The sequence below is a fragment of the Gordonia sp. NPDC058843 genome, from assembly GCF_042743165.1.
Classification (GTDB): domain Bacteria; phylum Actinomycetota; class Actinomycetes; order Mycobacteriales; family Mycobacteriaceae; genus Gordonia.
The window spans coordinates 55,789-168,585 of the sequence record NZ_JBHYNC010000008.1 but is presented as its reverse complement, the minus strand read 5'-3'; the positions used below and the strand labels follow the sequence as shown (position 1 = coordinate 168,585).

Sequence of the window (112,797 nt, the reverse complement as noted above, 5' to 3'; positions counted from 1 at the left end):
GTACGCGACGCTGTTCCCGCAGCGGGTCGACCGCATGGTCCTCGACTCCGGGTTCGATCCGGGTGTGGTGTGGAACAGCCTCCTCTCCGTTCAGACACCGGGTTACAAGGCCAGGGTCCACGCGATGATGGCGTGGATCGCACGCCACGACCGGATCTATCACCTCGGCACAACTCCGCTCGCCGTCTACCTCAAGTGGAGCGACCGGGTCAGTGCCGAGGCCGGTGTGCCGCCGTCGCTGCTGGCGCCGCCCGCGCAGATCGGCGACGTGCCGCCCGGCCTGCGGGCGTTCGCCGAGCAGTACATCGCGGGCACCAACCTGACCGCCGACGCGCGCGCCAGGTTCGAGAACCTGGTGCTCACCCTGCTCAGACCAGGAGCACTGCAGTTGACCTCGCCGCTGCTGGCGCTCACCCGCGCCCTCGCGCCGGATCGGAACTCATGGCCGATGGTGGCGCTGATGACCGCGAGAACCGGTCTCGAGCTGCCCACACCGGCGCCCGCGGCGATCCAAGCCGCTCAGGTCTCGCAGGACATGCAGGCTGCGGTCCTGTGCAACGAGAACCAGGTGCCCGCGCGACCGTCGCTCGGTTTCCAGGCGTTCATCGCGAACTACGTGACCGGGGATCCCTTCGAAGCGCCTGGTCTCGCCTATGAGTCCGGCCTCGCATGCGCCGGGGCCCCGGCCCTCGCCCGTCCGATCGCGATCCGTAACCGTGGGCTGGCGGTGACGCCGTTGCAGATCCAGAGCGTCGGCGACCCGCAGACCCCGTATCGAGGTGCCCTCAAGATGCGGGACGTCATGCGCAGCCACCTCATCACGGTCGGTGGCGGTGACCATGGCCAGCTCGGCCGGGCGAACAAGCCACTCGACGACGCCATCGTCGAGTACCTCCGCACGGGCCGGACCACGGTGCAGCGCGTCACCGAAGCGCCGATCACGGCACCGCTGACGCAGTTGCCGCCGGCGTTCGCGTCCGGCGCCGCGGGCCGGTGACCCAGTCTGACCCGGTGAACCCGCAGACTCGCGCCCGCATCACCGAACTGGCCCACCGGCTCGATGCGGGGATCGTCGCCATCGACGGTCCGTCGGGTGCGGGGAAGTCGACGATCGCCGACCTCCTGGTCGCCGAACTGCGTGCTCGGGGCGTCGGGGTGACACTCGTCCGCACCGACGACTTCGCGACGTGGGACGACCCCGTCGCGTGGTGGCCGGAACTGGAAGCAGATGTGCTCCACCCGTTCGGACGACGACGCGACTACCGGTATCGGCCGCGCCTATGGCAGGACGGCGTCCCGACGCCCGGGCCCCGCGTGTGGATCGAGTGGCAACCCCTGCTGATCATCGAAGGGGTGTCCTCGGCTCGACGCCGGATCGCCGACCGCCTGTCCCATGCGCTGTGGCTCGACGGCGGATCCCCGGCCGAACGGCTCGAGCGGACGGTCACCCGCGATGGGGAGGACGCGCGCGCCCACCTGGAGGCGTGGCAGGACTTCGAGCGCGGCTGGTTCGGCGTGGATCACACGCGGGAGCGGTGCGTCGTCCTCGACTGACGGTCCGTCTCTGCTGACGGACGAGCGACGCCAGACCGGCGGTTACTGTCGAGAGATGGCCACCCGACGACGCTTCCGCGATCTGGCGGAGCTCGACGCGCAGCTGATCGAGTGCCGAGCATGCCCGCGGCTCGTCGAATGGCGGGAACTCGTCGCTCAGGAGAAACGACGTGCGTATGCCGATGAGGAGTACTGGGGTAGGCCCGTCGCCGGTATCGGCCCGGCCGACGCGCGATTGCTGATCGTCGGCCTCGCTCCCGCGGCGCACGGCGGGAACCGCACCGGGCGCATGTTCACCGGTGACCGCAGCGGCGACGTCCTGTTCGCGGCGCTGTATCGCGCCGGTCTTGCGAGCCAACCACATTCGGTCGCGATCGGCGACGGGCTGGAACTCTTCGACACGCGGATCACCGCGCCGGTGCACTGCGCGCCGCCGCAGAACAAGCCGACGGTGGAGGAGCGCGACACGTGCTCGTCCTGGCTGCACGCCGAACTGGAACTGCTCGCGCCGACGGTCCGTTCGGTGGTCACACTCGGTGGCTTCGGTTGGCAGTCAACGCTTCGCACTTTCGCAGAGCTCGGCTGGACGGTCCCGAAGCCGATGCCGAAGTTCGGTCACGGTGTCTCCACGACCCTCGTCCGCGATGACACCGAACTCGAGGTGTTCGGTTGCTACCACGTGAGCCAGCAGAACACCTTCACCGGGCGGCTGACGGTCGAGATGGTCGTGGACGTGCTCACTGCAGCGGCGGCGTCGGCCGGGATCGAAAGCGGCCACCGCCCTGGTCCCTGAGCTGCGAGCGAAGCGAGCCACGTTCTGCTCCCTGAGGTGCGAGCGAAGCGAGCCACGAAGGGCATCGCAACGTGCGTCACCAGGCCCTTCGTGGCTCGTCGCTTTCGCTCCTCGCACCTCAGGGACCAAGGGGCCATGCGGTTCTTTCGGATTAGGGAGCAGAGGGGTCGCTACCGCCGCCGGCCGGCGGCGAGGCGCTCGCGGCGAAGCCGGTCCACCTCGGGGAGGTCCAGCGGCGCAAGGGATTCGACGCCCAGCGCGGTGGCGAGGAGATGGTCGGCGAGTTCGGGGTTGCGAGCGAGCGCAGGCCCGTGCATGTAGGTGCCGATGACGCTGCCCTGGACGACACCCTCGGTGCCGTCGCCGACGCCGTTGCCGACACCGTGGCGCACCCGGCCGAGCGGGGCGGCGCCGGAGCCCAGAGTCGTTCCACCACGGTGGTTCTCGAAACCGGTGAGGGGTTGTGACAATCCCGGAAGGGCAGGGTCGACGAGGAGCTCGCCGATGCTCCGCTCCGCCTGGGGGGCCGTCGTCAGATCGAACAGTGAGATGCCGTCGACGCGTTCGCCCGCCGACGTCTCGTACCAATGGCCGAGCACCTGGATGGCGGCACAGATCGCCAGCACCGGGCGTCCGGCGGCCGCGGCCTGCTGCAGTCCCGGGTAGCGCGTCAGGTGCCGGGTGGCCAGCCGCTGGGCGTAGTCCTCGGCTCCGCCGAGGGTGTACACGTCGAGGGAGTCGGGGACGGGGTCGTCGAGTGTGATGTGAATGACCTCGGCGTCGATGCCGCGCATCAGCGCTCGACGCTTCAGGACGAGTGCGTTGCCGCCGTCGCCGTAGGTGCCCATCACGTCGGGGAGTACCAGGCCGATCCGCAGGGTCGATTCGCTCACTGCTCCGCCTTCCGTGATCGCGCCGCGCGTTCCAGGGCTGTCCCGAGGTCGCGAAATGCCGTGTAGTTCGCCAGGACCTCGACGCGTCCGGGCGGGCACGACGCGATCGCTGCCATCGGGTCCGGAACGGTGGTGTGCTCGGCGCCCGCATAGAGCAGTCGTACGGACAGGTCGGCGGCGCGTTCACCGGCGGCGACGACCCGCATGGTCTCGAAGGCCTCGAATCGCACGTCCCACAACCAGGACAGGTCCTCGCCGTCGGGAACCTGACCGTTGACCGCGATGACCAGTCCGTCGGCGTCCTGGTCGATCATGGACATCGCTTCCTGCCATCCGGCCGGATTCTTCGCGAGAAGCGTTCGGACCGAATGATTTCCGACCTGATGGATCCCGTAGCGGCCGGCGACCTCGCCGACCGTGCCGACGGCCGCCACCGCGTTGCGCGGGTCGGCGCCCATCGCGACGGCGGCTGCCACGGCCTGGGTTGCGTTGCCGCGGTTGGCCTTACCGGGTACCGCGAGTTGCAGAGATGCGCTGAAACCGTCAGGGCCGTAGATGTTCTCGTCGTCGAACCACCAGTCGGGCGTGGGGCGGCGGAAGTTGTCGTCGCCGGTGGACCGCCACCCGGCCTCGGAGCGGACGATGGGCTCGCCGGTCCGGGGGCAGCTGACCGAGTCGCCGACCCAGCTCGCGCCGGCCGCGACCCAGACGACGTCCGGGGCGTCGAACGCCGCGGACGTCACCAGGACGTCGTCGCAATTGGCGATCACGGTGGTCTCGGGATGACGCGCGATGCCCTCGCGGAGCCGGCGTTCGATCATGTTGATCTCGCCGACCCGGTCGAGCTGATCCCGGGAGAGGTTGAGCAGCACGAGGACCTCGGGGTCGACTGCGTCGCTGACATGCGGGACATGCAATTCATCGACTTCGAGCGCGCAGAACGGGGCGGTACGGCTGAGGGTGAGTGTCGCGATGATGCCGGCGTCCATGTTGGCGCCGTCGGCCTGTGTCGCGACCTCGCCGAGCTCGGCCATGGCGGCGGCGGTCATCCGCGTGGTCGTCGATTTGCCGTTGGTCCCGGTGACGATCGCGGTGCGCTTGCCGGCCGCGAGCCGGCCCATGATCTGGGGGTCGATCTTCGCGGCGACCAGCCCGCCGATCATCGACCCCTTGCCTCGTCCCGCGGTTCGCGACGCCCACCGGGCTGCTGCCGCGGCGCCAAGGGCGACGGCGGTGCGCGCGGGAACACGGGTGTTCGTGCGGGTTGCGGAACCGGCGGAAGAGAGTCGGTCGGGCATGCGCACGAGTGTGTCACAGGCCGATCCGGCGGGAGTGGTCGTGCCGTCGGCCGGCGCCGCGTAGGCTCGGCGGCTGTGAGTCGCGACACCCAACTGCGCCTGTCCCTGCCCGCTCGAGTGCAACGCCGAGTGTTGCTCGCCGCCGCACGAATCCCCGCCGGCGCGCTGACCGTTCTGGGGCGTCGGGCACCGGTCAACTCCGACGGCGAGCGGGTCGCCCCCGAGCTCGCGGCGATCGGCTGGGCCAACGACAACGTGCCCGGTCTGAATCCCTTCCAGGGCGAGGTGGCGCAGTCGCGCGCGCAGACCGACGAGAGCGGCGCGTCGATGGCCGAGGTGCTGCCGCCGATGGCGGTGGAAGAGGACCTCGTCATCGACGGGCCCGCCGGGCCGATCCCGGCCACCCGGTACCGCTCCTCGACCGAGTCGGCGGGGCTGCTCGTCTACTACCACGGCGGTGGCTTCGTCACCGGCAGCCGGATCAGCCACGACGCATTCGTCCGTCGCCTCGCGCACGGCACCGGACTCGACGTGCTGTCGGTCGAGTACCGCCTGGCCCCGGAGGCGCCGTTTCCGGCGGCTGTCGAGGATGCGGTGGCGGCCTGGCACTTCGCCGTCGAGGTGGCGCCGCGATGGGGTCTCGATCCCGCACGGATCGTCGTAGGCGGTGACAGCGCCGGCGGCAACCTCGCGACCGTCGTCGCCCGGGAGGTTCGCGACGACTCCGTGACCCCCGTCTTCCAGCTGCTCATCTACCCGGTGACCGATCAGGCCGCCGACACCCCCTCGCGGCGGGAGTTCGCGTCCGGGTACTTCCTCACCGCCGACGGCATCGACTGGTTCACCGACCGCTATCTGCCCGATGCCGCGCAGCGCAGCGATCCGCGCTGCTCGCCGCTGCTCGCAGATGACCTCAGTGGTCTGCCTCCCGCCCACGTCATGGTCGCCGGCTTCGACCCGCTGCGCGATGAGGGCCTCGCGTACGCGCGCAAGCTCGAGGAGGCGGGGGTGCCGGTCACGGTTCGGCGGGAAGGGGCGATGATCCACGGGTTCGTCAACATGACGCTGATCAGTCCCGGTGCCCGCGCCGCGGTCGACCGTCTCTGCGCGGTGGTGCGCGACGCGCTCACCGCGACACCGCCCACCGGGACGACGTCACCCGCCTGAACGCACCGGCGTCCCCGCGCAGGCGAGGGCCGTCGGCTCGTCCAGCCGGGAATCGGCGCCGGACCCGGGTGCCCCGTCGGCGGACGCCGTTCGCCGACGAGACCGCGGCCGGGCCATCACCCCGGCGGCACACCCGGCGACGACGATGACCGCGCCGACGATCTCCCCGACGGTCGGGACCTCGCCGAGGAACACGAAGGCCGCCGAGATGCCGACCACCGGCACGAGCAGGGACATCGGCGACACACGGCTCGCGTCGTTGCGTCCGAGGAGCGTCGTCCAGAGGCCCGCCCCGATCACGGTGCCGAAGATCGCGAGGTAGGCGAGTCCGCCGAGTGCGAGCAGCCCGGTCTCGGTGTTCAGGGTCGTCAGGGACTCGAAACCGGCGGCGGGTCCCTCGATGACGAGGCTGGCCAGGTAAAGCGGGGGAGTGGCGACGACGGCCATCCAGAGTGTCATCCGCAAGGAATCGTCCGGACGTGCCAGACGTCCGCCGATGTTGCCGGCAGCCCAGCTGAGTCCACCGAGCACGGTGAGGCCGATCGGGAGCAGGGCGGCGACGCCGAGGTCGGTGCCGTGCACCCGATCGACTGCGATGAGCACCATTCCCCCGAGGGCGATGACAAGGCCGATCACCTGGCCGGCGGTCATGCGCTCGCGCAGGAACAACACACCGAGCACCACGGTGAACGGCGCGGATGTCTGCAACACGAGAGACGCGAGCCCGGTGGGCATGCCCAGTTCCATCGCGAGGAACAGCATCATGAACTGCACCGTCCCGAAACCGGTGGCGTACAGCAAGAACCACTTCACGCGGACCTTCGGGAACCGCACGAACACCATCACGGGTATCGCCATGACGGCGAATCGCAGGGCGGCGAGGAAGAACGGCGGGAAGTGGTCCAACCCGAGTCGGATCGCGATGAAGTTCAGTCCCCAGAGGAAGACGACGAACAGCGCGAGTAACCGATCACGAGTGGACATGGACCCATCGTCAGCGCCTGCGAAGTGAAGAACAATCGAATTTATACGGAAGGACTATTCAGTTTTACTGAATGTTGCCGGGGTCACTCCTGCGCTGCGGCGACCTTCGCGCGAACGTCCTCCATGTCGAGACCCTCGACCGCGCCGATGAGCTCCTCGAGCTGGGCGGCGGGAAGAGCTCCGGGCTGGTTGAAGACCAGGATGCCGTCGCGGAACGCCATGAGGGTCGGGATGGACCGGATGCCGAGGCTGCCTGCGAGCTGCTGCTCGGCCTCGGTGTCGATCTTGCCGAAGGTGATGTCCGAATGGGCTTCGGAGGCCTTCTCGAAGACCGGCGCGAACTGTCGGCACGGGCCGCACCAGCCCGCCCAGAAGTCGAGTAGGACGATGCCGTCCGACGAGATGGTGTCCTCGAAGGTCTCTATGGTGATGTCTTGTGATGCCATGCCTCCCACAACGGCGCAAGAGGGCCAGGCATTCCGGACTCACCTCGGGGGATGGATCTGTATCCTGCTGTCAGTGCTGTGCGCACAGCCACCCGAGCCGGCGAGGCACCCGCGTTGTCTACGAGGCGCTGACGGGCAAGGTCCCCAGGATCTGCGCGATCTGGCCGGTCACGAATTCAGTGCGGCAATCGACGCGGGCGTCGCACGGAATGGGAACGAGCATGACCAGGCGTTCGGCCGAGAAACGCATTGCGCGTACGTTCGCGCATACCCATGGGATGTCGTACCGCGCCGCCTTGTCGGCCGTCCGGGAGAGAGTCGGCGCGGAGACGTGCTGCCCTATGTCCAGCGGCTCCTGATCGAGGCGGTCGAGGGCTGCGGTGTCCGACACTGGGCGCGGATCGACGAATGGGACGGCGTGGGGTCCGTGGTCATCACCGACATCGGCGGAGAGGTCTACCGGCTGACGGCCGAATCCCTGGCGCCCGTGGTGAGCACCCACATCGACGAAGGCACGATCAGCGAACCCCTCGATGTGGACAGCTATCTCGCCGATGACATCATCCAATCGGCGCTGTTCGGTTGCGTCATCTACCGTCACGAGGTCCGACACCGGCCGGTGATGGTGGCCTGAGGGTCGCGTCACAGGGCCGCGTCACAAAGTCGCTCGAGGGCGTCGTCGCGGAGTCTGCGACACCTCCGTTGGTATCGGGATTCGATGAGTACCGTTGCCGCATGGAGGTTCGTCGCCTGAGGCTGCTGCGTGAGTTCGCCGATCGCGAGTCCATCGGGGCGGTCGCCGACGCGATGCACATGACCCCGTCGGCGGTGTCGCAGCAACTGAAGGTGTTGGCCGACGAGGCGGGTGTCGCACTGTTCGAGCCGGACGGGCGTCGAATCCGGCTGACCGAGGCGGGACGCGCACTCGTGTTGCGGGCCGACGATGTCATCGCAGCGGTGGACCGCGCGCACGAGGAGATGTCGTCGTATCGGTCCGGCAAGGCGCGGGTGCGGCTGGCGATGTTCCCGTCGGGGTCGACGCTGCTGTTGCCGTCGGTCCTGGACATGGCGGCCGAGTCGGGCATCGACGTACACGCGGTGCATCTGGATGTCGGATATCACGACGCCGCACCGGCTCTCGCCGATTTCGACGTCGTCGTCACGCATCGGGACGAGCGCACCCCGGCGGTCAATGTGCCGCGCGTGCGGGTGACCGAGCTGATGCGCGAACCCGTCGACGTCATCGTCGCCGACGACAACGAACTGGCGACCCGCGACGAGGTCGCGGTGACCGAGCTGGCCGAACACGACTGGATCAGTGTCGAGGGCGGATTCCCCGTCGACGATGTGCTGCAGTCGATCTCGGCGGTGACGGGCGTCGCACCCCGGGTCACCCAGCGGATGCTGGACTTCACCACCATCGAAGCGCTCGTGGCCGGCGGTCACGGGATCGCACTGATGCCGAGGTTCGCGGTACGCCACCCCGGGGTGAAACGGTTGGTGATCAAGGGTGTTCGCGCCGCACGCGTCTACGAGGCGCTGTCCCGGCCACGGTCACGCTCGGCGGTGCAGCGGGTCGTCGAGCATCTCCAGACCGCGAGCGACGGCCGGGGTTGACCGCCGGACGCCGACAGCCCGGGGCGAGATGCTGGCCCCGGGCTGTCGTCCGGCTGTCTCAGGCGCTGGTGGTCAGACGCCCAGGCTCTTGCCGACGATGTCCTTCATGATCTCGGTGGTGCCACCGAAGATCGTCTGGATGCGAGCGTCGGTGTACGCGCGGGCGACCCGGTACTCGTTCATGTAGCCGTAGCCGCCGTGCAGCTGCAGACAGCTGTCGATGACTCGCTTGGCGAGTTCGGTACACCACCACTTGTTCTTCGACGCGTCGACGGCGTTCAGCTCGCCGTCGAGGACGCCCTGCAAGCAGCGGTCGATGTAGACCTCGGCGATGTCGAGCTCGGTGGCCATCTCGGCGAGGGTGAAGCGGTTCGCCTGGAAGGTGCCGATGGGACGGCCGAAGGCCTTGCGGTCCTTGGTGTACTGCAGCGTCTCGTCGAAGATCGCACGCGCGCCGGCGATGGCGCCGATGCCGATCGACAGTCGCTCGGACGGCAGATTCTGCATGAGGTGGTAGAAGCCCATGCCCTCTTGTCCGAGCAGGTTCTCGGCCGGCACGCGCACGTTGTTGAAGTGCAACTCGGCGGTGTCCTGCGCCTTGAGGCCCATCTTGTCGAGCTTGCGACCGCGCTCGAAGCCCTCCATGCCGCGCTCGACGACCAGCAGCGAGAACGCCTTGTGGCCCGCTTCGGGATCGGAATTGGTGCGGCACACCACGACGACGAGATCGGAGTTGATGCCCGAGGAGATGAAGGTCTTGCTGCCGTTGAGGACATAGTGATCGCCCTCGAGCTTGGCCGAGGTCTTGATACCCGCGAGGTCGGAGCCAGCGCCCGGCTCGGTCATCGCGACGGCGAGGATCGTCTCACCGGTGGCGATGCCCGGCATCCAGCGCTTCTTCTGCTCGTCGTTGGCGAGATGCACGAAGTACGGTGCCACGACGTCGTTCTGCAAGCTCAGTCCGGGGGCGGCGCCGTCGAACTTGGCGAACTCCTCGACCACGACGGCGTTGAACCGGAAGTCGTCCATGGCGCCGCCGCCGCCGTACTCCTCGGGGATGTTGAACCCGAGAAGTCCTGCGTCACCGGCCTTCTTGAACGCGATGCGATCGACCTGACCGGCTCGCGTCCACTCCTCGGTGTACGGGGCGCATTCGCGCTGCAGGAACTGGCGCGCGGTTTCCCGCAGGGCCTCGTGCTCGTCTTCGAAGATGGTGCGTTTCATGGCTTCTCCCTTTCGTGAGTGAGTATGTACTCGATGTCGGTCGGTGATCAGTCGTCGGTATGTCCCTGCGCGCCGACGACGCGCAGGGAGATCAGGGCGTAGGAGGCCGCCACCTCGGCCGGCGTCCGGGCACCCGAGGGGCGGTACCAGGTGGTGACCGCCTGGCACGCGCCGAAGAGGTAACGCAGTACTTCCTTCGGGTCCTCGTCGAAGGCGAACTCTCCCGATTCGACGCCGCGCGCGATGACATCGGCGAGCAGGTCCTCGGTCTCGGTCCGCATCGCGACGTAGGTCTCGCGTCGTGGGTCCTCGGAATCGAGGTGCCGGAACTCGCTTGCCACGCTGGCGAGTTCGAGGTCACTGGTCATGTGCAGCACGATCGACTCGATGGCGTTGGACAACTGCTCGCTCGGGGTCCGGCCCGACTCGATGGCGGCACCGACCCACGCCAGTACCGAGGTCATCGCCGCCTCGAGCAGTTCGACGAGGATGCCGAGTTTGTTGTCGTGGTGGTAGTACAGCGTGGGTAGCGACACCCCGGCGCGCGACGCGATGTCGCGGATCGAGGTGCCGTGGTAACCCCGTTCGTAGAAGGCATGTTTCGCCGCGACGAGCGTGGCCGGTAGCGGTACCGGCTCGCGTCGTCGCCAGTCCAGACCCTCGGTCTCGATGGTGATCTTCTTGCCGGGGGCGATCTTCGCTGCTTCAGACACGTTCGATGATGGTGGCATTGGCCATGCCCGCGCCCTCGCACATGGTCTGCAGGCCGTAGCGGCCGCCGGTGGCCTCCAAGTGGTTGACCATCGTCGACAGCAAGCGGGTGCCGGACGAGCCGAGTGCGTGCCCGAGCGAGATGGCACCACCGCGCGGATTCAGTTTGGCGGGGTCGGCACCGAACTCGTGCGCCCACGCCAGCGGCACCGGTGCGAAGGCCTCGTTGACCTCGTAGGTGTCGATGTCGTCGATGCTCAACCCGGCCCGCTTGAGGACCTTGTGAGTCGCCGGGATCGGTGCGGTCAGCATGAAGATCGGGTCGTCGCCGGCCACTGAGAACGAGTGGAACCGCGCCCGCGGGGTCAGGCCCAGTTTGGCGGCCATGGTGTCGCTCATGATGAGTGCACCGGATGCGCCATCGGTGAGGGGCGAGGAGTTGCCCGGCGTGATGAGCCAGTTGATGTCGGGAAAGCGTGCGGCGGTCTCTTCGGTGTAGAAGGACGGGCGCAGGCCGGACAGGCCCTCGGCGGTGGTCGACGCGCGGATCGTTTCGTCGATGCGGTGGGTGACGATCTCGCCGTTGGCGTCGGCGACGTCGATCGGCAGCACCTCGCGGTCGAAGAATCCTTCGGCCGCGGCTGCGGCGGCACGCTGATGCGACTGCGCGGCGAAGGCGTCGAGGGTGTCGCGATCGAACTTCCACTTGGCCGAGATCAATTCGGCCGAGATGCCCTGGTTGACCAGTCCATCCGGGTAGCGTGCGGCGATGCTGGGACCGTGGGGACTGCGTCCGGCGGTCGTGAAGCCCATCGGGACCCGGCTCATGGACTCCACGCCGGCGGCGATGACCACGTCGTAGGCGCCGGCGATGATGCCTTGAGCAGCGAAGTGGGCGGCCTGCTGGCTAGATCCGCACTGGCGGTCGACGGTCGTGGCGGGCACGGACTCGGGGAAGCCGGCCGAGAGCAGCGCGGTCCGCGAGATGTTCAGGGCCTGCTCACCGGCCTGGCCGACGCAGCCGCCGATGACGTCGTCGACGATGGCCGGATCGATGTCGTTGCGCTCGACCAGTGAGCGCAGCACATGTGCCAGCAGCTCGACGGGCTTGGTCTCCGACAGCGCTCCGCCGGGCTTGCCCTTTCCGGACGCGAGGCGGACGACGTCGACGATGACGGCTTCGGGCATGGGATTTCCTCTCGGGCGCAGCGGCGCGACGCAGCACACTGCATGGCACGCGTCACTTTATCTAACGATCGTTATACCCGGTGTAGCACGCGACCGGCGGCGGAATCAACATCACGGACCGCAAGAAACGGACGAAGCCCCCACCCGTGGACGGGTGAGGGCGGCAGCCGCGTCGGGTCAGATGGTGCCCTTGTCGTCCTGACCTGCGGGAACTGCGGTGAACGTGCGGACGTCGAGCGGTCCGGCGAGCAGGCCGCCGATCGCCTTGCCGAGTTCGGTGAGGGCGGGTGCAGCGCCGTGGGTAGCCAGGGCCTCCATGGATTCCCAACGTTCGATCATCACCAGGTCGGTCGAGTCGCCGGTGGCTTCGTGCAGCGCGTACTTCCCGCATCCGGGCTCACCGTGCACTTCGGGGATCGCGGTCAGTACGGCCTCCCGAACCGCCTGTTCCTCGCCGGGCTTGGGAGAGATGGTGGCTATGACGATCACTTCCGACATACGGGGTTCTCCGTTCGTGGGGTGGCTCGGTACGGGGGTATGGGTGCCCGGACCGGCCGCCGGACACTCCCGTGACGGTAGGCGAGGACCGTTCCGTTCGGGTGCGTTCGGCCGAGTCCGCCTCGAGCCGCGAGCGATCGGAGGGGTGGCAGGGGTGCACGCGCGAGATTGAGACCGAGAACACAGTGAAGGGGTCAATGTGACTACACATGATGCCTGATTGATGAGACGTCGTCGCGTCGATGTCTCCACGAAACTGCTGACCAGAGCCGAAATCGGGCGAAAACCACTGCGCGGAACCCGGTTCGAGCGCGCGGGCGGTCAGCTCTACTCGGCGGTCAGATCCGGTGACCCAGAGCACCCCACCGGGCGGATTGCGGTTTGCTCGGCCGAATCACGCATACCTATGCTGCGTGCGTTCGGTCACATCTGCCGAACGCAACTGTGGCGGGGGCGGTGTCGAGATGGCGGTGAGCACAGCGAGCGTGGGTCCGCTCCGCTCCGGTCCGGTCATCTATCTGCTCTCGTGCATCCGCACCTTCGGACGGCTGGTCCGCATGACCGCCCGATCGTCGGCGATTGCCGCCGCCGAGGTCGTTGCCGGACGTTTTCCATTGCGCGAGAGCCTGGTTCAGGGGTGGTTCTTCGTATCTGTAGCCCTCTGGCCGGCGATCCTCATCTCCATCCCGATGGGCGTGGTGATCGCGGTGCAGATCGGCAGCGTCACAGCGAACGTCGGCGCGAACTCGATGGCGGGTGCGGTCGGTGGAATGGGAGTGATGCAGCAGATCGCGCCACTGGCGACCGCGCTTCTGGTCGGCGGCGCCGGGGGATCGGCCATCGCGTCGGACCTCGGTTCGCGCACGATCCGCGACGAGATCGACGCGTTGCGCACCATGGGCATCGACCCGCACCAGCGTCTTGTCGCTCCCCGGCTGGTCGCGATGTCGCTGGTGGCGCCGGCACTGGCCGTTCTGGTGATCCTCATGAGCATCCTGTCGAGCTTCGTCGTCGCGGCGGTCGGGCAGGGCGTTGCCCCGGGCTCCTACTGGCTGTCGTTCGGGAGCTTCGCGTCGGTCACCGACCTGCTGATCTGCCTGGGCAAGGCGATGATCTTCGGTTTCGTGGTCGCGGCCATCGCCTGTCACCGGGGGCTGGAGGCGAAGGGCGGGCCCAAAGGAGTTGCCGACGGCGTCAATGCGGCTGTCGTCCTGGGCATTCTGGCGTGCGTCGTCCTCAACCTCGCTCTCACCCAGTTGACGCTGATGTTCGTCCCTGTCCGGTTCCTGTGAGCGGGTCGAGATGACTGCCGACCTCAACGAGCCAGCCGTCCATCGACGTCGACTCCTGGGCTGGACCAGGTCGGTGGACCGGTTATGGGATCCGGTCGACGCACTGGGACGCCAGTTCCACTTCGTGTGGATGGCCCTGCGCGGCACCGGTCATGCGATGCGGAGACACCGTCGCCAGACCACCGAGATCTTCACCGACCTCGCCTGGGGTAACGGTCGGGCGGTGATCGTCGGCGGCGGCGTGGCGCCGGTGCTCGCGCTGATGGGTGTCGTCTCCGGCGCGATGATCGGCATCATCGGCTTCGAGGTGCTCGACATGCTGGGCATCGGTCCACTCGCCGGCGCGATGTCGGCGCTGGCGAACCCGCGCGAGCTCGCCCCGCTGATCGCTGCGGTCGGCTTCGCGGCGCAGGCGGGCTGCCGGATCACCGCCGAGGTCGGTGCCATGCGGATCTCGGAGGAGATCGACGCCCTCGAGGCGCAGGCGATCGATCCGGTTCCCTACGTCGTCTCCACGCGCGTCATCGCGTCGGTGCTGACCGTGATCCCCGCGTATCTCATCGCGCTCGCACTGGGTTTCGCGACCACCCGCCTCACGGTCACCGCCGTCCAAGGCCAGGCGACCGGCGCCTACCAGCACTACTTCGACATGTTCATCGAGCCCGTCGACCTCGTGTACTCGCTGATCAAGGTCGCAGTCTTCGTCGTGGTCGTCACGCTCGTCCACGCTTACCAGGGTTTCTACGCCAGCGGCGGTCCCGAGGGCGTCGGGGTCGCGTCCGGACGGGCGATCCGCGCGAGTCTGGTCGCCATCACCGTGTGCGACATGATCCTGACCTTGCTGATGTGGGGTCTCGAATCGTCGATCGACTTCGCGGGGTGACCACATGAGCAACCATCGTGAACCGAGCCCGTACGGGTACCGCCTGCGCGGTCTGGGTGTCCTCCTTCTCGTTGTCGTGCTGGGGATCTTCCTGTGGCAGCGGGTGACTCCGGAACCGGCGGGCGGCGTGCGGTTCGGTCTCGTGGTCACCGACCTCGGCGACGGGGTCGGCGAGGCGACCCCGGTACGGCTCCACGGGCTCACGGTCGGCGAGGTTGTCGACCATCGTCCACACGGGCCCGGTCACCAGTTGGTGACCCTGTCGGTCGAGGGGGACCGGTTCGGCGAGCTGTCGGATGAACTCGACGTCCGCTTCATCTCCGGCACCGTGTTCGGGTCGACCGCCGTCGAGCTGATCCCGTCCGGCACCGGTGAGTCACTCCGCCCGCAGTCGGTGCTCGATCTCGGGGACCGCGCGTCCGACGACACGATCACGACGATCATGCGCGACTCCGGGAGGCTGTTGATCGATGTGGTCAACCGGGACCTCGCGACCTCACTCGACGCCGGTGCCGAACTGACGGCCGCATCGGCGCCGCTGCTCGCATCAGGGCTCCTCGTACTCCGAACCATGCAGCGGAAGATGAACCTACCCATGGCGCAACTACTCCCGAAGCTGGCGAACGCCACCGAGGGTACGGCGGCGTTCACACCGTCCGCGCTCGGCATCATGCACTCCCTGGCATCGGTGAAGGATCTCGACGACCCCGAGCAGGTCGAACTCGCCAACGGGACCATCGTCGAGGTCTCCAATCTGGTCTTCTCCTTCGCCGGTCGTCTCGTCGGTGCGCTGGCCCCGATGGCCGGCCTGATGGACGCCATGCTCGATCTACTCGTGCCACTCAACCAGGGCCTCGACAGGGTCACACCGCAGAAGGTGTCGACGTTGCTCGACGGCGCGGACGGTGCGCTTCACCGGCGCGACGGTCGCGTGGAGCTCGACACCGAGCTGCTGCTGCAGGGCTTCCCCGCCTTCGACCTGCCACTCGCGGCCATGAGTCCGTCTGCAGCAGAGAGCGATACGCGTTCCGGTGGGCCACGATGAAGACCCCGAGGCAGTCCGCGGTCCGGTTGGCCATCCTCGGCCTGGCCGCCGCGATCATCGTCGCCCTCATGGTGCAGGCCATCCAGCGACCGGTGGCGGGCGAAACCGTCGACTATGAAGCGACGTTCGGCGACGTCTTCGGGCTGACGCAGAACGCCGACGTCCGGATGCGCGGAGTCCAGATCGGCAAGGTGACCGGGATCGAGTTGACCGAGGACGCACGCGCCGAGGTGGCCTTTCATCTCCAGGACGAACACCGACTGCGGTCAGAGGACAAGCTGGCCATCCGCTTCCAGAATCTCGCCGGCCAGCGCTACGTGGAGGTGATCCGCGGCGACGCGTCGGCACCGACTCTCCCGGACGGTGCGACCGTCACCGAGACGGCCGACTCGTTCGACATCACCACCGTCTTCAATGGCCTGCGGCCGTTGCTGAGTGCGGCGGATCCCGCGGTCTACAACCGTCTGGCAACCAACCTCGTCGCGCTCGTCGACGGCGGAAGCGACGACATGGCACCTGTACTCAGGGACATCTCGACACTCACCTCGTACGCGACCGACCGCACCGCGGTCATGGAGACGATCGTAGGCAATCTCGAGCGGGTGTCCGCGCAGATCGGCGGCCGTTCGGCGAATCTGTCGGCGATCCTCAAGGTGTTCCATTCGATCTTCATCCCCATCGCGAGCCGCATGGAGGAGTTCCTCTCGCTGATGGACAGGGGATCGGTCGAACTGTCGGAGATCCTGCGAGTGACCGACGCGCTCAGTCTGATGGGGCTCGGTGCCGAGAACACCAGCGACGATGTGACGCGACGTATCGACGAGGTAATCCCGGACACGGCTGCCGCGGTGCGGTCGTTGTCGATCCTGCCCGGCGTCCTCGGCGGCTTGAATCAGCTGATCCCGCGTGCGAATCCGGCACGCGCATGTAGCAATGGCGAACTCGCGCTACCGATCACCGCCGGCGTGCTCATGGCGGGGCGCGCACTCACCGTGTGCAAGGGGAACCGATGACCGACACCCGAAGCAAAACCCTCATCGGAGCCGAGGATGCGTCGTCCGGGTCGCAGATGTGGTGGGCGACGATCAGTATCGCGGTGGTCGCGCTCGTCGTCGCGACGACCACCTTCCTCTATCTGAAACCACCCGGCGACAACACCTTTCACCTCGCCGTGAGCGAATCCGGCAACCTCCGGGCCGGCGACACGGTGCGAGTCGCGGGCATCCCGGTCGGCAAGGTGCTCGGGCTGACCCTTCGCGATGACCACGTCGATGTCGCCTTCTCGGTCAGCAACGATGTGTTCGTGGGTGATACGACGTCCGTCTCGGTTCGCATGCTGACCCCGGTCGGCGGTCTCTACCTCGCGCTGATGCCCTCGGGTGGTGAGCCGCTGCGCGAGGCGATTCCCCAGAGCCGCGCGCAGCTGCCGTTCCTGGTCAACGATCTCGTGTCCAGCGCGGTCGGCGTCACCGACGACATCGACACCGATGCACTCCGTACGGCCATGTCGGCGACGACCCGGGCGCTCGACGGGTCGCCGGGCGCAGTCCGTGGTTCGGTCACCGACATGCAGAAGGTGCTCGAGCTCTTCGCGGCGCAGAAGAACCAGATCCGGGACCTGCTGTCGCTGTCGAACGAGTATCTGGGTGCAGTGCAGGACAACAAGGCGCTGATCACGGAGGTCATCCGTGCCTACGCGATCCTCGGCCCGCAGACGGTCGCCGCGCAGGAGAAGGTCCGCGTGTTCGCCGACTCGACCGTCATCCTCGTCGGGGTCATCTTCGACTTCCTCGCGGGCCCTTATCAGGACAAGATCGAGCCACTGCTGCCGCCGCTCGTCGAGGCCCGGAATCTGAGCCGCGAGATGGTCGAGTGGACAGACCAGGTGGCCGACCAGCTGCGGTCGACCCTGCTGAGCCTCGGTGAGCTGGCGGGTCCGGAAGGAAAAGCCCTCGTCGATCAAAGCGGTCTGACGGCGCGACTACCCGACGTGTGTCTCCCGGTGCCCGGACGGATGTGCTGATGCCGGGTTCGGAACTGCCGGTCGATACAGGACGGCGCGGCGGACCGAGCGCTCGTCGCCGTCGCGGGCTCGTCGTCTTCACCGTGATGGTCACGGTGGTCGCGCTGTGCAGCGTGGCGTTCGCCACGACCGACAGCCGCGGTCCCCTCGCACTCTGCGCCGCGTTCGAGAATTCCTTCGGCCTGTATCCCGGTGCAGCGGTAACGATCCGGGGGATACCGGTCGGCACGGTCGACCGCCTCGAGCCACACGGACCGGTGGTGCAGGTCGCCATGTCGATCGACGATCGGACGCTGGGCGAGAACGTCGGCGCCGCGATCGTGAACTCCTCGATCCTCACCGACCGCAGAGTCGAACTCGTGAACACCGAGCGCGACCCGGGTACGGGCGAGTTCGACGGGGCCTGCATCCCGGAATCCCGCACGGCCGAGCCGATCAGCGTCCCGGACGCACTGAACTCGTTCTCCCGCTTCTTCTCCCAGATCACCACAGCCGACGAGTCGGGACGCCCGCCGCTGCAGGCCCTGTTGGCCGGCGCCGATCGTGAGCTGTCCGACCTCGGGCCGGTGATCAACGGACAGCTCCGGGATCTCGGACGGTTGATGGAGTCGCCGGACGCGTTCATGAGAGACTTCGGCACGCTCATCGAGAACAGCGCGGAGCTGAGCGAGTTCGTCGCGGCCGACTGGGACAACGTCGCCACCGCCATCAAGACCTTCGGTCCGGGCCTGTCCCTCATCGAGCACCTGCTCGGGCTGGTGAAGACGATCGTCGGCAAGCTGGCGGCGGCGCTCGGTCCGCTCGATCGGCTGTTCAATCAGAACTTTCCGCTGTTCATGGACGTGCTCAACGCATCCGTCCCGATCGTGAGCATGGTGCGCACCCGCGCCGAACAGTCGCCGGAGGTGCTCCAGACCATCCCGGCGGTGCTGAAGATGCTGCACGCGATGATCGAAGGCCCGGGGCGGGGAATCGGCATCGGTTATCGCGCTCCGCGAGTTCAGGTTACGAGTTCCGACGCCGGCCGGATGTGCGCGCTGCTGAAACGCATTCCGGGTAGCCGCTGCGAGGCGTCGTCGACCACGATCGTGACCGTGCCACTTCCGCAACTTCTTCTCACCGACCTGGGAGGGCATCGATGAGGCGCGCCCCCGTCCGTTCGGGGCAGCCGTCGACGCCCCGACTCCCGCGGCGGTTGTTCGAATGGTGCGGGTTGGTGCTCGCGGTTGCGATGCTGTGCGTCGGGTGCTCGTTCAATCCGAGTGATCACGCGATGCCCGGCACCGGTGTCGGTGGCCCCACCTATCGCCTGAACCTCGAGTTCACCTCGTTGCTCAGCCTGCCCGCTGGTGCCGAAGTCCGTGGCAACGGAGCGAAAGTGGGTTCGCTACGGGCGATCACGCTCGACGATGCCAGTGCGATCGCGCACATCGACGTCCGAGTCGACGTCGAACTGCCCAGGGGTACACGTGCCGAGTTACGGCAGACCTCCGTGCTCGGAGACATCTACATCGCGTTGCTCCCGCCGTCGGAGACCGGGAGCGAGACGCTCCGGGATGGCGACACCATCGGCCTGTCGGAGACCGACCCCGGTCCCCAGATCGAAGACGTGCTCGCGCGGATGGCCGATTTCGTGAACGCGGGCAGCGTCACCCGACTCCAGGACGCGATCGTCGAGCTGAACAAGACCCTGCCCACCGACGTGGCCGAACTTCGAGGCCTGTCCGAGTTCGCGTCGGCGACGGTGAACGAGGCCGCCGGCGAGGTCGACGCCCTCGATCGCACGCTGGAGGCGACCGCCCGGCTCACCACACGCCTCGACGCGATGCGTGACCAACTCGGGTTCGTGTTCTCCGACAGGGCACGCGACCGGCTCGAGCGGGTTCCCCAGTTCATGACAGCCGTGCTCAACGTGGTCATCGACGTCAGCACGCTCACGACCGGCCTCGAGTGGCTCATCCCGCGGTTGCCGCACGTGCGCTCGACCCTGGAGACGGTCGCACCGCTGGTTCGTGAACCTTCGGCGAGTCCGCACCAGGTGAAAGGTAATGCTGCGACGGCGGTTTCACTCACCAGAAACAAGTTGATCCCGTTCCTGTTGGGGCCCGACGTGAACATCACCGAGGTGAGCGTCGCCGGCCAGGACGTGAGCGCCAACGCGCTCTTCCTGCTGAAGATGGTCGGAGCGGTCCGATGAGCCGGATACCGAGTTGGGCGTCGATCATGGCGTTGCTCCTGACGACGGTGCTCGGCGTCGGGTACCTGATGGTCGGTGTCCTCGCTGCCGACCCGACGCGGACCTACACGAGCCTCACCGTCGACCTGACGGACTCGGCCGGCCTGCGCGCCGGCTCGGATGTCGTGTACCGCGGGGTGAACATCGGGCAGGTCGACGAGGTGACCGGTCGTCCGGGCGGTGTACGAATCCGCCTGTCCTACTGGGCAGATCAACTGGTCCCGGTCGAGACCGACCTCGAGGTCGAGCAACTCTCGGCGCTCGGCGAGCCCGTGTTCGCGTTCCTGCCGGCGACCGACACCGGACCCTTCATCGCCGACGGTGCCCATCTCACCCAGGTTGTGGACATCCCGACCTCGGTGGCGCAGTTGCTCGGGGATGCGTCGTCGATGCTCGAACAAGTCGAACCCGAGCGGGTCACCCGACTGATCGACACATTCAGTCAGTCCGTGACCGGTGTGCAGTCCGAGGTGACACCCGCGGTCCGACGTGGCGCCGACCTGCTGCTGCTCACGCTCACCTCGCGGCAAGGACATCTCGATGCCCTGACCGACCACATGACCGACATCCTCTCCAAGACCGATGAATTGAAGCAGGCCATGATCTCCGCACCCCCGCAACTCGATGAGTTCGGGGAGTCGCTCGGAGTGTCCTACGAATACCTCTTCCTCGCCTCCCGCGAGCTCCGGGGACGCGAGGTCATGGGTTCGTGGCGCGACGAGCAGCAAGAGTTGGTCGCCGTGCTCGAGAAGCTGTCCCCGGACCTGCGGGCGCTCGGCGGGATTCTGCGCCCGATCACGCAGGCCTCCGGTCCGCTGGTCGGCATGATCGACATCGCCGACCTACTCGACCGTGCCCTCCATTCCCTGCCCGGCGATCGCGTACGCATCGAACTGACCGCCCCGGGCACGTCGCCCCACATACCCAGCACGTCAAGGAGCCCCCGATGAGCGAACACGACAACACCGCCGACGAGGCCTCGTCGGCCGACGACGCCCGAGACAGCACCTCGGACGGCGGTTCCACAGTGGCGGTGAAGGAGTCGTCGCGACCCGACCCGGCAGCGGAACCCGTGGCGGCGTCTCGTCGTCCGTTCATCGCCCTCGGTGCGGTGGCAGTGGTCGCCACAGTGCTCGCCGTCGTCTTCGGAACACTGTGGGCCACCGATGGTTCCGATGACGAACTGACGTCGCTGACCGGCAAGATCGCCGCCGAGGGTGAGGCGGAGCGGGTCGCGGGGGATTACGCACTGAGCGTCTCGAAGGTCGATTACGAAGACATCGACGCCTGGCGTCGCGCACTCGAGACCGGGGTGACGCAACAGCTGAAGGAGAAGATGGGTACCGCGGTGGACGTCGTGGCGCCACTGCTCACGCAGATGCAGTATGTGTCCACGGCCGAGAAGCTCGCGGCGACCGTCGCGCACTCCGACGGGAACGCCTACGTCGTACGGGTTTTCGTGGACATGGACTCCACCAGTCGCCAGACCCCCGACGGCGTCGCCGCAACTGCGAGTTACACCATCACGCTCGACCGCGGAAGTGACTGGACCATCACCGATGTCGGCGGCCTGGGCGCCGGACTCCCGGGTCAGGCCGATCCGGCGCCCTCCGGCGGCAACTGAGCTGCCGGCCTGGGGGGTTCCTGTTCCCCGAGGTGCGAACCTCCTGCTCCCTGATTGAGCACGAATGCCCCCTGTTCCCTGATTGAGCACGAAGGCCCCCCTGTTCCCTGAGGTGCGAGCGCAGCGAGCCTCGAAGGGCCCGTGACGTCATCTCGCCGGCCCCTTCGAGGCTCGTCGCTTTCGCTCCTCGCACCTCAGGGAGCAGGGGTGGTCGTTGCGTGCGCTCCTCGCACCTCAGGGAGCAGGGGTGGTCGTTGCTTGCGCTCCTCGCACCTCAGGGACCAGGGGTTATGCGGTTCTTTCGGATTAGGGAGCGATGGGGGTGGCCCTCCGCAAGCTCCGGACGCGCCTCAGGGAACAGGGGTGGTCGCTTCTTTCGGATCAGGGAACAGAACGGTCAGCGCCAGCCGAGGGCCGGTGCCACGTGCGTGAGGATCGACTCGAGGACGTGGGCGTTGTAGTCCACGCCGAGTTGGTTCGGCACGGTCAGCAACAGCGTGTCGGCCGCCGCGATCGCCTCGTCCTCACGCAACTGCTCGATCAGCTTGTCCGGCTCGTCGGCGTAGCTCCGACCGAAGCGGGCCACGCTGTTGTCGATGACGCCGACCTGATCCGATTCGGCGCCACCGCGTCCGAAGTAGGCGCGGTCGCGGTCGTCGACGATGGCGAAGATGCTGCGGCTCACCGACACTCGCGGCTCGCGCGGATGTCCGGCGTCGGCCCATGCCTTGCGGAACCGCTGGATCTGTTCGGCCTGCAACTGGTGGAAGGGCACGCCGGTGTCCTCGGTCAGCAGCGTCGAGCTCATCAGGTTCATACCCTGCTGTGCGGTCCATTCCGCGGTTGCCCGGCTCCCGGCGCCCCACCAGATGCGGTCACGGAGACCGGGTGACTGCGGCTCGATGGGCAACAGACCCGGAGGGTTGGGGAACATCGGACGGGGATTGGGTGTGGCGAAGCCGCCTCCCTCGATGACGCGCAGGAACACCTCGGTGTGCTGCCGCGCCATCTCGGCGTCCGTCGAGCCTTCGGGTGGGACGTATCCGAAGTACTTGTAGCCGTCGATGACCTGCTCGGGCGATCCTCGGCTGATGCCGAGCTGAAGCCGGCCCTCCGAGATCAGATCGGCGGCGCCGGCATCCTCGGCCATATAGAGCGGGTTCTCGTACCGCATGTCGATGACCCCGGTGCCGATCTCGATGCGGCTGGTCTTGGCGCCGATGGCAGCCAGCAGCGGGAACGGCGAGGCGAGCTGCCGGGCGAAGTGATGCACCCGGTAGTACGCGCCGTCGACGCCGAGTTCCTCGGCGGCCACCGCCAGGTCGATCGACTGGAGCAGTGTGTCGGCGCCGGATCGCACCTGGGACCCGTGGGCGTCCGACCAGTGGCCGAACGACAGGAAACCGATGTTCTTCATGCCCTCTAAATGAAACCCGGGTCCGTTTTGTTCCCGCGATGCCGCTTCCGTCCGGCGACCCACCGGGGATCAGCGGACGGAAGCGGTCTGGCGGAGGCGCGGCGTGAAGGCCGGGCGGTCAGGGGGCCCAGGTGCCGGGAGCAGTCTCGTCCTCGGCAGTCGGTGTCGAGTTCACCCGGTAGGCGCGGTTCACTGCCGACACGACCGCGCGGAGGCTGGCGGTGGTGATCGACGACGCGATGCCGACGCCCCACACGGTTTCGCCGTTGACCTCGGTCTCCACGTACGCCGCGGCGCTGGCGTCGCCGCCCGCGGTCAGTGCGTGCTCGCTGTAGTCGAGAACCCGGACCTCGTAACCGACATTGCCCAGGGCGTCGACGAAGGCTGCCAGCGGGCCGTTGCCCGACCCGGCGATCTCGCGCTCGTTGCCCTCGACCTTCACGACCGCGGTGATGTGGTCATCGCCGCCGTCCACCTCGGCGGCGTCGACCTTCTGGCGAATCCGCTCCAGCGGCCAGACCGGATGAAGGTAGTTCTCCGCGAAGACATCCCACATCTCCTTGGGGTTGACCTCGCCGCCCTCGCCGTCGGTGATCTTCTGGATCTCGCGGCTGAACTCGATCTGCAGACGTCGCGGCAGGTTCATGCCGTGATCGGCCTTCATGATGTACGCGACGCCGCCCTTGCCGGACTGACTGTTCACGCGGATGACCGCTTCGTAGTTGCGGCCGACATCCTTGGGGTCGATCGGCAGATAGGGGACGGCCCAGGTGATGTCGTCGACGTCGGCGTCGGCGTTGTCCGCGTCGACCTTCATCTGGTCGAGGCCCTTGTTGATGGCGTCCTGGTGGCTACCCGAGAAGGCGGTGTAGACCAGGTCGCCACCGTAGGGGTGACGCTCGGGGACGTTGAGCTGATTGCAGTACTCGACCGTCCGGCGGATCTCATCGATGTCGGAGAAACTGATCTGCGGGTCGACGCCCCGGCTGAACATGTTCATGCCGAGGGTCACGAGGCACACGTTGCCGGTGCGCTCGCCGTTGCCGAACAGGCATCCCTCGATCCGGTCGGCGCCGGCCTGGTAGCCGAGTTCGGCTGCGGCGACCGCGGTTCCGCGGTCGTTGTGGGGATGCAGGCTCAGGATGACCGAGTCGCGCCGGGCCAGATTGCGGTGCATCCACTCGATCGAGTCGGCGTAGACGTTGGGGGTGGCCATCTCGACGGTCGCCGGCAGGTTGAGGATCATCGGCCGCTCGGGTGTGGGGGCGATGATCTCGGTGACCGCGTCGCACACCTCCTTGGCGAAGCTCAGCTCGGTACCCGTGTAGGACTCCGGGGAGTATTCGTAGCGCCAGTTGGTGTCGGGATAGTTCTGCTGAACCTCGAGGACCTTGTGCGCGGCGTCGGTGGCGATCTTGGTGATGGCCGCCTTGTCCGCGCGGAACACGACCCGACGCTGCAGGACCGACGTCGAGTTGTAGAAGTGCACGATGACGTTGGATGCACCGCGACAGGCGTCGAAGGTGCGCTCGATCAGCTCGTCGCGGCACTGGGTGAGGACCTGGATCGTCACGTCGTCGGGGATCGCGCCGTCCTCGATGATCTCGCGGACGAAGTCGTAGTCGGTCTGGCTGGCCGAGGGGAAACCGACCTCGATCTCCTTGTAGCCCATCCGCACCAGGAGGTCGAACATGCGTCGCTTGCGCGCCGGGCTCATCGGATCGATCAGGGCCTGATTACCGTCGCGCAGGTCGACGGCGCACCACATCGGTGCGGTGGTGATGACCTTGTCGGGCCACGTGCGGTCGGGAACCGTGACCGTCTCGACCTCGTCGGCGAACTGGCGGTAACGGTGTACCGGCATCGCCGAACTGCGCTGCGGGTTCCATACGGGTTGTCCGGCGGGAATCGGGCCTGCGGGCTCGACGATTCGGCTGGCGCCGGAAGTGAAGGTGTCTGCTGGTGCCATGGTGGTCATTCTCCGTGTGTGGAAGGAAAGTGACCGGCGCGTGATTGGGCCCCGCGACGGAGGGCCGGTCGGTTCAGACCCCGCCGCGGCAACCGAGGAGGAGTGCGCGCTGCATGCGCTTGACTGTACTCCCCGGCGACGAGGCGACCAAAGGTGCAGGTGGGACCGAATTATGGCTGCCCCCTCTTCGGGGGGTGCCGCCTCGTCGAGCTGCGTCCCAGACTATGACATGCCTCTCACCTCGCAGTCGGAGTGAGCCAATTCATCCGGCCGGCGGACAGGGGCACCCGGACCGACGCTGTCCGGATCGCGAGCCGCCACCCCCGACGCGGCCGTGGCGCAGAAAGGGACAAACGCCAGTGACGACCATCCCCGCCGAACCCCCGGTGACCCAACCTCCGGAGGGCAAGCGCACGAGCCTTAGACGAGTGGCCGCCGCGAGTTCCATCGGCACGACCATCGAGTTCTACGACTTCTTCATCTACGGCACGGCCGCGGCCCTGGTGTTCCCGACGGTGTTCTTCCCGTCCGCCGACGAGGTCACCGGAACGATCGCCTCCTTCGCGACCTTTGCCGTGGCCTTCTTCGCGCGGCCGGTCGGCGCAATGTTGTTCGGGCACTTCGGTGACCGGATCGGCCGTAAGCGCACCCTGGTCTGGACCCTGCTCATCATGGGCATCGCCACCGTCGCGATCGGACTGCTCCCCGGCTACGAGACCGGTGTCTTCGGCTTCGCCGAATCCGGCATCGGCATCGCGGCGCCCATCCTCCTCGTGTTCCTGCGGTTCCTGCAGGGCTTCGCCGTCGGCGGGGAATGGGCGGGCGCGACGCTTCTCACCGCCGAGTACGCCCCGCCGGGCAAGCGGGGTCTGTACGCGATGTTCCCGCAGCTCGGGCCGGCCTTCGCGTTCTTCCTGTCGAGCCTCACGTTCCTCATCGCGAGCCTGACGCTCGGCGAGACCAGTTCGGCCTTCCTCGACTACGGCTGGCGGATCCCGTTCATCTTGTCCTTCGCTCTCGTCGCCGTCGGACTGTGGGTTCGGCTCGCCGTCGCAGAGACCCCGGTGTTCCGGGAGGTGCAGCAGCGCAAGGCAACCGATGACGGTCCGGCCGACGGTCCCGCGCTGCCGTTCCTCGACGCCTTCCGTCACCAGTGGCGCGAGATCCTCATCGCCGGTGGCGCGCTGGCCAGTCTCTTCTCGCTCTTCTACATGGGCACAGCGTTCCTCACGAACTACGGCACCAAGTCACTGGATCTGTCCCGGACCTTCGTGCTGAGCGCGGGTATGGGTGCGGCCATCGTGTTCGGTCTGTCGACCGCGGCGTCGGCGGTGTGGTCGGATCGGGTCGGGCGTCGCCGCGTCATCCTCACCTCGTGCGCCATCGCGATCCCGTGGTCGCTGGTGCTGTTCCCGATCCTCGAGATCGGCGGCGGTCTCGCCTTCGTGGTCGGACTCCTCGGGACGCTGCTCATCTTCGGCATCGCCTACGGACCGGCAGGCGCTCTGCTGCCCGAATTGTTCGAGGCGCGCTACCGGTACACCGGAGCGGGGATGGGTTACAACCTCGCCGGCATCCTCGGCGGGGCCATCCCGCCGCTGATCGCCGCCCCGCTGATCGCCGGACCGGGTGCGATCTGGGTGGGTGTCCTGCTCGCCGGCCTGTCTGCCCTCAGCGTGGTGTGCACGATCATGATCGTCGAGACCAAGGACAAGACAATGCGTGCGTCGGTCACCGACGACGACAAGGTGCTGACCACGTAAACGTATGTCCCGCAACCCCACACGCAACTCCGCCCCGCGCCTGTCGGCTCGGGGCGGAGTCGTCTGTGAGACGACGGTCGTCGGACCCTTCGTGACGCGCCCTCCGCAAGCTCCGGGCGCTCCTCGGGGAGCGGAGGGGGACGCGCCCCCCGCAAGCTCCGGGCGCTCCTCAGGGAGCGGAGGGGGACGCGCCCTCCCCCGCAAGCTCCGGGCGCTCCTCAGTATCTGCGGCCTGGCGGCCGTCGTGGACCACGAAAAAACACTCGTCGGTGTCCGAAATCCATGCTCCCTGAGGTGCGAGCGACGCGAGCCACGAAGGGTGTAGCAACGTGTCTCACCGAGCCCTTCGTGGCTCGTCGCTTGCGCTCCTCGCACCTCAGGGACCAGGGGTTATGCGGCTCTTTCGGATTTAGGGACCAGGGGTTATGCGGTTCTTTCGGGTTAGGGAGCGGTGGGTGGGCGGACCCCTCGAATCAGGCGACCTGCCGGCTCACGGGGTGTAGCGCAGCCAGTCGACGGTCATCGTCGACGGACTCGGGGTCGTCGACGACGGGGGCCCGGGCCAGATGCCACCGACGGCGACGTTGAGCAGCGCGTACATGGGCTTGTCGAAGACCCATCGCTCGTCGCCGGTGAGTGAGGACCGGTTGATCGTGTAGACCGAGTTCCCGTCGATGGTGAAACGGATCTGTGACGACGACTTGGTCACGGCGTACACGTGGAAGTCGCCGGGGTCGATGCCGGTGAGGTCGTGGCCCCGTTGCCAGCGACCGGCGAGGGGCCCCGGCAGGGGGAGCCCGGGGAGGAGGTCGGTGAGCGAGATGTCGAGCGACCCGGCTGCGGTTCCCAGGGTCGTCGGGCCGTGCACGCCCACGTGCACCCAGTCGGAGTTGTTGATCGTCTCCGCGATGTCGACCTCACCGGACGCCGGGTACCCGACGGCGTCGATGTCGGTTCCCAGCAGCCAGAACGCCGGGTGCAGCCCGCGGCCCTGCGGTAGCGAGATGCGCGCGGAGATCGTCCCGTAGGTGAACTCGAAGCTGTCCTTCGTGGTGAGCCGTGCCGAGGTCCAACCGCCCGTCGCGGCGCGGCGCGCCTCGATGAGCAGGTTGCCGTTGCCGTCGAGGCGCGAGTTGAGCCTGTCGGCGGTGTAGTTCTGCACCTCGTTGTTGCCCCAACCGCCCGCGCCGGTCTCGTGCTGCAGTGCCGACGGCAACGTGCCTGCCGCACCGTTGAACTCGAGACCGAAAGGTTCGTCGGCATGGGCGGTCGCCGGGACCGAGAGCGCTGCCGCGGCTGTCAGTGCAGTGATGGCGGCGACGGGGGCGAGATGGGATCTCACCCGGCGGAGAAGTCCTCGCGGAGGAGGTGTGACAGTCATGCAGAAGAAGTACCACAAGTCACTTCTGTCTCATATGCCTCGTTCGTCACATCCCCCGGTCAGGAGTCCGTCGGGTCCGTGAAGGCAGGGCGTCCCCAGTTGCCGGCGAAGGCGACCTCGCTGCGGGGAAGTCGTGTCCGGGGCTTCTCGTCGCGCGCCCGGATCTCCTCGGGGAGGGAGCCCGCGTCGGTGGCGAGAGATCCGACGCCGAGCAGCACCAGCGGCCGCTTGTCGGCGGGAATCCCGAAGGCGGCGCGCGCGGCCTCGGCGTCGAAACCGGCCATCGGGTGCGCATTGAAACCGAGGGCCTCGGCCTGCAGGATCATCTGCGCCACGGCGAGGCCGCAGTCGACCGCCCCATAGGTGTGCGCTTTCGCGTCCTCGGGGTCATCGGTGGTGCACACCATGACGAGCGCCGCCGACCGCGGCGCCCAGCCCGAGTTTCCCCGGGTCAGGACGCTGCTGAGAGTGGCGAACGTCGGATCGTCGCGCAGGCCGACGATGAAACGCACCGGCTGTATCCGGCCCCAGGTGGGAGCCCAGCGGCCCGCGTCGACGATGACGGTGAGGTCGTCGACCGAGATGGTTGCGGACGGATCGTAGCCGCGCGCACTCCTTCGGCCCGAGATGAGTTCGTGCATCCGCCCGAGGGTAGTGGCGCGAGGCCGTCAGGACTCGGTTCGGGCGCTGACCGCGCCGACCGGGCCGGCTGAGTCGGGCAGCTGGACCCCGGCCACCTCGGCCTGCGGATCGGTCGGCTCGTCGCGCATCACGACGAGCAGGATGGCGCCCAGGACGAGGAGTGCGAGACCGCTCGCGAGCGATGCGGCATGCATGCCGTCCACGAAGGACTGTTTCGCGGCAGCGGCCAGACCTTCTCCGGCAGGACCCATGTCCGTCGAGCGGTGCAGCGTCTCGCCGAGAGTATCGCCGAACGCCCAACCCCGGTCGCCGTCGCGGAACACAAGAGTGGCCAGCGATCCGAGCAGGGCGAGGCCCATCGCGGTTCCGAGCTCGAAGCTCGTCTCCGAGATGCCGGACGCGGCACCCGACCGTTCCGGTGGCACCGAGCCGACGACGACGACCGACACGAGGCTGAACTGGATGCCATAGCCGACGCCGGCGACCGTCGTGCACAGCACGTACACCCAGACCGGGGACGAGGTGTCCAGCGTCAACATGCCGAGATTGCCCGCGGCGGCCAGGCCGACGGAACCGACGAAGGCCATGCGCGTGCCCAGGAACGACGCGACCTTGGTGGCGCCGATGGAGAACACCGCCACCGCGACGGCCATCGGGAGTCCGGCGATCGCCGCGGCGAGGACGTCATGTCCCATGACCGACTGGAGGTAGACGCCGGTCAGATACGACATGCCGCCGAGCGCCATCATGCCGATGAGGGCAACGGCGACCGCGCCGCTGAACTGCGCGTTGCCGAACAGTTTGAGATCGAGGAGCGGGGCCGTGACGCGTCGCTGGTGGAGCAGGAAGCCGATGAGCAGCGCCGCGCCGACGACTCCGGCGATGATCACCGTGGGCGTGGCACCGTCGCTCGCGACCGTCTTGACGGCGTAGACGAGCGGGAAGATCCCGGCCATCGAGAGCACGACGCCGGTGACGTCGAAGGGGTCGGTCGTCGTGGCGCGGTACTCGGGGATCAGGCGCGGCCCGAAGACGAACAGCAGAACCAGCACCGGGACATTGATGAGGAAGACGACGCCCCACCAGAAGTGATGGAGCAGAACGCCTCCGATGACGGGGCCCACCGCGCTGCCGCCGGCGAACGCCGCGGTCCAGACGCCGATCGCACGACCGCGCTCACGGGCGTTCGGGAACATGTTGGCGATGAGCGAGAGGCTCGACGGCAGCAGGGTTGCGCCGCCGATGCCCATCAGGGCGCGCGCGGCGATCAGGATGCCGGCCGAGGGTGCGAAGGCGGCGATGACCGAGGCGATGCCGAACAGGGCGGCGCCGGCGAGAAGGATACGACGACGGCCGACGCGGTCGCCGACATTGCCCATCGTGATGAGCAGACCGGCGATCAGGAACCCGTAGATGTCGAGAATCCACAGCTGCTCGGCTGCGGACGGTGCGAGCGCATCGGTGATCGACGGGATGGCGAGGTACAGCACGGAGACGTCCATCGAGACCAGGAACACCGGCAGTGTGAGCACGGCCAGTCCCAGCCACGTTCGTCGGTCGGCGGCACCCGGAGTGGTCGGGTGGAGCCGGTTCGACGGGTCGAGCTGGGCGGACATCATTCCTCCTTCGCGGTAGACGACAGCTACCTACGCGTACGGTGTACGCGGGTCAGCGTACGGGGATGAGTACGCTGTACGCAATCGCTTTATTCCCGCTCTGAGCAGGAGGAACCCGAAAGTGACGTCCGACACCTCGAAGCTGTCACCCGAGGCGATCGTGGAAGCGGCGATCACCGTCGCCGATGCCGACGGCATCAGCTCGCTGTCGATGCGACGCGTCGCCGAGAAGCTGGGCGTCGGAGCGATGTCCCTCTACCGGCACGTCGCGGACAAAGACGCCCTGCTGCAGGCGATGTCGACGGAGGTCGGACGCCGGTTCCCGTACCCGGTCGACACCGAGCCCGGCTGGCGTTCCCGGGTCGACGTGGCCGTCGACGTCGACTGGGAGCTCTACACCAGGCATCCGTGGGTCGTCCTGGCCTACTCGTCGCCGCGGCACAGCTACGGCGAGGACTCCCTGGCGTGCCTCGACTGGCTCGCGGCCGGATTCCTCGAACTCGGCGTCGGCATCGAACGCGCCACCGACATGGCGCTGTCGGTGTGGAGCTTCGTCCACGGCGTCGCGCTCGTGGCGGTGAGCGATCAGCTGCTCCACGACGAGTCGCTGCTCCCGTCCGCCGGGTTGGCGGAGGTGATCTCGGGGGAGTCCGAGGTCGAGGTCCCGTCGCATCTCGCTCGCCTCGCCGGACGACGGGATGCCGGTCGGCTCCTCGATCCCCGCGCCCGGCTCGACGCCGGAATCGACTACCTCTGCCTGGGATTCGCGGCCTCGGCGGTGTGACGGGCCTTCTGCTCCCTGAGGAGCGAGCTTGCGAGCGTCTCTCTGCTCCCTGAGGAGCGAGCTTGCGAGCGTCTCTCTGCTCCCTGAGGAGCGAGCTTGCGAGCGTCTCTCTGCTCCCTGAGGAGCGAGCTTGCGAGCGTCACGAAGGGTCTCGCAACCTGTCTCACCAGGCCCTTCGAGGCTCGTCGCTTGCGCTCCTCGCACCTCAGGGGTCAGGGGGTTATGCGGTTCTTTCGGATTAGGGAGCAGCAGGGCTCGTCGCTTGCGCCCCAGGGAGCAGAAGGGCACGTCGCTTGCGCCCCAGGGAGCAGAAGGCTCTCGCTCGCGCTCCTCGCTCTTCAGGGAGCAACAGATATCCGGCTCGTTCGGATGAGGAGTTGTGCGGGACTTCCGGATCAGAGGAGCAGGCCCGGTCACATGGCGTGCGGGAACACGGTGAGCATGTGCGCACCGAACCACGAGCTGCCCACGACGACCGGCACGACGATCAGGCCCGCGACGACCGGCCGCATCCGGGCGAGCGCCATCGCCAGCGGGATCAGCAGAACGAACGCGGGCAGGAGCAGCCGCGGTCGGCTCATCATCAGTCCGCTCGACAGTACGATCTGCGCGACGAGCAGCGAACCGTACAGCAGGACCGGCCACGGCACCCGCGACCAGATCGCGACGCCCAACATCACCAGCGTGCTCAGGACGATCCAGGATGTGGCCACCGGTGCGATCTCGGCCGAATGCACGAGCATCTCGTTGACGAACTCGAAAGCTGCCACTCCCCAGTCGAATTGGGTGTCCCACCCCTCGGTCTGGATCTGGAACCACCCGGTCGGTGACCCGGTGTGCGCCCACACCACGCACAGGTAGGCGAGGTATCCGAGGGGGCTGATGACGATCGCGACGATTGCGCGGACCCGGGCACCCCGCGGGACAGCGGTCCCGCGCGTCTGCCACAGGAATGTGACGGCCGCGAGCATCACGACCCCGATCAGGACTGCCGCCGTCGGTCGGCACAGTCCGCAGATCGCGGCCACCATGCCCGCGAGGAGCCAGCGTTTCTCGAGGACCCCGACCAGCGCCCACACCGCGAGGGCGCAGAACAGCGCCTCGGTGTAGGCCATGTTCAGCACGATCGACATCGGCGTCGCCGCGAAGAGCGCGACCAGGAACAACCCGGCGCCGCGCTCGGGAACCGGGCCGATCGGAGACCGCCGCGCCATGAGTCGCGCACACACCATCCCCAGACGTGCCGCGCCGACCGCGGCCACGCAGCCCAGGACCAGGTTCACCGTGATCGCGGCACCGAACGGGCTCAGCCCGGGCAATTTCGCGATCAGGCCGACGAGATACGGGTAACCGGGGAAGAAGGCGTACGCCGTGTCGACGGTGTGCAGACCTCGCGCATCGGTGAGGGCGTAAGGCACGCCGTCGTAACCGTGGGTCGCGATCGCGATCATCCACTGCCCGTCCCACACCGCCAGGGAGTCGCCCAGCGTCGTGCCACGGAGATCTGCGAACCGGGCCAGGACGAGGATGCCGACGGCCCGGATGACGAGGAAGACGAGCAGTGCGTCGAGCCACCACCGATGCTTGCGGAGGCCGGCCGGCGACGAGCTGAGCGGACCGACGAGAGTGGAGGTCATCGAGGTCAGTCGACGACGCGCCTCGGCAGCGCGGGATCGTTCGCCGTCTGCGCCGCGTCCTGGCCGTGCGACCCCGCTGTCGGTGCGGCGTCCGGTCCGACCGTCGGCACTGCCTCTGGTATCGCCGACGTCGGTAGGGGAGGCCACCCGAGCGATCCTAGGGCGGAACGGATCGTCTCGGGTCCGATGGGTGGGGCGGAGGCCAGGTCAGGGCCGTCGGGCGTGGTCCCGGTAAGGTTGTCCCGGCAAGTTGACGTCTATGGACCGGCCGAGGCGGCCGGCGGGAGGTAACTCGACGTGGCCCTCGTGGTGCAGAAGTACGGCGGATCATCGGTCGCAACGGCCGAACGCATCCGTCGCGTCGCCGAGCGGATCGTCGAGACCAAGAAGCAGGGCAACGACGTCGTCGTGGTCGTGTCGGCGATGGGTGACACCACCGACGAGCTGCTCGACCTCGCTCAGCAGGTCAACCCGGCGCCGCCGGCTCGCGAGATGGACATGCTGCTGACCTCCGGGGAGCGGATCTCGAACTCGCTCGTGGCCATGGCGATCAGCTCGATGGGTGCGCAGGCGCAGTCGTTCACCGGTTCTCAGGCCGGCGTCATCACGACGAGCAGCCACGGCAAGGCCAAGATCATCGACGTCACGCCCGGACGCGTCCGCAGCGCCCTCGACGAAGGCAAGATCGTGCTGGTCGCCGGCTTCCAGGGTGTCTCGCAGGACACCAAGGACGTCACCACCCTCGGCCGTGGAGGTTCGGACACCACTGCTGTCGCCCTGGCGGCAGCCCTCGAGGCCGACGTCTGCGAGATCTACACCGACGTCGACGGCGTCTACTCGGCAGATCCGCGCATCGTGCCCGACGCCCGTCGCCTGGACAAGGTCAGCTTCGAGGAGATGCTCGAGCTGGCAGCGTGCGGCGCCAAGGTGCTGATGCTGCGTTGCGTCGAGTACGCCCGCCGGTACAACGTTCCCGTTCACGTGCGCTCGTCGTACTCGACCAAACCCGGCACCGTGGTGACCGGATCGATGGAGGACATTCCCGTGGAAGAAGCCATTCTCACCGGCGTCGCACATGATCGCAGCGAGGCCAAGATCACCGTCGTCGGACTCGACGACAAGCCCGGTTATGCGGCGCGGGTGTTCCGTGCCGTCGCCGATGCCGAGATCAACATCGACATGGTGCTGCAGAACGTCTCCAAGATCGACACCGGCAAGACCGACATCACCTTCACCCTGCCCCGCGAGCTCGGGCCGCTCGGTGTGGAGAAACTGACCAAGCTGCAGGAGGAGATCGGGTTCACCGATCTGCTCTACGACGATCACATCGGCAAGGTGTCGCTGGTGGGTGCGGGTATGAAGTCGCACCCAGGCGTGACCGCCACGTTCTGTGAGGCCCTCAGCGAGGCCGGCGTCAACATCGAGCTGATCTCCACCTCGGAGATCCGTATCTCGGTGCTGTGCCGCGACACCGAACTCGACGACGCGGTGCGCGCTCTGCATGCCGCGTTCGATCTCGGCGGCGAAGAAGAAGCCGTCGTCTACGCCGGAACGGGGCGATAGCAGTGGGCGTACGTATCGGAGTCGTCGGCGCGACCGGTCAGGTCGGCGCCGTCATGCGAACCCTGTTGGCCGAGCGCAACTTCCCGGCCGACGAGGTGCGGTTCTTCGCGTCGTCGCGTTCGGCGGGCAAGAAGCTGCCGTGGGGCGACGGCGAGATCGTCGTCGAAGACGCCTCGACCGCCGACCCGTCGGGTCTGGACATCGCGCTGTTCTCCGCGGGCGCCACGATGTCGCGCGAGCAGGCACCTCGTTTCGCCGCAGCCGGCGTCACCGTCATCGACAACTCGTCGGCGTGGCGCAAGGATTCCGATGTGCCGCTGGTGGTCTCGGAGGTCAACGGCGAACTGGCGAAGAACCCGCCGAAGGGCATCATCGCCAACCCGAACTGCACGACCATGGCCGCCATGCCGGTGCTGAAGCCGCTGCACGACGAGGCCGGCCTGCAGCGACTGATCATCTCCAGCTACCAGGCGGTGTCGGGCAGCGGACTGGCCGGTGTCGAGGAGCTCGCCGGCCAGGTGCGCGCGGTGGCCGGCGATGCGGAGAAGCTCGTACACGACGGCTCGGCCGTGGACTTCCCCGCGCCGAACAAGTACGTCGCACCGATCGCCTTCAACGTGCTGCCCCTCGCCGGTTCGCTCGTGGACGACGGTTCGGGCGAGACCGACGAGGACCAGAAGCTGCGCAACGAGTCACGCAAGATCCTCGGCCTGCCCGAGCTTCTCGTGAGCGGCACCTGCGTGCGGGTCCCGGTCTTCACCGGTCACTCGCTGTCGATCAACGCCGAGTTCGCGAACCCGCTGTCGGTGGCCCGCGCACAGGAGATCCTCGGCACGGCAGCCGGTGTGGAGCTCGCCGACGTCCCCACGCCGCTCGCAGCAGCCGGCGGGGATGCCTCGCTGGTCGGTCGCATCCGGCAGGACCCGGGAGTTCCCGACGGTCGCGGCCTCGCGCTGTTCGTCTCGGGGGACAACCTCCGGAAGGGTGCGGCCCTCAACACGATTCAGATCGCCGAACTGCTGGTCTAGAACGTCTCAGTGCGCCGGCGGTCCGTTCTCCTGGGAGACGGCTGCCGCCGCCTCGACGATGATCGCGCGCATCGACGCCTCCGCGACCTCCGGGTCGCGGAGGCGTATTGCTCTGGCCACATCATCGTGTAGCGCGATGGCGGCCGGGTTGGGGGTAGCCGGCATCATCCCGTGATGCGTTCGTCCGGCCAGGACCTCGTTCACCACGCCGGTGAGTGACCGGAACATCTCGTTGCCGCTCGCTTCGAGCAGTGTGCGGTGAAAGACCTTGTCGGCCAACAGGTACAACTCGAGGTCACCGTTGCGCCCGTGCACCGACATGTCCGACACCGCGGCCGCCAGGATGCGGCACTGGTGTTCGTCGGCGCGTTCGGCGGCCAGTGCGGCCGCCACCGGCTCGAAGCCGCGCCGCAACTCCGAGAGGGTCGCCAGGAATTCGGCGCGGTCGGCACCGTCGAGACGCCACCGGATCAGTCGGGGGTCGAACACACTCCACCGGGTCCGCGGCAGGATGGTGATCCCGACGCGTCGTCTCGAGGCGACGAGGCCCATCGACTCGAGGACCCGGATCACCTCCCGCGCCACCGTCCGGGAGACCCCGTGGGCCGCGCAGATCGAGTCGAGGGTCAGCACGCTGCCCGCGGGCTGCGCGCCCGAGACGATGCGCCGACCTATGGCGGCGAGGATCTCGTCGTGCCGCTCTCCGATCCCTGGTGTGCCCTGACTCACCGGTTCATCTTCTCATTACCGCCTCGCGAGCACATACATGTGCTGATTCATGCCGAACACTTGCAAAAGTATGACTATTGAGGCAGCCTTCGTGATCAGCAGCACACAGGAGTGAGGAGTGGACATGCGATCACCGATGGTCGTCATGGGGGTCTCGGGTTCCGGGAAATCCACGGTCGGAGCCGCGCTGGCCCAACGGTTACGCGTGCCCTTCGCCGACGCGGACGACTTCCATTCGGCGGCGAACATCGCCAAGATGTCGGCCGGCCAACCGCTCGACGACGACGATCGCCGACCCTGGCTCGAGTCGATCGGCACCTGGCTGGCCGAGCACGACCATGGCGGGGTGATGAGTTGTTCCGCACTCAAGCGCGAGTATCGCGACCGGCTGCGCGACCAGGCTCCCACCGCGGTCTTCGCACACCTGGCCGGCTCGGTCGAAGTGATCGCGCGCAGGCAGGCGTCGAGGCCGGGGCATTTCATGCCGCCGGCTCTCCTGACGTCGCAGTTCGAGACGTTGGAACCACTTGGCGCCGATGAGCGCGGGTTCGCGATCGACGTGGACCAGAGCGTCGACGAGATCGTCGATGCAGCGGTCGACGCGCTCGCCGGGGAGGACATCCGATGATGCCGTCGACCACCTCGATCCTCGCCGCCGGTGCGGATCTGCCCCAACCCGTAGCTCCCGGTTGGCAACTCGTCGTCGCGGCGCTGGCCGGTGTCGCCGTCATCGTCGTCGCCATCACCGTGGCGAAGGTGCATCCGTTTCTCGCGCTGATCGGCGGCGGCGCGACCGTCGGCATCGTCGCGGGTGAGTCGATCCCGACGGTCCTCGAATCCTTCACCGCCGGATTCGGCACCACCGCAGCAGGTGTCGGCATCCTGATCGCGCTCGGCGCGATGTTCGCCAAGCTTCTCGCGGACTCGGGCGGCGCCGACGAGATCGTCGACACGATCGTCGGACACGCGTCGCCGCGGATGCTGCCGTGGGCGATGGCACTCGTCGGCGCCATCATCGGTCTGCCGATGTTCTTCGAGATCGGTCTCGTGCTGTTGATGCCGGTGATCTACCTCGTCGCACGGCGATCCGGCCTCGGTCTGATCCCGATCGGCATACCCGCACTCGCCGGACTGTCGGCGATGCACGGTTTCGTCCCCCCGCACCCGGGCCCGCTCGTGGCAATCGACGCCCTCGGGGCCGACCTCGGCACGACCCTCGGACTCGGTGTGCTGGTGGCTATTCCGACCATCATTGTGTCCGGTCCGCTGTTCGGTGTGCTCGCCGGGAAATGGGTGACGGTCGACGCCCCGACGACCTTCGACGTCGATCCGGCCGACGGCCCGACGACGAAGCGGCCCTCCTTCGCGATCACCATGTTCAGCGTCCTGCTGCCCGTTGTCCTGATGCTGGGCAAGGCAATCGCCGAGATCTTCATCGCCGACGAGGACCAGCCCGTGCGACGGGTTCTCGACATCCTAGGCACCCCGCTGATCGCGCTGCTGATCGCGGTGATCGTCGCGATGTTCACGCTCGGTCGCGGTTCCGGGATGGACCGCGAGACGATCTCGAAATGCACGGGTGCGGCCCTGCCCGCCATCGCGGGAATCCTGCTGATCGTCTCCGCGGGTGGCGGATTCAAAGAGGTTCTCGTCGACACCGGCATCGGTACGTTGCTGGCGGACTGGGCGACCGGCGCGAACGTCTCGGTGCTCCTGCTCGCCTGGACGCTCGCGGCCCTGATCCGTTTGGCCACCGGTTCGGCCACGGTCGCCACGATCACGGCGTCGTCCTTGATCCTCGGCCTGGTCGACGGGATGGGTTCCGGGGAACTCTCCTTGGTCGTCCTGGCGATCGGCGCCGGCTCGGTGTTCCTGTCACACGTCAACGACGCAGGCTTCTGGCTGGTCAAGGAGTACTTCGGCATGACCGTCGGTCAGACCTTCAAGACCTGGTCGATGATGGAGACGGTGCTCTCGGTGACCGGATTGATCGTGGTGCTCGCGCTCGGCCTGGTCATCTGACAGAGCAGTGCGCAGGAACCGACTACTCGGTCGCGATCCTCGCGTCCCTCGGGGACAGCAGTCGCCGGATCGAGCCGCGTTGCCGATCGAGGTCGGCGAGCTGGGCCTCGACCCTCGCGAGTACCTGTGTCATCTCGGCGGCGACACTCGGACACAGCTGGATCTCTGGTGATCTCCCGACCGCGCAGGGGAGGAGTCGCGCAATCACCTCGGTCGAGAAGCCGGCGGCGAGGAGCCCGCGGATCTGGTGTACTCGCAGCTCCGCGTCACCGCTGTATCGGCGGTAACCGTTCGGGTCCCGGTGCGGTATGAGCAGCGCATGCTCCTCGTAGTAGCGCAGCGCTCGTCGCGTCGTCCCGGTTCGCTGTGCCAGCTCGCCGATCAGCACCCTTGACCTCCTGCTTTCGCGGCGGGTTTGACATTCACCCCGGCGTCAACGCCTACGTTTCCGGCATGATTCCGCAGACAGAAGTCGCAGACATCCTCACCGGCGTCGACGTTGTCGAGTCCGGTGATGGCCCGGTGGTCGCGCTCGCCCACGGCGCGGGCGGCGGGGTACGGGAGAACTTCGCCGCGTTGATCGACCGGTCCCCGCGCGAGCACAAGTTCGTCGGACCCTATTACCCGGGTGCAGGCGATACGCCGCCCGTCGCCGGTCCGTTGGACATCGAGGTGCTTGCTGATCAGGTGGTCGCAGCCGGAATCCGTGCGGGTGGGGTGAGGTTTCCGATCGTGGGCCTGTCCCTCGGTGCAGCAGTCGCGGTGACCGCCGCGGCGCGACACCCCGAGAACGTGAGTGCTCTTGTCCTCACCGTGGGACTGGCGCACGCCGACGCCCAGTCCGACGCGTTCACCGCGGTGTGGCGGACACTCGCGGAGCACGAGGAGTGGGATGCCCTCGGCCGGTACCTCATGTCGACCACACTCACACCGGATCTCCTAGGCGAACTGACGCTCGAGGAGTACGAGCGAGCTGTATCGGCCGTCGTCGATGGATATCCGGCAGGCGGGGCAGCGCACGCAGAGCTGGCGGGGCGGACCGACGTGACCGATCTGCTCGACCGGATCGAGGTGCCGTCGCTGGTCGTCGTCTCGGGACAGGATCGCATCATCGCGCCGTCGACGGCCCGCACCTTCGCGCGCATTCGGGGCGCGAAAGTGGTCGAGTATCCCGATACCGGACATATCTTCACTCCCGATGAGGCCGCGGTCTGGGCGGGCGAGGTCGCTCGCTTCCTCCGAGAGTCGTCATCGGTCCGGTGACGCTCCTGCGCTACGGCTCGCTCGGTGCAGCGCTGTTCGTGTATCTGACCGCCGAGCTGTTTCCGATCGGGGCGCAATCCGAGCTCGCCGCCGGTTTGGCCTGTCCACCAGCTCGCATCGGCCTCCTGCTGTCCGTCTACGCGGTGGTGGCAGGTGCTGTGACGTTGCCGTTGCTCGCTGTCACCCGGCGGTACGACCAGCGCACGGTGCTGGTGCTGTGTGTATCTGTGCTTGCGGTGTCGCAGGTGGGTTTCGCGTTCTCGGACGACTTCGCCTCTGCCGCTGCCTGGCGGGCGCCGGCGGCGGCCGTTCACGGGATCGTGTGGTCGCAGGCCACGGTGGTCGCGGCGCGGCTGAGTCCCCCGAACCGCGTCGCTCGCGCGAGCGCCGCGGTGTTCGTCGGATCAACCCTCGCGCTTGTCGCAGGCGCCCCGCTCACCGCGGCACTCGCGCATGTGATGGGTTGGCGGGCAACCTCGATGGTGATCGGAGCGGCAGCGGCAGTGTGTGCGGCTGCGCTGTGTGCGGTCTTGCCGTCGGTTCCGCCGCATCGGGCTTCCCCGGCGGCCACCGGAGGCGCCGGCGATGTCGGGCCGATTGCGCTCGTGGGCTCGATCACGGTGCTGATGGTGACCGGGCATTACGTCAGCTACGCATTCTTCGAACCCCTGGTCCTGCGCGGCGGGTACGGATACGCAGTCGTGTCACCGATGCTGGCGGCGTTCGGAATCGCAGGTCTGCTCGGCGTCTGTCTGGCGGGCCGCTGGCTCGATGCGCATCCAGGCCGGGTCCGGTTCGCGGTGGTCACCGGCCTGGTCTGTGCTCTGTGCGCGGTGGCGATCCCGCCGGTGATCCCGGTGGGGGTGGTTGTCTGGGGATGTGCCGCCGCGGCGATGCCGGTGGTGCTCAACACCGCCGCACTGCGGTCGAGTCAGCACCGCAAGGATGTGGCCTCGGCCGTGTACGTGGTGGCCTACCAGGCGGGAATTGCGGTCGGCTCAGCGACGGGTGCTGCGGTGCTGGAGTTCGTCTCCGTCGCCGCTCTCCCGATTGTCTCGATCATGCTCATCGTCGCTTCTGCGGCACTACCGCTTCGCAACGGCTGAGTGTGTGTCGAGACTCCGGCGCGGCTCAGCCTCCCCATCGAGCGGTCACCTCGTCAGACTGTTCGCTTCGGTTCAGGGAGCAGCGACGTCCGGTAGCTTGACCATCCATGACACGGACGAAGCGGGCCTGGCCGGTGGTGATCTCCGGGGTCCTGGCGATGGCGGTGACCCTGTCGTACCCCGCGGCGGCACAACCGGACTCGACGAGCGCCGGGCTCGGACCGGCCGACACCTCGCTCATGCACGGCGATCTCGCCTCGACGGACTCCACGTCGCATCGCGGTCCCGGCCGCGGTGCTCGGTTGGCGGCCTCCTCGGTCCCGGGCGGCGCCTGCGCGGCAACCTTTGTGGGCCGCGACGGGATGCCGGTCGCACTGTGCACACAGTTCGTCGGATCGTCGCCGCCGGCGTTCGCGGCGCCGACGGTCGTCCTCTTCGATCCCCGGACCGCGCGGCCGCTGGCGTCCACACAACTGACGAAAGGCGGTCTGCTGGGCGGTGTGTACGGCTACCTCGACGATCGCGACCGGGTCGTCGTCGCCGACGGATCGGGGTCGATTCTCCGTGTCGCGCATGCGAAGACGACGCGCGGCTGGCGGGTCTACATCGACGATCGCGTCGACGTGGGGCACGCGATACCGGCTGGTGACGCGATCACCGGCCTGGCGCCCGACTTCGACAATCGTGTGTGGTTCGCGACGACCCGCGGGGTGATCGGCACGGTCGACCGGCAGGACACCGTGCGGGCCACCCGGTTGCCGGCGGGGGAGGAACTGGGCAACGGCTTGTCGATCAGGAAGTCGGGCGCGTCGGTCCTGACCACGCACGCGCTCTACGAGATGCGTGCCGATCCGGGTGCGGCACCACAGATCGTCTGGCGCCGCGCCTATGACCGGGGACCCGGGCGCAAACCGGGGCAACTCACGTGGGGCTCGGGGACGACGCCCACGTACTTCGGCCCGGGCGGCGATGGTTGGGTCGCCATCGTCGACAACGCCGAACCTCCGGTTCTTCGGGTGTTGCGCAGCGACGACGGTTCCGAAGTCTGTCGGCTGGGGGCCTTCTCGACGTCGGGGCCCGGCACCGAGAACTCGCCGATGGCGTGGGGCAACTCGCTGGTCATCCCGAGCACCTACGGCTACCAGTACCCGCCGATGGCGGTGCAGGGTCGCTCCGTCCCGGCCGGCGCCCCCTTCGTCGGCGGTGCGACCCGCATCGACGTCGACGAAAGTGGTTGCCGACGCGTGTGGGAGAACCGCGACCGGATCGCGACGCTACCCAAGCTGTCCCGCGCCGACGGTCTGATCCACGCAATCGGGTACGGTCCCCTCGAGCCGGGTCGTCCGCAACAACTGGGTGAAGTCGATTACCTTGCAACCGATTTCGCGACTGGTCGACGCGTGGCGACCGTGCCGGTGGGGACGGCACCGTTCGACGAACCCCTCGAACTGACCGGAACGATCACGGCGGACGGAACACTGTGGCAAGCAACGCTCGGGCGGATGCTGAGGATCGCGCCGGGTCGCTGATCGGGACATTGCGGTGAACGCACTCCCCGCAGAGTCGGAACCCGTCCACGGTTGCGCGACGGCGGTAGCATCGGTGTCACGCGTGACCGCACCTCCGCCACCGCCGCAACGGAGTGACCGACCATGAAACCAGCCGATGGCTCAGTCGCTCGATGGGCTTCGAGTGGATTGGCTTATCTCACGGGAGACTCTGACGGTCCACCGGATTTCTCTCGCGCCGCTGTTGTCACGCACGCAGACTCGAAGGCAGCCCAGTTCGCACACGACGGGGCGGATCTGCTCGTCGGTCGGGCCGGGTTTCGTGGTCTGCGTCGTCGCGGACAGATCTCGCCCGGAGGGGCATCACGGTTGCTCCAGGCAATGGACGGGTGGGTGGCGCTGACCCTCTCTCGCCAGAGCGATCTCGACTCGGTCAATGCTTTACTGTCCACCGATGATGTGATGGACGATCCCTGGCCGGTGATCGCCGCAGCGGTCCGGCGCCGGGACGCAGCGGAGTTCGTCGAGCGTGCCCAGCTCTTTGAGATTCCGGCGGCCGTACTCGGGTCGATAGAGCCTTCCGTGCCGCGGGTGACCGACATGTGGCCACGGAGTGAGCCGCGGGCGCCGGATTCGGAGCTTCTGGTGGTCGACCTCTCGGCCATGTGGGCCGGACCGCTGTGCGGGATGCTGTTGGCGCACCGCGGAGCGACAGTGATCAAAGTCGAGAGTCCAGACCGGCCCGACGGCGCCCGCGCCGGGGATCCACGGTTCTTTGCCTGGATGAACTCGAGTAAGCACTTCCACCAGGCGGCGTTTCGTGGCGACACAACGAGCTTGCGCCGATTGCTCGACGTCGCCGACGTGGTGATCGAGGCGTCGAGGCCTAGAGCGCTCGAGCAGGCTGGGCTCGACGCGAGATCCAGCTCATCGAGACCGGGTCGAGTGTGGGTGCGCATCACCGGCTATGGACCCGAACACGGCGGGCTCGTCGCGTTCGGCGATGATGCCGCGGTGGCGGGTGGCCTCGTCGGCGCCGGGCGGTACGGGCCGGTCTTCTGTGGGGATGCCATCGCCGACCCGCTGACCGGGCTCGAGGCGGCGAATGCCGTCGTGAAGTCCCTGCGACGAGGGGGAGGCGAAGCCATCGACATCGCTATGGCGGAGGTCGCAGCGACCTATGCGGCGTTGCCCACCGTCACGGTGACGGCCCCCGATTTGATCGAGGTCGCGCGACCGCGGGCTCCCGAGTCGGTGGCTCGTCAGGTGCAGCCGGTGAGGGAGAACTTGCCCGATCTCGCGATTCGCCGTCTGGCCGAGGCGTCGGGGAGCTGACCCCGACGGGTCATTTCGCCGAAGTCGTCACCCTGCCGGCGATCACTGTCGCCGCAACGAGTTCGGCAGTCAGTTCGCCCAGGACCTCGCGGGGACGAGCGCTCAGCAGACAGAGGTCGGCCGCCATTCCGGGCACGACCTGCCGTGGCACCGCCGGCTCGTGGGGGATGCCGAGAAACAGCTCGAGAGCCATACGCGCGGTGATGGACTCATCGGGACCGAGGCGTCGGCCGTCGGAAACGCGGCGATCACGAGCGGCGCGCATCGCGGCCCATGGGTCAGGACTTCCGAAAGGTGCGTCGGTGCTCCCCGCTACGGCGATCCCGGAGTCGATTAGGCTTGCGACCCGCCATAGCGAGGGCAGCTCTGCGGTCGGGATGTCGGACAAATACTCGATTCCGCGTTCGGCGACGAAATTAGGCTGCGTCACGACCGTCAGTCCCAGATCGACCAAGGGCGCAAGGCAGTCGTCCGGCACGACAGCGGCATGTTCGATGCGGTCTCCGGGCAGCACGCCGACCGTCGACAGGGCACTGATCGTCGCGACCAGTTGGACGTCGGTGACGCAGTGGACAGCAACCAAGCGATTTGCCGCGTGTTGAATGCCGATCCATTGCTCCAGTTCGAAGACGTCGAGGGTGGCGTCGTCGAGGATGCGCTTGACCGCGCCGAAAGACATTCGCGGAAAGACGCTCTGGGGCTCGACACCAAGAACATGCAGATGTTGGGCCAACCGGCCGGAGTCGATTTCGGCGGCGAGCATCTCGATGTCGGCGGCGTCGAGGTCGGGTGTCGCCTCGGTGACACCGGTGACACCGTAGGACGTGAGTCGGCGGCTGACGTGAGAGAGGTCGAGGGTGGGCTTACCCGTCAGCCCCGCGAACAACCGGTCCTGTCGAAACACTCGACCGTCAGGGTGATCGGAGATACCGAGTTTCGCGAGACCGGCACTGTTCACGAGCCACATGGCACCGCTGCGGTGCTGAATACGGACAGGACGCGATGGTTCGATCTCGTCGAGGTCACGGCGGTCCACTGGGCCCGCGACACTTTCGTGGTATCCGATCGCGCGGATCCAGCCGTCGGCGTCGGCCTTGGCATCGCGCAGTGCGGACCGGAACCCCTGGGCGTCGGTCACTTCCGGCGGACCGACACGCACCGAACGCTCGGCGGCTGCCATCGCCCATAGGTGCACGTGGTGATCGTGGAGACCGGGCAGGACGGTTCCGCCGGCGAGTTCGAACACGGGCTCTCCCCGGGAGGCGTCGAGACCGGGCTCGACAGCCAGGACATGACCACCGCCGATCCGGATGTCGACCGACTCGCCGGAGAGTAGCGCGGCACCGGTGATCAGCACGAAGCACTCCGGCCGGGCTCGACGACGTCGTCGATCAGCCCCCAGGAGAGTGCGGTCTCGGCGCCGACGCGTAGTCCGGACATCGCGAGATATGAGGTACGCCATCTTCCGATCCGGCGCGGGATGCTGACCGTGCCGCCCGCGCCGGGAATGAGGCCCAGACGCAGCTCGGGCAGCCCGAACACGGCGTCGGAGCGCGCGATGACGGTTCCGCAGTAGGCGGCCATCTCGAGCCCACTGCCGAGTACGGCACCGTGGACGTGTGCTTCGAGTGCTGCGCCCAGCCGTACGCGAACCGCGTCGAGCAGCAGCGCGGGACTGTGGCGCGTACGTGCCAGATGCGCGTCGGCGGGGTCGTTCAGCAAACCGAACTCGACGAGATCGCCACCACTGCAGAATGATCGGCCGTTTCCGGTGAACACGATCGAGGTGATCGACTCGTCGGTGAGGGCGACGTTCAGTCCGTCGATGAGACCCGCGCGCAGCGCGTTGCTGAACGCGTTGTGCCGGTCGGGCCTGTTGAACGTGATCGTCAGGACATTGCCGAGGCGATCGAGGAGCACGGCGTCATCCTGTTCGTGAAATGCGCAGCGGCCCTTACCCGCCAGCCAGCGGGCGAACTCGGGACCCGCCTGCAGCGTCGAATAGGCGAGTGACTCGGTGGTGAGTCCCGGTCGGATTCCGGTACCTGGGAGCGTGGTGCGTAGGACGTCTTCACAAATCTGCGCTGCAACAGGATTGGCGGATACCGTTGCGCGAACTCGGGCGAGGGTGTCGTCGATCGAATCCACCCGGATCAAGCGTCGATCGTCCGTGTCGTGATCGGTGATCGTGAACGAGGCACGCTGCGCCCACCGATCGGCGACCGAACCGTGGTGCATCGAGCCGCTGGTGGTGATGGCGACGATGACGCCGCCGAACGAGTCGTGCTCGTTCGGCGGCGTCACCGGGTCGTCGAGGTCGACGATAGTCAGCGCAGGGGAGGCAGACACAGTCGTCTTCCTGTCGTCGAAATTCTCAGACGGGTCGGTTGGCAGCGTCTTCCCCGGCGAGGAATCCGAACACTACGCCGAGGACAATGGTTCCGCCGGCCCCGCCGTAGAAGCCGAGAGTGGCGGCGCCACCGACGTTTCCAGCAGCATAGAGGCCCTCGATCGGGTCGCCCGCCAGGTCGAGGACGCGTCCCTTCTCATCGGTGCGCGGACCGCCTAGGGTGCCGATCGCGCTCGCTTGCACCTTCACCGCGTAGTAGGGCGGGCGGTCGACGGGCCCCAGGGCGCCCGATGCCGGGTTCTTCAATGCGGGACGCATGATCGTAGCCAGCGGACGCACCAGGAAGCGGCGCATCAGATCGCCCCGGCGCGACTTCGAAAAGTACGCCATCACGAACCCGGCGATCGGTCCGATGACCTTGGCGAGGAGATCACGGCTGCGTCCGGCGAGGCGTGGCGACCACGAGTTCCACGACAACCGCCCGAGGAACGGATTGTGGTCACCGAAGAAGCGTTCGAAGATGGTCGTTCCTCGCCCGAACCACGGGTCGCGCCCCTTGGCGGCTTCGGGGTTGAACTCTCGAACCGTCCGGGCCAGCCCGGCGGGGTCGATACCGCACTTTCGTGCGAGCGCCTCCAGCGTGGGGGCGCTCTCCACGTTGGGCGGGTACTGGCCGCCGGGCTGTGCGCCGAGGAAGGCGTACCGGTCGTGGTAGTACTCGTCAAAGATCATCCAGGCGGTCTCGTTGACCATCTCGCCGGTTTCCGGGTCGGGAGTACGCATCAACGCTCCGAGGTCGTTGTACGAGGCGGCCTCGTTGCCGAATCGTTCGCCAAGCCGATTGACCATGATGGTGTGCGGCAGCGCGCGTTCACCCTGCACGAGACGGCTGATGGGTCTGCCGTCCAGTTCTTCCCCGGGCACCTGGATACCCGGCATCCACCATGCCTGGTCCATACCGACGAGGTCGGCGCCCACGTCGGTGGCCATCTGGACCGCATCCCCGAGGTGTCCCTGCACGCTGACCTGGACACCGAACTCCCCGCCGAGGTACTTCGACGTGAGGTCCGACGAGCCCTCGAAGCCACCCGAAGCGAGGATGACTCCCTGCCTCGCGGAGACCGTCGCATCTCCGCGCGGACCGTCGATCTCGACACCGGTGACCTGGCCGGCGCTGTTGATCAGACGAGTGACACGGGTGTCGGTGCGGACCTCGACACCCAGGTCGAGCGCGCCTTCCAGTAACGCGCCCATGAGGGCATAGCCGCCGAGCCAGACCCGCTGGATACCGTTCATCAGCCACAGCGGCAACGGATTGCGTGCCATACCGGACTTCTTCGGTGGCCGGACCAGAGCGGCGTCCTCACCCAGGCCGTCAGGGGCGAAGGGGGCAGGGAACAGGGCGCGGAAATTAGATGCGCCGCGGATGTCGGATGTGTAATCCGGCCAGGCGACCGGAATCCAGCGCAGGCCGGTCCGCTCTTCGATGAAGTGGGCGACTTGCGGCGCGGTGTCGAGGAATGCGTCGACGATCTTCGGGTCGAGGGTCTCGTCGCGGCCTTCGCCCAGCAAGTAGATCCGACCCTGTTCTCGGGAGTCGGAGGTGCCGAGCGCTTTGTACGAGTAGCCGTGATTCGGGACCCAGATCGCACCACCGGAGATCGCGGATGTGCCCCCGACGAGCCGCTCGGATTCCAGGACCAAGACGTCGGCTCCCTTCGCGGCTGCACTCAACGCAGCGGCCATGCCGGATGCACCGGAACCGACGACGATGACATCGACCTCGGTCGGGACGTCGAGATCAGCGGCTGAGCCGACTGTTCCTCGAGGTGCGGAGGTACGATTGTCCTGCTTCATGAAATCCCTCACTCGCTCTCTCTTCTATGCGCTGACTCACACCATACGCTATTTATCATGATCAAATTTGATCGGGATTGGCCCTGCTCAGCGGGCCAGGAACCCTGCGTCGACCGCCAGCGAATGCCCGGTGACATACGAGGAGCGGTCTGAACACAGCCAGAAACAGGCTTCGGCGATCTCGTCTGGAGTGCCCAGGCGCCCGAACAAGCTGAGTCCGAATTCGTCTGGAGGCGTGTTGCCCGAGGCTGCGCGCGCAGCGCGGATCATCGGCGTGTCGATGCCGCCGGGTAGGACAGCGTTCACGCGGATCTGATCTCGGCCGTGCTCGAGTGCCGCGGTCTTGGTCAAGCCCACGACGCCGTGCTTGGTTGCCACGTAACCGGGATTGTGCACGCGTGCCTTCACCGAACTCACCGAGCCGAGATTGACGATCGACCCCGATTGTTGCAACACCATCTGACGTAGTTGGTATTTGAGGCACAACGCAACTGATCGCAGGTTGACCGCGACGATGCGATCGAACGTCGCGACATCGAGGTCGACGATCGGTGCCGTGTCGGGGGGCAACGCTGCGTTGTTGACGGCGCAATCGAGGCGGCCCCACAGGGAGACCGCCGTCGCGACCATGTTCGCGACGTCGTCTTCGTCCGACACGTCGACGCGCGAGAACGCCGCGGTCCCGCCGGCTTCGTTGATCTCGTCGACTGTCGCGGTCCCGCGCTCGTCGTCCAGGTCGGCGACGAGGACCCGAGCTCCGGAAAGAGCGAGAAGCCGGGCGGTGGCGGCGCCCATGCCCGAACTGCCACCGGTGACGATGGCGACGCGGCCGTGCATCTCGGATCCGTGTCGGGGGTGTGTCATGGCTGCTCCTGTGGGTGGATGGGGGACTCGCGTCGTGGGGTCGTGGGGACGCCGCGAGATGGCTGTGACCTGAGTTGTCTCCCCGTTGATGTGATCGCCATCTCGGTGGCTCCGGACTGTGACGGAAGCTTGACAACCTATTCCTCATGATAAACACTTTGGTGTGACAGTCGCCATAGTGACGCGACGTACAGCCACCTTGGAAGGACGTTCATGAGCTGGAAGAAACTGACGGCGATCGCCGGCACTGCGGCGGTAGCCGTCGGCATCGCAGCATGTGGAAGCGGCGGCAGTTCGGGGGACGCAGGAAGCATGCAGGTGATGATGTTTCCGAGTGTCGCCTACCGCCTCCCGGTGATCGTGGCCCAGGAGAAGGGCTTCTTCACCGACGAGGGCGTGACCATCAACGTGATCGCGCAGCCCAACAACCTGCAGGGCATACAGGCGCTCGAGGCCACCAAGTCCCACGCCGGGCTGATGGGCACGTCGACGTTCGCGCAGGGTATCCAGGCGGGTAGCCAGGTTCAGGCGTTCTGCGGTGGTATCGACGTCACCCAGTCCTCGATCGTCGCGCCGGCCGGCTCGCCGTTGCCATCGGTGTCCGAGGGGGCATCTCCGGACGAAGTCTTCGCCGCGATCAAGGGCCGCAAGGTCGGCGCCCAGACCCCGGTCGGCAGCGGCTTCCAGGTGATGCTCGACGGGGCGCTAGCCGAGGGCGGCGCGACGGACCTGACGTGGGTCAACGTCGGCGGAAGCAACTCGGTCACCCAGGCCTCGCTCCAGAACGGCAGTGTCGATGTGGCGCAGTCGAGTCCGTCGGGGACGCAGCAGCTGGTCGGGACCGGGTCGGCCAAGGAGCTCATCTACCTGCCAGACCACAGCGAGCTCTACGGTCAGATGTACGGCAGTCCGTGGGTCGGTCCGACGGCTTGGCTCCGTGACAACCCCGACACGGCCAAGGGCTTCTGCAATGCCACGGCAACCGCCCTCGAGTACATCAAGGATCCGGCCAACCGCGACGAGGTCCGGCAGATATCGATGAAGGACAGCGGTATCACCGATGAGAAGGTCGCTGACGCAGTTCTGGCAACGTATGAGCGGGGCTACTCGGCGGATCTCGCCGCCGATGTCATCCAGCGGACGTTCGACAAGTATGTCGAACTGGGCATCGTGAAGCCCGAACCCCCGCTCGACGCGTCAGAACTCGTGAACACGGTGGGACGCTGACATGACCACAGTCACGCCGAACACACGAAAGGGCGGCAAGCCCATGAGCGCAAGGGCACACGCCGCTGACCCAGCCGCCGAGCCGAGGGTCAGCTTCACCAACATCCGGCAAGTGTTCGAACTGCCGAGACAATCGAAGAAGGACACCTCCGCCGCGTCGACGGTGGTCGCGCTCGACAACGTGACGCTGGAGATCCCCGACGGTCAGTTCGTGGCGCTCGTGGGTGCCAGCGGCTGCGGTAAGACCACCCTTATGAACATGGTCGCCGGGTTGGTCAAACCCACCGAGGGAGTCGTCAAGGTGAACGGTGAGGCTCCCCGGCTCCCCAACCTGGACATCGGCTACATGTTTGCGCGAGATGCGCTGCTTCCGTGGCGAAGTGCCCGCCGAAGCGTGGAACTTCCGCTCGAGGTCCGCGGGTGGGATCGGCAACGCCGGCGTGAACGCGCCGACGAGATGCTCGATCTCGTCGGACTCCGCGACAAGCACACGCAATACCGGAATCAGCTCTCGCAGGGTATGCGCCAGCGTGTGGCGCTCGCGAGGACGCTGGCCTCCGATCCGTCGATCCTGTTGATGGACGAACCGTTTGCCGCCCTCGACGCACGGACGAAACTCACTCTGGAAGGTGAGTTCCTGCGCATCTGGGAGAACGGTGGGGACTCGCGGAAGACGGTCATCTTCGTTACTCACGACCTCGACGAAGCGGTCCTGCTGGCCGATCGCGTCGTGATCATGTTGCCGCGGCCGGGTCGCATTGCCGAGGACATCATCGTCGATCTGCCGCGCCCTCGCGCAGATCATCTCGGTGAAGTCCGCTACACGAACGAATTTCGCGCGATCACCCAAGGTCTGTTCGACAGTCTCGAGGGTGCGATCGCCGCACCCGCACCGGATGGGGTGACCAAACGATGACCATTTCCGATGAGAGGGTGGCGGTTTCAGCCTCGTCGCCGAGCGCAGAGAACGACGGTCCGGTGAAGGCACCGTCGAAGATGAAGCACCGCTTTGCGGTGACAGCGATCCAGGTGACTGTTGTCGCCACCTTCCTGGCTGTGTGGGAATGGGCGTCGCGGGCCGAGGTGATCGATCCGCTGCTGTTCGGACGACCCAGCCAGGTATGGACCGCGTTCTTCGAGTATGTGCCGTCGCCGGAGGGGTTGGCGTCGCTGAGCGCAACGTTCCAGGCGGTCGCGCTCGCATTCGTGATCGGTTCGATACTCGGCACCGTGTGCGGATTCATCTTGGGACTGAGTACCTGGGCGAACGACATCTTCGGGCCGTTCCTCGTGCCGCTGAACAGTATTCCACGTATAGCGCTGGCGCCGATGTTCATCGCGTGGTTCGGTCTGACGATGAACGCCAAGGTGTTCCTCGCGGTGACGATCGTGTTCTTCATCCTCGCGGAGAACGCGAGGTCGGCGGTCCAGTCGGTCGACACCGATCTCATGACCATGGCGCGAGTGGTCGGCCTCAAGGGTCCCACCCTGGTCTGGAAAGTCGTTCTACCGTCGGCGATCCCGACCATGTTTGCGGGTCTGCGGCTGACTTTCACGTACTCCTTGCTCGGTGTCATCGCCTCGGAGATGATCGCCGCAACCAACGGAATCGGCCAGGACATCGTCCTGTTCTCCTCCGGGTATCAGATCAACACGGTGTTCGCGATCATCATCGAGTTGGTCATCATCGCGGTGTTCGTCAACGCGGTCTTCCAGTACACCGAACGTCGGCTCCTGCGCTGGCAGGACTGAACTCCGCACAGACTCCGGCCCCGGCGACATCGTCGCCGGGGCCGGTTCCACGTTCCGGTCACGTGACCGGGATCAACCCCTCAGGTTCCGAACATCCATCCCGTTCAACGAGTCTCCGGCGATCTCGGCGTTGTGGGCGTGGCCCATGTGATGCAGTCCGAACACCGAGTCGAGTCCGGATCGGAAGCCCTGCAGATCTTCGGCCTGGTTGACCGCCTTCTTCGCAAGGGCCAGACCAAAGGCCGGCATCGCCGCGATCCTCGCTGCGATGGCGTCGACGTGACCGTCGAGTTCACCGCGCGAGACGACCTGGTTGACCAGTCCGGCGTCCAGTGCGCGCCGGGCATCGAATCGGTCGCCGGTGAACAAGAACTCTTTGGCCACTCGTGGGCTCATCACCCACGGGTGGGCGAAGTACTCGACTCCCGGGATGCCCATCTTGACAACCGGATCGGAGAAGAACGCGTCGTCGGAGGCCACGATGAAGTCGCACGCCCAGGCCAACATCAGACCACCGGCGATGCAGGCGCCGTGGACTTTGGCGATCATCGGCTTGGGGATCTCTCGCCACCTGCGGCACATGCCCAGATAGACCTCGGACTCCCGGGCGAAGCGAGAGTCGACGCCCTTGCGGCCGACGTGATCCCAATAGATCATCGCGCGCCGGTCGAAGCTCTCGTCGACGTCGCGGCCCGGGGTGCCGATGTCGTGTCCGGCGCAGAAGTGCTTGCCCGCGCCGGACAAGACGATGACCGCGACGTCGTCGTCGTTCACGGCACGGGTGAGGGCGTCGTCGATGGCGTAGGTCATCGCGGAGTTCTGGGCGTTCGCGTATTTGGGACGGTCGAGGGTCACGTACGCAACGGCGTCACGAACCGCGTAGGCGATTGGGCTGGAGTTCATTTCGGTCATTGCCGAATGCTAGCAAGCCCGTCGTAATTCATACGGATAAATTGGGTAGTGGTGAGGATCGAGCGGTTATATTGGGAGACATGAAGATCGGACCGTTTGCGATCGTTCCCACACGCCGAGGTCAACTGATGAACGTCGCGGACTACCGTGCGGGGGCGCGGCGCCGTCTGCCTCGCCCGGTATGGGCGTATGTCGAGAACGGCGCCGACGACGGTCGAACCACCGAGGCCAATGCCAGGGCATGGCGCGGGTGGGAGATGCGCCAGCGTGTGCTGGCCGGTGTCCGTGGGGTCGACACCGCCACGTCCGTGGCGGGTGACGAGCTGGGACTACCGATCCTGCTCGCGCCGATCGGTTTGGCGGGCGCGGTCCGAGGGGTGGGCGATCTGGGCGCGGCCGAAGCGGCGGCACGTCACTCGACCCGGGCGATCCTGAGCACCGGGTCGACGCACTCGATCGAGGAGGTCGGACGGGCGGCCACACCAGGAGGGTGGTTTCAGCTGTACCCCTGGGGCGACCGGGATCTGACCGGTTCGCTCATCGATCGGGCGCGAGCCGCCGGGTTCGGCACACTCGTAGTCACAGTGGATGTTCCGATAGTCGGCAATCGTCTGGGAGAGCGCCGGTACGGGATGAACTCGGAGCCGTGGCTGTCTCCCGACGTCGCTGTACGGTACGCCTGTCGTACCGGTTGGATGCTCGACGCGGCACGCCACCGGAGGTTCGGTCTGGCGAATCTGTCCGAGCCGGGTCGGCGAGGCGGGATCGCCGAGTCGGTTCGGCGCCACGCGGTCGCGATGCGTCCCGACCTCTCCTGGGACGACCTCGCGTGGATGCGAGATCGCTGGGACGGACCCGTCGTGGTCAAGGGCGTGCTGGACGCCGACGATGCCGTGCGTGCAGTGGACACCGGTGTCGACGGGGTGATCGTCTCCAATCACGGTGGCCGCCAGCTCGCCGGAACGCTGCCCACCGGCCGGGCACTCGTCGACATCGTCGACCGGGTCGGCCGTGACGTTGATGTTCTCGTGGACGGCGGAATCCGTTCGGGCTCAGACATCGTCGCGGCACTGGCGCTGGGAGCCAGGGCTGTCCTGATCGGCCGTCCCTGGTTGTACGGGTTGGCCGTCGGTGGTGCCGAGGGCGTGTCCGGCGTGCTCGACGTGCTGGATGCCGAGATGCGGCGAACTGCCCACCTCATGGGTGTGAGCGCACTCCGCGATTTGACGCGGGATCACCTCGTTCGTGTGGAAAGTGAAGTGGGAGAGCTCGTGTGGTGACCGAGCGTCGAGCTCGTGCTCGGCGCCGCCCGCTGTCGTCCGCGGGCGAGCGCTGAGGAGTTGGCGGGTTCCGAGCGGCGTGGTCGTCAGTCGGTGACATCCGCCGGCAGGGCGACGTCACAGACATCGGTGGTGACAATCTCTTTGGAGACAGGCACATTCCCATGTGCGCCGTAACCCCACGACATCATGACGCACGAATACGCACCGGGTCCGCCGGCCACGAGCACCAGGACCGCTTCCGGTGACTCCAGTGCCCTGCGGTTGCCGTGGGCGTCGACCGGCGCCTCGTCCGCGAGCGGGATGGCGCCGTTGAGCGTGGCCAGCTCGTATGGGTTGGTGGCCCTCTCGTACAGCTCACGCTGGATGTCCCCACGGGTGTACCCCGCCGCATGGAGCGCCTTCGCGTGCTCGAGATTGAGGCACACGACGACAGTGCCGCGCCCCGCCACCGCGTTGTTGTTCCCGGGTGATGTGATCGTCCGAGCCACCAACTCGAGAAGGCGACTGTGTTGATCAGGGTCGTCGTCGTCGAGAACGCATGTGAGAGTGTGCGGTCCGAGGACGTTTACCGCGGTCAGTGCGTTCTGTTCGGCATCGAAGCCGAACGTCTGATGTAGCGGCGGATACGGGCTCTCCTCGTGCTCCGCCAGGCAGTACGACAGCTTGCCCGGGTGGCCGAGCAGCGTCATGTCGGTGAATCCCGGCCAACCTCCACCGAGATTGATGAGACACAGTCGGATCGCCCGCCCGATCGTGAGGTTTGCAGCATGCCCGTAACCCAGTGCGCCGTACGATCCGGAGATCCCCAGCGTGCGGGCGATCGGGCCGCTCACGATGAGCAGCGGGGTCAGCGCATGCGTGGTCGCCTGGACCGCGGACATGTCGAGCCGTTCATCGCACACCGCTTTCACGCCGGCCACGACGACAGGCAGATAGTCCGGAACGCACCCCGCCATGACGGCGTTGATCGCGACCTTCTCGATCGTTGCCTCGCCCATCTGCGGGGCGATCCGTCCCAGGATGAGATCGTGGTCGAGGCCGGCGAGCGACGCGGCGAACATCATCTCCTCGACACGCTCCCGGGAGGGCAGGATGACCGGCAGGCCATCCGTGCGTCGGTTGTCGCGCAACCAATCCTGCAGCTCGTCGTCCGAGCGGCCGTCGATCTGTAGGGAGGCGAGTGTCGTCCGGGTCATCTCAGTTGCCCACTCCCACGTGCAGCGGTTGTCCCGCGAGAGTGCCGATCACCTGTTGGACTGCTCCGGCGGCGATTCGCTCGATGTTCTCCGCGCCGGTCCCCGACACAGGGTGGGGGAGTGCCACTCTGGGGACGTCGGGCATTCTCGCCGCATCGGCGATGAACTGTGCGAGTTCCAGGAACTTGTAGGACACCAGGGCCACGGCGGGCACGCCCGACTTCGCTATCGCGGCGGCGTCACGCACGGTGCTCGAGGTGCAGGAACCGCACTGCCCCAAGGCCGTGACGGCGATATCGCAGTTCTGCACCTCCTCGAGCATCTCCTGCCCGATGGTGACCGTCGGGTCATCTCGTTCGAAGAGGGTGATCACCGCGTGGTCGAGTTCCCTCTCGAGGAGACGCCCGACCGCGGACAGCAGTGTCCCGGCATCGGGAAAGCCGTTCGAGACCAGACCGACCCGCAGACCGGGCCGGGTGACATCGGCCGTCAGCGTGTACTCGACGACGTCGACCGGTTCGGCCGCCGCAGGATCGTAGATGACAGTCATCGATTGAAACCCTTCACTGGTGGACAGGAATCACTCACATGCGCGGGACCCGAAATCCGCGTCGACTTTTTCTGCAGCGCACAGGGATAGCTCGGATCCCCAGATCGCGGACCCACCACGAGGGGTCATCGAGTGGCTAGAGACCAGGCGGATGACCACGGGTGGAGAGGGTGCGTTCACGAGAGCCAAGTATGTGACCGGGGTAACAGCCAGTTCGAATGTAGTCCCTGGTTCAACCGATGGCAATGTTTCATCATGATCAATCGTGGGAGTTCCGTCCCGACGCTGTCTGGGAATCTACGGAGTCAGCACGATCTTGCCGGTGTGACTGCTCGCCTCGAGTCGTTCGTGCGCACGCGCCACGTCCGACAGGGGCATGACGCAATCGATGACGGGTGTGATGGCTCCGGATGCGAAGAGCGGCCACACCTCGTCCACCAACTGCGCACAGATCGCGCCTTTCTCGGCGATCGGGCGGGGGCGGAGTGACGTGGCGATGACACGCGCACGCTTCACCAGGAGCCGGCCGATGTTGAGCTCGCCCCTTGTGCCGCCCTGCATTCCGACGATCGCGAGTCGCCCGCCGGTTGCGAGCGACTTCACGTTGCGGTCCAGGTACGACGCGCCCATGTTGTCGAGGATCACGTCGACACCCCTGCCCTTGGTGGCCTCCTTGACCACGCCGAGGAAGTCCTCGTCGCGGTAGTTGATCCCCACGTCCGCGCCGAGGTTCACGCATTCGGCGACCTTGTCGGGACTGCCCGCCGTCGCCAGTACGCGATGTCCGCGAGCGGCCGCCAGGCTGATCGCGAAGGAGCCGATCCCGCCGGCGCCACCGTGGATGAGAATGGTCTCGCCGGGTTGGAATGCGGCCTCGATGAAAACGTTGGACCATACGGTGGCCGCGGCTTCGGGCAGCGCTGCAGCCGAAATCAGGTCCACGCCTGCGGGTATCGGCATCACCTGACCGGCGGGTACGACTGCGCGGTCGGCGTACCCGCCGCCGGCGACGAGAGCGCACACTTCGTCGCCGACCCGCCATCGGGTCACATCGGCGCCGAGCGCGATCACCGTGCCGCTGCACTCGAGCCCCATGACGTCGGTGATCCCTGGTGGGGGTGGATAGTTCCCGGCTCGCTGGTGTGTGTCGCCCTTGTTGACCGCAGTTGCTGCCACCTGCAGTAGGACTTCGCCGGGTGCGGGAGTCGGGTCGGGCAACTCGGATATCTGAAGAACTTCGGGCCCCCCGAATTCTCGTACGGTCACGGCTCGCATCGTCGACTCCTCGCGCCAGGTTCTGTCGGTGCGTACTGCACCGCTGTAAACATCATGATAAATAGGCTAGTGTGTTCTACGTCGCAAAGCCAAGGCCGACGTGAGATCGCCGGCTCCGAGGAGGTTCGCCTGACATGACCGAGAACGGACACACCCGAGGCGTCGTCGACGGCACCGACGTGGACGCCCGGGCGGCGGCCTTCCTTGCCGAGGGCACGATTCCGCACGTGATCGATGGGGAAGGTCGCCGATCGCTGGCCGGCGCCGAGCGTCAGATCATGAATCCGTCCACCGGGGAGCAGATCGGCGTGGTCGCCTCGGGTGACGCCGATGACCTCGACCACGCCGTACGGAGCGCCAGGACGTCGTTCGAGGACGGACGCTGGCGCCTACTGGCGCCTCGAGAGAAGGAGTCGCGCCTTCATCGGCTCGCCGACCTGCTCGAAGAGCACCGTGACGTCACGGGCGACCTCGACGCCCTCGATGCCGGAATCCTGCGCAAATACGCCTCATTCGTCACGCAGGCCTCGATCAACGCCCTGCGGTATTACGCCGGCTGGCCCACCAAGATAGCCGGTCAGCTTCCTCCGGTCGGGCCGGAATACCTGGTCCAAGAGAGGGTCGAGCCCATCGGGGTGATGGGCGTGATCAAGCCTTGGAACGGCCCGGCTGCCTTTTTCAACCAGGTCGCGCCGGCGCTCGCGGCAGGCAACTCGGTCGTACTCAAGCCCGCCGAGCACACCCCGCTCACCGCGACCTACATGGCCCTCCTCGCGCTCGAAGCCGGGATTCCACCGGGAGTGCTGAACGTGGTTCACGGAGACGGGGTGGTCGGCAGTGCGTTGGTCGCTCATCCCGGGGTGAACCGGCTCTCCTTCACCGGTTCGGTGGGCACCGGCCGTGCTCTCGCCGCCGCTGCGGCGCAGACCTTCAAGAAGGCGAACATCGAGCTCGGCGGCAAGTCGCCGGTCATCGTGTTCGACGACGCCGACCTCGATTTGGCGGCGCCGGCCGCCACCAGGTCGGTGTGGAACAACTCGGGCCAGGTCTGCACCGCCGGATCCCGCACCCTGGTGCACCGTGACATCTACGACGACTTCCTCGAGCGAGCCGTGGCGGCGTCGACGGATCTGACGGTCGGTCACGCCTTCGACGACGGGGTCGACCTCGGCCCGCTGATCTCGCCGCAACAGCGTGACCGTGTACGTGACTATGTCGACGTCGGTCGCGCGGAGGGTGCCACGGTCAAACTCGTCGGCGACGTGCCTGATTCTGCGGGCAACTTCCAGGCCCCGGTGATCTTCGCCGATGTCGACATGTCGATGCGTGTGGCGCGTGAGGAGATCTTCGGTCCGGTGATGTCGGTGATCCCGTTCGACACGGAAGAGGAGGCGTACCGAATCGCCAACGACACCGAGTTCGGCCTCGCTGCCGGGGTTTTCACTCGCGACATCGCCCGAGCCGATCGGGCGAGCGATGTGCTGGATGTCGGCACGGTGTGGATCAACTGCTACCAGGTGGTCGATGCTGCGGTGTCCTTTGGTGGCTCCAAGTACTCGGGTTACGGGCGCAGTCTGGGCTCCCCGGCGCTGGAGGAGTACACGCGGCGCAAGTCGGTGTGGTCCCGGCGCTATTGATTGTAGAAACCGGCTAGCCGGGTCTTGCACAAATCATCATGAGAAATTAATGTGGTCCATGGCACATCGAGGAGGTGGGATGACTACGACACCGGAGGTGATGGCACGCCTTGCACGGGTCGTCGACGACCTGGAGATCCGGCGGACGATTACCGACTACGCGACGCTCGTCGACGCGCGGGACTGGGAGCGGTTGGCAGCGATCTTCGACGACGCAGTCGTGGTCGAATACCACAACGGACGCACCACAGTCGTCGGTGCTACTGCTGTCGCTGAGTACGTCAAGGCGAACACGTCGCACGTCGCCTGGCAGCACCACATGGTGTCGCCATACGGCATCGATGTCAATGGGGACACCGCGACGGCTCTGGCCTACCTGGTATCGCACCAGCAGGTCCGTGGCGACGACACCGAGTTCTTGACGATGGCAGCGGATTACACCCTCGAGCTCGCACGCGCCGAGGGTGGGTGGGTGATCACCCGCATGCGCCACTCGATCAAGCTGGCCAGCTTCCTCCCGATTTCGACCACACCGCTTGCCGGCGCCGACGTCCCGGCCGCGGTCAAGCACTGACACAACCCTCTGCTCGAGGGCATCCGACGACGCCGGAACCCGACACAGTCCGCACCACAGCTCAGATTCGAGGAATCAACTCATGGCAGCTCATTCGACGCCGGAACTGACCGAAGCCGACCTGGCCGAGGCCGCGGAGCGACTCGAACGCGCCAAGGCGGCCGGTTGCCCGGTCGTCAACTTCGACTACACGACACCGCAGCCGGCCTTGAGCTACTTCTCGAAGTTCGACGAGCTACGAAACCAGGGGCCGACCGCGTATTCCTCGTACGGGCCCGGCTTCTGGATGCTTCTGACCTCCGATCTGGTCCGCGAGGCCTACCAGACTCCGGAGGTGTTCAGCAGTCACGCGACCATCCCGTCGATCCCCAACCCGGACTGGCATTGGATCCCGACGATGGTCGATCCCCCGCAGCACAGCGAATACCGCCGCATGCTCAACATCGCGTTCTCACCACGATTCGTGAAGCAGAACGAGGACCAGATCCGGCAGGACTGTATCGAGACCATCGAGAAGTTCGCCGCCGACGGCAGATGCGATTTCATCGAGCAGTTTGCAAAAGTGTTTCCGACGCAAGTGTTCCTGCGCATCGTCGGTCTGCCCATGGAGCACACCGAGATGTTCATGGCGTGGGTCGAGGCGACGTTCGACGGGTTGGGTCATTTCGGCGACAAGGCGGTCTCTCAGCACGAGGCGCAGGTGGCGATCCGCGGTTACTTCTCCGAGGTCCTGACCGACCGGCGTGAGAACCCGCCGGCGAGTCCCGAGGACGACTTCTTCGCGATCCTGGCGAACACCGTGATCGGCGGCGAGCCCATCACCGACGAGGCGTTCTCGAACATGGCCGAGGTCATCCTCCTCGCCGGTCTGGACACAGTGAAGAGTCAGCTCAGCTACATGTTCTACTGGCTCGCCAACAACCCGAGTGATCGAGAGTGGATCATCCGCGAGCCGGAGATCATCCCGAACGCCGTGGAGGAGTTTCTGCGCGCCCACAATATCGTCATGACGGCTCGAAAGGTCACCGAGGACACCGATTTTCACGGTTGCCCGATGAAAAAGGGTGACATGGTGATGGTCGCGAATCCGTCCGCGTCGCGCGACGAGGCCGAGTTCGACAATCCCACGGAGATCCAACTCGACCGCCAGATCACCACCCACTACTCCTTCGCGGGTGGGCCGCACCGCTGCGTCGGCGCGCACCTCGCCCGTAAGGAACTGGCGATCGCACTCGAGGAGTGGCACAAGCGCATTCCCGAGTACACCGTCACCAACACCGAGGGCCTCGTCGAGGCGGGCCCGCAGGTCGGACTCGAACGTCTGGAGCTGGGGTGGACGGTATGACCATGCACGACACCGCAATCCGTCGGATCACCATCGACACCGGCCGGTGCAGCGGTCACGGACGCTGCTACACGCTCGCCCCCGACGTGTTCGATCCCGACGACGAGGGCTTTCCGGTCCTGCTCGCCGAGACCGTCACCGACGATTCACCGCACCTGCGTGATGCACAGGCAGCGGTGGACGGCTGTCCCGAGCGGGCCATCTCGATGGAGGTCGAGGCATGACGGCAACCGCCACCCGTGTTCCCGACCTCGACGATCACGCCGCGTCGGTTCGCGCATGGCTGATCCAGAACGCCCCCGAGGGCTCTGTGGCCGCCGGCGACGAGTACGACGTATCGGTGTTCCACAACCTGTCCCACGACGTGGAACAAGGTCTGATCAACGAGCTGCGAGCGTGGCAACGCGCCAAGTTCGACGGCGGGTACGCCGCGATCTCGTGGCCCGCCGACATGTACGGTGCCGGTCTGCCGGCCGAGTACGAGGACGCGTTCAAACAGGCCGAGGCTGAGCTCGTTCCGCTGCCTCGGCACGAACTGCTCTCGGTGACGGTCAATCTGATCGCGCCGACCATCCGCATCTTCGCATCCGAGTCGGTCCGGTCCATGTTGCTACCAGGACTGTTGGACGGGTCGCTGCTGGCGTGCCAGCTGTTCTCCGAACCCGCCGCGGGCTCCGACCTGGCGAACGTCTCCACCCGAGCGGTCCGGGAGGGCGACGACTGGGTCATCAACGGACAGAAGGTGTGGACCTCCGGAGCTCAGTTTGCCGACTGGGGGCAGGCCATCGTGCGTACCGAGGCAGGATCCTCGGGGAGCCGCGGACTGACCACCTTTGTCATCCCGATGGATGCGGAGGGAGTCGAGATCCGGCCGATCCGGCAGATGTCGGGCGGCACCAGCTTCAACGAGGTGTTCCTCAACGACGTCCGGGTCCCGGACAGCCATCGGCTGGGTGACGTCGGTGACGGGTGGGCCGTCACCCGCGCCACGCTCGGCTTCGAACGTGCGAATGCGTCGAACAAGAAGGGTGTGGGCGGCTCATTCGACCAGCTGCTCGACCTCGCTCGGCGCACGGATTCGCTGGGGCACCGCGACATTCGTACGCACCTGGCCGATGTCCGCCTGCGCGAGGTCGGTGCCGAGGTCGCGCTACGCCGGGACAAGCGGGCTCGCGATGCCGGTGAGGCTCCTGGAGCCGCCGGTTCCATGCGCAAGTTGCAGTGGGTCACCCGTCTGAACCTCGTGTCCGAGCTCGCCCGGACGATGCTCGGAGACAGGCTGATCGCCGACGACGGCGAACCCGGCACCTTCTCCTGGAACGCACACCTGCTGGGCGCGCCCGGTTATCGGATCGCGGGCGGCACCGATCAGGTCCAGCGGTCGATCATCGCCGAACGTCATCTCGGCCTACCCCCGGAACCCCGCGCGCCCAAGCCCTCCCGAACGGAAGCCACGACATGAGTGTTTCCATAGACCTGTCCGGTCGTGTCGTCCTGGTGACCGGTGGCAGCCGCGGCCTCGGGCTGGAGATGGCCCACGCATACGCCGCAGCCGGCGCCAACGTGATCATCGCGAGCCGCAAGCAGGCCGGCGTCGACGAGGCGGCCGCGGCCGTGACCGAGGCGAGCGGTGTCCGGGCAGTCGGGATCGCCGGCCACGTGGGCGACTGGGATGGATGCGTTGCGCTCGTCGACTCCGCGGCTGCGGAATTCGGCCGACTCGATGTTCTCGTCAACAACGCGGGAATCGCACCGACCTATGACTCGCTCGAGTCGGCGTCGGAGCGGCTTTTCGACAAGACTGTCGAGGTGAACCTGAAGGGGCCGTTCCGGATGGCCACTCTGGCGGCTCCGCGGATGACCGACGGCGGTTCGATCATCAACATCAGTTCGATCGCCTCGGTCCGCCCCAAGACCACCGACCTGATCTACGCGGCGGCGAAGGCCGGTCTCAACACGCTGACCAAGGGGTTGGCGCAGCAGTACGGTCCCCGCCTGCGCTGTAACACGATCATGGCCGGCCCGTTCCTCACCGAGCTCGCCGACGCCTGGTACACCGACGAGTGGCGGGCACGTGCGAAGGGCTTCCCGATGGGGAGGGCCGGCGAGCCGAGCGAGATAGTCGGCGCTGCGCTGTATTTCGCGTCCGATCTGTCCAGCTTCACGACCGGTACGGTCCTGCCCGTCGACGGCGGCCGGACGGCGACCTCCTGAACCCGGAAAGTGAGCACAACCATGAGCACCAGCTCTGATGCCATGTCGGCAGACCGACGTCCGGTCCCCAGGACCGGTCCGCTGGCGGGTGTCCGCGTCGCCGACTTCTGTTGGATGGGTGTCGGCTCGGTGGCCACCCGGATGCTGGCGGACTTCGGTGCCGAGGTCATCAAGATCGAGAACCGCCGACGCATAGACCGACCACGCCTCCTGCCGATCTACAAGGGTGAGGTCCGCAATTACGGGGAGGAGAGGTCCGACGCAGACCCCGATCGTGGTGGACTGCACAACAACTACAGCCGCAACAAGCTAGGCATCACCGTCGACATGAAGACCGTCCGGGGCCGTGAACTCGTCGATCAACTCATCTCGCAGAGTATGGTCGTCACCGAGAACTTCGCGCCGGGTGTGATGGAACGGTGGGGTCTCACCTACGATCGGCTACGCGAGCTGTCGCCCGAGGTCGTCTACGGTCGCATGAGCGGCTTCGGGCATTCGGGACCGCACGCCCACTACAAGTCGTACGGACCGATCGTGCAGGCGGTCAGCGGACTGTCGTTCATCAGCGGACTCCCCGGCGTCGAGCCGTCCGGATGGGGTCTGTCCTACATGGACAACCAAGCGGCTTACTACAATTCGGCCGCACTGATGATGGCGATCCTGCGCCGCCGGGCGACCGGTTCGGGCGCCGAGGTCGATGTGTCCGCGGTCGAGGTGGGTATCTCCATGATCGGCGCGGACATGCTCGACGTGACGGCGAACGGGGCGGTCACCCGCCGCCCGACCTTCCCACGCGGAAATCGCCTCGATGATCCGGCCGCCGCCCCCCATGGCGTGTATCCGAGCGTCGATGAGGACCGGTGGGTTGCCATCGCCGTGTTCGACGACGCCGACTGGAAACGTTTCGTGGCTGCCATCGGGCGACCGGCATGGACAGACGACCAGCGCTTCGCGTCGCAACGTGACCGGCACGCCAACCAAGATGACCTCGACGCCCACGTGGCCACCTGGACCTCGCAGCGCACCGACCGGGAGGCGATGGAATTGCTGCAATCCGCAGGCATCGCGGCCGGAGCCGCGCAGAATGCCGAGGATGTCAGCGAATGGGACCCGCAGATCGCCTCTCGCGGAACGTTCTTCGAACTGAACCATCCGGTGATCGGGGAGGCTCGATTCGAGGGGACACCGGTCTCCTTCTCGCGCACCGAGGGGCACACCTGGCGATCTGCGCCGTTACTCGGTGAGGACAACCACTACGTGTTCGGCGAGATCTTGGGCCTGCCCGGCGACGAGATCAACGAACTAGAGAACGACGGAGTGATCTGACATGTGGCAAGGACCGGTGGACACGCTCACCTACAGCGGACTCCGCGCGGTGGAGCTGGCGGAGGACCCGCGAGGGGAGATCGTGGGTAAGCTCCTCGCCGACCAGGGTGCCGACGTGATCAAGGTCGAACCCGTCGGCGGCTCGAAGGGCAGGCACGTCGGCCCGTGGGTCCGCGGACATGAGGGTGATCCCGACTTCAGCCTCAACTTCTGGACGTACAACACGAGCAAGCGCAGTGTCGTCGTCAACACGACCACCGCCGAGGGGCGGGCCGAGCGGGACGACCTCATCGCCAGCGCCGACGTGCTCATCACCTCGGACACCCCCGACGACCTCGCCGCGTCGGACATCGATCTGCAGGAGCTCATCGATCGTCATCGGCATCTGATCGCGGTCTCCGTCTCGCCGTACGGCCTCACCGGGCCGTGGGCCAACCGGCGGTCCAGCGATCTCGTCGCGCTCGCGACCGGTGGCATCCTGATGAGCTGCGGGTACGACGACCACTCCATTCCGCCGATCCGCCCGGGCGGCAACCAGGCCATGCAGATCGCGGCGAGTTTCGGCCACACCGGTCTCCTCCTGGCCCTGTTGGAACGGCAGACAACCGGTCTCGGCCAGATCGTCGACGTGTCGATGCACGAGGCGATCGCCGTGAGTGGCGAGCTCGCGAACCCGTACTGGTTCTATCCGCGGGTGCTGCTGCAGCGCCAGACCTGTCGGCATGCGCAGCCGACTCCGACATCGCCGGCGCTGTTCGAGTGCGCCGACGGTGTCCAGGTGTACTTCGCGTTGATCCTCAGCGACATCAAGACGTGGGGCATCCTGGTGGACTGGCTCGACACGCTGGGAATGGCCCTCGACCTCGCCGACGACGACTATCTCGAGTTGTCCCATCGGCAGGAGAACTTCCCGTACATCCAGACCTTGCTCGAGTCCTTCTTCCTCATGCAGGATTCCGGGGACGTCTACACCGAGGCGCAGCGTCGAGGTCTGCCGCTCGGCCCGATCTCGGCGCCCGAAGACCTGGTCGGGGATCCACACCTGGAGGCTCGCGGGTACTTCGTCGATGTCCCCATCGACGGAGAGACGGTCAAGTTCCCCGGCTCGCCCTTCACCTTCTCGTACGGGACCGGCGGGCCCGGGGCTCCGCCGAAACTGGGTTCCGACACGGAAGAAGTGCTCGCACAGACGGATTCGTCGGCGACCGCGACGGTCGCAGGCGCCGGGATCGGGGTGATGTCGTGAGCACCTGGAAACCCAACACGTGCGCGGTCGTCGGGATCGGCACCACCGGGTACTCGAAGAAGTCGGGGGTCAGCGTGACCTCACTGGCAGCAGAGGCAGCTCTCACCGCGATCACCGACGCAGGTCTGAAGCCCGGCGACATCGACGGTCTGATCCGCAGTGACTACGACGAGGCGTCCCAGGTGGCGCTCGCCGACGCCATCGGTGCCGACGACGTCGCCTACTGGGGACAGAACGGGCCCGGCGGTTCCGGCCCGTGCGCGATGGTCGGGCAGGCTGTTGCCGCGATCATGTCCGGCCAGGCCACCACTGTGCTGGTCTATCGCGCACTCAACGGGCGGTCCGGTCGTCGGCTCGGCAAAGGCGTCAGCGTCGACGGTGGTGTGGGCGGCGCATCGAGCTACCTGGAACTGTTCGCTCCCTACGGCATGACCTCGCCCGGTCAGTTCTTCGGGATGCTCGCCCGCCGGCACATGTCCGAGCACGGACTCACCCACGAGGCGCTAGCCGAGATCGCGATGGTGTGCCGTCGCCGCGCCAACGCCAACCCGGCCGCCCAGATGTACGACCGGAAGCTCTCGCCGGCGGACTACTACGACTCGCGGATGATCTCCGACCCGCTGCGGCTGTTCGACTTCTGTCTCGAATCCGACGGTGGCGCAGCAATCGTCGTGACGACAGCCGAGCGTGCCAAGGATCTGCGGCAACCGCCGGCGCTCATCAACTCCGTCGCCCAGGGGACCGGTCTGCGTGTCGGTCCCGGCCAGATGTATCCGGTCCTCCTGGGCGAGAGCCTGGAGAACCTGACGTCCACGCGTGTCGCCGAACGACTCTACGAGAGATCGGGCCTCGCTCCGTCGGACGTCGATGTCGCGCAGCTGTATGACTGTTTCACCGTGACGGTCTACCTACAGCTCGCGGATTTCGGGTTCTGCAGCCGAGACGACGTGTCTGGATTCATTGAGAGCGGTGCGCTCGATCTCGACGGCGCCATTCCGATCAACACCGCAGGAGGGCAGTTGTCCGAGTCGTACATCCACGGGATGAACCACATCGTGGAGGGGGTCCGGCAGATCCGGGGCACCTCCACCTCGCAGGTTCCCGGCGCCCAGGTCTCCCTGGTCACCTCTGCGCCGCCGCCCGGAGGGAGCGCATTGCTCTTGGTGGCCGCATGAGCGCCCCGGGCAGTGACTCGAGCACCGGTCTCGGCGGCGATGTCGGACTCCGGCCGGTGACCGACGACCCGGAGACTGGCGGACTCTTCGCCGCGGCCGCGGATCGCCGCCTCGTGGTTCAGACATGCCGTCACTGCGAGCACCAGCAGCATCCCCCGCGACCGCGATGCCGCGCTTGCCACGGAGACGATCTCGGATGGACCGATGTGCCGCAGGACGGCACCGTGCACACCTGGACCGTCGTCGAGCACCAGATCAACCCTCGCTACCCGGTGCCCTATACATCGATCCTCGTCGACGTCGAACCCCGCCCGGGTGAGCCGGTGATCCGCTTCCTCGGACACATCGCGGGCCGCCCGGACATGCAGGTCGGTACGCCTGTTCGCACCGTCTTCGTCGATCTCGACGACTCGACGACCATCCCGAACTGGGAACTCATCCCGGAGTCGGAAACCACCCGCTGAACCTCCCCACCGAAGGAGCCCCCCATGGCATGGGACTTCGAGACCGACCCCGACTACCAGGCGCAGCTGGATTGGGTCGAGCGATTCGTACGCGAGGAGGTCGAACCTGCCGATCGCATGTACGACCATCCGCTCGACATGACCGACCCGGTACGCAACGCGATCATCAGACCCCTGCAAGCGCAGGTCCGCGAAAAGGGCCTGTGGGCTTGCCATCTCGGGCCCGAACTGGGGGGTCAGGGCTACGGGCAGCTCAAACTGGCGTTGCTCAACGAGTTGATCGGCACGACGCTCAGCGGCCCGGTGGTCTTCGGTACACAGGCGCCCGACTCCGGGAACGCAGAGGTGCTCGCACACTACGGTTCCGCCGAACTGAAGAAGACCTACCTGGAACCCTTGCTCGACGGGCAGATCGCGTCCTGCTTCTCGATGACCGAGCCGACCGGTGGTTCCGATCCGACGTCCTTCCGGTGCCGCGCGATACGGGACGGGGACGACTACGTCATCACCGGTGAGAAGTGGTTCTCGTCGAACGCGCGGTTCGCGTCGTTCCTGATCGTCATGGCGGTCACCGACCCCGATGCCGATCGGCACCGGCGTGCGTCGATGTTCGTCGTCCCCGCGGACACGCCGGGGATCGAGATCATCCGCAACGTGGGGGTGACGGGGCACGCGGGCCACGAGGGCACCCACGCATACGTGCGCTACAACGATGTCCGGGTGCCCGCTGCGAACCTTCTCGGTGAGGAGGGCGATGGATTTAAGGTGGCGCAGGTCCGCCTCGGCGGGGGACGTATTCATCACGCGATGCGGACCGTGGCCCTGGTACGGCGCTCGCTGGATGCGATGCTTGAGCGCGCGGTGTCGCGGGAGACCCGGGGACGCTCGCTCGGCGAACTGCAACTGGTCCAGGAGATGATCGCCGACTCCTGGATTCAACTCGAACAGTTCCGTCTGCTGGTGCTGCGCACCGCGTGGAAGATCGACCAGGTCAACGACTACAAGCAGGTCATCAAGGACATCGCGGGCGTGAAGGTCGCGATGCCGAAGGTGCTGCAGGACGTCGCGGGTCGCGCTGTCCAGTTGCACGGTTCGCTCGGTATCTCCACCGAGCTGCCGTTCGGCAAATACGTCCTCGAGGGTTTCCACATGGCCATCGCCGACGGCGCGACCGAGATCCACAAGCAGTCGGTCGCCAAGCAACTCCTGCGCGGCGTGGAGCCCGCACCGGACCTGTTCCCGTCGATTCACGTCCCCCGGCTCCAAGAGGCGGCCGACGCGAAGTTCACCGACGTCCTGGCCGCCGTCTCGGCGGACTCGGCGGAGGCGAACTGACATGATCCTCGACGATGTGGAGGCCGTCGCCGATCGCACCGACTTCGCCGAAGTGCTTGCCGGAGTGACCCACCGGGCGACGCCGCGCAACGAGGTGGTCGCCCGCGCCGACGCAGCCGCCGCCGGCCGGCTCGACAGCGCACTGTGGGAGCGACTGGTCGGCGAGGTAGGTGTCCTCGGCCTGGCCGTCCCGGAGGAACTCGACGGCGCAGGCGCCACCTGGGCCGAGATCGCTGTCCTCATGGAACAAATCGGTCGCAGCACCGCCGCGGTCCCTGCGCTCGGAGCGATCCTCGCAGTGGAGGCCGTGACCGCATCGGGCGACGTCGCCGCCCGGGCCGAGCTCCTCCCATCCCTCCTCGCCGGCACCGTGATTGGCACCGTGTGGACCGGTACGGGACTGACCGCGGATGCCGAGGGGAGAGTGTCGGGCGAGGCACGGCTCGTCGTCGAAGGCGGTCATGCCGACGTCGTCATCGCGCAAGCAGAGACGGATGCAGGTTCGGCCTGGTTCGCGATCGAGACCGCCGGTGCCTCGGTCCGTCGCCACGAAGCCCTCGACCTGGTGCGCGATCTCGCGACCATCACATTCACCGATGCCCCGGCGCGGGTGATCACCGTCGATGTACCCGACTCGCTGTCGAATCGCCTGCGCGATCTGGCGCTGGTGGCGGTGGCCGCCGAACAGCTCGGTGTCGCCGAACAAGCCCTCGCCGATTCCGTCGAGTACGCGAGCGTGCGGGAGCAGTTCCGGCGGGTCATCGGATCGTTTCAGGCCCTCAAACACCTCATCGCCGATGTCGCCACCGAGACGGATCTGGCTCGGTCCCTGGTCGAGCACGCGGTGTGGGCCGCCGTCGCCAGTCCCGAGGATCTTCCGGAGGCGGCCGCCATGGCCATGCTCGCGGCATCTCGCGCCGCCATCGTTGCCAGCGGTGAGAACGTACAGGTCCACGGTGGTATCGGCTTCAGCTGGGAACATCATGCTCACCTGTTGTTCCGAAAGGCGCGGAGCAACGACTTCCTCCTCGGACCGCCCGACCGCTTGGCAGACCGGATCCTGTCGACTCATGGTGTCCACCGATGACTCCGGGAGACGACCATCACGTGCTGGTGGTCGGCGGCGGAATCGGGGGTGGACGCACCTGCGCCGCACTTCGATCGGAGGGATTCACCGGGCGCGTCACCCTTGTCGGCGGGGAGGATCACGACCCCTACGACCGCCCGCCGCTGAGCAAGTCATGTCTCACCGAGTCCGCCGACCCCGGCCTCGGACTCGACTTCGACGACCTCGAGGTCACGGTCCGGCGCGGTGTGTGGGCGACCGGACTCGATCGCGACGCGAAGACCGTCGCGACCACTGCCGGCGACATCGGCTACGACACAGTGGTTCTCGCCACGGGGTCGACACCGGTCCGCCTCCCCGGACCGGGTGGACAATTGACTTTGCGCACAAGAGAGGACGCCGAGAAGCTCGCGGCGGTGTTGCGGCCCGGGGCGCGGCTGGTCATCGTGGGCGCCGGCTGGATCGGCGCCGAGGTCGCGACTGCTGCAGTAGGTATGGGTTGCTCGGTGATCTGCGTCGAGGCGGGCGACGGCCCACACGTGGGCCCGTTCGGCGCGGACGTGTCTCTACGCCTGGCCGCGCTGTGGGAAGGTGTCGACCTCCGGTTGCGCACCGGCGTGGCAGAGGTCGAGGTCGCCGGCGTCCGGCTCACCGATGGCACCCTGCTCGCCGCTGACGCAGTCGTGGTGGGTATAGGTTCGCGCGCAGACGTCGGTTGGCTCACGGAAGCCGGTCTCGACGTCGACCGGTTCGGGGTCTGCGTCGACTCCCGACGCCGGACGAACGATCCTGCCGTGTACGCGATCGGGGACGTCGCCAGCCGTTGGAGCAACCGCTTGTCTCAGCGTGTCCATACCGGTCACTGGGATGAGGCGGCTGTCGGCGGCGCGGTGGTTGCACGGTCCATCATGCACTGCCACAAGGGGACCGACGACATCCCCTACTTCTGGTCGGATCAGTTTGGGCGCAAGATCCAGTATGTCGGGCAGCATCGCCGAGACGATCGGCTGATAGTTCGGGAGCATCCGACGACGGACCGCTGGGGTGCGGTCTGGCTCGACTCCGAGGGGCGCATCACGGCGCATCTGTCGGTGGGGTTCCCCCGAGCGATGATCCAGGCGCGCGCTGCCATCGCGAACGGACACAGGGTGGACGGGGGGAATCTGACGGACCTGACCACGCCACCCTGACGAGCACGCGAAGCCGCGGTCGCGCAATCCATGCGGCGACATCTACCGATGTGATAGATCATCGGTATGAATAGCTGAACTGCGGACACGCTGCAGATCAGCGGAGTACGAGATGGGACAACACATGACCGAAGCGAACGCTACATCGGGGGAAGCTGCCGCGGGTCAGTCTGCGATCGCCATTGCGGGCGGCGGCTCGGTCCTTCGTCCGTTGAAGGCTGCGGAGGTGGTCGCGCGGGCCGTCGTGCGGACCATCCGCTCCGAGGGCCTTCAGACCGGAGACAGTCTGCCGTCCGAGGCCGAGATGCTCCCGCAGTACGGGGTCAGCCGCGAGTCTCTTCGGGAAGGACTCCGTCTGCTGGAGGTCCAGGGGATGATCTCCATCCGGCGCGGACCCGGAGGGGGGCCGATCGTCGGCACGGTCGATTCGGCCAATCTCGGCCGCATGGAGGCGCTGTACCTTCATCTCGCCGGCGCGACCTACGACGAACTGTTCGACACATGGGTTTTCGCCGAAACGACCCTGGCCGGGATGGCGGCTGCGAATCCCGATGGCGAGGCGCGCCGAGCCGCCATGGCGCCGTACATCGACGGACTGGTCGATGAGGTCGTGCACGGCGACCTCGACGTGTACATGTCGGGGCACGAGGGCTTTCACGGGTCCGTGGCGGCACTGGCGGGTAATCGCGTCTTCCAGGTCACCTTCCGTGCCTACGGACAGATCGTGGCCCACCATCTGGCGATGGTCGGTGACGTCAAGCTGATCCATCAGGAGCTCGTCGACGACCATCTCGAACTCGCCCAGGTGATCTCCGAAGGGGACTCCGAGCGAGCAGCCGCTTTGATGAACCAACACCTCACCCGTGTTCTCGCGCTGAACCGAGCGCAGCTGGGCACTCTCCTCGACGGCGACGTGGAGTGGATCTGAATCCCTCCCGCGCCACCGACTCACAAGAAGGAAACCCACGATGTTCTTCCACGAGACCATCGCCAGATCATTGCGCGCCGAGGGCGTCACCACGATCTTCGGCGTGATGGGCGACGCGAATCTGTACATGATGGACAGTTTCGCGGATCTCGATGACACCCAATTCATCTCGACGTCCAACGAGGCGGGGGCGATCACCGCGGCAAACGGGTACGCACGCGTCACCGGCGGCCTCGGTGTGGCGTGCGTGACGCACGGTCCTGCGCTCACCAACACCCTGACCGGTCTCGTGGAGAGCGTCAAGGACCGAACCCCGGTTCTGCTCGTGGCCGGCGATACCGCGGTCGTCGACCGGGACAACTTCCAGAACATCGCGCAGCGGGAGGTCGTGGTGCCGACCGGGGCCGGTTTCGAGCAGGTGCGGGCTGCCGACACCGTGGCCGAAGATGTCGCGGTGGCCGTGCGTCGCGCACTTTCCGAACGTCGTCCGATCGTGCTGAACGTGCCGATCGAATTCCAGTGGGAGACAGTCGAGCACGCGGCCTCGTCGCCGAGATGGGCTCCCATCCAGGCAGTGCGTCCGGCGGAGCAGGCGCTGGAGGATGCGGTGGCTGTCATCGCCACCGCCCGTCGCCCGTTGGTGCTGGCCGGTCAGGGAGTGGATTCCCCTGAGGCGAGGACTGCCGTGGCGCGGCTCGCCCATCGCATCGGGGCGCCTCTCGGCACCACACTGCGTGGTCGTGATTCCTTCCGCGACGACCCGCACAACATCGGCATCGTCGGCACGATCTCGCATGAGGTGGCCCTTGATGTCATCGGCGATGCGGACACCGTGATCGCGTTCGGTGCCGGGTTGAACAAGTGGACGACGATGGAAGGCAGCGTCCTTGCCGGGCGTCGCGTGGTCCAGGTCGATGTCGATCGAGACGCGTTGCATCGCAACGGTTCCGTCGACGCCGTCGTTCTCGGCGATGCCGGGGTGACGGCAGGCGAGCTGGTCGAGATGCTCGATGCCATCGAGGTTCCGTCAACCGGGTTCGCCTCGCCGGAACTCGCGGCGCGACTGACGGAGCGTCGTGACGACGGCTTCGTCGACCGAGGCGGCGACGGGACGGTTGATCTGCGCTCGGCGATGATCGCCATCGAGAACGCGTTCCCGCGCGATCGCGCCCTGGTCTATGACGGTGGCCGGTTCATCTTCAACGCGTTCGCACTGTTCCACGTCGAGAAACCCCGGGACTACGTGCACACCGTGAACTTCGGCTCCATCGGTCTCGGGATGGGCAATGCGATCGGAGCGGCGGTGGGTACCCAGCGCCCGACCCTGCTTGTCACCGGGGACGGTGGATTCATGCTCGGCGGGCTCGCCGAATTCAACACCGCGGTGCGTCATGGCCTCGACCTCGTGGTCGCGGTCTTCAACGACGGGGCCTACGGAGCCGAACACATTCAGTTCCGCCGAAAGGACCTCGATCCGACGCGATCGACGTTCGACTGGCCGGACTTCGCCCCGGTGGCCGAATCGCTGGGTGCGCGAGGCTACACGGTCCGGTCATCCGACGACCTTCATCGCGCGCTCGCCGAACTGCCGAATCGTGACCGACCCGTGCTGCTCGACATCAAGCTCGACCCGGATTCGGTGGATTCGGCCGGACACTGACGGAACGACCGGTCCCTCATCGAATACCAAGTCGCAGTGCATGTTCGGCAAGTATTTCACCGCGCCGGGGGTGGTCTGCAGGCCAGGCCGTATTTGCCCAGATCACGATGTCGCCGAAACCGGCGTCGCGCCATCGGTGGAGCTCCTCGGCGTCGGCGCCGGGCATACGAAACCACGTCCGGAACGGCGCGGACCGTTCGTGTTCGGCGATTGCCGCATCGAGGCGGGTGCGAAGCAGGACCGCTTCCTCGAGGGTCGGCGTACCGCTGCTCAACCATCCGTCGCCGAGGGCGACCGAGCGCCGGAGAGCTCTGTCGGTGTTGCCGCCGAGTACCAGCGGTACCGGCGTGGTGGAGGCGGTGATCTGGACGGGGTCGAACACATACTCACCGGTCCGACGTGAGATCCAGCCGCCGCGAAGGGCTTCGCGAATGATCCCGGCGCTGTCCCGTAGACGACGGAACCTGGCGGCGAATGGCTCGTTCAGGGCGTCGAACTCCTCCGCGAGCCACCCGGCGCCCAGTCCCAGGACCAACCGGTTCCCGCTGATCTCCGCCACGGTGCACGCCGAACGTGCAACCTGCAACGGGTGCCTGAGCGGCGCCACATAGACCCCGGTGGCCAGCGTGATCCGGTGGGTCATCGCCCCGGCGGCTGCCAGTGTCGACAGTGGATCGACCAAGCGCACATCGGCGTGCGCATGCGGAGTGCTGTGATGCCGGACGGCTGCCGCGGCCTGCGGATGTGACGACTGATACGCACGCGGGGCGAGGATGTGCTCGCCTATCCAGAGGGAGTCGAAACCGGCGGCTTCGGCATCGCGGGCGAGAGCGATGATGTCGGTGGCCGCGAGACCGTAAGCCGATAGTCCGATACGCACGTTCGTCCTTTCATGGAGTCGGAGGACCGTGCCGGCTCGTGAAGTGGAACCGGTCTCGCCGCACTCCTTGTCAATAACATCATGAGGAATTAGGGTCGGATGTGCCACTCCCGGTGAGCCGTCACGTCCATCGCTCGCGCGACAGTCCTGTTTGGTACGAGGGCCGTCGACGTGGGAGTCCGGCGACACGGCGAACCATGCCGTTCTCGAAGCGCCTCTGGGCTCGCGGGACGTCCGCACACATCGAAGGAATCGGAAACAATGGAACTCAAGGGCATCTCGGTCGCGATCACCGGTGGCGCGTCCGGTCTTGGCCTGGCGACGGCCCAACGCGTCGTCGACGCAGGCGGTCTGGTCACCCTGATCGACCTACCGACCTCCGACGGTCAGGCGGTCGCCGACGGACTCGGCACCGCAGCTGCTTTCGCCGCCGCCGACATCACCGATCGTGAACAGTTCGCCGCCGCACTCGATGTCGCCGACGACCGCGGGGGCCTGCGCGGACTCGTGCACTGCGCCGGAGCGGGCCGTCGTATGCGCATCCTCGACAAGGAGGGCAAGGCGGGTTCGGTCGAGGACTTCGAGTTCGTCATCAAGCTCAACCTCGTGGGGTCGTTCCATGCGCTCTCGCTCGGCGCGGAACGCATGGCGCGACTCGAACCGGTGGACGGTGAACGCGGTGCGATCATCATGACCGCGTCGGTCGCGGCGTTCGAGGGGCAGATCGGTCAGATCAACTACGCGGCGTCGAAGGCGGGCATCGTCGGCATGACCCTCGTCGCCGCGCGTGACCTGGCCAGCAAGCTGATCCGCGTGAACACCATCGCACCCGGCATCATGGACACCCCGCTGCTGGCGCGTCTTCGCGATGATGTGCGGGCCTCGCTGGCGGCGAGCATCCCGAACCCGGCACGGCTGGGCAAGCCGGACGAGTTCGGTCGGCTCGCCGCGTCGATCCTGGCGAACTCGTATCTGAACGGGGAGACCATCCGCCTCGACGGAGCGATCCGGATGGCGCCACGGTAGCCGTGTCGGGAGCCGACCTCGTGAAATTGCGCAGTGCCCCCGGCGAATTCGCCCCCCCGAACCGGGGCGAGGGGTCAGTCGTGCACGGGATGATTGCGCCGGTTGCCGACCACGACGCGCGAGTCGCGGTGTCCGTGGTCGATCGCAACGCCGAGACTGTGATACAGACGTCGTGAGGCGCCGTCGAAGGGTCCCTGCCGTCGACGACGTGATGCAGTTGCATGAGGTGGACGTGGGGCGGATCCCGTCCGACCACATCGACGGGAACGGGCACCTCAGTGTGCGGTTCATCGTGGAGATCGCAGCCCACGGTGCGCACGAGGTGCTGGTGGCCTGTGGTCTGACGGACGAACGCCGCACACGTACACATCAGGGTGTGTTCACTGTCGAGCATCACCTCGCGTACCTCGGTGAGATGGGGACCGATTCCGATCTCGCCGTGTATGTCCGAGTGCTGGACCGGTCCAGTCGCGCGGTGGTCTTGTTGGCGTTCATCGTGGATCGGACACAGCGACGGGTGACCACGGTTCTCCGGACGGTTGTCGTGAGCGTCGATCTGGACACGCGGGGGTCGATACCGTTCGCGCCCGAGATCGCGCATGAGATCGACATTGTCGTACGCCGGCACGAATCACTGGCCTGGTCGCCGCCGTTCCCGCGATGGGGCACGTTGTCCGGTTCTCGTCGACGCAGGTGGCGACGCCGAATTCTCGGTGAGTGATCAGTCCGGTTGCGCCGGCGACGAGTTCGATCGAGGCAAGGTCGGCCGCCCACGCCGGGCAGCGTGTGTCCTGCGGCCCGGCGTGGGTGCTCGTGCCGGACCGGTCAGCGACCCACGGTGTTGACGAGTTCGCCGGCGTCGAGTTCCGGTTCGGGCTTGGTGATACCCAACTCGGTGTATCGGTCGAAGGTACGCTGAATCGCGTCCGGTGAGATGTCGGACGAGTACTCGCCATAGGTCTCCAGGACTGCATCGGCGATGGCAGGATCGCTGATCCCGCTGTCGCGGATGAGGATCTGACGTGCCTCGTCGCGATTCGCGGGATCGAGGATGAACTCGAGCGCGGTTGCAGTGGCGTCGCAGAAGGACCGAGCGGTCTCGCCGTTGTTCCGTAACCACTCCGTCGGTGCGATCCAAGGGCTTCCGTACAGCTCACCGTACAGCTCGCTGTGGTCCGGGAGGTAAATCAGCTCCTTGGCGGCACCACTCTCGACCAGCGCCTGCGTGCCCGATGGATTCGACTGTGCCACCTCGATACTGCCGTTCTGCAGCGACGCCTGGGTGACGGAGTTGCTGCCGCCGATGTTGACCCAGGTCAAGTCCGACGCACCACCCTCGGTGAGGGCAGCGTCGAGCATGATCTGAAATCCGCTGCCCACTGGGGTCTGTGCGCCGATCTTGCGGCCGGACAGCGCGTCGAACACCGCTTCCGGCGTCGCACCGTCGGCGACCGCGGGCAGATCGGTGTCGGCAGCGGCGACGATCGATGATTGCGTAACCGTGATCCCGCCACAGAACGCCTGGACATCGCTACCTCCCTGAACGCCTTGTGCGAACGTCGCGGTGCCCACCTGACCAGCCTGCGACTTGGTGGCCGTGAGCGCTTGTGCGCCTTGCAGATTGTTCGGCTGGGCGACCACGTTCACCGACAGGCCGGCTTCCTCGAAGAACCCCCTCTCCTGCGCGATGAGCACGGGAAGTCGATAAGCGAGAGCCGGGTACAGCATGACCTGCATCTCGCTGGCGGTGCTACCGGATGAGGTCGGACTGCCTCCGCATGCGGCGACAGAGCACGCCATCGTGAGTGTGGCGGCCAGTGCCGCCGCCTTCTTCAACTTCATCAATTCCTCCGTGATCTACCGGGCTGACGACGAGAGTGATGTACGACACAGCGAAGTGTTCATCATGATATTTGAAGTGTCAAGCGTCACAGTCGGACTCGAGCTCTGTCCGAGACGCGAACAACGGGGCCTCGACATGGACGCGTGGGAGCGGCCGACCGAGGCGGGGGTTGCCACAACCATCATGAGGAATTAGTGTGGCATGAGACACACCAACTGCGCCGGTGTGCATACATCACACGACAGATCGACCGCACGGGGCCGGGGATCGCCTGATCTCTCGCCGCGACGCTCGGCATGCGTGGTCCCCGCGCACCCCTCGGTGACGAGGTGCGTTCATCTCACAGCCCCTCGGGCAGTGTGCGATTGACCAGTGGAGGTTACGTCTCATGAGTGCTGATACGACGACCCAGCTCACCGACGCGGAGCTGGCGGACGCCGCCGAGAGGCTCGAACGTGCGAAGTCTGCCGGCTGCCCGGTCGTCAACTTCGACTACACGACACCCCGGCCCGCGATGACCTACTTCGAGGAGTTCGACAGACTGCGGAATCAGACGCCGACGGCGTATTCGTCCTATGGTCCCGGTTTCTGGATGCTGCTGACATCCGACTTGGTCCGAGAGGCCTATCAGACGCCGGAGATCTTCAGCAGCAGCGCGACCATCCCGTCGGTTCCGAATCCGGATTGGCATTGGATACCGACGATGGTCGACCCGCCATTGCACGGTGAGTACCGCCGCATGCTCAACATCGCGTTCTCGCCTCGCTTTGTGAAGCAGAACGAGGACCGCATACGGCAGGACTGCGTCGAGACGATCGAGAAGTTCGCCGGCGCCGGGCAGTGTGACTTCTTGGAGCAGTTCGCGAAAGTGTTCCCGACACAGGTCTTCTTGCGCATCGTCGGATTGCCGATGGAGCACACCGAGGTGTTCATGGCATGGGTTGAGGCGACGTTCGACGGATTGGGCCACTTGGGGGAAGACGCGCTGAATCAGCGAGAGGCTCAGATCGCGATCAAGAAGTACTTCGCCCAAGTCTTCAAGGACCGGCGCGAGAACCCGCCGGCCAACGCCGACGACGACTTCTTCTCCATACTGGCCGCCACCGTGATCCGCGGTGAACTGATCACCGACGAGGCGTTCACCAACATGGCCGAGGTGATCTTGCTGGCCGGGCTGGATACCGTGAAGAGTCAGCTCAGTTACATGTTCTACCACCTGGCCAACAACCCGAGCGATCGCGAATGGATCGTCCGCGAGCCGGAGATCATCCCGAACGCCGTCGAGGAGTTCCTGCGGGCCCACAACATCGTCATGACTGCGCGCCAGGTCGCCGAAGACACCGATTTCCATGGTTGTCCGATGAAGAAGGGGGACATGGTGATGGTCGCGAATCCGTCGGCGTCGCGCGACGAGGCGGAGTTCGACAATCCGACCGAAATTCAATTCGACCGCCAGATCACCGCCCACTACTCCTTCGCGGGTGGACCGCACCGCTGTGTCGGGGCGCATCTCGTCCGCACGGAGTTGGCGATCGCGCTGGAGGAGTGGCACAAGCGCATCCCGAACTACTCGGTCACCAATACGGAGGGTCTCGTCGAAGCCGGGCCGACCGTTGGACTCGAGCGACTGGAATTGGGTTGGTCGGTGTGAGCGAGTTGGTCGCCGCGGACGCGAAGCTGTCTTCTTGAGAACAGAATCAAACGCTAGGGAAGGGTATTTCATGCCGTTGGAGAACGATGTCCAATTGGTGTCCGTCGACGATCATTTGATCGAGCGGCCCAACGTGTGGCGTGACAGGTTGCCGCAGAAGTACCGTGATCGCGGTCCGCGGATCGTCGAGGCCACCGGTGAGGAAACCGATCAGTACGGATTCGGGCAGCAGGTGAGCAAGGGCAACCAGGTGTGGATGCTCGAGGACAAGGTGTACGCACAGCTCGGCCTGAACGCGGTCGCCGGCAAGCCGCGCGAGCAGATCGGTACCGACCCGGTGCGTTTCGAAGAAATGATCCCGGGGTGTTACGACCCGGCGGCACGCGTCAAGGACATGGACCTCGACGGTGTGCAGGCGGCGGCGTTGTTCCCGTCGTTCCCACGCTTCGCCGGAACGCTGTTCGGAACACTGGAGGATCGTGAGCTCGCATTGCTGTGCGTGCAGGCGTGGAATGACTACGTTCTGGACGAATGGTGCGCCCCGTACCCGGACCGCTTCATTCCGATGATCATCCTCCCGCACTGGGATATTCGGCAGTCCATCGACGAACTGAAGCGTGTCGAGGATCGGGACATCCGGGCGATCTCGTTCCCGGAGAACCCGGCCAAGCTCGGCCATCCCTCGTTCCACTCCGATCACTGGGATCCGTTGTTCACGGAGTTGACCGACCGAGACATCGTGGCCTGTCTACACTTCGGCACGTCGGGCCAGGTGACGCTGACGGCCGACGACGCGCCGATGGCGGTGATGACCACACTGATGGGGACCAACTCGATGGCCTCTGTGGCGGATCTGCTGTTCTCTCCGGTCTTCCACAAGCATCCGGACCTGAAGGTATCGGTCTCCGAAGGTGGAATCGGATGGATTCCCTGGCTCCTGGAACGTGCTGATCAGACCTGGGAGCGCCATCGCTTCTATCAGAACGTGAACCAGCAGGTCCGGCCGTCGGAGCTCTTCCGCCGAAACGTCTGGGGTTGCTTCATCGTCGACGAGTACGGCGTGCAGAACCGTCATGAGATCGGGGTGGACCGCCTGACCTGGGAATGCGACTACCCGCATTCGGACTCCTATTGGCCCAACAGTCGCAAGGTGGTCGAGGAGATGTTCCACAACGTCCCCTCCGACGAGGTGACGAAGATCGTCGAGACGAATGCGCGGGAACTCTTCAGGTTCCCCCGGAAGGTGTGACACCCATGACTGTCGATACGGAATCGATTCTCGGGGAGTCAGATTGGGAGGAGCAAGATCTCCTCACCATCGACGAGGCCGGCGGCAGGCTCGAGGCGGAGATCGCCACGCTCGACGAGCAGATCGCCGCATCTGCGGATGAGGGTGCGGCCGAGGCGCTTGTCGCTCGTCGCAACGCGATAGAGGCGGTGCGGGTGAGTATCGCTGCCGGGCCGACGGACCTGGCTCGGGCCGACTGAAGTCCGCACCCGCGCTCCACCACCAGCCGGCGACCAGTGCTCGGCGACCTGTGGCTACCTGATCACGGGTCTCCAGGCGCAAGTCGTCGGCTGTCTTGTGCCACGAGTCGACGCGGCCAGAATGCACTTGACTAAATCATCATGAGGAATTATTCTGTGATCGTGTTCACTCAGCGCATCGGTAATCCTCCTGCCACACACGGCCGCCTCTCGGGCACCCGCGGGTGTGTCGCATGACGCCGAACGCCCCAGGAGGGTTCACCTCCGACGTCGCTCCGGTCCGCGAGGGGGAGGACCTCGACTGGGCTGCGCTGGAGACTTACCTCCGTGCACAGATGCCCGACATCGATGGCCCGTTCTCGGTGCTTCAGTTCCCGCGCGGGTCGGCGAACCTCACCTACCGGGTGACATTCGGTGACCGACATCTCGTGGTGCGACGCCCGCCGCTCGGTCAGGTTGCGGCGGCCGCGCACGACATGACGCGCGAGCATCGAGTGCTGTCCCGCCTGTATGCCGTCTACCCCCGGGCGCCCCGCGCGTACCTGCACTGCGCGGACACCGGTGTCATCGGCGCCGAGTTCTTCGTCTCGGAGTATCGACGCGGACATGTGGTCTGGGACCATGTCCCGGCGGCGGTCTCGACCGATGCCGACGCGTCCGTCCGGGTGGGTCTGGCAGTCATCGACGCGCTGGCCGACCTGCACGACGTCGATCCCGCAGCGTGTGATCTGCAGGATCTTGGTCGGCCCGATGGATTTCTCCGACGGCAGGTCGACGGATGGGCCCGCCGCTGGGCCGCGGTCGCGGACCAGTCGTTGCTCGACGATGCGGCCGAGACGCGGGCGATGGTCGACGAGGTCGCCGAGCGCCTCGCGCGCGACCTGCCGCGGACCCAACGTGCGGGCATGGTCCACAACGATTTCAAAATCGACAACTGTCAGTTCGTCGCCGGGGAACCGGATCGGGTCGCAGCTGTCTTCGACTGGGACATGGCAACTCTCGGCGACTCCCTGGCCGATTTCGGCACCCTGCTGAACTATTGGCCCGATCACACCCTGGCCGACGACGATCCCGGGGCGTTCGTCGCCGCCTCGGCCACTCGTGAGCTCGACCTCCCTGATCGTCGTGCGGTCGTCGAGCGGTACGCGTCGACGAGTTCACTCGACCTCGCCGAGATCGACTGGTACGAGGCCTTCGGGTGCTGGCGAACCGTCGTGATCTTGCAGCAGCTGTACGCGCGAGCGGTCCGCGGTGAGAGCGCCGACCCGCGCATGCTGCAGCGGGGCGAGATGGTCGCGCCGCTGGCCCGTCGAGCGCTCGCGCTGCTCGGTGGCCTCGTCTGACCCACTGCACTTCTCATCGCCGATTAGAAACGAGTAACTCATGAAGACCGGAAGCAGACTTCTCAGTTCGGTGTGTGACACCGAGGTCATGGTGGTCAAGGGCGCCGACATCGAACTCGCCTGTGGCGGTGCACCGATGGTGGATGCGCGGGCCAATGAAATTGGCTCCGTGGCAACAGGTTTCGACGGTGGTACCGCGCTAGGGAAGCGGTACGTGCACGAGGCGTCGGGCCTGCAGGTGCTGTGTGTGAAACCCGGCGGCGGAAGCCTGTCCGTCGACGGCGAGATCCTCCCGGAACTCGCCGCCAAGAAGCTCCCGTCGTCGGACTGAGGTCGCCGGATGAATGTGACGATGCTCCTGCAGATGGTCGCCCAGGCCGCAGGCGAACGAACCGCGGTCATCGGCGGCGACGTCCGATGGACGTATGACGATCTGGTTCACCGGGCCACGGCCTGGGCCGCGGCCATCGAGGACAGAGACGTGAAGGCCGTCGCCTACGTCGGTGAGAACTCGGCCGAGGCCGTGGCCCTCTTCTTCGGCACCGCAGTGGCGGGGGTGTCTTATGTCCCGGTGAACTACCGGTGGACCGATCAGCAGCTGCACGAGGCGCTGACCCGCATCGCGCCGGTAGCGGTGGTCACCGACGAACGGTCGGCGCCCCGTGTCCGGGGCTTGGAGGGGGTCCACCCGATCGAGTCCCCGGATCCAGAACGTGTGGCCGAGTTCTCCGACACCGACGGCGAGTTCCCGGCCGTGCTGCTGTTCACCAGTGGCACCAGCGGCACACCGAAAGCCGCGATCCTTCGAAACCGGCACCTGGTGCCCTACGTCCTGTCGACGGTCGACTTCCTGAACGCCGACCCGAGCGAGGCGATCCTCGTGTCGGTACCGCCGTATCACATCGCAGCCGTCAGCTCGATGATCACGTCACTCTATGCCGGCCGAAAGATCGTCCTACTCACCGCTTTCGACGCTCAGCAGTGGGTCGATCTGGCCCGGCGAGAGGAAGTCACGCAGGCGATGGTGGTGCCGACCATGCTCGACCGCATCCTCGACGTCGTCGAGAGCGACGGTCGGTCGTTGCCGTCGCTCCGGCACCTGTCCTACGGCGGCGGGCGGATGCCGGTCGACGTCATCGAGCGGACCCTGCGACTGCTTCCCGACGTCGACCTGGTCAACGCCTACGGACTCACCGAGACGAGTTCCACCATCAGCCTGCTCGGTCCGGAAGATCACAGAACAGCGGCCGGCAGTGATGATCCTGCGGTGCGCGCCCGACTCGGTTCGGTCGGCCGAGCGTTGCCCTCGGTGGAGATCGAGATCCGCGACGACGACGGCACTGTGCTCGCCGCCGGCGAGGCCGGTGAGATCTGGGTACGCGGCGAACAGGTCTCAGGCGAGTATCTGAGTCATTCGGCGATCGGTGCCGACGGCTGGTACCCGACCCGCGATCACGGGCACCTCGACGCGGACGGATTCCTCTACCTGCATGGTCGAGCAGACGACGTCATCGTTCGGGGCGGGGAGAACATCTCTCCGAACGAGATCGAGGACCGCCTGCGTGCGCACCCGAGTGTCGACGACGTCGCCGTCGTCGGGATCCCCGACGCGCAGTGGGGGGAGCGGATAGAGGCGTTCGTAGTGGGTTCTGGCGTCGTCGATGTCGATGTGTTGAAAGAGTGGGTCCGAGAGGGCCTTCGGTCCACTCGCGTCCCGCAGTACATCCACCAGCAAGCCGAGTTGCCGTACAACGAGACCGGCAAACTCTTGCGGCGGGTGCTGAAGAACGAGAGGGTCGCCGCGCAGTAGCGGACCCGCGACCGAGTTGTCGGTCAGTGAAGGAATCAGGTGACCTCATGACGTTCGTGATCACGCAGAATTGCTGCAACGACGCGTCTTGCGTGCCGGTGTGCCCGGTGAACTGTATCCATCCGACCCCGGACGATCCGGAGTACGCGACCACGGAGATGCTGTACATCGATCCGGACGCGTGCATCGAATGCGGTGCGTGTCTGGACGCATGCCCGGTGGGCGCGATCGAGCCCGACTATGACCTGCCTGAGTCGTCGCTGCCGTTCATCGAGCTCAATTCGGTGTATTACCGCGATCCCGCCCACCTGGACTACGAGCAGGTGCCGTACGCGGCTCAACCGGCGCGTTCGTGGAAAGGCTCGGCCCCGCTGCGTGTTGCGATCGTCGGTGCCGGACCGGCGAGCAGCTACGCGGTGGAACACCTACTCGCGCAGCGCGGACTCGACGTGCAGATCGACGTCTTCGAGAAGCTCATGACCCCGTGGGGTTTGCTGAGACACGGTGTGGCACCGGACCATCAGTCCACCAAGAAGGCCGCCGACGCGTTCACCCGGTCGATGCGGCACCGCGCGGTTCGTGTGTTCTTCGACGTCGATGTCGGTGTTGACATCAGCTTCGCCGAGCTCGCCGAGCGATACCATGCGGTGCTGTACGGCGTCGGTGCGGCCTCGGACCGGCGAGTGCTGATCCCGGGGGAGGACCTGCCCGGGAGCATGGCCGCCACCCAACTGGTCGCCTGGTACAACGGACACCCCGACGGACTCGCACATCAGCCGGACCTGTCGGCGGATCGTGCGATCGTCGTCGGCAACGGCAATGTGGCTCTCGACGTCGCACGTATCCTCGCCTCCGACGTCGATGCCCTGCGGAAGACCGACATCGCCGAGCACTCGCTTGATGTGCTGTCCGAGTCGCGAATCCGTGAGGTGCGGGTGCTGGGTCGTCGTGGCGCCGATGTCGCCGCGTTCACCACACCTGAACTGATCGGTCTCCGAGAAGCGTTGGGGCCCAGGCTTATCCGTAGCGAAGAGATCGGTGAGCCGTCTCCGGAGTCCTCGGTGATGGCTCTGTACAAACGTGAACTCATCGAGAAGTTGCCTACGCAGGCCCCGCTCTCCGATGAACCGATTGTGGTGCTGGACTTCTGCCGTACTCCGGTTTCGGTGGTGGGCGACTCGGCGGTGCGGGGGTTGCGCTATGTCCCCACGGGCGGCGGTGACGCCGACGACCTCGAATGTGGTCTGCTCGTCCGGGCTGTCGGCTATCGGTCTGAGCCCATCGCGGGCCTGCCGTTCGACGCCGAGCGGGCGGTCGTGCCCAACGACGAAGGACGCGTGACACGCATTGACGGAGAGGTCGTCGCGGGCGCATACGTCACCGGTTGGATCAAGCGCGGCCCGTCGGGTGCTCTCGGGACGAATCGACGGTGTGCGAAGGCGACGGTCTCGTCGCTGCTCGATGACTTCGGCGCCGCGCGACTCGCTGAACCGGCGGTCGCCGATGACATTGCCGAGAGGTTCACCAAAGCGGTGAGTTTCGATGACTGGCGGCACCTGGATTCGCACGAGAGAGCGTCCGGCCATGCAGCGGGACGTTTGCGACTGAAAACGGTGAACCGTGACGAGCAGCGCTCGATCGTCGCGTCGCGCGAATCGTGAGGGACAGCCTTCCTCGATGAGGAGTTCCACGTGACCATCGAACCCGACAGCCCGCGCGTCTTTCGATCCGTTGACGCCTTCGCTGACTCGGTCGGGGAAGAACTCGGTACGAGCCGATGGCTGACGATCGACCAGAAGATGGTCGACGACTTCGCGGACGCCACTCGCGACCATCAGTGGATCCATGTCGATCCGGTCCGCGCGGCGGCGGGACGCTATGGCGCCACCATCGCTCATGGCTATCTGACCCTGTCTCTGCTGCCGTCCTTCGGTTGGCAGATCTACTCGGTCGAGGGCGTCGACATGGGTGTGAACTACGGTCTCGACTCCGTACGCTTCCCCAGCCCCGTTGTCGTCGGCTCCCGTATACGCGCCACCGCCACACTCACCGATGTGCAGGACACACGTGCCGGCAAGCGCTTCGTGGTCCGGTTCGTCGTGCACGTAGAGGGCTCCAACAAGCCCGCGTGCGTAGCGGATACGATTCGCATCCTGGTCGGGTAACTGCCGGGTCAGTTGGCCGTCAGTCGAAAACCTTGCCCGGGTTGAGGATTCCATGTGGATCGAAGGCGGCCTTCACGTTCCGGTGCAGATCGAGCATCGGCGCAGACAGCTCACGACGGAGAAAGGATTTCTTGAGTAGCCCCACTCCGTGCTCGCCGGTGATCGTCCCGCCGAGGGACAGCCCGAGGTCCATGACCTCCTCGAAGGCCGAGAATGCACGGTCGGTGTTGTCGGCATCGTAGAAGATCGCCGGATGCAGGTTGCCGTCTCCGGCGTGTCCGGGGCATATGGCTCGCACTCCGTGGCGTCGTCCGATCTCGGCGACACCGTCGACCAGGGTCGCGAGAGCGCCGACCGGAACACACACGTCGTCGGACAAGGGGGAGCCCTGTGCCGCGATCGCGGGTCCCAGGAGGCGCCGTGTTTCTAGGAGCATCTCTGCCTCCTGGGGATCTGATGCGGCGTAAACCTCCTCAGCGCCGGCGGACCGAAATGCCGCCTCGAACACGGCCATGTCATCGGCTGCGTGGACGCCACGGTCGGACCGGACCAGAAGGACAGAGCCTGAGTTCGGGAGACCGACGTCACGGAATGAACTGATGATCTCGATGCTGGGAGCGTCGAGCAATTCGAGCATTGATGGTCGTCGCCCCGTCGCCTTGATCGCGGCCACCGCCTCGGCGGCCGCGCGAGTGCTCTCGAACATCCCGACCGCGGCGAGCGCGACGTCGCGCTCGGCTAGCAGGGACACGGTGATCTCGGTGATAGCGGCAAGAGTCCCCTCCGATCCCGTCAGCAGATGTGTGAGGTCGTAGCCGGCCACCCCTTTGATGGTCCGCCGGCCGGTGCGCAGGATCTGCCCGCCGGGCACGACGAACTCGAGTGCGCGGACGTAATCCGAGGTGACTCCGTACTTGACGCAACACATGCCCCCGGCGTTGGTCGCGACGTTTCCGCCGATGGTCGACGTTTCCCACGAGCCCGGGTCCGGCGGGTAGAACAGGCCGTACTCGGCTACTGCCGCTGAAAGGGTCGCGTTGACGGTTCCAGGCTGCACGACCGCGATCTGCTCCAGTGGATCGATCTCGAGAATGCGATTCATCTTCTCGAAGGAGAGCAAAATGCACCCGTCGATGGCGTTTGCCGCTCCGGCGGCGCCGGTCAGGGCGCCCTGGCACACCACGGGTATGCGCTCGGCGTCGGCAACGGCGAGCACGAGCGCGACCTCGTCGGTCGTGTGCGGCGTGACGAGCGCAAGCGGCTCGCCCGCAGCACAGAACGGCGCGATGTCACGGAGCCGACCGGCCCAAGAAGCCGGTGTTGTCCGAAGTGCCGGCGCAGGTAGTCCGCCGGCCAGTCGATCGAGGACCCGGGCCGTCGTCGCTGCCATCGATTCCGCCATGCTATTCCTGTCCTGTCAATCGTGAATCGGGGTTGAAACGGCACGTCCCGCCGCCGGCGCTCTGTGTCATCGGGTAGTTCGCGTCGGCACCCGCGTCACCACGTCACACGAACGTCGGTACGCGGGCTGCGGCTCCCGGGTGGAGCTGGGACAGCGGTGCGCGGATTCCGGCGGCCACGTGCAGGCCGTCGAACCGACCGAAGCGTTCGGCGTGGAGTTGCAGCCTGTCGACTCGCACCCGCCATTCGAAGCTGCTGAAGCGATCGCGTAGCCAGAGGATGTTGATGTTGGCGAGTGTGTGGTCGAGATGGCCGATCGCGTGCCGACGCAGTTCTCGTTGCAGCTGTGCATGATCGAGTCCAGTGACCACCCAGAGCTCGGTGGTCGTTGACCGATCGCGCAGGAGGGCGCCAGAGTTCGCAATTGTGAGAAGCACGGGCTATCGCTTCACCGCGTCGGGACGGCATCGCTCCGGACCCTGGGGAGCGCGACGACAGAGGAGGCACGGATCCCTGGTTGGTGAGTGGGTCCGAGGTCTCGATTCCGGGTCGCCGGAGCGATTCTCGTATCTGTCATCTATTCCGCCCGTGATCTGTGATTGCGAGAGTGAGCACAGGTCAACGCGTGGCGCGGCCATGACGAGGCCGCGGTCCCGGACGCGAAGTCGACGCGGGGGGCGTCGCGAGTGTGCTCCACGCCACCCTATCATTCATCCTGATGAATTTACACGCACCCAGATCACGCTGCTGCGTAAGTCTGATCCGGTCTCATCGATACCCGTCGGCCTCCGTCGACGAGGATGAACTCGCAGCGTCCGGAACAGCCTGTCCGACTTCGGATTCGCGGGCCGTCGGGGCAGTCGTCGGAGCGGGAAGGCCGTCAACCGGCGGTACCGGATCGCCGGACGGCTCGGTCGACGACGATCCCGGAGTCTGCGATCCCGAGGTCTGCGAAGACGGACTCGACGACCCGGAATCGGTCGTTGTCTCACTCGACCCCGATGGGGCGGAGCGGGCCTGACGCCCCGCCACTGCGCCGGGACTCGTCACCGTTCCCGGTGTCGCGCACGAGGAGCTCAACAGAGCTTTGGTGATGCGGTGGGTGAGCGTGGGACTCGGGGAGATCCAGAAGGTGCCCACCCGTGAAATGAGGTGCACGGTCGACGAGTTGGGCAGCAGGTCGAGGAGACCTGTGGTGACCGCGAAGCTCACGGTCCCCGACGCCTGGGCCGGGATGTCGCGTGTGTCCAGCAGGAGACCGGTCGCCGTGGCCCGGAACTCGAGTCGGTAGCCGAACGCGGGAGCGACCACCGGCCAGCTCAGGACCGCGTTCGTCAGCAACGTGCCCTGGGTCGTACAGGTGAAGCTTGCCGGGCGGGGCGCGCTACCCAGTGTCATCGTGACCTGGCCGACCGTCCGGTCCGTCACCGCTGCCCGTGCGGGGGCGGAAGGCGACACGACGATCAATGCCGACGAGAGCGCGCCGACGAGGACGATCGACATCCCGGAGTGCACCGCGCGTCCGGGGACGCCGGGTGGCGTGGCGGACGCACGATGCCGGCCGCTGCTGCGTCCGCGTCGGCGTGGTCCGAACACGGCGACGAGCAGCCAGACCGCGAGGATGGTCCCTGCTGCCCGAGCCGCGGGGGTCGACGACCAGGCAACGGCGTAGCCGAGGTAGGGAACATCAAAGACCACCCGTGTGACGTCGGTGACGACGTACGGCGTTGCGTCGGGTTCGGCGTTCGCGTCGCCTTTCAGGACGAGCGAGACCGAGTTGCCGGCGGATTCCTCGACGCTCGCGACCCGGTGGGTGATCCGGTTGCCGTTGTCGGCGATCACGCTCACGACGGCGCCCGGTGCGATGTCGTCGGCGGGGACGTCGCGTGCGAGGGCGAGGGAACCGCTGGGGATGGCCGGCGCCATCGAACCGGAACGGAACACGAGTGGTGTGATGCCGAAGAACACGGCGCCGAGCGCCATGCACATGCAGACGACACCCGCGACGGCCCCGAGGCTGAGTGCGGCGTCGACCACGCGCCCGGGTCGACGCGGCGCCGTGATGTGTTCAGACACTTGCCACCCCGGTGCCCTCGAAGGTGAGGACCACGCTGCCGGTGGCCGTCTGGGTGATGTTCGATGCCCCGACGGGCAGCCCGATCTGAAGGCAGAGGACCTCGGTGCCGGTCCCGGCCGCGAGTGGACCCCGGGTCCCGAGGATCGAGGCGTCGCTGCCGGTCAGCGTCATGCTGGTGACCGCAGGGGTACCGGTGCACGTCGATCCCGAGATCGTCCCGCCGACAACGACGGTGAGCTGAACCGCGGTGCCGGCAGCGCCCGATCCGCGGACCCTGGTCGTGTAGTTCGCGGCGACATTGCCCCGACTCTGGACGGCGATTCGCACGGCGGCGGATTGTCCCGGCAGCAACGCCGAACCGAGCGGCACCGAGAGCGGAGTGACCTCCGTGGCGTTCACGTCGTTCAGCCAGAGATCGACGGTGCCGGTGGTGAAGGTTCCCGAGGTGGTCGTGGTGGTGGCCGACCAGGCGGCGAGTGTGCCGACCGTTCCGAGTCCGAGGACGATCCCGACCGACAGCACGGCACGAAGCTGCACTGATCTTGCCTGCCCGCTCCGGTCCCGGCGCCGGGCCGAACGCAGAACCCGCCCCACCCGGTCCACAGCCGTACGCCCGGCGCTCACGTCGACGTGGATCCGGTAGACGCGCGCCGCTTGTCGACGACCGCGCCGACGAGCTGAAAAACGGCATAGAGACCGAGGGCGCCGGCCATCACGGCCACCACCAGCACGCGCGTGTCACCGGTGAGCCAGTTGTTGACGTGTCCGAGATAGGGAACGGAGTACCACACGGTTCCGCGGATCTGTGCGGGTTCCACGGGCTCGGCGTCGGGTTGCGGATTGTTGTCCCCCTGCGTGATGTAGGTGCGGCCGCCCTCGCTGTCCGTGCCGGTGGCGATGATGCGGTGTGTGACGACGGCCGGGTCGCCGGACCTGATCTGATAGGTGACCGCCTCGCCGATCGGGAGACGATTCATGTCGCCGTCACGAACCACGACCAGGGTGCCCGGCGGGTACGTGGGTCGCATCGACTCCGTCAGCACCGTGTACGGCTGGGCGTTGCCGAGCAGTGGTATCACGACGAGCGCGAGGACCAGGGCGGACACGGCGAACACGAGCAACCAGGTGAGGATCGTGCTGAACCACCACCACGGTCCGGTGCGCGTCTGATCGGGTGCCGCGGTGGTGTCGATGCTGTTGTGCCGGTGCGTCATATCTGCTCCGCGCGGAAGCCGAAGACATGCGTGTACGTGGCCGGTTGCGTTCCGGTGACCGAGATCAGCGTGCTGCGTATGCACCAGATGTCCTGCGCGCCGACGGCCAGGGTGCGAAACGCCGACCCGACGGTCGCGACGGTGCTGACGGCGGACAGCGTCGGGAAAGCGCTCGTCGGCCCGAGAGCCGAGGTCGCCGTGCAGGTACCGCCGACGGCGCCGGCAACCGTGACCGCGATCGTCGACGTCGTGGACGCCTGCGGTCCGGCGGAGGCCAACCGGTACCGCAGGGGCGTGGTCCCGGTGTTCACGATCGCCAGCGGTGCCTGCCGGAACTGGTTAGGCACGAGGGCCGTCCCGGTGAGTTCGGGAAACGTGTAGACATTGTCGGCCCCCGAACCGGTCGAGAGGGACAGTCGACCGGCGGTCACCTGGCCGGGATCAGACGACACCGTCTGGGTCCAGTACGCCCCGGTCGAGCGCACCGACGCCGCGATCAGGATCAGCACCACCACGAGCGCGACCGAACCCGCGATGGGTCCGAACACCTGGCGCGACATACGTATCCGCCGCTCGATCGTCGAGATCGTCTCAGGCGCGTTCCTGCTGCAGGGTCACCTGCAGTTGGGAGAGGTTGATCGTCGAGTTGATCCCGACCTGATTCGGGGTGTCGCGGTCGAAGTCGACCCTGACGGTGACATCCACCGTCTTCCCGTTGTCGGCGGTCGTGATGACGCTGCTGGGAATCGCCGCGCCGCCGAAGGTCGCGGTGTTGGTGACGGTCACCCAATCCGCCAGCGCCGCGGGGATGACGTTGGTCCCCTGCTCGGTGGTGGTGATGCGGGCCGTCAGGTTGTCACCGACCGCTTCGACCCGATAGCTGGCGGTGTACTGCAGGACGTCTCCGGGCACCATCCGGAAGGTGGTGGGATCGATGTCGACCGGCGTCGCAGGGTTCGAGACGTCTTGCCACTGACCGGCGTTCACCGCTGCGAGATCGAGTGTGCCGGTCTGGACATCGCCGGAATCGGTGGACTCGCTGTCGCTCCAGAGCGCATAGGTGCCCAGACCGCCGAGTAGCAACAGGACGGCCGCCACCGCCGCGAACAGACCCTTGGTGACCTTCTTGTTCACGTGATCGCCTCTCGTCGTGGTGTGCCGATTCCTCCCGAGAATTCGAATTGAATGGGATCGAAATCGACGCCAAATGTCGCCATACGAAATCCGATGCTATTCGGCGAAATGGTTCAGAGGAAAGTGGCGGTCATTCTTTTTGGGGACCTCGTGCAATATTGCGCATTCTCCGATAACGGAGATGTAACAAATTCCTCCGCTGTGCTGAAAAGGTGCCGGCAATTCGGAAAGGTATTTCGACCACTCGAGCGATCGGCGGGATCTCGACGGTCGAGACGGTCCGCCTCGTGGTGCCCACCGAGCCATGCGCTTGCCGAAGCGACACCAGTCACCCGACTCAAGTTACTGTGGGGTAGGTTACACAGCCATGGACGTGAGGTCGGGGAGAAGCATGACTCATCGCAGTACATCGAGACGGATCGTCGGCATCGCCGGCGCGCTGGTGGCCGCCTGCGCGGCGTCGCTGGCCCCGGCCGCGGTCGGCACCGCGGCAGCATCGGACTTCTACACGCCGCCGACCCGGTTCGCGTCCGAGCCCGGTTCGGTGATCCGCAGCCAGGCGAGTCCGTTGCTCCTCCAGATACCCGGGATGACCGGGCAGTGGCCGGGCACGGCCCGAAAGGTGATGTACACCTCGCGCCAACAAGACGGCACGCCCGCGGCGGTGACGGGTACGGTCGTCGAGCCCACGGCGCCGTGGCGTGGGAAGGGTCCGCGCCCGACTCTCGTCGTCGGGTCCGGGACCATCGGTCAGGGTGACCAGTGTGCGCCGTCGAAGCTGATGGGCCTGCCCCTGGCCGTGGATGTCACGAAGCCGAGTATCTCGGTCAACTACACCGCGCCCGAGATGTACTACATGCTCGTCCACGGAGTGCGCGTGTTCGTCACCGACTACATCGGGATGGGTACGCCCGGCGTCCACACGTACGTCAATCGCGCGGAGAGCGGGCAGGCGATGCTCGACGGTGCGCGAGCCGCTCTCGCCATCTCAGGAGCGCCGGCCGACGCGCCGGTGGGCTTCGCCGGATACTCGCAGGGTGGAGGAGCCGCGGCGTCAGCAGCCGAACTCGCCGAGACCTACGCGCCGGATCTGAACGTGCGCGCCACCTACGCGGGCGCGCCCCCGGCGGATCTCGAGAAGGTCATCCCGGCCATCGACGGAAGCACCATCGCCGGCGCGATCGGCTTCGCGGTCAACGGGCTCACCGAGCGGTACGCGAATGTCGCCGACGTGGTGCGGAGGGAGACCAATCCGGCCGGCAAGGCCGCGCTGAAACAGATCTCCACGAGCTGCATCGGCGACATCATCCCGGCCTTCGGCTTCCGACGCGTCGAGACCTGGACCCGTACCGGGGAGACGCTCTCCGCCCTGATCGCGCGCTCTCCGGGATTGCAGGAGGTGGTCCGGGACCAGCGCATCGGCCGGCTCAAGCCGAATGCGCCCGTCTTCGTCGAGGGCGGACTGCACGACGACGTGATCCCGTACGGGCAGGTCGCACAACTCGTCGGCGATTGGCGGGCCCAGGGTGCCGACGTCACGTTTGTCACCGACCCGACACCACCCATCCTGACGAAGTCCATCGTCAACCACGTCGTGCCCATGCTCGGTACCTTCGTGCCCGGGATGGAGTTCGTGCTGACCGAATTCCGGAAGTGACCGTGGTGGTGCCGCGCCGGGGGGACGGCCTGATGCCGGTCGGCCCTGTCGGCCCGGCGACGCCGGGTGGCACGATCGAGACATGACGGATTCGAAGGGCCCGGCCGGGGGTGCATCCGGCGACTCCGCCGGTCGTGACCCCGAACGCATCCCGACCCAGGCCGAGTTGGACGCCGAGGACCTGGCCGCCCTCGAACGCTCCTCGCGCGACCGGGACCAGTCCGCGCTGTATCCGCCGCGCCCGGGCGATCCGGGGCCGCCTCCCGAGGCGCTCGCGGTGCATGCTCGGATCGTGTGGTGGGGGGCGGCCGTCATCGGGCTCGTCCTGACGATCTACGGCTTCTTCAATCTGGGGACCATCACCGACGATCTGCGCGGCCGGCTTCTCGAAGGAGTGGTCGCGGACCCGGCCAACTCGGCTCCCGAGAGCGAGGTCGACACGCTCGCCGGGTTCTTCCCGCCCTTCATGCTGGTGATGATCGTGGTCGTGCTCGCCATCGAGTACGCATGTCTCGTGGCGGCCGCGACGCAGCACAGCCGCCACCTGCGCAACTTCTTCCTGGCCGCTGTCGTCGTGCATCTGCTGTGCATACCCGTCGGCGTCGACCTCCTGTTCCGGTACCCCGACGTGTCGTCGAGCATGGTCGTGCTCAGCTACGTCCAATTCGGTCTTTTGGTCGTCGCCGCCCTGTGTACGCTCCGGCGACCGGTCAACGAATGGCTTCCGGAAACGACCCGGATGAAGCCCACGCGGATGATGCGCGGTCGCTGAGCCGGGTTCGCACGCCGGTGTCGTGACCATCACCTGCCCGGCGACCCCGGCGCCGGAATGTTCCGCGGAGGGGGTGGGTTGAAACGACCGTTGGCCAAGCCGTCACGAGCATCCAGGAGGATTTCGAATGGCAATCGAACCGGTGTACACCATCTCGTCGAAGGCGTCCGGCGGTGGACGCGACGGTGAGGTCGTCTCGGCGAGCGGCCAGATCGACCTGGATCTGCGACCGCCGAGGGAACTCGGTGGCAGCGGCGAGGGGACCAATCCGGAAGAGCTGTTCTCTGCAGGCTATGCGGCCTGCTTCCTCAGCGCACTCCGCGCCACGGCCAAGCAGACCGGCACTCCGGTCCCCGACGGGGCGACCGTGGACGTGACCGTCGGACTCGGAAAGGACCCCGCGGACAACGGATTCGGACTCACCGTTGCCATCGATGTGTCGCTGCCCGGTCTCGACGAGGACAAGGCGAAGGAGCTCGCCGACCTCGCGCACACATTCTGTCCCTACTCGAAGGCGACCAAGGGCAACATCGATTCCGCGGTCACCGTCCGCGTCTGACATCGCCGCGGCCGTACCGCACAACGGCAGTCGGAAACACGGCTGCCTCCAGCTATGACAAGAAGGGAGTTCTTGATCATGACCACCACCACCCCGATCACCAGCACACTCACCGACGAGCAGCAGTCCGTCGCCGGAAAGGCGTTGCAGGACACTCTCGTCGACCTGATCGACTTGTCGCTGATCGCGAAGCAGGCGCACTGGAACGTGGTCGGCAAGCAGTTCCGGTCGGTTCATCTCGATCTCGACGAACTGGTCACGGTGTCCCGTGAGTTCACCGACGCGGCCGCCGAACGGGCCACCGCGATCGGCGTGAGCCCCGACGGCCGTGCCGAGACCGTCGCGAAGACGGCCCACACCAAGGGTTTCGGCGAGGGATGGACAAAGGACAGCGACGTCGTCGAGGCCATCGTCGAGAACCTGAAGGCCGTGGTCTCGGGTCTCCGCGAGCGGATCACGGTCACCGAACAGGCCGATCCGGTCACCCAGGATCTGCTCATCTCGTTCGCCTCGAAACTCGAACAGCTGCACTGGATGTGGCAGGCGCAGGTCGCCTGAGCGACCGCGTCTGACCCTCTCACAGCAACGAACCCCCGCCGAGCATCTCGAGCTCGGACGGGGGTTCGTTGTGTGTCAGTGGCGTCCTGGTCAGTCGGTGGACCGCGCGGGCACTCCGGTGTCGGTGTCGGCGTCGGTGTCCGGGGTGCCGGAATCCGGATCGGCTTCCTCGGTGGCGTAGGAGTCGCTGAAGGAGACCCGCGGGGTGGTTGCCGAGTGGTACAGCGCAATCCCCGCGTACACCAGGGCGGCCACGGCGAAGACAGCGGAGGCGACGATGGTCGCGATGTGGACGACGGTCGCGAAGAGTCCGTCGATCGATCCCACCGCCAGCGCACCCGCCCCGGCGAGGACCGCGCCCAGGAGCGCCCACGCGGCACTGCGAATCCACGGGGCGACCACCGAGGCGTAGAAGAGACGCTGATAAATGGTCATCGAGAACTCGTCGACCGCGGCCAACCGGACCTCGTCGTCGCCCGCGAGGTCGCGCAGTTCGCGGGCCAGCTGGGTCTGGCGTTGCAGGGTCGTCGATTCGCGTTCCCGATATCGCACGAACCCGACGACGCCGAACGCCGTAGCCAACAGTCCGAACCCGACCATCACACCCCAGTAGTCCACGGCATTCACGCTACAACTAGAACCTGTTGCAGTCGTGAAGCGGGTCACAGGGTCCTCTCGTCCTGGCCGGTCACGACCTCGCCCCGCGGTGACGGTCGAGCCCGGGGACCAGGCGCTGCTACGTTGGGCGACCGTCTGTGCCGAAACGGATCGACCGGGGCGAGTCCGGCGGCCGGCGCGGCGAAGTTCGGTGAAGAACGGGAGGGATGCGCGGGTGACCGCTCGGTTGATCTGGACGTCGATCGTGTGTGTCGTCGTCGGTCTCGTCGTGAGTGCGTCGGCCATCGGCGATGGTGCGCACGGGGCCGGGGCATCCGGAGTGGGCGCGTACACGAGTCCGCCGCCGGGGGTCGACGTGCTCTCGGGCCACGCCCCGGACTCGGTGCTGCTGAGCCGCGAGTTGTACGCCCGGTCCGACGAGGCGATCCTCGTGGGACGCGATGCCCTCGACGATGTCGCCGTCCGGGCCGCGGTGGAGCGCGTCGCGCACGACAAGCACGTGCCGGTGCTTGCCGTGACCCCGCGGACGGCGCCGAGCGTCAGCGACGAGCTTCGACGACTCGGGGTCACCACCGCGGTCCGGCTCGGACAGGTCGACGGTGTGGCGGACTCTCGAGTCCGTGCGGATCTCGACGATCTGCGCGGCAACGCCCCGAGGGCCGGAACCGCCCCGCTGGTGATGCTGACCCGGGATGCACCGGTCGACGCGATCATGACGGCCCGGTCGGCGGCCCGCGTCGTCGAGGTGCCCGTGCCGGACCCGCGTGCGACGGCCGAGTCGGTGGCCACGATGGCGGCGGTGGCGTCGGAACCGACGGCCGTTCGCGCGGTCGGATCCGCGTTCGGCACCACCGACGAGTTCGCCCGGCGCGTGGAACAGGCTCGGGACACCCCGCAACTGCCCGGCGGCGGGCAGATCATCTTCCCGGGCAGGCGGATGGTCGCACTGTACGGATCGCCGGATGCGCCGGCGCTCGGTCCGCTCGGGAGACAGGGCATCGCGGCGTCGATCGACCGGGTGCGCAGACTCGCCGCCGACTACCAGCGGGTGAGCGCCGAACCGGTGGTCCCGGCGTTCGAGATCATCGCCTCGGTCGCGTCGGCCGAGCCGGGCCAGGGGGCGACCTACACGAACATGATCGATCCGGAGATCCTCCGGCCGTGGGTCGAGGAAGCCGGTCGTGCCGGCGTCTACGTGACGCTCGACCTGCAGCCCGGTCGCATGGACTTCCTGACGCAGGCCCGACGCTACGCGGACCTGCTGGCGCAACCCCATGTCGGACTGGCGCTCGACCCCGAGTGGCGACTCGAACCCGACCAGGTCCATCTCACCCAGATCGGCTCGGTCGGCGCCGAGGAGGTCAACCGGACCTCGGACTGGCTCGCCGGACTCGTACGAAGTCACCAGCTGCCGCAGAAACTTCTCGTTCTCCACCAGTTCGACACCGGGATGCTCGAGGACCGGCGCACGATCGTGACCGATCGCGAGGAGTTGCAGGTGATACTGCACGCCGACGGTCACGGCACCCCGGACGTGAAGATGGAAACGTGGCGCAGATTGGTCACCGATCTCCCGGCGGGGATATGGATGGGCTGGAAGAATTTCTACACGGAGGACAAGCCGACGTTCTCGCCCGCGACGACGCTGGCGGTACGCCCGTCGCCGTGGTTCGTGTCGTATCAGTGAATTCCGACGTCGCCGGGTGTCCGGGCCCGGACGGGATGTCGAGCGCGGCGGCCGGTCACCCCGTGGGCCCCGATCGGCGCCCGGACAATTGCAACTCCGCCGGTGGCGGGGCCGCACCGACGTGAAGGAGCACCCCGTGGCCACACCCCCGTCCACTCTGCCCACCGCTGTCGAACTCGCCGCATGCCCCACGCCCACCGAGCGGGCGGACCCGCTGACGATCCTGGAGGCGCAGGCGCAGACCCGTGTCGCCGATCTGATCCCGGTGCGCCACGCCCGGATGTCGGCGACCCCGTTCACCTTCTACCGCGGTGCGGCCGCGGTGATGTCCGACGACTTGTCGAGAACCCCGGACACCGGCATCATCACGCAGTTGTGTGGCGACGCGCACCTGAGCAATCTCGGTCTCTTCTTCAGCCCCGAACGTCGGATGGTGTTCGATCTCAACGACTTCGACGAGACCCACGTCGGGCCGTTCGAGTGGGACGTCAAACGCCTCGCGGCGAGCTTCACGATCGCCGGACGGAACAACGGATTCGACGACGCCACCAACCGCAAGGTCGCCAAGACCGTCGCCAAGGCGTATCGGCGGGCCATCACACGCAGCGCCACGCAGACGACGCTCGAGAACTGGTACGCCGGAATCGATGCCGACGACTTCCTGACCGACTTCGGCCCGAAGCTGGACACGTCGATGAGCGAGCGTACGCAGAAGGCACTCAAAAAGGCGCGGCATCGCGACAGCGCCCAGGCCCTCGCGAAACTCTGCGTGGTCGACGCCGACGGATCGGCGCACATCCGCAGCGACCCCCCGCTGCTGGTTCCGCTGCATGAGCGGTTCCCGGCAGAGACCGCCGACATCGTCGCCGAACGGGTGCGGGAGCGGATCAGCGCGTACCGCGACACCGTGCCGCTGCACGTGCGGGCACTCCTCGACCAGTTCGAGATCGTCGACATCGCGTTCAAGGTCGTGGGCGTCGGCAGCGTCGGCACGCGGGCGTGGATCATCCTGCTCACCGGCAAGGAGATGAGCGACCCGCTGTTCCTCCAGGTCAAGGAGGCGCAACGGTCGGTGCTGGCCGACCACGTGCCCGCGTCCGGGTTCGACAATCAGGGGCAGCGGGTGGTCGAGGGGCAGCGCCTGCTGCAGGCGGCCAGTGATCTGTTCCTCGGCTGGTCGACGGGAACCGACGAGAACGGAGATCGACGCGACTTCTACGTGCGCCAGCTTCGTGACGGCAAGGGTTCGGTCGTCGTCGAGGCGCTGACTCCCGACGGGATGAAGTTGTACGCGCAGTTGTGCGGACTGGTTCTCGGTCAAGCGCATGCGCGTACCGCGAGCCGGTTCCAGATCGCCGAGTACCTGGACAACACGAAGGGATTCGGTGACGCCATCGCCGAGTTCTCCCTCGGTTACGCCGATCTCAACGACTCCGACCACACCCGGATGATGGAGGCCATCGGTCGCGGTGAGCTCGAGGTGTACGACCTGGCGGCCGAGGGAAAGAGCTGAGTCTCGGGCGTGCCGACGAGGGCCGGCACGAGCCAGTGCTACGACGAAGGGGAGTTTCGCCGGTGGAATCGACTGCGCGAGAAGATGAAGCGACGCTGCGGAAGCAGGTCGCCGCGCTGATGCCGAGGGCGAGATCGGATCTCGCGGAGATGGTCGGCTTCCGATCGGTGCACGACCCGCAGCAGTTCCCGCCCGACGAATGCGACGGGATGGTCGACTGGTTGTTGCGTGCCTTCGCCGACCTCGGCGTCGAGGACGTCGCGGCCCACGTGACCAGTGACGGGAGCAAGGCGGTCACCGGTCACATCCCGGGTCCCGAGGGTGCGCCGACCGTCCTGCTCTATTTCCATCACGACGTGCAACCACCACTCGGGGACGACGAATGGGATTCTCCCGTCTGGGAACTGACCGAGCGGAACGGTCGGTGGTACGGGCGGGGAGCGGCCGACTGCAAAGGCAACATCGCCGTCCACCTCACCGCGCTGCGAGCTCTCGCCGGGGAGGCCGGCGTGACCATCAAGATCATCGGTGAGGGTTCCGAGGAGCAAGGGACCGGTGGGCTCGAGGATTTCGCCGTCCGCAACCCGGAACTGTTGCGCGCGGACGCGATCCTGATCGCGGACTCCGGCAATTTCGCCGTCGGCGAGCCGAGTCTGACGACCACGTTGCGCGGCATCGCGAACATCGTCGTGTCCGTGGACACACTGGATTCGGCCATGCACTCCGGGATGTTCGGCGGGGCCGCCCCGGACGCCCTGGCGGCACTCATCTCGATGCTCGCGACCCTGCGCGACGAACACGGCAACACCACCGTCACCGGACTCGACGCCGAAGCCCGATGGTCGGGTGTGTCCTATCCGCCCGACCGGTTCCGCAGAGATGCAACGGTTCTCGACGGGGTCGAGCTGGTCGGCTCGGGATCGGTGTCGGACATGGTGTGGGCACGACCGGCTGTCACAGTGCTCGGCATCGACTGTCCGCCGGTGGTGGGGTCATCGGCGGCGGTTCAGCCGCGGGCCCGGGCGAGGATCAACCTTCGCGTGCCGCCGGGAATGGACTCCACGCACGCGCAGGACGCGCTCATCGAGCACCTCCGTGGCGTCACGCCCTGGAATGCACGGGTGTCCTTCGAACGCGAAGCGGTGGGTGCCCCGTTCGTCGGGTCCACCAGCGGTCCCGCGTACGACACCCTCACCAGCGCACTGTCGACCGCCTACGACAGCGAGGTGCTCATCCAGGGGCAGGGTGGGTCGATCCCGCTGTGCAATGTCCTCCAGTCGCTCTTCCCCGAAGCCGAGATCATGCTGTTCGGCGTCGAGGAACCCCAGTGCCTGATCCACGCGCCCAACGAGAGCGTCGACCCGTCGGAGATCGAACGGATCGCGCTGGCCGAGGCCATCTTCCTGCGCGACTTCAGGTACCGCTGAAGCTCTGCAACAGAGCGGTTTTCAACTCCGGTCGGCTGGCGGCGACCAGAACGAACGCGGCTTCGCGGAACAATCGTTCGGAATCGCTTCCGCGGACGAGTGCGCGGCCTCCGTCAGCGGCCACCAGCGCGGCCGCGGCGTCCAGTGCCAGGCGCGCGGCATCGGCTCGGCCCGCCAGCAGCTCGGTGGCATCCGCCATTCCGGCGTCGAGTGCAGATCGGACAGTGTCGGCCCGCTCCCGCAGTGCTCGCGCCTCGCGGCTGTGACCGGTGACATCGAGCAATGCGGTGCAGCGCCGCACGAGTCCGAACGGGAGGGTGCCGTTGAGCCGGATGCCGACGTTCTGGGTCGCGAAGAACTCCGCCAGGCTCACCCGGGTGACGACCCGGGCGGAGGGGATCGTCAGGCCGTCGACGCGCAGCGACACCGTCTTCGTGGCGTCGGCCGCGGACAGGTCGACGGGCGTGACCCGGACCGCGCCGGTCGACGCGCCCGCGCGCCGCTCGGATTCGTCGAGCAGGTCGGCCACCGGCACGATCGTGGAGACGACGTCATCGGTGGCGACATCGCGGGCCGAGATCTGCAGGAGGTCGACCACGCCCCAGCCGCTGACGAACGGAGCGTCACCCGTGAGGCGCCATCCGGCGTCGGTGCTCGTCGCGGTCATCCGTGGTGGCGTGGGGACGACTCCGGCGTAGGCGACCCCCGCGCGGAGGTGTCCGGTCACGGCCGCGTCGAGATACTCCGCCCGGAGGTCGGCGTTCGCGGTCCGGGACAGGGACAAGACGACGCCGTGATGCTGGATCCAGGTGAACGCCGTGGCGAGACACCCGCTGGTGAGCACCTCCAGGATCTCGGTGACCTCGGTGAACTCGAGTCCCGGCCCGCCGGCCTCGACCGGCGCCGCGATGCCGTACAGGCCGGCGTCGGCGAGGGCCCGCCAGTGGGACCCGGGCACCGTGCCGCTGCGGTCGACCTCGCCGGCCGCCGGGAACAAGACCTCGTCGGAGACCCTGATCGCGGCCGCCCGTAGCTCGGCCCGTCGTGCTGCGGCGTCGTCGGTGGTCACGACTCACACCCTACGACGGGGCGGCCGACCGACTCCGGAGTTGGACGTCTGACCGACTTCCGTGCGCCGGCATCCCACGGAAGTCGTCGTCGCGCAGCACAATCCCGGGACCGAAATCCTTGAAAGTGGGACTAAAGGCCCAAGACCCGGGCTGCGCGCGTCGATAGACTCCTGTACCGGGTGGGAGCAGTCTCGCGTGGAAGGAACCCAGGTGACCGCAATCCTCAATGGTCGTGACGTGCAGTCGATACGCGTTGTGCCGGAATCGAATTCGGGAGCTCTGCGATCGGACATGCGCACGAGTGAGCGGTACTTGCGTGCCGCGGTCACCGACCTCATCGAGCGCAATTTCCGTGACCCCGACTTCAGTGTCGAGATGGTCGCCCGGCACCTGCACGTGAGTCGCCGGCATCTCTACCGGGTGCTCGCCGGCGGCACCACGTCGCTCGCCGAGATGATCGCCGACCGGCGCCTGGAATGGGCGCAGGGGCTGCTCATGGGCCCGGGCAACCTGAAACTCGAGGCCATCGCACACGCGTCGGGGTTCGCCTCGACGGCGACGATGCGTAACCGGTTCCGGTCGAAGTTCGGTTGCACACCCGACGAGTTCCGCCGGACCGCACCGATGTCGTCTCCGGACGCCGAGGCGAGCTGACGCCACTCCGGCACAAGCATGTCCATGCCTGCGCCGGAGTCCTGGTCATCGTCGGCCGGTGACCGTCACACCGTGCACAGGGGCGAGTAGTCGCTGCGCCCGCCGGTGGTCGGGGAGACGAGGAAGGTGCACGGGTTGTATCCGACCTTCTCGATCTTCCGCGTCAGGCGACGCAACTCCGAGTTGGGCACGACCTTGTCGCGCGAGAGCAGGAATCCCGATCCGCGGGTGGGGTCACCGACGATCGCGTACTGGTAGGGCCCGTCGGGGTTCGCGCCGTCTTCGAGGTAGGCGACGATGTAGTTGGGCGCGCCGCCGGGGTTGATGCTCCCCGGGGTCTGCGGGAACCGAACGCTCAGTTGGGCATTCGTCTGCGGATCAACGACGGTCGCCCGGCCGACGACGCCACCGCGCATGCCGGTCGGTCCGGTGCACTGGTTGTCGACGCCGATGGTTTTTGGGTCGATGTAGGTATAGGTCGCGCTGGTGTCCCGGGCGCAGGTGACCCCGAAGAAGGACGGCACGGTTGCGAGTTGCCACCACTTGCCGAGGTAGCGGTCCACCTCGACCTTCGCCACCGGGGCCAGCGGCGCGGCCTGCGCCGCCCCCGTACCGGCTGCGAAGCCGACACTGAGGAGTACGCCGGCGGCAAGGGCTGCAAGGGACCGGGTGATGCGCATGGTGTTCCTTCCGGGCGATTCGTCGTCGCGCCGCTCCGAGGTGGAGCGGCGTCATCAGACGATTCGGACCGGATGCGCGTCGTGGATTGGTCGTCGTGCAGCCCTTGTCCCAGCGAGTCCGTTTCGCCTGTCAGAGCCGCTGGCTCACAGGTTGTATTCGTTGTTGGGGTTCCAGGTGGAGACGGCCCAGATGACGATGAGGTCCAGGACGATGATCAGGATGGCCCAGGCCGGGTAGTAGGGCAGCCACAGGAACTGCGCGATGATCGACAGCGAGGCGATGATGATCGCCGAGATGCGTGCCCAGTCGGCGCCCACGGCGAGACCGCCGGCGACGAGGACCCCGATGATGCCGAGGACCAGGTGGATCCAGCCCCAGGTGGTGAGGTCGAACCGGAAGATGTAATCGGGGCCGGCGACGAACAGGTCGTCGTTCGCGATCGCCGAGATGCCCTGGAAGATCGAGACCAGTCCGGCTACGAAGAGCAGCGCGGCGGCCACGATCGCGATGCCGAATGCGAAACCCTGCTTCGCAGACGAGTTCGCCTGCTGATCCGGGGAAGCGCTCATGGTTGGCGTGTCCTTTCAGTGGTTGTACGCCGACTCCTGGTCCCGACCGACGGCGCGGCGGCACTGGTACGGATGGACCACAACAAGGATGGGGTGCGCGAAGCGCTTCCGCACAGCGTTTGAGCCAGTCCGGGCGCATCTTTGACCAGGCGAATCGTCCGCCACTGGCGCGTGTGGCAGCACTCAGCGGGTCCGCTCGCGCCACGAGGTCAGTTTGTCGGGGTTGACCATGAGCCAGACGTCGACGACGCGCTCCGCCTCGACGCGCAGGCTCACCACTCCGTACAGGGCGTCTCCCATCAGCATCTGATAGCCGAGTCCGTCAGCTGTCCGGGTTTCGGCGAAGCGAAGCTCTGGTTGTTTGGCGAGGACGCCCAGCAGGAACCGGGCGACGTGTTCCGCCCCGATCACCGGTCGACGGGCAGCGCTCACGAGCCCGCCGCCGTCGGAGCGTAGCTCGACGCCCGGAGCGAGCACTCGCATCAGCTCGTCTAGGTCGCCGCCTCTGGTGGCGGCGAGGAACTTCTCGACTGTTGCGTCGTGGTCGGCGTCGGTCACGGCCACGGTCCGTTGCTCGCGGACGTGTCGCCGAGCCGCCGAGGCGAGTTGCCGCGTCGCGGCGGGTGAACGTCCCACGATCTGTGCGATCTCATCGAACGGCACCGCGAAGACGTCGTGCAGGACGAACGCCACTCGCTCGGCAGGCGTCATCGCCTCCAGTACGACAAGCAGCGCGGTGCTGACGGCATCATCGAGGGTGACGCGATCGGCGGGGTCGGTGACCGGAGCCGTCCCCGAGAAGAGGTCTGCCGGAACCGGTTCGGGTAGCCACTCGCCGACGTACTGTTCACGCCGGGCACGGGCGGAACCCAGCAGGTCCAGCGCAACGCGGCTCCCCACCCGGGTGAGCCAGGCCGCCGGGTTGGAGATCGCAGCCCGCTCGGCGTCGGTGAGCCGATACCAGCGCAGGTAGGTCTCCTGGACGACGTCCTCGGCGTCGGAGAGCGTGCCGGTCATGCGGTAGGCCATCGACTGCAGACGTCTCCGCTCGTCGTGAACGTCTCCCAGATGAGCTGGGAGCGGCTCGGATTGGTCGCTCATGGTCGGATCATGCCACCTTCGTGTCGACGTGGACGTCCAGAGGTGTCGTCCCGGCGGGCGCATCGAACGGCGTGACGGTCGTGGCCGGCGAGACGATGTCGCGTCGGCCCACGAAGGCGCCGAACCACCCGAGGAGTACCCGCACCTTCCGTTCCCAGGTCGGCACGGCGAGGACGTGGTACCCGCGGTGCATCGCCCATGCCGGCCACCCCCTGATCACCAGGCGCTTGTACTGGAACAGTCCGTCGCCACGCCCGAGGGTGGCCACGACTCCGAGGCCGGCGTGCGTGTAGTTCCTCGGCTCGTCGCCGTCGAGGACGGCCGCGATGTTGGCAGCCAGGAGCCGGGCCTGGCGAACGGCGTGCTGCGCGTTGGGAACGGTCAGGGTGTCGTTGCCGACGGCGAGGTCGGGGATGGCTGCGTTGTCGCCGGCGGCCCACGCGTCGGCGACGATGGCGTCGTCCGTTCCGATCCGGAGGTCGGGGCGGGTGACGAGATAGCCGCGGTCATCGACCGGCAGGTCGGTGTGGTTGGCGACGACGCCGTTCGCGGCATTGCCCGCGGTCCACACGATCAGGTCCGAGTCGAACGCCTCTCCCGTCGACAGGACGACGTGCCCGCCCACCGCCGAGACCAGCTGGGTGTTCAGGTGCACGTGCGCACCGCGTGTGCGAAGACGTTCGACGACCCATCGTCCCGGCTTGTCGGTGACCTCGGGCAGGATGCGGTCCCTGGCCTCGATCAGGTGGAACTCCAGTTCTTCCTGGCGGATCTCCGGGTAGTACCGCAGCTGTTCGGTTGCGAGAGAGAGGGCTTCGCCGAACCCCTCGACGCCCGAGAAGCCGCCACCGACGAAGGTGACGGTCAGCAGCCGTGCGCGCTCGGGTCCGTCCGGAAGGACGGCCGCTCGCTCGAACGCTGTCAGGAGCCGGTCGCGGATCGCGACGGCTTCCTCGACGTTCTTCAGGCCGATGGCGTGCTCGGCGAGGCCCGGGATGGCGAACGTGCGGGTGACCGCCCCTGCGGTGACGACGATGATGTCGTAATCGAACCGGAGCGCTCGGCCGTCCAGCGCCCGCGCCCGCACTGTCCGATGTGCGTGATCGATGTCGGTGACGGTCGCCGGCACCAGCGTGGTCGTCCGTAGGTGACGCCGCAGCGACACGAGCGTGTGCCGCGGCTCGACCGCACCCGAGACCACTTCGGGAAGGAATGGTTGATAGGTCATGTACGGACGCGGATCGACCAGCGTCACGTGTACGTGCCGGCGGCGTGTGCTCTTCTCGAGGTGCAACGCGGTGTAGAGCCCCGCGTACCCGCCACCGACGATGAGGATCTCTGTCATCTCGTGCCTCTCCTTCGATGTGTTCACTCCTACGACGACGCAGGGGGCACATGTGTGAGGTCGTCGAGGCGCGGCCACCGGGACCTCACATGTGCGGCCGCTGCGTCGTCGTCTCTGTGACAACACATCACCAGGAGGTCCCCATGAGTACCGAGGAACCCCAGCTGTCCACGTCCGTGATCGTCATCGGCACAGGCGGATCGGGTTTGCGCGCGGCGATCGAGCTCGCCGAGGCCGGCGTCGACGTGCTGGCGGTCGGAAAGCGACCGAAGATGGATGCGCACACCTCGCTCGCCGCGGGTGGTATCAACGCGGCGCTCGGGACCATGGACGTTTCGGATTCGTGGCAGCAGCACGCCGCGGACACGATCAAGGAGAGCTACCTCCTCGCCGACCCGCACACCGTCGATGTCGTAACCCGCGGTGCCGCGCAGGGTATCGAGGACCTCGAGCGATACGGGATGAACTTCGCCCGGGAGTCCGACGGACGGATCTCGCAGCGGTTCTTCGGGGCCCACATGTATCGGCGCACGGCCTTCGCCGGCGACTACACCGGGCTCGAGATCCAGCGCGCCCTGATCCGACGGGCGGACGAGCTCGGTGTCGAGATCATCGACAGTGTCTACATCACCCGAATCCTGGTGCGCGACAACGCGGTGTTCGGCGCGTATGGGTTCGACCTGACAGACGGAACGCGGTACCTCATCAGGGCGGACGCGGTCATCCTCGCCGCAGGTGGGCACACTCGGATCTGGCGTCGCACGTCTTCCCGCCGTGACGAGAACACGGGTGACTCCTTTCGACTCGCGGTGGAAGCCGGTGGGCGAATTCGGGATCCCGAGTTGGTCCAATTCCACCCATCAGGGATCATCGAGCCCGAAAGCGCCGCCGGCACTCTGGTTTCCGAGGCCGCACGAGGTGAGGGCGGCATCCTGACGAATGCACTCGGTGAACGGTTCATGGCGCGCTACGACCCCCAGCGGATGGAACTGTCGACGCGGGACCGGGTTGCCCTGGCGGCGTACACCGAGATAAAAGAAGGACGCGGTACCGCCAACGGCGGAGTCTGGCTCGACGTCTCGCACCTCCCGCGGGAGACGATCATGACCCGACTGCCCAGGGTCTATCAGGCAATGCTCGAACTGCAGATGCTCGACATCACTCGCGCACCCATCGAGATCGCGCCCACCGCGCACTATTCGATGGGCGGGGTGTGGGTTCGCGCCGACGATCACACCACCGGGGTCGACGGGTTGTACGCAGTGGGTGAGGCTGCCAGCGGACTACACGGAGCCAACCGACTCGGCGGCAATTCACTGATCGAACTGCTGGTGTACGGGCGGATCGTAGGACGCGCCGCGGCCGCGTACTCGGCAGGCCTCGACGTGCAGAAGCGGTCACCGGAGGCGGTCGCCGAAGCGCGTGGGGAGATCGACACCCTGCTCGGCGCCGATGGCCCCGAGAACGTCCGGGCCCTGCAGCGGGGCATACGCGACATCATGACCGAATACGCCGGAGTGGTGCGCGACGAAACCGGCCTCCGGCGTGGTCTGGCCGAACTCGATGCCATCGAGGAGCGTATGCGGGACATCGGGATTCATCCCGACATCGCCGGGTACCAGGATCTCGCGCACGCATTCGATCTCAAGTCCGCGGCTCTTGCCGCCCGCGCCACGATGGAAGCCGCGCTGGAGCGGCGCGAGACGCGTGGCTGCCACAACCGCAGTGATCACCCGGATCTCGATCCCGCTTTCCAGGTGAATCTCGTGTGGTCGCCGTCCGGGATCGTGCGGGAACCGATTGCTCCCATCGCACCTGAGGTCGCGGAGCTGATGCAGGAGGTCTCGACCGAGGGAAAGCTGGTCGAGTAGTCAACGTCCGGAGTCGTGCACCGCGGCCGCGGCAAGGTCCCAGAGCCGTTGCGCGGCCACGGAATCGACGGCGTGCGGCGCGACGCCTGTCGGTCCGGCCGTTGTCACGGGTGCGGGTTGATTGTCCTCGAAGTACCGGCCCGTGACTTCGGCGATCGCCGGGGACGCGGCCAGCAGGACACTCGGAGCCGCTCCTTCGGAGAGCGTCTTCGAGTAGGGCTGGGTGATGACGTTGCCGTCGTCATCGATCGCGCCCATCGCCCGCATGGTCGCGTCGTCGACGTGTCGTTGCAGGCCGGTCATCACCCAGCCGGGGTTCAGCGCATTGGCGGTGATCCCGTCCTCAGCCCACCGCTGCGCCGCGGCCACTGCCCAGAGGACGCCGGCTGTCTTGGACTGTCCGTAGGCCGACCATCGGTCGTAGGTGCGCCGTCGGAAGTGGGGGTCATCGAAGTCGAACGGCGTGTCCCGGTGTGCCCCCGACGACACCACGACCAGGCGGCCGGTTGCCGCGGCCAGGGAAGCGTGGAGTTCCCCGGCCAGCGCGAAATGCCCGAGGAAGTTCACGGCGAGATGGTGTTCCCACCCAGAGGCGTCGAGCTGATGATCCGGGTAGGCCATGATCCCGGCGTTGGCGATCAGGGCGTCGAGCGGACCGTCCCATCGTCGACCGAATGCCCGTACCGAGTCGAGGTCGGCGAGATCGAGCTGTTCGGCACGAACCCGCGGCGAGAGGCGACCCACCCGGCTCGGGTCCCGGACCGCCACGACGACCTCGGCGCCTGCTCCGGACAGTGCCCGGCTGATCTCGGCTCCGATGCCGGAGCCGCCGCCGGTGACGATGAAGCGAGTGCCGGCGAGGTCGATGCCGTTCAGGACGTCAGATGTCGTCGAATGTGCGGTGAAAGTGGTCATGTGGATGAGGTTATGCCGACCTGGCTGGACGGGGAATGGCTATTCGGCGCGATTTCATGTGCGAGAGTCCAGAATGGTCGTATGGATCCCCTTTCCGACGTACTCCGGGTTGCCGAGGTGACCGCGCACCTGTCCGCCGGGATGTCGGGTCGTGGGCGCTGGTCCGTAGCTTTCGACGCGCCTCCCGGCATCAAGTTCAACGCTGTGCGACGGGGGAGATGCGTCCTGCGGGTCGGCGACGAGGTGATCCAGCTCGCCGAGGGCGACTGTTTTCTCCTGGCGGCTCGCCTGCCGTTCGTTCTCGCAACCGATCCGTCGATGAGGTCCGAGCCCGCGCACCTCGTCTTCGCCGGGGTCGATCTCGCACGCGTCGGTGAGGCCACTGGTGATCGGGTGGAGCTGATCGGTGGCCGATTCGATTTCGGCGCCCGGGCGCACGAGCTGCTCATCGACCGCCTCCCGGCGGTGGTCCACGTCGCCTCCGACCATCCCGACGCCGCGTCGATCAGGGACGACATCGCTGTCATCGACGCGGAGTTGCGGTCGTCGCAGCCCGGGGCCGAGGTCGTCGCCGAAAGTGTGGCGACGGCGATGCTGGTTCGAATCCTGCGTCTCGAGCCGACGGGCGCCACCGGAATACTGACGGGCCTGCGCGACCCGGTGGTGGCCGCGGCGGTGAGCGCCATCCACCGGGATCCGGCATATCGGTGGACGGTGGCCGAACTGGCGTCCGTCGCGTCGGTCTCACGTTCCACGCTCGCGATCCGGTTCGAGCGGTCGGTGGGCATGGGGCCGCTCGCCTACGCCACGGCGTGGCGGATGGAACTCGCGGCGCAGCGACTGCGCGCGGGCGACGAGACGCTGGCCACGATCGCCCGCGAGGTCGGGTACGGGTCGGCCAGCGCACTGACAGTGGCGTTCACACGCGTCATCGGCACATCGCCCGACGCGTACCGGCGCGTCCGTGCAGTTGACCAGGCGATTTAGTACTCGGCCGAGGCGGGGTATAAGCTATCGCAGGCTACACACGGGGTGTGGCGCAGCTTGGTAGCGCGCTTCGTTCGGGACGAAGAGGTCGTGGGTTCGAATCCCGCCACCCCGACGCAAGGTTGAGATTGCAGAAGAGACCCTGACCTGGAGAAATCCGGTCGGGGTCTCCTCGTATCCGAAGGTCTGCGTCACTCGAGGTCGTCGGCCGACGAGAGCCGACCGCCGATGTGCGCCAGGATGATCGGGTCGTCGGTGAGAACCCGATCGACCTCCTCGCCGCCGTCGCATCTCAGCAGACCCAGGGTGACGCCGTCCGGTCCATGGTGGACCACCCGCCACGACGCCCCGGAGTCCTCCCAGCGCAACAGGTCGTCGAGGGTCATCGGGGAGTCGCCCCCTCGGGCGGGCTCAGTTGCCGCGCGAGATCGAGCAGATCCGTCGCGTGGAAGTCGTTGTCCGGTGAGCCGGAATCGTCCTTCTCGTCCCCGCCCCACTCGTCCGGCCGCTCGACGAACGCCGTTCGCAGCCCGAAGGACCGCGCTGCGTCGAGATCGCTCTGGTGGGTCGCGACCATCATCACCTCGGCGGGTTCGACCTCGAGGAGATCGGCCAGCCCGCAGTAGGTCTCGCGTGCCGGCTTGTAGTGCCGCCAGATGTCGGAACCGCCGATCACGTCCCACGGGAAGTCGTTGTGCCGGGCCATGTCCGTGAGCAGGGCGACGGTGCCGTTGCTGAGTGCGCAGATGATGAAGTCCCGCTTGAGTTGTCGGAGTCCCTCCGACGCATCCGGCCAACCGGGGATCGTCCGCCACGCGCGGACGAGAGAGCCGGCCTGCTCGTCGTCGAGTGCGACTCCGAACAGAGCGGCGACGTCGTGCAGCGTCTCGGTCTGCAGATCATCGAGGCGACGCCACGGCAATTCGCCGGATTCGACGCGGGCCAGGATCGGTGAGTACCGGCGTCGCCACTCTTTGGCGAACGCTGCGGCGTCGACTCCCGGGACGACAGCACGGACGGCACCGGAGATGCCGGTGAACCAGTCGGTGACCGTCCCGAAGGTGTCGAACGCGAGGACCTTCACTCGGGGGTGAAGGTCAGTGCTCACATGGTCTCCCGGGCCAGCTGCGGCAGCGACTGGTCGGCGTCGTAGTCGGCGTCGCCGTGCGACACCGGTGTGAGGGTGACCAGGCTGGCCTCGGGGCGGCAGCAGAAGCGTGCCGGGGCGTACGGGGACGTGCCCAGACCCGCACTCACGTGCAGCTTCATCGACGACCCCCAGCTCGACGGACCCTTCACCCGGGACCGGTCGAGCTGGCAGTTCGTCACCAGTGCACCGACGAACGGCAGGCAGAGCTGCCCGCCGTGCGTGTGGCCTGCCATGACCAGGTCGTAACCGTCGGCCGCGAAGCGGTCGAGAACCCGCGGCTCCGGCGAATGGGTGAGGCCCAGACGCAGATGTGCCAGCGGATTCGGGCGGCCGGCGATCGTCTCGTACCGGTCCCGCTCGATGTGGGGATCGTCGACCCCGGCCGCGACGACACGAACGCCACTGACCTCCAGCTCGCGGACCGTGTGTGTCGCGTCGAGCCAGCCGCGCTCGGTGAACGCCGCCCGCAGGTCCTGCCACGGCAGCGGCTCGCCCTGCGTGCGCTGATGGTCCTTCTTGAAGTACTTGAGCGGATTCTTGGGCTTGGGACCGAAGTAGTCGTTGGACCCGAAGACGAACAGTCCGGGCCGCGACAGCAGACCACCGAGCGCCTGGACCACCGACGGCACGGCCTGCGGGTGCGCGAGGTTGTCGCCGGTGTTGACCACGAGGTCCGGTTCGAGCGCCTCGAGCTCGGCGATCCACGCCTGCTTGAGACGCTGGTTGGGCATCATGTGCAGGTCGCTGATGTGAAGGACCCGCAGCGGCGAGGCGCCGGGTTCGAGGACCGACAGCGTCGTGTGGCGCAGCGCGAAGGCGTTGCGCTCGATCACCGTCGAGTAGAACAACCCGGCCGCGGCGAGTCCCGCCACACCGGCCAACGCGCGGACGGGTACCCCGGAACCGGACGGACCGAGGCGGGGGATGCCGAGGCGTGCGATGTCGAGTTCGGAGTGCTGCATCACCCCAGAATACGCATCCTGCTCGACGATCCCGTCCCGGTTTCGGGAGCGGCTTGTCGCGGACGGGCCGCGGGTCAGCCGGGTAGCTGGATCACCACCGGTCCGACGCCGGGCACCACGACCGTGGTCTCGGTGGGACCGCCCTCGTCACCGCCGGCGCGGCGCCCGTTGCTGACGTAGATGGTCACCGTGCTGCCGGGCATGGCCGAGTCGGACGGTGCGGTGAAGACCACGGTGCCCTGCGGACGCCCGCTGTCGACGTCGAGTTCGCTGACCTTGAATCCGGCGCCCTGCAGGCGTGATGTGGCCTCGCTGGCGGGGAGACCGCTGACCTGCGGGATGCGGCCCCGGTCGCTGCCGTTCCAGTACGCGCGGTCGATCGGGGGCAGCCGAACCGGTCCGAACTTGGTCGCGACCGGTCGAACCGCCTGGAACCAGGTCCGGGCGGGCTCCATGCCGCCGAACACGTTGCCGTCGTAGCAGGAACGGAGCGGGCTGGTGCACACGCCCTGCGGGTTCGGGCCGTCGCTGTAGACGTAGGCGGCGCCCGCGATCTGGTTGGTGAAGCCGAGGAAGGCCGAGGACCGGTACGCCTCGGTGGTGCCGGTCTTACCCGACATCGGCAGCGTCCATCCCGCGGAGCCCGCGGCGGCGGCCGCGGTTCCGGCGCCCACGTCGTCCTTGCTCATGGTGTTGGCGAGAGTGTGTGCGAGCCCTTCGTCGACGACCTGCTCGCACGGAGGTGTCGTGAACGGCACCGAGACCAGGGCGCGTCGGCCTTCGGCATCCATGACGGGGTTGCCGTACTGATCGCGCTTGATGCGGCTGATCGACTTGATCGGATTCGGCGGGCACCAGGTGCCGCCGGAGGCGATCGTCGCGGCCACGTTCGCCAGTTCGAGGCCGTTGATGGGGAGCGGCCCCAGGGTGAACGACCCGAAGTTCCCGTCCTTGACGTACTGGGCCATGCTCTTCTCGCCGTTCCCGGATGACCCGGGAATCGTGTACGAGCGCAGGCCGAGTCGGACCGCCATGTCGACGGCCGGCTTCACGCCCACCTGCTGCAGCAGTTTCACGAACGCCGTGTTGGGGGACTGGGCGAGAGCGTCGGTCACCGACATCGAGGCCGGGTACCGGCCGCTGTTGCGGACGCAGTAGGCGTTGGGCGGGCAGCCGTTGACCCCGCCGCTGTTGCCCATGCCCTCGACCGCGACCGACCCGGGCACCGGAATGCTCGAACCGGCGGCGAGTCCCTTCTCCATCGCAGCCGCGACGGTGAAGATCTTGAACACCGAACCGGCGCCGTCGCCGACCATGGAGAACGGCTGCGGCTGCATCGTCTCGCCTCGGCCGAGATCGAGGCCGTAGTCGCGGCTCGACGCCATCGACAGCACGTCGTGCGATCGGGTGCCCGGACGGACCGTGCTCATCACGTCGGCGACACCGTCGGCGGTCGGGCTGGCCTGACTCTTCACCGCGCGGACCGTGGAGCGCTGGACCTCGGGGTCGAGCGTGGTCTGGATGATGTAGCCGCCGCGCAGGACCGAGTTGCGGGACATGCCGTTCTCGGCGAGGAACTGCAGGGCGTAGTCGCAGAAGAAGCCGTTGTTGTCCGCCGCGATGCACCCCTGCGTCGGGGTCTGCGGACGCGGGAGCACGCCGAGAGGCGTCTCCTTGGCCGCGACCAGCTCGTCGCGTCGTTCCGGGAAGTTCTCGATCATCGTGTCCAGCACGAGGTTCCGCCGAGCGAGAGAGGCCTCGGGGTTCGAATAGGGGTTCAGGGCCGAGCTGGACTGCACCATGCCGGCGAGCAGTGCGGCCTGCTCGACGCGCAGATCCTTGGCGGGGATGCCGAAGTAGGTCTGCGCGGCGGCCTCGATGCCGTAGGCGTTGTTGCCGAACGGCACGACGTTCAGGTAGCGGGTGACGATCTGCTTCTTCGCCTCCTGCTTTGCGGCGGCGTCGTCGAGTCCCTTGTCGCGTTTGGCCTGATCGATGAGGGTC

At 66.9% G+C, this 112,797-nt stretch carries 109 protein-coding genes and 1 tRNA gene (2 of these 110 cut by a window edge); 65 read left to right on the top strand and 45 right to left on the bottom strand.

Going from position 1 to position 112,797, the window contains the following annotated elements; all coding sequences use genetic code 11:
• The 3 genes in view from ACFW3F_RS08750 to ACFW3F_RS08740 are tightly spaced (at most 55 nt apart) and all read left to right on the top strand, a layout consistent with a single transcriptional unit that may run on beyond the window.
• Positions 1-997, top strand: partial view of an alpha/beta fold hydrolase gene (locus tag ACFW3F_RS08750; RefSeq protein WP_388056299.1) — the 3' portion only. 683 nt of this gene lie to the left of the window's left edge; 997 of the gene's 1,680 nt are visible here — the last part of the coding sequence; the start codon falls outside the window, past its left edge; the stop codon is at positions 995-997.
• Positions 994-1,554 (top strand): uridine kinase, encoded by a 561-nt coding sequence (locus ACFW3F_RS08745; RefSeq protein WP_388056297.1) that lies wholly within the window; start codon positions 994-996, stop codon positions 1,552-1,554. Before ACFW3F_RS08750 ends, ACFW3F_RS08745 begins: the two co-directional genes overlap by 4 nt.
• A 55-nt stretch (positions 1,555-1,609) precedes the next feature.
• Positions 1,610-2,347, top strand: coding sequence for a uracil-DNA glycosylase (locus tag ACFW3F_RS08740; protein ID WP_388056295.1), 738 nt, complete (start codon positions 1,610-1,612; stop codon positions 2,345-2,347).
• Between the two features lie 170 nt (positions 2,348-2,517).
• Here ACFW3F_RS08740 and ACFW3F_RS08735 read toward each other — a convergent pair whose 3' ends face one another.
• Together ACFW3F_RS08735 and ACFW3F_RS08730 are read right to left on the bottom strand one after the other, a co-directional pair.
• Positions 2,518-3,240: a type 1 glutamine amidotransferase gene (locus tag ACFW3F_RS08735; protein WP_388056293.1), complete on the bottom strand. Its 723-nt coding sequence runs from the start codon at positions 3,238-3,240 to the stop codon at positions 2,518-2,520.
• Positions 3,237-4,538 (bottom strand): MurT ligase domain-containing protein, encoded by a 1,302-nt coding sequence (locus ACFW3F_RS08730; protein WP_388056291.1) that lies wholly within the window; start codon positions 4,536-4,538, stop codon positions 3,237-3,239. Before ACFW3F_RS08730 ends, ACFW3F_RS08735 begins: the two co-directional genes overlap by 4 nt.
• 75 nt (positions 4,539-4,613) lie before the next feature.
• Here ACFW3F_RS08730 and ACFW3F_RS08725 point away from each other — a divergent pair, with 75 nt between their 5' ends.
• The gene (locus ACFW3F_RS08725) at positions 4,614-5,705 is read left to right on the top strand and encodes an alpha/beta hydrolase (protein ID WP_388056289.1); all 1,092 of its coding nucleotides are present in this window, start codon (positions 4,614-4,616) and stop codon (positions 5,703-5,705) included.
• Here the strand turns inward: ACFW3F_RS08725 and ACFW3F_RS08720 are convergent.
• The 3 genes from ACFW3F_RS08720 to ACFW3F_RS08710 form a co-directional block, all read right to left on the bottom strand.
• Positions 5,694-6,689, bottom strand: coding sequence for an EamA family transporter (locus tag ACFW3F_RS08720; protein ID WP_388056287.1), 996 nt, complete (start codon positions 6,687-6,689; stop codon positions 5,694-5,696). The genes ACFW3F_RS08725 and ACFW3F_RS08720 overlap by 12 nt on opposite strands.
• Positions 6,690-6,772: 83 nt before the next feature.
• Positions 6,773-7,135 carry a thioredoxin gene (gene trxA / locus ACFW3F_RS08715; protein WP_388056285.1) on the bottom strand — a complete coding sequence of 121 codons (363 nt, stop codon included), beginning with the start codon at positions 7,133-7,135 and terminating at the stop codon, positions 6,773-6,775.
• Positions 7,136-7,253: 118 nt separating this feature from the next.
• On the bottom strand, positions 7,254-7,385 hold the full coding sequence (locus ACFW3F_RS08710; protein WP_388056283.1) for a hypothetical protein: 132 nt from the start codon (positions 7,383-7,385) through the stop codon (positions 7,254-7,256).
• An 81-nt stretch (positions 7,386-7,466) separates the two neighbouring features.
• On the opposite strand from ACFW3F_RS08710, the gene ACFW3F_RS08705 reads away from it, so the two are divergent.
• Together ACFW3F_RS08705 and ACFW3F_RS08700 are read left to right on the top strand one after the other, a co-directional pair.
• Positions 7,467-7,769 (top strand): hypothetical protein, encoded by a 303-nt coding sequence (locus ACFW3F_RS08705; RefSeq protein WP_388056281.1) that lies wholly within the window; start codon positions 7,467-7,469, stop codon positions 7,767-7,769.
• 101 nt (positions 7,770-7,870) lie between these two features.
• Positions 7,871-8,752: a LysR family transcriptional regulator gene (locus tag ACFW3F_RS08700; RefSeq protein WP_388056279.1), complete on the top strand. Its 882-nt coding sequence runs from the start codon at positions 7,871-7,873 to the stop codon at positions 8,750-8,752.
• A 72-nt stretch (positions 8,753-8,824) separates the two neighbouring features.
• Here the strand turns inward: ACFW3F_RS08700 and ACFW3F_RS08695 are convergent, their stop codons facing one another.
• The 4 genes from ACFW3F_RS08695 to ACFW3F_RS08680 form a co-directional block, all read right to left on the bottom strand.
• A complete protein-coding gene (locus tag ACFW3F_RS08695; protein ID WP_388056277.1) occupies positions 8,825-9,976 on the bottom strand; it encodes an acyl-CoA dehydrogenase family protein in 1,152 nt (383 codons plus the stop codon).
• A 47-nt stretch (positions 9,977-10,023) separates the two neighbouring features.
• On the bottom strand, positions 10,024-10,689 hold the full coding sequence (locus ACFW3F_RS08690; protein WP_388056275.1) for a TetR/AcrR family transcriptional regulator: 666 nt from the start codon (positions 10,687-10,689) through the stop codon (positions 10,024-10,026).
• Entirely contained in the window at positions 10,682-11,875 is a 1,194-nt protein-coding gene (locus ACFW3F_RS08685) for a thiolase family protein (protein ID WP_388056273.1), read from the bottom strand. Before ACFW3F_RS08685 ends, ACFW3F_RS08690 begins: the two co-directional genes overlap by 8 nt.
• Before the next feature lie 177 nt (positions 11,876-12,052).
• Positions 12,053-12,373, bottom strand: coding sequence for a putative quinol monooxygenase (locus tag ACFW3F_RS08680; RefSeq protein WP_388056271.1), 321 nt, complete (start codon positions 12,371-12,373; stop codon positions 12,053-12,055).
• A gap of 464 nt (positions 12,374-12,837) precedes the next feature.
• On the opposite strand from ACFW3F_RS08680, the gene ACFW3F_RS08675 reads away from it, so the two are divergent.
• Genes ACFW3F_RS08675 through ACFW3F_RS08635 form a run of 9 tightly spaced genes read left to right on the top strand, consistent with a single transcriptional unit; the run spans position 12,838 to position 21,476 of the window.
• On the top strand, positions 12,838-13,665 hold the full coding sequence (locus ACFW3F_RS08675) for an MlaE family ABC transporter permease (RefSeq protein WP_388056269.1): 828 nt from the start codon (positions 12,838-12,840) through the stop codon (positions 13,663-13,665).
• A 10-nt stretch (positions 13,666-13,675) separates the two neighbouring features.
• A complete protein-coding gene (locus ACFW3F_RS08670; RefSeq protein WP_388056267.1) occupies positions 13,676-14,548 on the top strand; it encodes an ABC transporter permease in 873 nt (290 codons plus the stop codon).
• A gap of 4 nt (positions 14,549-14,552) precedes the next feature.
• The gene (locus tag ACFW3F_RS08665; RefSeq protein ID WP_388056265.1) at positions 14,553-15,593 is read left to right on the top strand and encodes an Mce family protein; all 1,041 of its coding nucleotides are present in this window, start codon (positions 14,553-14,555) and stop codon (positions 15,591-15,593) included.
• Positions 15,590-16,606, top strand: a complete 1,017-nt coding sequence (locus ACFW3F_RS08660) for an MlaD family protein (protein ID WP_388056263.1) — start codon at positions 15,590-15,592, stop codon at positions 16,604-16,606. The genes ACFW3F_RS08665 and ACFW3F_RS08660 overlap by 4 nt, the downstream gene beginning before the upstream one ends.
• Complete coding sequence (locus ACFW3F_RS08655; RefSeq protein WP_388056261.1) at positions 16,603-17,616, top strand: MlaD family protein; 1,014 nt, start codon at positions 16,603-16,605, stop codon at positions 17,614-17,616. The genes ACFW3F_RS08660 and ACFW3F_RS08655 overlap by 4 nt, the downstream gene beginning before the upstream one ends.
• Complete coding sequence (locus ACFW3F_RS08650; RefSeq protein ID WP_388056259.1) at positions 17,616-18,758, top strand: MlaD family protein; 1,143 nt, start codon at positions 17,616-17,618, stop codon at positions 18,756-18,758. The genes ACFW3F_RS08655 and ACFW3F_RS08650 overlap by 1 nt, the downstream gene beginning before the upstream one ends.
• Positions 18,755-19,813: an MlaD family protein gene (locus ACFW3F_RS08645; RefSeq protein ID WP_388056257.1), complete on the top strand. Its 1,059-nt coding sequence runs from the start codon at positions 18,755-18,757 to the stop codon at positions 19,811-19,813. Before ACFW3F_RS08650 ends, ACFW3F_RS08645 begins: the two co-directional genes overlap by 4 nt.
• Entirely contained in the window at positions 19,810-20,802 is a 993-nt protein-coding gene (locus ACFW3F_RS08640) for an MlaD family protein (RefSeq protein ID WP_388056255.1), read from the top strand. The genes ACFW3F_RS08645 and ACFW3F_RS08640 overlap by 4 nt, the downstream gene beginning before the upstream one ends.
• Positions 20,799-21,476: a hypothetical protein gene (locus ACFW3F_RS08635; RefSeq protein ID WP_388056253.1), complete on the top strand. Its 678-nt coding sequence runs from the start codon at positions 20,799-20,801 to the stop codon at positions 21,474-21,476. Before ACFW3F_RS08640 ends, ACFW3F_RS08635 begins: the two co-directional genes overlap by 4 nt.
• Before the next feature lie 397 nt (positions 21,477-21,873).
• On the opposite strand, the gene ACFW3F_RS08630 is transcribed toward ACFW3F_RS08635, so the two are convergent.
• Both ACFW3F_RS08630 and leuA read right to left on the bottom strand, forming a co-directional pair.
• On the bottom strand, positions 21,874-22,893 hold the full coding sequence (locus tag ACFW3F_RS08630) for an LLM class flavin-dependent oxidoreductase (RefSeq protein ID WP_388056251.1): 1,020 nt from the start codon (positions 22,891-22,893) through the stop codon (positions 21,874-21,876).
• A gap of 118 nt (positions 22,894-23,011) precedes the next feature.
• The gene (gene leuA / locus ACFW3F_RS08625) at positions 23,012-24,862 is read right to left on the bottom strand and encodes a 2-isopropylmalate synthase (protein WP_388056249.1); all 1,851 of its coding nucleotides are present in this window, start codon (positions 24,860-24,862) and stop codon (positions 23,012-23,014) included.
• Between the two features lie 359 nt (positions 24,863-25,221).
• Between leuA and ACFW3F_RS08620 the strand changes: the two genes are divergently transcribed.
• Positions 25,222-26,625 carry an MFS transporter gene (locus tag ACFW3F_RS08620; RefSeq protein ID WP_388056247.1) on the top strand — a complete coding sequence of 468 codons (1,404 nt, stop codon included), beginning with the start codon at positions 25,222-25,224 and terminating at the stop codon, positions 26,623-26,625.
• Between the two features lie 490 nt (positions 26,626-27,115).
• Here ACFW3F_RS08620 and ACFW3F_RS08615 read toward each other — a convergent pair whose 3' ends face one another.
• From ACFW3F_RS08615 to ACFW3F_RS08605, 3 genes are read right to left on the bottom strand one after another with little or no spacing between them, the layout of a single operon-like run.
• Complete coding sequence (locus ACFW3F_RS08615; RefSeq protein ID WP_388056245.1) at positions 27,116-28,006, bottom strand: glycoside hydrolase family 16 protein; 891 nt, start codon at positions 28,004-28,006, stop codon at positions 27,116-27,118.
• 59 nt (positions 28,007-28,065) lie between these two features.
• A complete protein-coding gene (locus ACFW3F_RS08610; protein ID WP_388056243.1) occupies positions 28,066-28,647 on the bottom strand; it encodes a nitroreductase family protein in 582 nt (193 codons plus the stop codon).
• Positions 28,648-28,674: 27 nt separating this feature from the next.
• Positions 28,675-30,264 (bottom strand): MFS transporter, encoded by a 1,590-nt coding sequence (locus tag ACFW3F_RS08605; protein WP_388056241.1) that lies wholly within the window; start codon positions 30,262-30,264, stop codon positions 28,675-28,677.
• Positions 30,265-30,385: 121 nt separating this feature from the next.
• Between ACFW3F_RS08605 and ACFW3F_RS08600 the strand changes: the two genes are divergently transcribed.
• The gene (locus tag ACFW3F_RS08600) at positions 30,386-31,048 is read left to right on the top strand and encodes a TetR/AcrR family transcriptional regulator (protein WP_388056239.1); all 663 of its coding nucleotides are present in this window, start codon (positions 30,386-30,388) and stop codon (positions 31,046-31,048) included.
• Positions 31,049-31,461: 413 nt separating this feature from the next.
• Here ACFW3F_RS08600 and ACFW3F_RS08595 read toward each other — a convergent pair whose 3' ends face one another.
• Positions 31,462-32,832, bottom strand: a complete 1,371-nt coding sequence (locus tag ACFW3F_RS08595; RefSeq protein WP_388056237.1) for a mannosyltransferase family protein — start codon at positions 32,830-32,832, stop codon at positions 31,462-31,464.
• 150 nt (positions 32,833-32,982) lie between these two features.
• Between ACFW3F_RS08595 and ACFW3F_RS08590 the strand changes: the two genes are divergently transcribed.
• On the top strand, positions 32,983-34,248 hold the full coding sequence (locus tag ACFW3F_RS08590) for an aspartate kinase (RefSeq protein WP_388056235.1): 1,266 nt from the start codon (positions 32,983-32,985) through the stop codon (positions 34,246-34,248).
• Positions 34,249-34,250: 2 nt separating this feature from the next.
• Positions 34,251-35,276 (top strand): aspartate-semialdehyde dehydrogenase, encoded by a 1,026-nt coding sequence (locus ACFW3F_RS08585; protein WP_388056234.1) that lies wholly within the window; start codon positions 34,251-34,253, stop codon positions 35,274-35,276.
• A gap of 6 nt (positions 35,277-35,282) precedes the next feature.
• Here ACFW3F_RS08585 and ACFW3F_RS08580 read toward each other — a convergent pair whose 3' ends face one another.
• Entirely contained in the window at positions 35,283-36,005 is a 723-nt protein-coding gene (locus ACFW3F_RS08580) for a FadR/GntR family transcriptional regulator (protein WP_388056232.1), read from the bottom strand.
• A 124-nt stretch (positions 36,006-36,129) separates the two neighbouring features.
• Between ACFW3F_RS08580 and ACFW3F_RS08575 the strand changes: the two genes are divergently transcribed.
• Positions 36,130-36,633 carry a gluconokinase gene (locus tag ACFW3F_RS08575; protein ID WP_388056230.1) on the top strand — a complete coding sequence of 168 codons (504 nt, stop codon included), beginning with the start codon at positions 36,130-36,132 and terminating at the stop codon, positions 36,631-36,633.
• Positions 36,633-38,027, top strand: a complete 1,395-nt coding sequence (locus ACFW3F_RS08570; RefSeq protein WP_388056336.1) for a GntP family permease — start codon at positions 36,633-36,635, stop codon at positions 38,025-38,027. The genes ACFW3F_RS08575 and ACFW3F_RS08570 overlap by 1 nt, the downstream gene beginning before the upstream one ends.
• A 22-nt stretch (positions 38,028-38,049) precedes the next feature.
• On the opposite strand, the gene ACFW3F_RS08565 is transcribed toward ACFW3F_RS08570, so the two are convergent.
• Positions 38,050-38,415, bottom strand: coding sequence for a MerR family transcriptional regulator (locus ACFW3F_RS08565; protein ID WP_388056228.1), 366 nt, complete (start codon positions 38,413-38,415; stop codon positions 38,050-38,052).
• A gap of 65 nt (positions 38,416-38,480) precedes the next feature.
• Between ACFW3F_RS08565 and ACFW3F_RS08560 the strand changes: the two genes are divergently transcribed.
• From ACFW3F_RS08560 to ACFW3F_RS08545, 4 genes are all read left to right on the top strand, one after another.
• Entirely contained in the window at positions 38,481-39,290 is an 810-nt protein-coding gene (locus ACFW3F_RS08560; RefSeq protein WP_388056226.1) for an alpha/beta fold hydrolase, read from the top strand.
• On the top strand, positions 39,287-40,396 hold the full coding sequence (locus tag ACFW3F_RS08555; protein ID WP_388056224.1) for an MFS transporter: 1,110 nt from the start codon (positions 39,287-39,289) through the stop codon (positions 40,394-40,396). Before ACFW3F_RS08560 ends, ACFW3F_RS08555 begins: the two co-directional genes overlap by 4 nt.
• 158 nt (positions 40,397-40,554) lie before the next feature.
• On the top strand, positions 40,555-41,925 hold the full coding sequence (locus tag ACFW3F_RS08550; protein WP_388056334.1) for a hypothetical protein: 1,371 nt from the start codon (positions 40,555-40,557) through the stop codon (positions 41,923-41,925).
• A 360-nt stretch (positions 41,926-42,285) separates the two neighbouring features.
• Positions 42,286-43,239, top strand: a complete 954-nt coding sequence (locus ACFW3F_RS08545) for a CoA transferase (RefSeq protein WP_388056222.1) — start codon at positions 42,286-42,288, stop codon at positions 43,237-43,239.
• Between the two features lie 10 nt (positions 43,240-43,249).
• Here ACFW3F_RS08545 and ACFW3F_RS08540 read toward each other — a convergent pair whose 3' ends face one another.
• The 4 genes from ACFW3F_RS08540 to ACFW3F_RS08525 form a co-directional block, all read right to left on the bottom strand.
• Positions 43,250-44,596 (bottom strand): amidohydrolase family protein, encoded by a 1,347-nt coding sequence (locus ACFW3F_RS08540; protein WP_388056220.1) that lies wholly within the window; start codon positions 44,594-44,596, stop codon positions 43,250-43,252.
• The gene (locus ACFW3F_RS08535) at positions 44,590-45,588 is read right to left on the bottom strand and encodes an enoyl-CoA hydratase/isomerase family protein (protein WP_388056218.1); all 999 of its coding nucleotides are present in this window, start codon (positions 45,586-45,588) and stop codon (positions 44,590-44,592) included. The genes ACFW3F_RS08540 and ACFW3F_RS08535 overlap by 7 nt, the downstream gene beginning before the upstream one ends.
• A 25-nt stretch (positions 45,589-45,613) precedes the next feature.
• Complete coding sequence (locus ACFW3F_RS08530; protein WP_388056216.1) at positions 45,614-47,446, bottom strand: FAD-dependent oxidoreductase; 1,833 nt, start codon at positions 47,444-47,446, stop codon at positions 45,614-45,616.
• Between the two features lie 87 nt (positions 47,447-47,533).
• Complete coding sequence (locus ACFW3F_RS08525; RefSeq protein WP_388056214.1) at positions 47,534-48,310, bottom strand: SDR family NAD(P)-dependent oxidoreductase; 777 nt, start codon at positions 48,308-48,310, stop codon at positions 47,534-47,536.
• A 213-nt stretch (positions 48,311-48,523) separates the two neighbouring features.
• Between ACFW3F_RS08525 and ACFW3F_RS08520 the strand changes: the two genes are divergently transcribed.
• The 3 genes from ACFW3F_RS08520 to ACFW3F_RS08510 are packed head-to-tail and all read left to right on the top strand — an operon-like array spanning position 48,524 to position 51,289.
• Positions 48,524-49,537, top strand: a complete 1,014-nt coding sequence (locus tag ACFW3F_RS08520; RefSeq protein WP_388056212.1) for an ABC transporter substrate-binding protein — start codon at positions 48,524-48,526, stop codon at positions 49,535-49,537.
• 1 nt (position 49,538) lies between these two features.
• Entirely contained in the window at positions 49,539-50,453 is a 915-nt protein-coding gene (locus ACFW3F_RS08515; RefSeq protein ID WP_388056210.1) for an ABC transporter ATP-binding protein, read from the top strand.
• Complete coding sequence (locus tag ACFW3F_RS08510) at positions 50,450-51,289, top strand: ABC transporter permease (RefSeq protein ID WP_388056208.1); 840 nt, start codon at positions 50,450-50,452, stop codon at positions 51,287-51,289. The genes ACFW3F_RS08515 and ACFW3F_RS08510 overlap by 4 nt, the downstream gene beginning before the upstream one ends.
• 72 nt (positions 51,290-51,361) lie before the next feature.
• Here the strand turns inward: ACFW3F_RS08510 and ACFW3F_RS08505 are convergent, their stop codons facing one another.
• Positions 51,362-52,201, bottom strand: coding sequence for an enoyl-CoA hydratase (locus tag ACFW3F_RS08505; RefSeq protein ID WP_388056206.1), 840 nt, complete (start codon positions 52,199-52,201; stop codon positions 51,362-51,364).
• 80 nt (positions 52,202-52,281) lie between these two features.
• On the opposite strand from ACFW3F_RS08505, the gene ACFW3F_RS08500 reads away from it, so the two are divergent.
• Positions 52,282-53,481 (top strand): alpha-hydroxy acid oxidase, encoded by a 1,200-nt coding sequence (locus tag ACFW3F_RS08500; RefSeq protein ID WP_388056204.1) that lies wholly within the window; start codon positions 52,282-52,284, stop codon positions 53,479-53,481.
• An 86-nt stretch (positions 53,482-53,567) separates the two neighbouring features.
• Here the strand turns inward: ACFW3F_RS08500 and ACFW3F_RS08495 are convergent, their stop codons facing one another.
• From ACFW3F_RS08495 to ACFW3F_RS08485, 3 genes are all read right to left on the bottom strand, one after another.
• On the bottom strand, positions 53,568-54,680 hold the full coding sequence (locus ACFW3F_RS08495) for a hypothetical protein (protein WP_388056202.1): 1,113 nt from the start codon (positions 54,678-54,680) through the stop codon (positions 53,568-53,570).
• 1 nt (position 54,681) lies between these two features.
• Positions 54,682-55,230: a hypothetical protein gene (locus ACFW3F_RS08490; protein WP_388056200.1), complete on the bottom strand. Its 549-nt coding sequence runs from the start codon at positions 55,228-55,230 to the stop codon at positions 54,682-54,684.
• A gap of 297 nt (positions 55,231-55,527) precedes the next feature.
• On the bottom strand, positions 55,528-56,505 hold the full coding sequence (locus ACFW3F_RS08485; RefSeq protein WP_388056198.1) for an NAD(P)H-quinone oxidoreductase: 978 nt from the start codon (positions 56,503-56,505) through the stop codon (positions 55,528-55,530).
• Positions 56,506-56,639: 134 nt separating this feature from the next.
• On the opposite strand from ACFW3F_RS08485, the gene ACFW3F_RS08480 reads away from it, so the two are divergent.
• The 15 genes from ACFW3F_RS08480 to ACFW3F_RS08410 all read left to right on the top strand — a co-directional run bounded on the left by ACFW3F_RS08480 (position 56,640) and on the right by ACFW3F_RS08410 (position 72,665).
• Entirely contained in the window at positions 56,640-58,142 is a 1,503-nt protein-coding gene (locus ACFW3F_RS08480) for an aldehyde dehydrogenase family protein (RefSeq protein WP_388056196.1), read from the top strand.
• 79 nt (positions 58,143-58,221) lie between these two features.
• Complete coding sequence (locus tag ACFW3F_RS08475) at positions 58,222-58,716, top strand: nuclear transport factor 2 family protein (RefSeq protein ID WP_388056194.1); 495 nt, start codon at positions 58,222-58,224, stop codon at positions 58,714-58,716.
• Between the two features lie 82 nt (positions 58,717-58,798).
• On the top strand, positions 58,799-60,061 hold the full coding sequence (locus ACFW3F_RS08470) for a cytochrome P450 (protein ID WP_388056192.1): 1,263 nt from the start codon (positions 58,799-58,801) through the stop codon (positions 60,059-60,061).
• A 2-nt stretch (positions 60,062-60,063) separates the two neighbouring features.
• Positions 60,064-60,285, top strand: a complete 222-nt coding sequence (locus tag ACFW3F_RS08465) for a ferredoxin (protein WP_388056190.1) — start codon at positions 60,064-60,066, stop codon at positions 60,283-60,285.
• Positions 60,282-61,523, top strand: a complete 1,242-nt coding sequence (locus tag ACFW3F_RS08460) for an acyl-CoA dehydrogenase family protein (RefSeq protein WP_388056188.1) — start codon at positions 60,282-60,284, stop codon at positions 61,521-61,523. Before ACFW3F_RS08465 ends, ACFW3F_RS08460 begins: the two co-directional genes overlap by 4 nt.
• Positions 61,520-62,275, top strand: coding sequence for an SDR family NAD(P)-dependent oxidoreductase (locus ACFW3F_RS08455; RefSeq protein WP_388056186.1), 756 nt, complete (start codon positions 61,520-61,522; stop codon positions 62,273-62,275). Before ACFW3F_RS08460 ends, ACFW3F_RS08455 begins: the two co-directional genes overlap by 4 nt.
• Before the next feature lie 21 nt (positions 62,276-62,296).
• Positions 62,297-63,601: a CaiB/BaiF CoA transferase family protein gene (locus ACFW3F_RS08450; protein WP_388056184.1), complete on the top strand. Its 1,305-nt coding sequence runs from the start codon at positions 62,297-62,299 to the stop codon at positions 63,599-63,601.
• A 1-nt stretch (position 63,602) separates the two neighbouring features.
• On the top strand, positions 63,603-64,847 hold the full coding sequence (locus tag ACFW3F_RS08445; RefSeq protein WP_388056182.1) for a CaiB/BaiF CoA transferase family protein: 1,245 nt from the start codon (positions 63,603-63,605) through the stop codon (positions 64,845-64,847).
• Positions 64,844-66,022: a lipid-transfer protein gene (locus ACFW3F_RS08440; RefSeq protein WP_388056180.1), complete on the top strand. Its 1,179-nt coding sequence runs from the start codon at positions 64,844-64,846 to the stop codon at positions 66,020-66,022. Before ACFW3F_RS08445 ends, ACFW3F_RS08440 begins: the two co-directional genes overlap by 4 nt.
• The gene (locus tag ACFW3F_RS08435) at positions 66,019-66,486 is read left to right on the top strand and encodes a Zn-ribbon domain-containing OB-fold protein (RefSeq protein WP_388056178.1); all 468 of its coding nucleotides are present in this window, start codon (positions 66,019-66,021) and stop codon (positions 66,484-66,486) included. Before ACFW3F_RS08440 ends, ACFW3F_RS08435 begins: the two co-directional genes overlap by 4 nt.
• Before the next feature lie 24 nt (positions 66,487-66,510).
• Positions 66,511-67,821, top strand: coding sequence for an acyl-CoA dehydrogenase family protein (locus ACFW3F_RS08430; protein ID WP_388056176.1), 1,311 nt, complete (start codon positions 66,511-66,513; stop codon positions 67,819-67,821).
• 1 nt (position 67,822) lies between these two features.
• The gene (locus tag ACFW3F_RS08425; protein WP_388056174.1) at positions 67,823-68,908 is read left to right on the top strand and encodes an acyl-CoA dehydrogenase family protein; all 1,086 of its coding nucleotides are present in this window, start codon (positions 67,823-67,825) and stop codon (positions 68,906-68,908) included.
• Positions 68,905-70,077, top strand: a complete 1,173-nt coding sequence (locus ACFW3F_RS08420) for an NAD(P)/FAD-dependent oxidoreductase (RefSeq protein ID WP_388056172.1) — start codon at positions 68,905-68,907, stop codon at positions 70,075-70,077. The genes ACFW3F_RS08425 and ACFW3F_RS08420 overlap by 4 nt, the downstream gene beginning before the upstream one ends.
• Before the next feature lie 124 nt (positions 70,078-70,201).
• Positions 70,202-71,005 carry a FadR/GntR family transcriptional regulator gene (locus ACFW3F_RS08415; RefSeq protein ID WP_388056170.1) on the top strand — a complete coding sequence of 268 codons (804 nt, stop codon included), beginning with the start codon at positions 70,202-70,204 and terminating at the stop codon, positions 71,003-71,005.
• A 40-nt stretch (positions 71,006-71,045) separates the two neighbouring features.
• Positions 71,046-72,665 carry a thiamine pyrophosphate-binding protein gene (locus tag ACFW3F_RS08410; RefSeq protein ID WP_388056168.1) on the top strand — a complete coding sequence of 540 codons (1,620 nt, stop codon included), beginning with the start codon at positions 71,046-71,048 and terminating at the stop codon, positions 72,663-72,665.
• Positions 72,666-72,681: 16 nt separating this feature from the next.
• Here the strand turns inward: ACFW3F_RS08410 and ACFW3F_RS08405 are convergent, their stop codons facing one another.
• Complete coding sequence (locus tag ACFW3F_RS08405; protein ID WP_388056166.1) at positions 72,682-73,545, bottom strand: TIGR03619 family F420-dependent LLM class oxidoreductase; 864 nt, start codon at positions 73,543-73,545, stop codon at positions 72,682-72,684.
• A 261-nt stretch (positions 73,546-73,806) separates the two neighbouring features.
• Here ACFW3F_RS08405 and ACFW3F_RS08400 point away from each other — a divergent pair, with 261 nt between their 5' ends.
• Both ACFW3F_RS08400 and ACFW3F_RS08395 read left to right on the top strand, forming a co-directional pair.
• Positions 73,807-74,571, top strand: a complete 765-nt coding sequence (locus ACFW3F_RS08400; protein ID WP_388056164.1) for an SDR family NAD(P)-dependent oxidoreductase — start codon at positions 73,807-73,809, stop codon at positions 74,569-74,571.
• 211 nt (positions 74,572-74,782) lie between these two features.
• Positions 74,783-75,292 carry a thioesterase family protein gene (locus tag ACFW3F_RS08395; RefSeq protein ID WP_388056332.1) on the top strand — a complete coding sequence of 170 codons (510 nt, stop codon included), beginning with the start codon at positions 74,783-74,785 and terminating at the stop codon, positions 75,290-75,292.
• A 104-nt stretch (positions 75,293-75,396) separates the two neighbouring features.
• Here the strand turns inward: ACFW3F_RS08395 and ACFW3F_RS08390 are convergent, their stop codons facing one another.
• A complete protein-coding gene (locus ACFW3F_RS08390) occupies positions 75,397-76,413 on the bottom strand; it encodes an ABC transporter substrate-binding protein (protein WP_388056162.1) in 1,017 nt (338 codons plus the stop codon).
• 389 nt (positions 76,414-76,802) lie between these two features.
• Between ACFW3F_RS08390 and ACFW3F_RS08385 the strand changes: the two genes are divergently transcribed.
• From ACFW3F_RS08385 to ACFW3F_RS08350, 8 genes are all read left to right on the top strand, one after another.
• A complete protein-coding gene (locus ACFW3F_RS08385) occupies positions 76,803-78,065 on the top strand; it encodes a cytochrome P450 (protein ID WP_388056160.1) in 1,263 nt (420 codons plus the stop codon).
• A gap of 70 nt (positions 78,066-78,135) precedes the next feature.
• Positions 78,136-79,314, top strand: a complete 1,179-nt coding sequence (locus ACFW3F_RS08380; RefSeq protein WP_388056158.1) for an amidohydrolase family protein — start codon at positions 78,136-78,138, stop codon at positions 79,312-79,314.
• A 5-nt stretch (positions 79,315-79,319) separates the two neighbouring features.
• The gene (locus tag ACFW3F_RS08375) at positions 79,320-79,553 is read left to right on the top strand and encodes a hypothetical protein (protein WP_388056156.1); all 234 of its coding nucleotides are present in this window, start codon (positions 79,320-79,322) and stop codon (positions 79,551-79,553) included.
• Between the two features lie 233 nt (positions 79,554-79,786).
• Positions 79,787-80,896, top strand: a complete 1,110-nt coding sequence (locus ACFW3F_RS08370; RefSeq protein ID WP_388056154.1) for a phosphotransferase family protein — start codon at positions 79,787-79,789, stop codon at positions 80,894-80,896.
• A gap of 40 nt (positions 80,897-80,936) precedes the next feature.
• The gene (locus tag ACFW3F_RS08365) at positions 80,937-81,227 is read left to right on the top strand and encodes a hypothetical protein (protein WP_388056152.1); all 291 of its coding nucleotides are present in this window, start codon (positions 80,937-80,939) and stop codon (positions 81,225-81,227) included.
• Positions 81,228-81,236: 9 nt separating this feature from the next.
• On the top strand, positions 81,237-82,706 hold the full coding sequence (locus tag ACFW3F_RS08360; RefSeq protein ID WP_388056150.1) for a class I adenylate-forming enzyme family protein: 1,470 nt from the start codon (positions 81,237-81,239) through the stop codon (positions 82,704-82,706).
• A 47-nt stretch (positions 82,707-82,753) separates the two neighbouring features.
• Positions 82,754-84,367: a 4Fe-4S binding protein gene (locus ACFW3F_RS08355; RefSeq protein WP_388056148.1), complete on the top strand. Its 1,614-nt coding sequence runs from the start codon at positions 82,754-82,756 to the stop codon at positions 84,365-84,367.
• 30 nt (positions 84,368-84,397) lie between these two features.
• On the top strand, positions 84,398-84,871 hold the full coding sequence (locus tag ACFW3F_RS08350) for a MaoC family dehydratase (RefSeq protein ID WP_388056146.1): 474 nt from the start codon (positions 84,398-84,400) through the stop codon (positions 84,869-84,871).
• Positions 84,872-84,890: 19 nt separating this feature from the next.
• Here ACFW3F_RS08350 and ACFW3F_RS08345 read toward each other — a convergent pair whose 3' ends face one another.
• The 7 genes from ACFW3F_RS08345 to ACFW3F_RS08315 all read right to left on the bottom strand — a co-directional run bounded on the left by ACFW3F_RS08345 (position 84,891) and on the right by ACFW3F_RS08315 (position 90,697).
• The gene (locus ACFW3F_RS08345) at positions 84,891-86,261 is read right to left on the bottom strand and encodes an FAD-binding oxidoreductase (RefSeq protein ID WP_388056144.1); all 1,371 of its coding nucleotides are present in this window, start codon (positions 86,259-86,261) and stop codon (positions 84,891-84,893) included.
• A 115-nt stretch (positions 86,262-86,376) separates the two neighbouring features.
• Positions 86,377-86,643, bottom strand: a complete 267-nt coding sequence (locus tag ACFW3F_RS08340) for a hypothetical protein (RefSeq protein WP_388056142.1) — start codon at positions 86,641-86,643, stop codon at positions 86,377-86,379.
• A 397-nt stretch (positions 86,644-87,040) separates the two neighbouring features.
• The gene (locus ACFW3F_RS08335; protein WP_388056140.1) at positions 87,041-88,348 is read right to left on the bottom strand and encodes a signal peptidase I; all 1,308 of its coding nucleotides are present in this window, start codon (positions 88,346-88,348) and stop codon (positions 87,041-87,043) included.
• Positions 88,341-88,886 carry a SipW-dependent-type signal peptide-containing protein gene (locus ACFW3F_RS08330; RefSeq protein WP_388056138.1) on the bottom strand — a complete coding sequence of 182 codons (546 nt, stop codon included), beginning with the start codon at positions 88,884-88,886 and terminating at the stop codon, positions 88,341-88,343. Before ACFW3F_RS08330 ends, ACFW3F_RS08335 begins: the two co-directional genes overlap by 8 nt.
• Before the next feature lie 83 nt (positions 88,887-88,969).
• A complete protein-coding gene (locus tag ACFW3F_RS08325) occupies positions 88,970-89,563 on the bottom strand; it encodes a signal peptidase I (RefSeq protein ID WP_388056136.1) in 594 nt (197 codons plus the stop codon).
• Complete coding sequence (locus ACFW3F_RS08320) at positions 89,560-90,123, bottom strand: hypothetical protein (RefSeq protein ID WP_388056134.1); 564 nt, start codon at positions 90,121-90,123, stop codon at positions 89,560-89,562. The genes ACFW3F_RS08325 and ACFW3F_RS08320 overlap by 4 nt, the downstream gene beginning before the upstream one ends.
• Positions 90,124-90,154: 31 nt before the next feature.
• Positions 90,155-90,697 carry an alternate-type signal peptide domain-containing protein gene (locus tag ACFW3F_RS08315; RefSeq protein WP_388056132.1) on the bottom strand — a complete coding sequence of 181 codons (543 nt, stop codon included), beginning with the start codon at positions 90,695-90,697 and terminating at the stop codon, positions 90,155-90,157.
• A 391-nt stretch (positions 90,698-91,088) separates the two neighbouring features.
• Here ACFW3F_RS08315 and ACFW3F_RS08310 point away from each other — a divergent pair, with 391 nt between their 5' ends.
• The 4 genes from ACFW3F_RS08310 (at position 91,089) to ACFW3F_RS08295 (ending at position 94,243) form a co-directional block, all read left to right on the top strand.
• Entirely contained in the window at positions 91,089-92,354 is a 1,266-nt protein-coding gene (locus ACFW3F_RS08310; protein WP_388056130.1) for a lipase family protein, read from the top strand.
• Positions 92,355-92,436: 82 nt separating this feature from the next.
• On the top strand, positions 92,437-93,126 hold the full coding sequence (locus tag ACFW3F_RS08305; protein ID WP_388056128.1) for a hypothetical protein: 690 nt from the start codon (positions 92,437-92,439) through the stop codon (positions 93,124-93,126).
• 127 nt (positions 93,127-93,253) lie between these two features.
• Positions 93,254-93,685 carry an organic hydroperoxide resistance protein gene (locus ACFW3F_RS08300; RefSeq protein ID WP_388056126.1) on the top strand — a complete coding sequence of 144 codons (432 nt, stop codon included), beginning with the start codon at positions 93,254-93,256 and terminating at the stop codon, positions 93,683-93,685.
• Positions 93,686-93,763: 78 nt separating this feature from the next.
• The gene (locus tag ACFW3F_RS08295; RefSeq protein ID WP_388056124.1) at positions 93,764-94,243 is read left to right on the top strand and encodes a Dps family protein; all 480 of its coding nucleotides are present in this window, start codon (positions 93,764-93,766) and stop codon (positions 94,241-94,243) included.
• Between the two features lie 90 nt (positions 94,244-94,333).
• On the opposite strand, the gene ACFW3F_RS08290 is transcribed toward ACFW3F_RS08295, so the two are convergent.
• Complete coding sequence (locus ACFW3F_RS08290; protein ID WP_388056330.1) at positions 94,334-94,861, bottom strand: hypothetical protein; 528 nt, start codon at positions 94,859-94,861, stop codon at positions 94,334-94,336.
• Between the two features lie 214 nt (positions 94,862-95,075).
• Here ACFW3F_RS08290 and ACFW3F_RS08285 point away from each other — a divergent pair, with 214 nt between their 5' ends.
• The 3 genes from ACFW3F_RS08285 (at position 95,076) to ACFW3F_RS08275 (ending at position 99,488) form a co-directional block, all read left to right on the top strand.
• Positions 95,076-96,548 (top strand): hypothetical protein, encoded by a 1,473-nt coding sequence (locus tag ACFW3F_RS08285; RefSeq protein ID WP_388056122.1) that lies wholly within the window; start codon positions 95,076-95,078, stop codon positions 96,546-96,548.
• Between the two features lie 136 nt (positions 96,549-96,684).
• The gene (locus tag ACFW3F_RS08280; RefSeq protein WP_388056120.1) at positions 96,685-98,061 is read left to right on the top strand and encodes a DUF2252 domain-containing protein; all 1,377 of its coding nucleotides are present in this window, start codon (positions 96,685-96,687) and stop codon (positions 98,059-98,061) included.
• A gap of 62 nt (positions 98,062-98,123) precedes the next feature.
• Positions 98,124-99,488 (top strand): dipeptidase, encoded by a 1,365-nt coding sequence (locus ACFW3F_RS08275; protein WP_388056118.1) that lies wholly within the window; start codon positions 98,124-98,126, stop codon positions 99,486-99,488.
• On the opposite strand, the gene ACFW3F_RS08270 is transcribed toward ACFW3F_RS08275, so the two are convergent.
• A complete protein-coding gene (locus ACFW3F_RS08270; protein WP_388056116.1) occupies positions 99,475-100,557 on the bottom strand; it encodes an acyl-CoA dehydrogenase family protein in 1,083 nt (360 codons plus the stop codon). The genes ACFW3F_RS08275 and ACFW3F_RS08270 overlap by 14 nt on opposite strands.
• Positions 100,558-100,768: 211 nt before the next feature.
• Here ACFW3F_RS08270 and ACFW3F_RS08265 point away from each other — a divergent pair, with 211 nt between their 5' ends.
• Positions 100,769-101,212 (top strand): helix-turn-helix transcriptional regulator, encoded by a 444-nt coding sequence (locus ACFW3F_RS08265; protein WP_388056114.1) that lies wholly within the window; start codon positions 100,769-100,771, stop codon positions 101,210-101,212.
• Between the two features lie 65 nt (positions 101,213-101,277).
• Here the strand turns inward: ACFW3F_RS08265 and ACFW3F_RS08260 are convergent, their stop codons facing one another.
• From ACFW3F_RS08260 to ACFW3F_RS08245, 4 genes are all read right to left on the bottom strand, one after another.
• The gene (locus tag ACFW3F_RS08260; protein ID WP_388056112.1) at positions 101,278-101,892 is read right to left on the bottom strand and encodes a lipocalin family protein; all 615 of its coding nucleotides are present in this window, start codon (positions 101,890-101,892) and stop codon (positions 101,278-101,280) included.
• A 144-nt stretch (positions 101,893-102,036) separates the two neighbouring features.
• Positions 102,037-102,462 carry a hypothetical protein gene (locus tag ACFW3F_RS08255; RefSeq protein WP_388056110.1) on the bottom strand — a complete coding sequence of 142 codons (426 nt, stop codon included), beginning with the start codon at positions 102,460-102,462 and terminating at the stop codon, positions 102,037-102,039.
• Between the two features lie 183 nt (positions 102,463-102,645).
• Complete coding sequence (gene sigJ / locus ACFW3F_RS08250; RefSeq protein WP_388056108.1) at positions 102,646-103,563, bottom strand: RNA polymerase sigma factor SigJ; 918 nt, start codon at positions 103,561-103,563, stop codon at positions 102,646-102,648.
• 7 nt (positions 103,564-103,570) lie between these two features.
• Entirely contained in the window at positions 103,571-104,908 is a 1,338-nt protein-coding gene (locus ACFW3F_RS08245; RefSeq protein WP_388056106.1) for an NAD(P)/FAD-dependent oxidoreductase, read from the bottom strand.
• 143 nt (positions 104,909-105,051) lie between these two features.
• Between ACFW3F_RS08245 and ACFW3F_RS08240 the strand changes: the two genes are divergently transcribed.
• The gene (locus ACFW3F_RS08240) at positions 105,052-106,779 is read left to right on the top strand and encodes an L-aspartate oxidase (RefSeq protein ID WP_388056104.1); all 1,728 of its coding nucleotides are present in this window, start codon (positions 105,052-105,054) and stop codon (positions 106,777-106,779) included.
• Here ACFW3F_RS08240 and ACFW3F_RS08235 read toward each other — a convergent pair whose 3' ends face one another.
• The gene (locus ACFW3F_RS08235; RefSeq protein WP_388056102.1) at positions 106,780-107,694 is read right to left on the bottom strand and encodes an SDR family NAD(P)-dependent oxidoreductase; all 915 of its coding nucleotides are present in this window, start codon (positions 107,692-107,694) and stop codon (positions 106,780-106,782) included. It abuts the gene before it with no gap.
• A gap of 81 nt (positions 107,695-107,775) precedes the next feature.
• Between ACFW3F_RS08235 and ACFW3F_RS08230 the strand changes: the two genes are divergently transcribed.
• Together ACFW3F_RS08230 and ACFW3F_RS08225 are read left to right on the top strand one after the other, a co-directional pair.
• On the top strand, positions 107,776-108,681 hold the full coding sequence (locus tag ACFW3F_RS08230) for an AraC family transcriptional regulator (protein WP_388056100.1): 906 nt from the start codon (positions 107,776-107,778) through the stop codon (positions 108,679-108,681).
• Between the two features lie 41 nt (positions 108,682-108,722).
• A tRNA-Pro gene (locus ACFW3F_RS08225) sits at positions 108,723-108,796 on the top strand.
• 76 nt (positions 108,797-108,872) lie between these two features.
• On the opposite strand, the gene ACFW3F_RS08220 is transcribed toward ACFW3F_RS08225, so the two are convergent.
• From ACFW3F_RS08220 to ACFW3F_RS08205, 4 genes are all read right to left on the bottom strand, one after another.
• Positions 108,873-109,067 (bottom strand): hypothetical protein, encoded by a 195-nt coding sequence (locus ACFW3F_RS08220; RefSeq protein WP_388056098.1) that lies wholly within the window; start codon positions 109,065-109,067, stop codon positions 108,873-108,875.
• Positions 109,064-109,789: a haloacid dehalogenase type II gene (locus ACFW3F_RS08215; RefSeq protein ID WP_388056096.1), complete on the bottom strand. Its 726-nt coding sequence runs from the start codon at positions 109,787-109,789 to the stop codon at positions 109,064-109,066. The genes ACFW3F_RS08220 and ACFW3F_RS08215 overlap by 4 nt, the downstream gene beginning before the upstream one ends.
• Complete coding sequence (locus ACFW3F_RS08210) at positions 109,786-110,793, bottom strand: metallophosphoesterase (protein ID WP_388056094.1); 1,008 nt, start codon at positions 110,791-110,793, stop codon at positions 109,786-109,788. The genes ACFW3F_RS08215 and ACFW3F_RS08210 overlap by 4 nt, the downstream gene beginning before the upstream one ends.
• A 74-nt stretch (positions 110,794-110,867) precedes the next feature.
• Positions 110,868-112,797, bottom strand: the 3' portion of a protein-coding gene (locus tag ACFW3F_RS08205) for a penicillin-binding protein (RefSeq protein WP_388056092.1). Its footprint extends 518 nt past the window's final position; only the last 1,930 of its 2,448 coding nucleotides appear in the window; its start codon lies beyond the right edge, outside the window; it ends in the stop codon at positions 110,868-110,870.

What these genes read in the sequence shown, in the direction of transcription:
- ACFW3F_RS08655 (WP_388056261.1), top strand. Translation starts at nt 16,603, where the DNA reads ATGACCGACACCCGAAGCAAAACCCTCATCGGAGCCGAGGATGCGTCG.
- ACFW3F_RS08395 (WP_388056332.1), top strand. Translation starts at nt 74,783, where the DNA reads ATGCAGTTGCATGAGGTGGACGTGGGGCGGATCCCGTCCGACCACATC.
- ACFW3F_RS08465 (WP_388056190.1), top strand. Translation starts at nt 60,064, where the DNA reads ATGCACGACACCGCAATCCGTCGGATCACCATCGACACCGGCCGGTGC.
- ACFW3F_RS08490 (WP_388056200.1), bottom strand. Translation starts at nt 55,230, where the DNA reads ATGACTGTCATCTACGATCCTGCGGCGGCCGAACCGGTCGACGTCGTC.
- ACFW3F_RS08295 (WP_388056124.1), top strand. Translation starts at nt 93,764, where the DNA reads ATGACCACCACCACCCCGATCACCAGCACACTCACCGACGAGCAGCAG.
- ACFW3F_RS08650 (WP_388056259.1), top strand. Translation starts at nt 17,616, where the DNA reads ATGCCGGGTTCGGAACTGCCGGTCGATACAGGACGGCGCGGCGGACCG.
- ACFW3F_RS08310 (WP_388056130.1), top strand. Translation starts at nt 91,089, where the DNA reads ATGACTCATCGCAGTACATCGAGACGGATCGTCGGCATCGCCGGCGCG.
- ACFW3F_RS08610 (WP_388056243.1), bottom strand. Translation starts at nt 28,647, where the DNA reads ATGCACGAACTCATCTCGGGCCGAAGGAGTGCGCGCGGCTACGATCCG.
- ACFW3F_RS08665 (WP_388056265.1), top strand. Translation starts at nt 14,553, where the DNA reads ATGAGCAACCATCGTGAACCGAGCCCGTACGGGTACCGCCTGCGCGGT.
- ACFW3F_RS08480 (WP_388056196.1), top strand. Translation starts at nt 56,640, where the DNA reads ATGACCGAGAACGGACACACCCGAGGCGTCGTCGACGGCACCGACGTG.
- ACFW3F_RS08260 (WP_388056112.1), bottom strand. Translation starts at nt 101,892, where the DNA reads ATGCGCATCACCCGGTCCCTTGCAGCCCTTGCCGCCGGCGTACTCCTC.
- ACFW3F_RS08305 (WP_388056128.1), top strand. Translation starts at nt 92,437, where the DNA reads ATGACGGATTCGAAGGGCCCGGCCGGGGGTGCATCCGGCGACTCCGCC.
- ACFW3F_RS08435 (WP_388056178.1), top strand. Translation starts at nt 66,019, where the DNA reads ATGAGCGCCCCGGGCAGTGACTCGAGCACCGGTCTCGGCGGCGATGTC.
- ACFW3F_RS08685 (WP_388056273.1), bottom strand. Translation starts at nt 11,875, where the DNA reads ATGCCCGAAGCCGTCATCGTCGACGTCGTCCGCCTCGCGTCCGGAAAG.
- ACFW3F_RS08345 (WP_388056144.1), bottom strand. Translation starts at nt 86,261, where the DNA reads ATGGCAGCGACGACGGCCCGGGTCCTCGATCGACTGGCCGGCGGACTA.
- ACFW3F_RS08410 (WP_388056168.1), top strand. Translation starts at nt 71,046, where the DNA reads ATGTTCTTCCACGAGACCATCGCCAGATCATTGCGCGCCGAGGGCGTC.
- ACFW3F_RS08445 (WP_388056182.1), top strand. Translation starts at nt 63,603, where the DNA reads ATGTGGCAAGGACCGGTGGACACGCTCACCTACAGCGGACTCCGCGCG.
- ACFW3F_RS08740 (WP_388056295.1), top strand. Translation starts at nt 1,610, where the DNA reads ATGGCCACCCGACGACGCTTCCGCGATCTGGCGGAGCTCGACGCGCAG.
- ACFW3F_RS08320 (WP_388056134.1), bottom strand. Translation starts at nt 90,123, where the DNA reads ATGTCGCGCCAGGTGTTCGGACCCATCGCGGGTTCGGTCGCGCTCGTG.
- ACFW3F_RS08470 (WP_388056192.1), top strand. Translation starts at nt 58,799, where the DNA reads ATGGCAGCTCATTCGACGCCGGAACTGACCGAAGCCGACCTGGCCGAG.
- ACFW3F_RS08390 (WP_388056162.1), bottom strand. Translation starts at nt 76,413, where the DNA reads ATGAAGTTGAAGAAGGCGGCGGCACTGGCCGCCACACTCACGATGGCG.
- ACFW3F_RS08680 (WP_388056271.1), bottom strand. Translation starts at nt 12,373, where the DNA reads ATGTCGGAAGTGATCGTCATAGCCACCATCTCTCCCAAGCCCGGCGAG.
- ACFW3F_RS08495 (WP_388056202.1), bottom strand. Translation starts at nt 54,680, where the DNA reads ATGACCCGGACGACACTCGCCTCCCTACAGATCGACGGCCGCTCGGAC.
- ACFW3F_RS08255 (WP_388056110.1), bottom strand. Translation starts at nt 102,462, where the DNA reads ATGAGCGCTTCCCCGGATCAGCAGGCGAACTCGTCTGCGAAGCAGGGT.
- ACFW3F_RS08670 (WP_388056267.1), top strand. Translation starts at nt 13,676, where the DNA reads ATGACTGCCGACCTCAACGAGCCAGCCGTCCATCGACGTCGACTCCTG.
- ACFW3F_RS08510 (WP_388056208.1), top strand. Translation starts at nt 50,450, where the DNA reads ATGACCATTTCCGATGAGAGGGTGGCGGTTTCAGCCTCGTCGCCGAGC.
- ACFW3F_RS08325 (WP_388056136.1), bottom strand. Translation starts at nt 89,563, where the DNA reads ATGACGCACCGGCACAACAGCATCGACACCACCGCGGCACCCGATCAG.
- ACFW3F_RS08570 (WP_388056336.1), top strand. Translation starts at nt 36,633, where the DNA reads ATGCCGTCGACCACCTCGATCCTCGCCGCCGGTGCGGATCTGCCCCAA.
- ACFW3F_RS08355 (WP_388056148.1), top strand. Translation starts at nt 82,754, where the DNA reads ATGACGTTCGTGATCACGCAGAATTGCTGCAACGACGCGTCTTGCGTG.
- ACFW3F_RS08375 (WP_388056156.1), top strand. Translation starts at nt 79,320, where the DNA reads ATGACTGTCGATACGGAATCGATTCTCGGGGAGTCAGATTGGGAGGAG.
- ACFW3F_RS08210 (WP_388056094.1), bottom strand. Translation starts at nt 110,793, where the DNA reads ATGCAGCACTCCGAACTCGACATCGCACGCCTCGGCATCCCCCGCCTC.
- ACFW3F_RS08575 (WP_388056230.1), top strand. Translation starts at nt 36,130, where the DNA reads ATGCGATCACCGATGGTCGTCATGGGGGTCTCGGGTTCCGGGAAATCC.
- ACFW3F_RS08530 (WP_388056216.1), bottom strand. Translation starts at nt 47,446, where the DNA reads ATGAAGCAGGACAATCGTACCTCCGCACCTCGAGGAACAGTCGGCTCA.
- ACFW3F_RS08660 (WP_388056263.1), top strand. Translation starts at nt 15,590, where the DNA reads ATGAAGACCCCGAGGCAGTCCGCGGTCCGGTTGGCCATCCTCGGCCTG.
- leuA (WP_388056249.1), bottom strand. Translation starts at nt 24,862, where the DNA reads ATGGCACCAGCAGACACCTTCACTTCCGGCGCCAGCCGAATCGTCGAG.
- ACFW3F_RS08475 (WP_388056194.1), top strand. Translation starts at nt 58,222, where the DNA reads ATGACTACGACACCGGAGGTGATGGCACGCCTTGCACGGGTCGTCGAC.
- ACFW3F_RS08460 (WP_388056188.1), top strand. Translation starts at nt 60,282, where the DNA reads ATGACGGCAACCGCCACCCGTGTTCCCGACCTCGACGATCACGCCGCG.
- ACFW3F_RS08505 (WP_388056206.1), bottom strand. Translation starts at nt 52,201, where the DNA reads ATGACCGAAATGAACTCCAGCCCAATCGCCTACGCGGTTCGTGACGCC.
- ACFW3F_RS08500 (WP_388056204.1), top strand. Translation starts at nt 52,282, where the DNA reads ATGAAGATCGGACCGTTTGCGATCGTTCCCACACGCCGAGGTCAACTG.
- sigJ (WP_388056108.1), bottom strand. Translation starts at nt 103,563, where the DNA reads ATGAGCGACCAATCCGAGCCGCTCCCAGCTCATCTGGGAGACGTTCAC.
- ACFW3F_RS08365 (WP_388056152.1), top strand. Translation starts at nt 80,937, where the DNA reads ATGAAGACCGGAAGCAGACTTCTCAGTTCGGTGTGTGACACCGAGGTC.
- ACFW3F_RS08380 (WP_388056158.1), top strand. Translation starts at nt 78,136, where the DNA reads ATGCCGTTGGAGAACGATGTCCAATTGGTGTCCGTCGACGATCATTTG.
- ACFW3F_RS08645 (WP_388056257.1), top strand. Translation starts at nt 18,755, where the DNA reads ATGAGGCGCGCCCCCGTCCGTTCGGGGCAGCCGTCGACGCCCCGACTC.
- ACFW3F_RS08425 (WP_388056174.1), top strand. Translation starts at nt 67,823, where the DNA reads ATGATCCTCGACGATGTGGAGGCCGTCGCCGATCGCACCGACTTCGCC.
- ACFW3F_RS08220 (WP_388056098.1), bottom strand. Translation starts at nt 109,067, where the DNA reads ATGACCCTCGACGACCTGTTGCGCTGGGAGGACTCCGGGGCGTCGTGG.
- ACFW3F_RS08640 (WP_388056255.1), top strand. Translation starts at nt 19,810, where the DNA reads ATGAGCCGGATACCGAGTTGGGCGTCGATCATGGCGTTGCTCCTGACG.
- ACFW3F_RS08415 (WP_388056170.1), top strand. Translation starts at nt 70,202, where the DNA reads ATGACCGAAGCGAACGCTACATCGGGGGAAGCTGCCGCGGGTCAGTCT.
- ACFW3F_RS08700 (WP_388056279.1), top strand. Translation starts at nt 7,871, where the DNA reads ATGGAGGTTCGTCGCCTGAGGCTGCTGCGTGAGTTCGCCGATCGCGAG.
- ACFW3F_RS08420 (WP_388056172.1), top strand. Translation starts at nt 68,905, where the DNA reads ATGACTCCGGGAGACGACCATCACGTGCTGGTGGTCGGCGGCGGAATC.
- ACFW3F_RS08385 (WP_388056160.1), top strand. Translation starts at nt 76,803, where the DNA reads ATGAGTGCTGATACGACGACCCAGCTCACCGACGCGGAGCTGGCGGAC.
- ACFW3F_RS08550 (WP_388056334.1), top strand. Translation starts at nt 40,555, where the DNA reads ATGGCGGTGACCCTGTCGTACCCCGCGGCGGCACAACCGGACTCGACG.
- ACFW3F_RS08710 (WP_388056283.1), bottom strand. Translation starts at nt 7,385, where the DNA reads ATGCGTTTCTCGGCCGAACGCCTGGTCATGCTCGTTCCCATTCCGTGC.
- ACFW3F_RS08485 (WP_388056198.1), bottom strand. Translation starts at nt 56,505, where the DNA reads ATGCGAGCCGTGACCGTACGAGAATTCGGGGGGCCCGAAGTTCTTCAG.
- ACFW3F_RS08515 (WP_388056210.1), top strand. Translation starts at nt 49,539, where the DNA reads ATGACCACAGTCACGCCGAACACACGAAAGGGCGGCAAGCCCATGAGC.
- ACFW3F_RS08360 (WP_388056150.1), top strand. Translation starts at nt 81,237, where the DNA reads ATGAATGTGACGATGCTCCTGCAGATGGTCGCCCAGGCCGCAGGCGAA.
- ACFW3F_RS08240 (WP_388056104.1), top strand. Translation starts at nt 105,052, where the DNA reads ATGAGTACCGAGGAACCCCAGCTGTCCACGTCCGTGATCGTCATCGGC.
- ACFW3F_RS08720 (WP_388056287.1), bottom strand. Translation starts at nt 6,689, where the DNA reads ATGTCCACTCGTGATCGGTTACTCGCGCTGTTCGTCGTCTTCCTCTGG.
- ACFW3F_RS08635 (WP_388056253.1), top strand. Translation starts at nt 20,799, where the DNA reads ATGAGCGAACACGACAACACCGCCGACGAGGCCTCGTCGGCCGACGAC.
- ACFW3F_RS08615 (WP_388056245.1), bottom strand. Translation starts at nt 28,006, where the DNA reads ATGACTGTCACACCTCCTCCGCGAGGACTTCTCCGCCGGGTGAGATCC.
- ACFW3F_RS08230 (WP_388056100.1), top strand. Translation starts at nt 107,776, where the DNA reads ATGGATCCCCTTTCCGACGTACTCCGGGTTGCCGAGGTGACCGCGCAC.
- ACFW3F_RS08235 (WP_388056102.1), bottom strand. Translation starts at nt 107,694, where the DNA reads ATGACCACTTTCACCGCACATTCGACGACATCTGACGTCCTGAACGGC.
- ACFW3F_RS08245 (WP_388056106.1), bottom strand. Translation starts at nt 104,908, where the DNA reads ATGACAGAGATCCTCATCGTCGGTGGCGGGTACGCGGGGCTCTACACC.
- ACFW3F_RS08520 (WP_388056212.1), top strand. Translation starts at nt 48,524, where the DNA reads ATGAGCTGGAAGAAACTGACGGCGATCGCCGGCACTGCGGCGGTAGCC.
- ACFW3F_RS08695 (WP_388056277.1), bottom strand. Translation starts at nt 9,976, where the DNA reads ATGAAACGCACCATCTTCGAAGACGAGCACGAGGCCCTGCGGGAAACC.
- ACFW3F_RS08430 (WP_388056176.1), top strand. Translation starts at nt 66,511, where the DNA reads ATGGCATGGGACTTCGAGACCGACCCCGACTACCAGGCGCAGCTGGAT.
- ACFW3F_RS08630 (WP_388056251.1), bottom strand. Translation starts at nt 22,893, where the DNA reads ATGAAGAACATCGGTTTCCTGTCGTTCGGCCACTGGTCGGACGCCCAC.
- ACFW3F_RS08730 (WP_388056291.1), bottom strand. Translation starts at nt 4,538, where the DNA reads ATGCCCGACCGACTCTCTTCCGCCGGTTCCGCAACCCGCACGAACACC.
- ACFW3F_RS08525 (WP_388056214.1), bottom strand. Translation starts at nt 48,310, where the DNA reads ATGACACACCCCCGACACGGATCCGAGATGCACGGCCGCGTCGCCATC.
- ACFW3F_RS08560 (WP_388056226.1), top strand. Translation starts at nt 38,481, where the DNA reads ATGATTCCGCAGACAGAAGTCGCAGACATCCTCACCGGCGTCGACGTT.
- ACFW3F_RS08545 (WP_388056222.1), top strand. Translation starts at nt 42,286, where the DNA reads ATGGACGGGTGGGTGGCGCTGACCCTCTCTCGCCAGAGCGATCTCGAC.
- ACFW3F_RS08400 (WP_388056164.1), top strand. Translation starts at nt 73,807, where the DNA reads ATGGAACTCAAGGGCATCTCGGTCGCGATCACCGGTGGCGCGTCCGGT.
- ACFW3F_RS08675 (WP_388056269.1), top strand. Translation starts at nt 12,838, where the DNA reads ATGGCGGTGAGCACAGCGAGCGTGGGTCCGCTCCGCTCCGGTCCGGTC.
- ACFW3F_RS08300 (WP_388056126.1), top strand. Translation starts at nt 93,254, where the DNA reads ATGGCAATCGAACCGGTGTACACCATCTCGTCGAAGGCGTCCGGCGGT.
- trxA (WP_388056285.1), bottom strand. Translation starts at nt 7,135, where the DNA reads ATGGCATCACAAGACATCACCATAGAGACCTTCGAGGACACCATCTCG.
- ACFW3F_RS08605 (WP_388056241.1), bottom strand. Translation starts at nt 30,264, where the DNA reads ATGTCCGCCCAGCTCGACCCGTCGAACCGGCTCCACCCGACCACTCCG.
- ACFW3F_RS08370 (WP_388056154.1), top strand. Translation starts at nt 79,787, where the DNA reads ATGACGCCGAACGCCCCAGGAGGGTTCACCTCCGACGTCGCTCCGGTC.
- ACFW3F_RS08455 (WP_388056186.1), top strand. Translation starts at nt 61,520, where the DNA reads ATGAGTGTTTCCATAGACCTGTCCGGTCGTGTCGTCCTGGTGACCGGT.
- ACFW3F_RS08450 (WP_388056184.1), top strand. Translation starts at nt 62,297, where the DNA reads ATGAGCACCAGCTCTGATGCCATGTCGGCAGACCGACGTCCGGTCCCC.